This window comes from Secundilactobacillus collinoides DSM 20515 = JCM 1123 (genome assembly GCF_001435975.1).
GTDB lineage: Bacteria > Bacillota > Bacilli > Lactobacillales > Lactobacillaceae > Secundilactobacillus > Secundilactobacillus collinoides.
Genome location: NZ_AYYR01000009.1, coordinates 167014 through 282356 on the forward strand (window position 1 = coordinate 167014; position 115343 = coordinate 282356).

Consider the following 115343-nt stretch of genomic DNA (forward strand, 5'->3'; position numbering starts at 1 on the left):
ATCAGAATAATGCAAAGACAAAACCTTGGCCAAATCCCAATAAAATCCGCATCAAAATGCAAAAAACCAAAAGTGTCTCCAGTTAAAGTAAGCTGAGGACACTTTTTATGCTGCATAAAGCCAACCAACGGGCACAATAAACGAGGCATTTTCCACATTCTGAGTAGGGTGTCTTGACACCATCAAAAATGACGTGTATCTTTGTCACCAATAATAAAAGTCGAACCGACTTTTATAAACAAGTGTCATGGAGGATGAGAAAAATGCAGAAACAAAAAACAAACCACCTGCTCCTCATTGTGGGGACAGCGTGGCTGTTCGACGCCATGGACGTGGCGTTATTGTCGTTTATTATGCCGTTGATCAGAGGAGAGTGGCATCTAAGTGAGTCAACGTTGGGTGGCATCTCCGCCATTACGTCCATTGGGATGATCTTTGGCGCGGTTTTTGCTGGCCGGCTGGCGGATATGATTAGCCGCAAGCACGTGTTGATGGGAACGCTTGTCTTATTTTCACTTGGGAATCTTGCCCTTATTTTTGCTCCCAACATCACGGTGTTTATGGTCATTCGGTTCATTACCGGATTGGGTCTTGGTGGCGAATTGCCGGTGGCAGCCACGCTGTTAGCTGATAATTTTTCCGGTACCAAACGTTCACAGATGTTGATTCTCGGCGACAGTTTCTGGGCATACGGCTGGATCATTGCCAGTTTAGTCGCCTGGTTGCTAATGCCGATCTTTGGCTGGCGGATCGCGGCTATCGTGACCGCTGTTGCAGGCTTGTATGCATTTATTCTGCGGCGGCATTTGCCTGAGGAAAAACCGCATGACAAAACTGAGCACGCGGCGTTTTCTGAAATTTGGCATTCTAGCTATCGTCGGCAACTCATAGTTCTGGCAGTACTTTGGTTTATTGTGATGCTAACGTATTACGGGATGTTTATGTGGCTGCCAAGCGTGCTGACGATGCGCGGGTTCTCAATCGTGAACTCGATGGGGTATACGTTGCTGATGTCGATTGCCCAGTTGCCGGGTTATTATCTGGCGGCATATCTGATGAAACGGGTGGCTCGGAAAACGATTTTGGCGGTATATATTGGCGGCACCATTGTGGCCAGCGTGTTGTTTGTTTCGGCCACATCATCGGTGATCATCCTGATTGCCGGTGCGATGCTGTCCTTCTTTGATTTGGGTGCCTGGGGCACGCTGATCGCCATCACCCCAAGCCAATTTCCGCAGGCGATTCGTGGAACCGGCATGGGCACAGCGCAGTCGATTGGCCGGGTCGGCGCAGCCATTGGCCCGTATCTGGTGGGTTGGTTGCTCGATGGTCAAGCCAGCATCCAATTGATTTTTGGTATTTTTATCGGCTTGCTCATTATTGCCCTGATCACGTTAGTTGCTGGGCTGCACGACCATTCCGTCGAAGACTACGGCGCAACGGCACCGGCTAAGGGGGCGATGGCGCATGCTGCTCAACACTAACGCAGTGTTGCCATTACTTCGTGGTTTTATCAAAGAAGATTTAGGCGCGGGCGACCTGACCGCTTCGCTGTTAGCGGGCCGGACGTGTACCGGTCACTACACCCTGAAAACGGCGGGAATTGTGGCCGGACAACAGTTGCCGAGCCTGATTTATCAACTGTTAGGCAATGATGCAACGTACGCTCCAGCAGTTCAGGACGGCGAAACAGTTGCGGCGGGCACCAGCCTCGGTACCGCTTCGGGCAACATGGCCACCATTTTGGCAGCCGAACGCTTAAGTTTGAACCTGATGCAACGTATGAGCGGCATTGCAACGGCTACTCGGACAGCGGTTAACACGTTGGCTGATGACCACACGCAGATCCTTGATACCCGCAAAACAGCCCCAGGACTGCGCCTCTTCGATAAGTACGCAGTGCGATGCGGCGGTGGTCTGAATCACCGAATGGGATTGTACGACATGGCAATGTTGAAAGATAATCACTGGCACGCAGTCGGCAGTTTAACCGCGGCGGTCAAGCAATTACGAACGGTATTGGGGCCAGCGAAAAAGATCGAGGTTGAGGTCGAAACTGAAGCTGAATTACGGGCAGCAATCGCTGCACAGGTGGACATCATTATGTTTGATAATCAGTTGCCCGCGGTGGTCAAGGACTGGCAAAAACGTGTTCCTGCAACGATTCAAACGGAAATTTCAGGCGGCATTACCCTGAACAATCTCCACGACTACGCGGGAACGGGTGCCGATTTTCTGTCGCTCGGGTACCTAACGAACCGGGTCAATAATCTGGATATTGGTTTTGATTTAGCCTGACACCTTTTTTATTGGGAATGAGACCCACGGGGGGAAAAACACTAAATGACGACATCGGTCGATTTACGCGTTGAAATAGGCGGCAGTTTGCCATGCGCCATAACATTGATGGAACAGTTTGTTTTGCGCCTCGTTTGAATGCTGAAGAGGCCTCACCCGGAAACGGTAGCCTGATTGATTGAAATTTTAAATGATAACCGACAACTGCAACAAAACTGTGCCAATAAATAACCGTTATCATCACAGCTAAAGTCACAATTTGCTTGACATCATCACGCAATCCAATGATTCATGAAACCTATCACACCGGCAATATTACGAAAAATGAAACTTAATTTTAAGTTCGCCTTAAGCCATCACCGGCATGATAGTTAGCGTTAATTAAAAAAATAAACGCTATTAATTGGAAGTGATGACTTGGCGGCAAAAACAAAGCGCCCCTACCTCTACGAAGTTGATCTGATGCGGATCATCTTCATTTGCGGGGCCCTGTTAAACCACACGACGTCGACCTTTAAGGGCCGCATCGATAACGCCTCGACCAGTCAGGTAATTCTTGAAGCCTCGCATTTGATGCTGCATTTTACGCGGATGGGGTTCATGTTTATGACCGGCTTGGTGTTGACGCTGAACTATTATAATCGCAAACATGAGTGGTTGAAATTTGAACGTAAACGGTTTGTGAGCGCTGGGATTCCTTATCTCGCGTGGAACTTTATCGTGATGTTTTTGTCGATCGAAGCGGGGGTCGGGTTCAGTATGGCCAACTTTAAGGCGGACTATATTGACGCGGTCATTCATGGCGACCAGTTTTATATGTACTACATTTTGATTGTGTTACAGCTCTACCTTGTTTTCCCACTGATCGTTTTGATGTTTAAAAAATTCGATAAGTACCATAGCTGGATCATGGGCATCAGTTTTGTGATTCAGATGGCGATCCTGATTTTTATCAAGTACTTCCTGCCAAACATCGACCGGACAAATTGGTGGTGGTGGTTTCGGTCATACGGGGTCAACGTGTTCACCTACCAGTTTTACTTCCTGGCAGGGGCGTATGCTTCGATCCACTACAAGGCCGTTACGCAGTTCATCAACGCGCACATCAAGCCGATTGCCTGGCTGACCGGGATTCTTTCACTGGGTACGGTTGGGCTGTTCTTCTTTGACATCGACTTCTTGCACCTGTCGATGGCAGCCACAATGTCGGTGCATCAACCATACATGCTGATTTACGACGTCTTTATGATTGCCTTTGTGTTCTGGGTGGGACTGCGATTCGCTTATTGGCGGCAACACGGTCTGTGGCCGTGGGTCGACCGTTGGGTACACAACGTCGCAAAAGTCTCGTTTGGTCTCTACCTTGTCCAAACAATTCCGTTAGCGATGCTGGCATTTATCCTGGCACAGATCTCGTTACCGGCGTGGGCAATGCTGCTTTGCCTGCCGATCGGTTACGCATTCGTGATTGCCGTTGCCTTTGGCATTTCTTGGTTCTGCTACAAGGTACCGCCGTTTGGCATTTTGATTGGGCGGAATAATCTACGGTTTAAAAAGCGCGTGGCGCAGACGCAAGAGAAGATTGCAACCGTTGTTGAAGAAAAGTCACTGACCCCAGACGATCGCAAATAAACCGTGAGCTGGGTTTTACATCAAACAATAAAGGCTCTGACATGGCATTCACTTGATGCTGGATGTTGGTAGTCGATGGTCTCAAAATCAGCCTGGGTTTTGCACTGTTCAGTCAGTGTGAGATACCCAAACAGTGGCCGAACCTGGCCCAGGTACATGTTAATAATGAAATGAAAGAGACGGTCAACGTATTCTAAGTTGACGGTCTTTTTTTGTGGTTGATTGGCTGATGGGGCAGTTGTCATGGTGTGGTGAAAATACCCTTAAGGGAAATCAAACCATGCCCCAAGGTCTATTATTTCCTGCCAGTATGCTTGTTAAGCTGTATTTGTAAGCAAACGGAGGGAGATTTTAGTGTGACAAAGTTTTTAGGAAAACTCAGTGATTTTATTTATCATCATGCCGTCGCGACGATTGCGCTTGTTATTGTTGTTTTAGGTGTAGTTGGCGGTGTTGCGTACCACGAGGGGTCAAATTTTTCGGCAGCATCCCTCAATATTAAGGGAACGGAATCGCAAAAAGCGCTTAACGTCGTGAAAAAGGATTATACAACCAGTGCGACGAGTGGTGCCAGCGAAAAAATTGTGTTCCGAGCAAAATCCGGTAAGCTGACGGATAAGAAAAAAACAGCAGCCATTAATAAACTCGTTAAAAAGGTGGCAAAAAACAAACAGGTCAGCACTGTTGCAACACCGATGCAGCAACAAAACATCGTTAAAAATGGGAAGTATGGTTACGCGACTGTCCAATTCAAGAAAAAGGCGACGGATGTGTCGCAGCATTCAATTGATAAGTTGGTGAAGGCCACAAAAATAACCAAAAAGGCAGGCATTCAAACTGAATTAGGCGGTGATTTGACGATTAACGCCCTGGATACTGGCGAAAAATCAGAGGTCTACGGATTGATTGCAGCCATTATCATTCTTGCCGTTACTTTTGCGTCATTATTGGTAGCTGGTATGCCGATTATTTCAGCCGTTCTCGGCTTGGGCATCAGTGTCCTTGGGACGTTGATCCTGTCGAACTTTATCACGATCAGTTCGGCGGACCTGTCGTTGAGCGGGATGGTCGGGTTGGCAGTCGGTATCGATTACGGCCTGTTCATTATTTCCAGGTATCGTGAGGAATTTAAAGCGCATCACAATCGGGAGTTGGCGTTGCGCCGGTCACTCACGATTGCGGGTAAGTCAGTTATTTTTGCTGGCGCAACCATCTTAGTGGCGCTCCTTGCAATGGGCACGCTGGGTATCGGTTTCTTAACTGTCATGGGCATTTGCGGTGCATTATCCGTATTGACTGCTGTGTTCACAGCCCTGACGTTCATTCCGGCGACCCTTGTACTAATTGGGAGGCATGCTACGGGTGAAAAACGGAATCGCTTCTTCGGTATTTTTGGCAAACTGAATCAAAAGCAAGGCTACGGTCGTTTTATTATGAAGTACAAAGCCTTAGTATCTCTGGTCGCCGTGATTGGGCTGATTGCCATCGCGGTACCGGTTAGCCACATCAATCTTGGCCTCCCAAATGACGGGGTCAAAAGCACGCATTACACAGAACGGCGCGCTTACGATTTGATGGCAAAAGGGTATGGTAAGGGTAATTCAGCAACCTTGGTCGTACTGGCTAAAACGGATAGTAAGGCTAAAGTTAACGCTGCGTTTGAAAAGCTATCAAACGATAAAAATGTTGTCAGTGTTACCCCGGCAATGGCGAGTCCAAAGAGTAAGCGTATGTACATGATGACGGTGACACCGAAGTATGACGGAAATAACGTGAAAACGAAGAAACTTGTTTCCGAAATCAGAGCACAGTCTAATAAAAACGGTGTCCCAAAGCTATTAGTCACCGGGACCACGGCCATTAATATCGATATGTCATCGATGTTGATGAAGGCCTTGCCGAAATTTGCCATCATCATTGTCCTGTTTGCATTCTTGTTGCTCATGGTGATTTTCAGATCGTTGTTGATTCCATTGATTGCCGTTTTGGGGTTTGTTCTATCGTTACTGGCAACACTGGGTGCGTTGGTCTTCGTTGTTCAAGAAGGGCACGGGATGAACCTACTAGGTGTGACCGGTACCATGCCGATCCTCAACTTTGCACCAGTAATCTTGATTGGTATCCTGTTCGGGCTTGCGATGGACTACGAGGTGTTTCTTGTGAGTCGGATCCGTGAAATTTATGAGCGTACCGGCGACACGAGACGAGCGGTGATCGAGGCATTGAGTAGTAACGGGAAAGCGGTCTTTGCGGCAGCACTCATTATGTCTGCTGTGTTCATGGGCTTCGTGTTTGCGGGAGATTCAACGGTTAAATCGATTGGTTTAGCGTTGACGTTTGGTATCTTCTTTGACGCGTTCGTTGTCAGAATGGTCCTCGTGCCAGCAATGATTGCGCTACTGGGAAATGCTAACTGGTATCTGCCGAAATGGCTCGACCATATCATTCCACATGTAGCTATTGATTAGTGAGAGCGGTAAACTTAGAGCTGAGAAGCACTTTGGCAGTTAATTCATTTTCAAACAGTGCTGTAAAACGCCAGGTATTCTCAATTTGAATATCTGGTGTTTTCTTGTTTTTACTGAACTGGACATGCACCTCATCGGGGGGATTCACATTGGAAGAAAGAGTTCAAACGCAACTTAAAAACCAGTTTTTGAGGCGGGGTCGTTGGACGATGCTTGGTTTATTGGCATTGGTCTACCTATTTTCACTGGCAGTTAGCTATTGGTTTAACAGGTCACTCAATAATCCGGCATTTTACGCGGGCTTCTTGATGTTTGTACAACTCATGATCATGGTCTGTGCCAAATGGATCCTCAAATGGGGCAACTATTATGTGCTTCAGATCAGTCAGATCTTAGTGACGGTACTGATGGCCTTTATAATGCAGAACCCAACCGGTTCATTTTCGTTGCTAATTGGTACGATTCCGGTTTTAGTGATTGAAGATATTCCATTGGGCGGCTTTCACGGACGCTTTCTCATATCAGAAGTTATCTGGGTCTATGCGATTGGTATTTTAGTGATTGGGGCAATTACCGAACCGTTGTTAAGTGTGTTTTATCTTCTTGAGGCCATCGTCGCGGTAGCCTTGCTGACGTACTACTATTACAAACCGGTCTACGAGAACAATTACAAAACGTTGCAACTGCAGCAAATGAATTCTGAACTGGATTTTGCCTATCAAAAGGTCGAACAACTTACTGTCGCCGAGGAGCGGCAAAAGGTTGCCCGTGACCTTCATGACACACTGACGCAGGATCTGGTCGGCATCAGTATGGAACTCGCTATCATGGATGGCTATGCTGCTAATGATCAACCCGATAAGGTAATTGAACAGCTGCATCACGTGCAGCAATTGACGACACAATCGATCAAAGAATCACGGGCGATGATTGATGACTACCGTAATGTGACACCAGAAAATGCCACAGTTGGCCTACGACTGCGCATTTTGGAGCAAACGGCTCTCATTCAGGCAAAGTACGGGTTGACCACCAAAGTGGCCATCAGCGAGGATATCGTTTTATCTGGCGAACTGCTGGTGGACGTTGTTCGGATGGTGACAGAAGCCTTGATGAACGTTGTGAAACATGCCGAGATTTCCGAAGCCAAAGTCAGTGCAGTTCAAAAGGGGCGTGACCTGATCATCAGTGTTGAAAATCACGGCAAGCCGTTTCCGGAAAAGGCTAAAACGCCAGCGGGGCACTTTGGTCTTAAAGGCATGCGCGAACGGGCACAGCACCACGGCGGCGACATTCAAATTTTGAGTTTGCCGGACACTGGGACCGTTGTTAGAATAAGAGTAAAAATGGAGGCGAAATCATGAGCCAAAAGGGCACGGTAATGATTGTTGACGACCATCCAATCGTTCGTGAAGGACTTGAAATGCTGATTAATATGAACCCGACTTTAACCGTTGTAGCGAGTGTTGCAGATGGCGAAGCAGCGGAAGCTAAACTGCAGTCGCTTTCTTTGGTACCTGATATTATCGTGGTTGACCTGCAACTGCCAAAATTAAATGGTGTCGATCTCATTAAACAAATCAAGAAGAAAACAAAAATTCTGATTTTATCTACGGAAATTAATGATGAGATTGTGACACACATGGCCGACTATGGTATTTGTGGGTATTTGTTAAAGAGTGAGGAGCCCAACACAATTGTCAGTGAGCTTGCCAAACTTATTAAAGATCCGAAATACGTTGCTGTTAGCGATGAAGTGACAGCCCGACTGATTTCCTTGACAGCTTCTAATCAACGGGATTCTTTAATTCAACTGACCGATAAGCAGATCACGCTGCTTGAAATGGTTTCTCAAGGCAAGACTAACAAAGAGATCGCCAAAAGCATGTTTGTTACTGACCGGACGATTAAATTATATCTAACGGAAATCTATGAGATCCTCGATGTTTCGAATCGGGCTCAGGCGATTGCTGTTGCTGTAAAAGAGGGTATTATCGTTCCTTGATGCGTTACCGGCGTACACACAAATAACGATTGGAAATGAACTAAAAAAGCGCCACCTGAAAATTCTTACGCGGATTTTTAGGTGGTTTTTTTGTGTCACGCAGCCGTTTATTCAGTTGAAACGGTTGTGAAAAGGCGCTTTCTCACCAACAACGCAAAAACTAGTGCCATGAGACCGCAGGCAAATGCATACAACGATTCTGACATTAATTAACAATTCAGCAACATTACACAAACATTTCGCTAACAATCAAAAGCCATAATAGAGTCATCAACTTAGGAATAGCTCATTAGGAGGCTTAAATATGGAAAAGAAAAGTATTGTTAATTTGTTTATGGGAACCTTCAGCGGCGTTTTGTTTGCAATCGGAATGTGATGAGTATGGTGCCATTGTTTCATTTGCAGCTTGCCGGTATTGTAATAGGTTCGATTGGGTTATTGATTGGTTTAGTGCAGCTGATTGTGCATCGATGGATTGCCAATGGTGGTCGTTTCAAACTTACATTCAAATCGGTATTAGTTGGGCTATTCAGTGTTATCGCGTTAATTGTTTTTGGCGCTGGAATGGTCATGACAATGATCTGGGGGACATTCCTGCTGGGTGTTGGGGTTGGAATCCTTGGTATGGTTATGTTACTGAGCTTGATTCCCATGTTCAAGAATAGCAACCGGTCAAAGGCTTAAACGGAGGTAGATCAAAATGAAAAATAACATCGTGAAACGCAATAGTAAAAACATTTTTAAAGGTTTATTGGTTCTTGGAAGTGTTGTCCTAATTGCACTCTTTCCGGCAATCAAGTTATTTCATTAGACTCAGTAAAGGAGAGCATACAATGACAAAAAAACACTATCGATTAAAAACACAGAGGGCTGATGGCACACCAACATTCAATGTGAAAATTGGCCGTCACCTTAAGCAAACAAACGACAAAATTGCTAAGGACATGTTTGCTGTTAACGATAAAATTAAAAATGGTGTTATGAGCACGTATATAAAAATAGAGAACGCCTTTGTGGATAGGTTTCTCGAAGAAGTGCCTGATGAGAAGATCAGCCATGCAGACTTTGCAGGTGCACAGCCCACTACGGTTGAACACGGGAAATAACGCGATGGTACGCGTTTGAAATTGTGAGTGTCGTGCGACCCATAAAAATAAATCTGTGCGCGATTGACATTAAATGGTCATACCTGCATTTTGATTGCTGATTAACCATTAAAAAGAAGCGGCGTACAAGGTGGTATAACCCCAGAATAGAAGGCGCTCTAGTTAGAAATCTTGAACAGATTTTTAGCAGGGGAGCACCTAATATTCTGGGGTTGCTGTTTGGCGCACGTTTAAAATAGTTTGCTAAATACACTAAAATGCTAATTTTTAATTCAAAATAATTTTTGGCAGAGTCATGAATTTAAAAAAAGATCGTGGTACTAAGCACATGTATGTCGCCTTTTGATGGTCTAGTGAAGGAGGAGAGTAAGTGGAAAATTTGAAGCGGGAGTTGGCCGTGGTTATTGGTATTAGTTCGCAAATGGGCACAAACGTTGCGATACGATACGCGGCTGCAGGAGCAATGCTTGTTATCGCAGATGCCAGCGAGAAAAATTTAGCTGCTGTTGAGAAAAAAATAAAAGAAGGCGGTGGTGATGTCATTAGTATTATTGCCGATACTTCAAGTGAATCAGGCGTTAAAAAAGTTATTCAGATAACTAAGAAAAGATATGGAAAACCCAATTTTGTTGTTATCATGCCTTCGGGTTGATTTTTTTCAGTGAGTGACTTTAACGGCTCGACGTTCGTATTTGAAAGTAATCCACAGTCCGCCGATAGCAATCAACCCACCAATAACGAGTCCGAATAATCCAGTTGAGAAATTTGCAACGGGTGAGTGTTCCATCGACAAAATGGCAAACTGAGTTAATACAATAGCGACGGCTGCGTTGGCCACATTGAAGGCTTTGATCAACTGAATTAACGGATTATGCAACTTTCGGGCACGAACTAAACTTGTTGCCGATGTACCCGTTTTGATAAAGCCCATAAAGGCTATCATATAAGTCAGATTGTTACTGAAACGTTCTTGATAGCCATGAAACAACATCAGTCCACTGAATCCGGCAAAGCTCAACCCAACAAGGGATAACAGTAAACCGCCAATCACAATTTCATGATAGACGCCGAGCCTTTTTTCTGATGTTGTTGTTTTGCCAACGCGAATGAGTGTATAGCGATAGTAAAGCCAAGTTTTGGAAAAGACCAGAACGAGATAATAAATACCAAACCCTACCATCCAAAGCGACATGTACAGGCCACCGATAATCAGTTTGGATAATGCCATTAAAAAACTGAATGGTGTGGATGAAGCACTGAATACCAAAGCACGGTCATTTTTATTTGCCACAAAACGATGCAGTGGCGAAAAGAGTGGACGTGAGATTAACCAATGTTTCATTGGCACAACCAATTTAAAGTGCAGGTAACGGGTTTAGTCATAGTAAAGACTCCTTTATTTTTGAGACTGAGGTCATTATATGTGTCGATTGTTAATGAAATGTTTATGGTTTGTTGCTGTTTGGTTAATGCCGAGAGTGGCGTAAGTTGTTTGGTGAGTGACTTTCAAGCGACTTTTAGCAGAAAATTTCAATTGATGTTTATAGCAATAATACGAGGTGTAAAAAAGGTGGCTGGTGAAAACTTTATCAATTTGATGACAAGTACTGGCAGAATAGATGCTTACAAATAATCAGTGATATACTGTCTATGAATGCGTTTGAAGTATTCACTGCTGTACCTATCACACGTTTTTCTTTAGCTGTGAGGTCACTTTGCATTACTATGTTATCTATGATGAGTTAAGAAGATAAATGCGACAACTATCTCTTTTTAGACCGCCGAGTGGACAACGAGTGTCTCAATGCATCGGTGCACTGCATAACGGATGCTAAGTCTTACCCGCTTTGAATCGCTTTTTTTATACTGAAAGGAACTACACACATGACTACAGATCTTTCAAAATTAACCACACCATTCACCTTTAAACACGGCGCCACAATTAAAGCGCCCATCGCCATGTCGCCCATGGTACCCAAATCTGCTGAAGCGGACGGCACAATTGGTGCTGATGCGCTAGCATTCTACGGTGCCCGTTCCAACGCTGCTGGGTTACTGATCACCGGCGCTGCTAACGTCAATGAGGCTGGTGACGGTTTCGACCGCGGCGTTGCAATTTCTGATGATAAGTATTTGCCCGGTTTGACCAAACTGGCTGCCACCATGAAACAGGACGGCAACAAGGCACTCGTTCAGCTCTACCATGGCGGGCGTGAGGCCTATGAAGCGCAGAAACATTTAGGGCATACTGTTGCGCCAAGTGCCATTAAATTCCCGTTCTTGCCATACACACCGGAAGCGATGACAGAAGCTGAAATCGAGCAAACGATTCAGGACTTCGCGGCAGCTGCACACCGGGCAATCGTTGCCGGGTTCGATGGCGTCGAGATTCACGGCGCCAACCACTACCTGTTGCAACAATTCTTCTCAAGCTACTCCAACCACCGAACTGACAAGTGGGGCGGCAGTCTGGAGAAACGGATGGCCTTTCCACTCGCTGTCGTGAAGGCAGTCAAAGACGTGGTTGCTAAGGAAGCTCCCGATGATTTCATTGTGGGCTACCGAATCTCGCCGGACGAAATTCACGGCGATACTGTCGGGTATACTGTTGATGACGCGCTTAAGTTGATCGATAAGGTGGCCGATTTTGACCTGGACTACATTCATACTTCAATTTTCACGGGTTATGGCACCGTTCCAGAAGGCCACAACAAATCATACGGCGAATTGGTAAAAGACACCGTTGCCGGGCGGGCTGCCACGATTATAGTGTCCAGCGTGTTCACGCCAGCGGATGCCATCGATGCACTCAATTATGGTGACATTGTTGCCATTGCGCGCGAAGCCTTGATGGAACTTTTTGGCCAAGCTCCAAGCTGGCAAGGCGGCTGACATCGTGACTGAAATCACTCCAGACCGGGTTGCCGATTTGAAATTTACGCCAGAATTAGCGGACTGGTTCCTGATGGATAATAGTCCAATGTTGCCGTTACCGGGGCAGGAGAATTTGGAACCGCTGTTGAAAAAATAATTCAGTGCTGGGATATTAGGCACTTTGGGTTAAAATTTGGCATTTTAGTCTGGGAGTGAAATCACTTTTTTGAATCAGATATGAGATAAACGCTCTTTCTAGGCACCCGAGCGGCAATGAATTTCACAAGGCAAGAGGCTCCTGCAGAAGCGATTCTGAGCTGAAAAGCTAAGTTCTTACTTTTCGAGAATATTTGATTAAGTGGTAGTGGTGATGTGCTTTTAGGTCTCATTGCCGAAACGAGTTCTGTAAGGCAGGGGCTCCTGCAGAAGCGACGCTGACCCAAAAAGTCAGGTTCGGACTTTTCGGGTCAGCGTCACTTCTGCTCCGCCCCTTGGCGCCTTGCGCCACTCTATGTCAATTGGAGGGATCTACCCATGGACGGTTATTTAAAAGAAATACGTGATTTGGTTGGGCATCGCCCAATGATCTTCAATTCCGCTTCAGGGGCGCTCTTAAACGACCAGGGTCAAGTATTGCTGCAAGAACGGACCGATACTGGAAATTGGGGGTTTCCTGGCGGTTATATGGAATTTGGCGAGTCGTACGCGGACACTGTCGTTCGGGAATTTAAGGAGGATGCCGGGGTGGTGGTCGCCCCGGTTAAACTGCTGAAATTGTCGGATTCACTGACGTACAGTTATCCCAATGGTGACGCGGTGCAGCCCATCAATTGTTTTTATTTGGTGCGCCATAGTTCCGGTCGGTTATTAACCGCCAAAACCAATGAAACCACTGCTCTGCGTTACGTTGATATGGATCAGCCACCGACATTTTTTAACGCACAACACGCTGAAATGTTTGCGGTGCTGAAAACTTATCTTGCGAAAAATGACAACGTCGGTTAATGAGGAACATGATGTATGCCAATTTAACAGTCAGGTCAACCTTCACAACTACGGTATAATCCTACTGCCTCAAACGGCATAAACGGTCATTACATTGACGTTTTTTAATCGAATAAAGGCGACCCGATCATTGATCCAAATAGGATTTTTGATTGGGCCGCCTTATTTGTGTTAAACGTGTCTGCCACTTTATTTTTCGGCTTTAGCAATGCTGCCGATAATGTCATCGTGGTCAAAGCTGTGTTTCATGAAAGTTGGATCAGTAGTCGGTAAATGCTGCTCAAGTGTGTTAAATTTTTGAATCGCCAGCTGTCCCTGGGCGACTGAGAAATCTAATACATGACCGCCGAAATCATGTGCGGCTGACAAAAAGTGAAAGTGAAAGCCACCAACTGAAATACCATCAAAAAGGGTTGGCGAATAGTAGCCCAACAGTGTTCCGGCAACATCCTTTTGGTGAAAGAGTTGCTGCTTATCCGCCGTTTGGGCGAGTGTCTGGTAGGGCGGGTCAGATTTTTTTACCGCCCGCGTGATCACCTGCGAAAATTTTCCAGTGATTTTGATTGAAAAAAACGTGTTTTCAGCACTGAAATCTTTTGGTACTTGACGGTCGACCCGTTGTTTGGATAAATTGGTCACCGTTTTCTTTGGCTGATAATCTGCCCAGTGTGCGTTGCCAAAAGGCAACAAAAAGTCATTACCCACAATATTGACTGCACCACTAGCCTGCACCAGGTATGCCACACCATCAAGAATGATAAGCTCGCCGTCTAATCCCTCACCGGTGCCAATGCCGGTGTCGCCATGTGCTAATAAGTCGCCCATGGTCATCGTCCCCCGCAGTAATCCTGGAACTAGTAATGCCAAAGTTCCGTGTTGATACAGTGTCAATGTGTTTTTCATAATAACGCCTCTTTAATCCAAAATATCTGGTAAAAGGTCTGATTTAAGTTTAATGTTGTCGCGGTAGTCTACCGGAATGTCGATAACCGTTGGCCCATTGGTAGCAAATGCTTCGTCCAAGGCTGCGGGCAACTGATCTTTATCAGTCACGCTCAGCCCCTTTGCGCCCATGCTCTCTGCGAGTTTAGCAAAATTGACCGGGCCAAGCGTTACGCCGGCATCTTTGCCATATTTTGCAACCTCTTGGAATCGGACCATGTCATAGTGGGCGTCATTAAAAACAATTGAAACAATTGGCAACTTCAAACGCACTGCGGTTTCTAACTCCTGGCTTGAATACATAAAACCGCCGTCACCAGCAACTGCCACAACTGGTTTATCGGGTCTGACCAATGCTGCAGCGATTGCCCACGGCAGTGCGACGCCCAGCGTCTGCATGCCGTTGCTGAACAATAAGTGGCGCGGCTTGTAACTGCGGAAATATCTTGCCATCCAGATGTAGTGGCTGCCAACATCGACTGTCACCGTCGTATCTGTGGTCACTTTTTGTTGAAGTGCCTTGATAATTTCCAACGGGTGAACCAGCCCTTCCTTTGCCTCAGTTGGTACTAGTCGTTGAGCATCAAAACGTTGTTTGAACTGACTAAGCCTCTGTTGAACTTCCGGACTTAATGATAAATTTGCGGGTAGTGCAGCGTTTAGTGCTAATAGTGATTGGCTGATGTTTGCTTGAATAACAACCTGGGGCTGGTAGTCAGCACTGATCTCAGGCTGGATCTCATCCAAGTTAACAATTTCTGCCTGACTGTTGAGATGCCAGTTACGCGCTTCATATTCCACCGGGTCATAGCCGACTGCAAGTATCAAATCACTTTCTTTTAACAGGGCATCACCGCTTTGATTTCGAAATAGACCGACACGACCAAAATAGGAAGCTTCAAGCGTTTTTGAAATGATGCCGGCACCCTGGAAAGTTTCCACGACGGGTATCGGGAATTTACCGATCAGTTGGTGAATGGCATCGGCAACAGCACCAGTTGATGCCCGCATACCTGCTAGGATCACGGGTAGTTTAGCCTGTTTTATTTTTTGCACCAGTAGTGAAATAGACTTCTCGGAGGCTACGCCAATCTGCGGCGATGAAAGGGTTGATAGAACGGGGCGGGTTGCCTCATCACTTAAAACATCTGCAGGCAGCGACATGAATGTGGCGCCGGCTTTTGGTGCCACGGCGGTTTGATAGGCGTTCATGAATGCCTCTGAAAGATTATCTGCATGCTGAACTTCAACACTGCGTTTAACTGCGGTAGTCATTAATTCTTTGCTGGCAATGCTTTGGTGTGTTAAACGACCGAGATCATCACGCTGTACCTGACCGCCTAACGCAATCACCGGATCAGCCTCTGAGGTTGCGGTCATCAGGCCGGTCACCAGATTTGAGACACCTGGACCCGAAGTGACAGCAACCACACCCGGTTTGCCCGTGATCCGGCCGATTCCTGCTGCCATGAAGGCCGCGTCCTGTTCGTTTCTGGTAATAATCAATTTCGGTGTATTCACGTCATCATTGTATTTCAGTGTTTCAAAAAGGTGATCCACTTTAGCACCCGGAATACCGAATACATAGTGAATTTGTTGATTGATCATTGACTGAATCAAAGCTTGAGACCCATTATTTGTGTTAACCATTACCCTCATCCTCTCAAAAACAATTGAAATTGTAAGTTGCTTTAGCAAGTTGCTTTGTCAACATATCGATAATAACCACCCTAAGTTGCTTTGTCAACTTCGAAACTTTATAATTATAGCGAAGATAATAGGTAATATATTTAGAAAGAAGGTTATTCGAATGTCTGTAGATATGGGGAAATTGGCGCAAAATATCTCGATTTTGCACCGGCAGTATTATAAAGACACTAAACAAGATTTTAATCAGTACGGATTAAATCCAACCGCGGTTTGTATGCTGTTAATGATTCAAGAATATCCGGGATCGAACCAGCAGTTTTTGGTAGATAAATTAGTGATTGATAAGTCGCACGCAACACGGGAAATCAATAAGTTAACAACCTTGGGGTATATTACTCGTACTTCTGGCGTAGGCCATTCAAGTGAACTTAATCTCACCGCAAAGGGAGAACAGCTCATTCCCACTATCCAAAAAATTCGCAGTGACTGGTGGACAGATCAGTTTGCCAAGACGGCTACCAAGCCAGAAGATCCATTGGCTTTGACGATTCAAACCGTTGTTACGGAAATTGTTGGCCCGGCTTGATGGTGTGCCTGTGGTGTGTTTTGAGTTCCAGTTCTGCTACTTTTTAATTAGACAAAAATAAAAAACCTGACCATAGATTTTCCAATAATACGTTGCTCACCAAAGTTGGTGTTAATGAATTATTGGAGAATTGTGGCGGGTTTTTACTTTTTCACTCCTTAAAGAATCTTTTTACTTTCTGCCTCTCTGTCCTCGAGGCTAAACGTGCTGCATAAGGGCAAGGAGTTGGCTTATGCGCCACTCCTTAACCGCCCCTGTTCCGCAGGCTTTTTACTTTTTCACTCCTTAAAGAATCTTTTTACTTTCTGCCTCTCTGTCCTCGAGCCTAAACGTGCTGCACAAGGGCAAGGAGTTGCACATAAGCCAACTTCGACACAAATTCCAAGCCCGGGAATTTATGTCAAAGTTAGCTTATGCTCCACTCCTTAACCGCCCTTGTTCCGCAGGCTTTTTACTTTTTCATTGTCTAAAGATTCTTTCTAGTTTCTGCCTCTCTGTCCTCGAGTCTAAACGTGCTGCACAAGGGCAAGGAGTTGCACCTAGGGGACTTCGTTCACAAATTCCAAGCCCAGGAATTTCTGACCAAAGTCCCCTAGGCTCCACTCCTTAACCGCCCTTGTTCCGCACTCTTTTTCCAAACCTCACCGAAAAAATACTTCCCTGTGGTACATTATCGTTCAAGGTCAACTTAGCCCCATTTAGCGATGCGAGCTCGGCTACGATTGCTAATCCCAAACCAGTGCCTGGGATTGTACCGCGAACGTTGCTGCTTCTGTAAAAACGTTCAAAGATGTGGGCCTTATCTTCGGCGGCAATTCCAGAGCCTTCGTCAATGACCTGGATGACTGTCTGGTCATTGATGAGCTTTAGGACAAGTTTGATGGTGGTATTCGGTTCGGCATACTTACTGGCATTGTTCAGCAGATTGGTGACGATTTGAGTCACGCTGGCCTCGTGTGCAGTCAGCTGGATACCTGAATCGATCTCAGTCACCAGACGTTGTGGGAATAACGGCGCAGTATTTTTTGCGAGGGCTGCCAGCGAGGCACTGAGGTCATACTGTTCAAAATCAAAGGTGGCCCGGTCAGCTCGTGTTAATGCCAAGAGTTCTTCTACCAGCGTTTCCATCTGGTGGGATTCGTCATCGATGTATTTGACCGACTGCGCGATCACTTCCGGATGCGCCTTAGCCCGCCGTTTAATTAATTGGGCATGACTGCGGATGGTTGCAATCGGTGTGCGCAGTTCATGAGCGGCGTTTAAAATGAAGAGCTTCTCTTTTTCGGCCTGGTCGTGCTGGCGGCTCAGTAAACTGTTAAAACTCAGTGCGAGCTGGGTCGTTTCCGTTGGCTTATCAGGTACCGGCAGCTGCAGTTTTTCCCGGCTCGTGGTTTTCGTCGCATTTTCGGCACTTCTCGTCAGGTTCGCCAGTGGTGCGGTCAGTCGGTTGGTCAGAAAACGAATGTAAAATGGGCTGATGATCAGGGTGGCCAGCAGCACCAGTAACGCCACCAGAACGATCCGGCCCAGCAGCTTAAATTGACTGTTCATGTTCGTCCAGAGCTGGTAGTGAATTTTATAGGCGTCACCGGTGGTGTGGTAGAGAAACCCGAAACCTGGTTCGTAGTAGAGGTGTGCAAACACAGGGATTTTGTGCAGATGACCCGCTAGCAAGCGTTTGGCACCCGGTGAGTAGTAGTATTTCACGGCGGCATCATCGCGGTCGTTGTGGACGCGCACGTAACTGGTACTCGTATTCAAGGTGCTGTTGACACGCCAATTTTCCCAGTCATCATCGCTGTCGATGTCGCGTTTTTTCAGCGAGTGCACGATGTTGGTGGAGTTGATGCTCGTGTTGACAAGCAGCTGGTGGCCAGTTGCCAGAACCGTCATCACGCTGGAAAGCACGGTGATCACGATGAGCATGGCAAGAAAGCTTCTTAAAATGATGGCGGCGCTGTTTTGTTTGAAGTGTAATTTCATATCGATAACCTGCTTGGGTGTGCCGGAGGGTGGTCAGCCATGATGCTGAAAGGCTGAACGGGACAATGATGGTAGACGCGCACGTAACGAGTGTCCCTAAGTTATCTCCCGCCGACCTGTCATGGGGGCCGGATGGGAGCTTGTGGTCCGTATTTCGATAATCAGAAATTATCGGTAGCGACCTTCTGCTTGCATGATTGTTGAAATGACCTTGAGGTAAGTTTTTAAGTCTTGTCGTATATCAGGTTCGTGCCGTTCGGCAGTGATATTAGCCACCCATGGGTAGTTGTTGCGCGGTTCGTTTAAATTGTGACGGTTGATATTCATGTTGAAGACCTCCTAAATTGAAGTTAGATTTTGACCGTCCGACCCGCTTGATAGATCAGTGACCAAGTCGGGTGCAGACGTTGGTTGAGTTTGATCGGATACGGCGCTAGCTTGTAATCATACATCTTAGAAACCTGCAGTTTCTGCGTGGCTGCGGTGTTGTTACTGATTTTGATGAGGTACTTGCCCTTCGCAAGGACGCGGTGGATCAACAGTGATTTTGGCCCAGCGGTAAGCTGATAGGCGTGGTGCGTACTCAGGTTGGTCAGTTGGCCGGTAAGGTGTGTTTTTGGTGCGGTTGAAACAATCAAGTGGGTCGCTGCGTGATTGAGTTTGATTTCCTGTGTGAGGTCTTTATGCGGCGCAACAGCAGTCAGTTTGGCTCTGTACTGAATGGATAGCTGGCTGAGTTGCCCAGTGACCAATTGGCTGTGATCAATCAAGTACAAGGGTGAAGTAACGTAGGCGGCTGCCACAACGAACAGAAATGCCACGGTGTTGAACACCCGAAAACGTGTCGTTTTTGGCGTCAAAGATTTAATCGCGGGCCGGTCGATCGTGCTCAGGAGAAAGAGCATCGGCATCAGTGCCTGACCGTAGCGACTTTCAGTTTCCCACATGAGGGTGTGAAAGGCGAGGTAGCCAACCGCGGTAACAAGTGCCAGCACAAACGCGGTGTTGGGCATGCTGGCTTGGCGCCTGATCAGAGCCACGCTGCTGAACAGGGCTTCAACGTAAAGCAGAATAATGCTTGCCCGCATCAACGCTGAACTCATTGTCTTGATCGGCGCTTCCACCTTCTGATAACTCGCCGGTGCCTGGATAAACCCGCCCGTGTAAGCGGATTGGACGTTACCAACGTTTAACAGAATGCCGAGTTTAACTCCCCACTGTTTAACGATGCCAAAGATGCCCAATTTCTTAAGCCGAGCTGGCAAGGCTTTATTGAGGTAGGATTGACGGGCGGCTTTCGTCGGCAGTGCGTCCAATTTTTTAACATCCGCACCGTTGATTCGGCCATAACTGTTCGGGTTATAGCCCATTTCGATCCAGTGCATCGTTGGAATCTGGTACTTGGTGGACACTGAGAAATGATCCGCGGTTTCCATCGCGTGTGTGACCGGCACACTGGCAGCAAAGCCGCCCAGCATCAAAATAAACGGTACCAGCAGTTTCACAAACTGTGACCGCTGGCGGATGAACAGCCAGATGCCCACGATGACAATGGCTACAGCTAAGACGATCAGGTTAGGCTTCACGATTTGGCCCAGCATCACTGCCAGAAAGATGGCCACGCCCATGAGTGTCTTTTTCAGGGTCGTCATGTGCGGCCAGTGCGCTAATGTGTAGAACACCAGCGCCAGTGTCAGCAAAATTGGCAGGTCAGAATAGAAGACTTGCAGGTAGTACGTGTAGGCAAAGGAACTGAAAACAAAGAAGACCATGGTTGCTAACGCACTGCCGTTGCGGGTCGTAAACTGACGGACCAGCGAAATAATAAGGGCAATAAAACCATCGAGTAACAGCAGTGACAGCAGATGAACGGCCACGAAGGTGGAGATGTGGACCAACGCAAATAGTTTGATCCAATAACTCATTAAAATAGCCAACGGAACGTTATTGGGACTGCGGTAAAAGTAAATGGAACGGGTCCAGTCGAGGTGCCCCCGACTGAGCAGTTCAGCTTGGTTGAGCACCCGATAAGGATCGTGATAAACCGTTGCTGGCAAAAAGTGCAGAATCAGCAGCTGGATGACCAAAATGGCGCCCATACTGCCGACAAATGCCCATTTCATGGTTCTGGGAGACAGGCGGTCAGCAAACCGTTTAAAGTAGGGCTTGATGAACCACAACAGTGCCGCAACCGCAAGAACCAGGTACGACAGCTTGGGGTTCTTGGGAAAAATCACGTTGGAAACGATCCCCAAACCGAGCCCGCCAATCAAGAGAACCGCAAAAAAATTCGTCAAATTTATTTTTCTTAACAACATAATCACCTAATTATCGAGTAGTATTTGTCAGCAAATGGCCGACCGCGCTAAGGTTACGCGACCTTAACGATGAAACTGACTGTAGTTTAGGCAACTCAGCCATTTGAAAAAAGAGCGGTCAAATTAATGAAAAATGAGAAATTTTCATCATTGTGACCGGTGGGTGACTATCGTTGATGAGGCTGGGTTTTTTACATTAAAAAATCTCATACTGGCTTGGTTGACCGACGAAAATAACACAAAAATAACTCTGGAAAAGTGTTTTTGCTTTGCAGTCACCGGTGTTTCGGGTCAGATCGATCAGTTGTAAAACACAAAATCACCCTGATAAAAAGACATACGTCATTTTTTATCAGGGTGGTTTAAATGTGTTTGATAATCATTAATAGCGTTCTGTTTTGCGAAGCATCACGTGGTAGCGCAAGTAAATATGCTTGTGCCCAGTAATCGGGTACTGGTTGATTGCAAACGCGCTGTGGGCCACGCCAGCCGATAGATAATGGTGGCCGATGTTAGTCACCTTGACCCGAAACAAGCCGTTAGCAACCCGGTGGTAGTGCAGCCGTTCGCAGTGAATGGCCAGTCCCGTTTTATGAGCGATAAGCTGGCCATTGCGATACAGTCTAACGGCGACCCGTGTCCGGGAACGTTTCGTGAGTTGTAAAACGACGGCGGAACTCGGCACGGTCACGCGAATTCGTGAACTCACCGAATGGCCTGGCCTGAGCGGGTAGCGGGAATCATTGTAGTACTTGCCGTTAGCTTGTTCGGAAACAATCCGCAGGTGAGACGTCGATTGGAATCGGCTTAATCCTAGTCCGAATAAAACAAGGCAGACGGCGGTGGCCGCTGGTAACGCCCAGCGGGGCAGTGCCCAGTGGTGGCTGCCAGCGCTAACCGGTACCTGTTGTGCACCAAGTGCGCCCCAGAGCAAAAAGAGTGGCAGCAGCGGCAGGGCATAGCGCGGCTCGACTTCCCAGAAAATAATGTGGAAACTCATCAGGCCCAACAGACTTAGCGACAGAAACCCGTTTTCCCAAAAACGCGCTGGGGTCGTAAAAAAGAATAGCGCAACGATCAGCAGGCCGATATAGAAGACTTGTGATGCCACTGTGAGCCGGGCATTGATGGCGTCGCGAGACACTAAGAACCAGTGCGGAGCCTTTTGCCACTGGTTCGTTAAAAGAAAACTGCCAAAGGTTCCTGTCGACAAGAAGGCATCGCTTTTTTTGACCAGGTGCTTTACAACACCGGTTGCACCTAACCGGCTGACCCGCTTTTGAATTAACTGTTTTGCACGATGAGCCTTTTGCTGTTTTGTCGGCATTAGCCGTTCCTGGTACGCATCTTGAAAATTGTATTCACCATTCGTAGCCGGGTTCCAGCTCATAGCGATCCAGCTGGTGAAAGGCAATGCCACGTTAGGGTCAGACTGATAGCCTGCTTGTTTGGCAGCGGTTCTTGTAACAAGGGTCCCGCCACCGAGTGCCAAAACACAAGCCAGCCCAAGAATCAACATCGTTTTGAGCGTCACCTTTTGTTTAAGCCATCCGTATCCCAAGAGTCCAAAAAAAGCAATCATGATGACAATCATGTTTGGTTTGATCAGGACGCCGAAACTGAGTTCACCGACGAGCAGGGCGTCCAACCCATACCGCTGCCAACCAGTCCGTTGTCGACTTAATTGCCAAAGCGCCAGGCTGACGATTGGTACCGGTACGACCAGCGGATCAGAGTACATAAAGAGGCCGAAACAGTACAGCGGAATTGTCAGCAGCCACATACCAGCAAGAAGGGGTCTCAGCGCGGTACGATGCCAAGTCTTTAAAATGCTTAATCCTGCCCAGAGAGCCGTGTCCAACCAGAGGAAGCGCAGGATGTTCAGTAGGACCCAGGGGGAGGAAAGATGTACCCAATTACAGACTGTCAGGATGGCGGTTTCCAACAAAACGAGGTTGTTATTATTACTGTAAACCTGAAAATAGCTGTTCCAGTGCGTTGTTAGATGACCGGCCAGCGCAACGGCCTGATTCTTGACAATAAACGAATCAGCTTCACCCGCGTCAATGAAAAATACTGCCAGACTCAGCTGTAAAACGCCAATGATAATCAGCAATCCAATCAGTAACCGGCGTTGCGTTTGCGGCGATTGGCGCAGACACCAGCGGACAGCGCAAATCAGCACGCCGGCAACGGCCAGACCACCGACCAGCAGCCCCGCACGCTGGCCCATTGTGATGGTTGGAAAGGTTACTGGGGCAATCACTGCTAAAAGGAGAATACCTCCCAGTATAAGGGCTTGAAACCAGTGCAAACCTCGAATTAATTTCATCTTCATCGATCCTTATCTTAAGTTGCTAGCCAAGTGTTCTGGGTCTTAAAAATTGGCACTTGAACCCATTAATTATAGAGAACCACGAATGACTCGTGAAAGGGGATGAAGATGAGCGATAAATGAAAAAAATTTAGAATTGGCGGAATGACACCATTGTTTTGTTGATCTGACAGGTTTCTGAGAAAATTCAGTTGCGGCGTTTGAGGGCTGTGAGCAGTGCCAATCAGTCAATGACGTGTTGCAAAATGATGTGGATTATTGTGACCTCAGATGAGCAACCACCCGTCTTTCACCAAGATGAGTGACAACGTCACATAAAATAAATGGCGCAAAATATTGGCTGGTGGGGTAGAATACGGGTGACACAATAACGAGGCGGTGAAACAACGATGACGAAAACAATTATGGTGGTTGAAGACGAGCCGGGGTTACAACAACTGTTAAAAACAGAATTGACGCTGGAAGACTACGACGTCTTGGTTGCAAAAGATGGGCAGGTCGGGTTGGATCTTTATGATGAAAATCAGGGTCGAATCGACCTGATCATTTTGGATTGGATGTTGCCGAAGGTGGACGGCTTGGGAGTTTTACGTCGCATTCGCCGACAGGATCCGCAGCTGCCGGTCATCTTCTTAACGGCGCGTGATTTCAGTGGCGACAAGGTGGCGGGGTTGGATGCCGGGGCCGATGACTACATGACCAAGCCCTTTGAAATGGAAGAACTGCTGGCCCGCATTCGTGTGATGTTTCGCCGCGAAACGGTACAACAAAGCGAACCGGCAAAGTATCAGATTGGCAACTTTGTGCTGGATACCAAGGCCCACCAGGCCATTTATAACGATGAGCGGATCGCACTTACCCAACGCGAGTACGGCGTGTTGCGGCTGCTATTTTCAAAACAGGGCGAAACACTGACCCGTGATGAGATCTTGGATGCTGTTTGGGGAACTGAATTTGTGGGGCAGACGAATATTGTGGACGTCTACGTGCGGCAACTGCGGAATAAAATAAAGCAGCTGCCCGACGTGGGGTTTGAAATTCAAACCGTTCGCGGCATCGGCTACACCCTGATCGAGGCCTGATATGACAAAAAAATTAACGCAACGTTACCTTATTATTCAGACCACGATCCGCACGTTTTTAATTGCGACAGTGATCAGCCTTGTCCTGACCAGTCTCGTGGTGTCGGTCGGCCTGTTCAGCAGCGGTAAGAGTGCCACCGTTAAGATGGTGGATTCCTTACAGGACACCTTCGTGCACGTGACCCCCAACACCGATGCCTGGGTCGCCACAGCCAAGCAGGGGCCATCGACCAGCTATGTTCAAATCGATGTTGCTAAAACTGCTACAACCAGAGCCAGTGTTTTTGAGAGCACCGGGACGACCAGCTTTCTGCAGAAATCTCGGCAATCGCTTGGGAAAATCGTCAGGTATGTTCACGGTGACGGCCTGTATTTCTACGAGACACGTCACACCCAAAAAGCGACCTATCACGTCTGGCTGAAAATTGACTACCTCCTAAATGAATTGGCGATTATTTTAATCACCGTGTTGGCGGCGCTGTTGTTTAGTGCGTTGCTTGGGGTAGTTCTGATTGGCCGAACATCACGACGCATTTCACAGCCGCTGGTGACCCTGACCGACGCAGTCACCAGTCGAACGGCCAACTTGAAAACAGCCAATGATGCGTTGCCGGTACCCAAATCGCCAGCCGAGGTTGAAGCCTTGGCCCAGCGGTTCAATCAACTTTTACGTGCGTTAAACGATGAGCTGCTGCAGGAGCAACGGTTTGTGTCCGATGCGTCCCACGAACTGCGGACACCACTGAGTGTCATTCGGGGCTACGTGATGCTGCTGAAACGACGCGGCAAGGACCATCCAGAATTGTTTGACGAAGCCGTTAATTTCTTGGATAGCGAAACGCAGCGGTTAACCCATCTGGTCGAGTCGCTGCTGACCATTACCCGCAATGAAAAACTTAATTTAGCACTCACACCAGTCAACGTGGCCGAGCTCTTTAGTGACGTGCTGCCACAGTATGGTGCGCAACTGCCCCAGACGCTTGACGTTGCCATTGATCCGGCGGTGACCGTTCGAGCAGATGCGGACAGTTTAAAACAAATCGTGCTGGCGCTGATTGAAAATGCCAGCAAATATTCCCCAGCAGAAAGCACCATTTCGGTCTCGGCCAAACAGGAACCAATTGGGAGCACGCTACAGGTACGCGACACCGGTGTCGGGATTCCCGACGACGAAAAGGCAAAAATCTTCGATCGATTCTACCGTGTTGACGAAGCGCGTTCGTCTGAGATTCCGGGCACGGGCCTGGGACTAGCCATCGTTTCCCAGTTGGTGGCATTAAATCACGCAACGATTGCGGTCACTGATAACCAGCCGCAGGGCACCGTGTTTACCCTGACATTTCCTGCATTATGAAGAATCTTCATCATTCCTTCAGCATCCCCCGATAGTTACTGTACCTCATCCAAGCTAGAATAAAGTCATTCAATCAGATGTTGCTTAGACGAGATACGGAGATGATGAAAATGGCAACGAACACAATTACACGGGCACCCGAATCTACCGCGAAGACAATTTTAAACAAGGTGCCGCAAATCACGATCCTCTTTTGGCTAACCAAGCTGGTCAGTACTGGCCTTGGTGAATCAGTTTCAGATTTCTCAAGTCAGATTTTTGGTCAGCAAAATTCAAATTTAGGTGAACTATTTACCGTCGCCTGGTCGCTTGGGTTATTCATTGTTTTTCTCTTTTTACAAATGCGATCAAATCGGTACCGACCGTTCTACTACTGGTCCTCAGTCGCCCTACTAGCGGTCTTTGGCACCTTCTCGGCAGACACGTTTAAGAGCCTGACCGGGTTGCACTACCTAGAAACAACGTTGATCTTCGGCGCACTATTGCTGGTCAGCTTTGGCTTATGGCAGCACGCGACGCACGACCTGTCGATTCACCACATCACCAACCGGAAAAAGGAAGCCTACTACTGGCTGACCGTTGCCTTCTCGTTCATGTTAGGGACGGCAGCCGGCGACTGGTTCGCAACTGCCCGGGTCGGTGGTTACAACGTTGATCCAACTGGACTTGGTTTAGGGTTCTTGAACTCCGGACTGATCTTCGGCGCCGCTTTCTTAGCCCTTGTCGCTTACCGGATGATTCGAAAGCCAGCACAAAATGGTGCTAGTGAGATCATCACCTTCTGGCTTGCGTACGTGTTGACCCGGCCAGTCGGCGCCAGCTTCGCTGACTACTTCGGCTATGACTTCCACAACGGGATCCTTGGCAACCAGGGCATGTCACTCATCTGGCTTGCATTGTTCGCCATCTGCATGACGGTTAACCTGGTACTCAAACACCGGGAGAATGCGGCAACAGCTAGTGTGGAGACGGAAGAACAAGAACGAATTGATGTGAAACAAAAGTAAAGAGTGGAACACACTGTTTAAAAATGGAGCGGACGCGGACTGTTTTAAAATAATCCGCTTCCGCTCCATTTTGTGGTTCGAGGAACTCGAAATAGTTGCCTCGAAAGCCTCATGACAATCAACTGTTTGAGCAATTGGACGATAGCGCGTGGAAAAAGACGTTGTTGCCCCCTAAAAAAGGCGCCCCTAGCCGTAAATCCAACTTGGATTTTTGCTAGGGGCGCTCTTATTCTGAGACCGACTTATTTACTCTGGTTATACAACCAATCACGCACAGCCGGAATCGTGTAGCCGTAGTTGAACGACTGCATGTGGCCCAAAGATGAATTCGACCAAGTCAGGAAGTTGGCGTTATCCTTTTTCGCCAGCATCTGGTTGACGGTTTTGTTTTTCGTGGCCGCACTTGCCGCCGCGCTCAACGTTTCGTGAGTGTAGGCAACATTATTCTTTTTCAGATAATTGATGAGGTCGTTTTGACCAGAAGAAGCCTGACTGTCACCGCTAGAAACGATGTAGAAAAACTTCTGATGCTTCAACGCTGCTAACTGTTTGACGTCCCATTGCGAGGATACATACAGGGTGGCCGCGAACAGCTTCGGGTAGTGTGAGTTGAGATAGAACATCGTCATACCACCCATCGATTGCCCCGTGGCGTACAGCCGTTTTTTATTGATACTGTACTTGGATTCCAATGAGGATAATAGATCCAGATAAGTCTGGACGTTCTTTTTAACCACTGACGACCCGCTTTGACCCACGCCGCCAGCGACTGTTGACGTGCTAAAGACCGGGACGAGAATGAAACTGGCGTGCTTTTTCTGTTCCGATGGCGTGGCCCAGATCGTCCCGCCGTATCCCTGGCTCAACCCGGTTTTAGTGGACTTACCGGTGACTGAATCGTCAGGGATAAATGAGAGGAGCGGGTAGGATGAACGTTTCGAATAGTTCGCAGGCACGAACAAGTTGTATTTCAGGGTCACACCAGTTTTACTGTCTTTGTAGCTGGCCTGAGTGAATTTTGATTCCGTTTCGTTTAGGACGGTACTCAGGCTGGAATCGGCCGTTGCATCGTTGGTGTCTGTTTTTTTAAATGTTTTTGAGCTCGAACTTGACGAAGCACTCGAACTGCTGGCTTTGTTTTGTGAGCTGCTGGAAGCACATGCTGTCAGTGTGAGGGTGAGGAAAAACGCTAATGCTGTGCCGATGAGAACTTGTTTTTTCATGATAATCACCTCTATGGGTTGGTGGGCTAGTTGAATAAAGCTTTAAGTGAATTGTAGCACTTGAACTTTCTGCAACGATGTTATTTGGCCTAAACGTAAAAAAAGTGCTAGGTGATCAGGCAAGATGGACTCGAAAATTGCTGGTGATCAGTGGCCAGTCATAAAAATCCCGTCTCATGTGTAAAACCAAGGCGGGATTTTTATGGTGTTTAATTCAGGTTCAGAAAAAATAACGGCAATCACCTCCTAAAGGATATTGTTGGACTTGCTGACCTGTTGCGACAGCGAAGTTAGCGGTGTGGCCGTCTGTTTCAAAACGGCATTGGTCGGCACGCTGGCAACAAAGCCGAGCAACACGACGGTAAACGGCACCAGAAAGGTCATAAAGCGTGCGCGCTGACGAATGAAGAGCCACATCGCAACGATGGTGATGCCGAATGCTAACACAACGAAACTTGGAACGATTGCCTGCCCAAACATCGCAATCAGAAACAGACTGATGCCCATTAATGCCCGTTTTATCGTGGAAGCATGTGACCAGTTGAAAAGGGTGACCAACACGAGTGCCAACGGCAGCAGAACGGCCATCACAGTTAGTGAAATCGATAGATAATAAGCACTGGTGAGGGTCAGGAAAAGGGTGAGAAATGATGGCATTAAATAGTCGTCACGTGTGATCAGACAGTTTTTGGCCAGTGACGCGAACAGGCCAACGATAATATCCAACAAACCGATTGCGAGTACGTGGGTCAGAAAAGTTGCGGGCTGCAAGACACCGGCTGGCAGAAAGAGCAGCATTAGCAGTTGGCTGATAACCAGAACACTCAGGTTAATGACCCAGAGCCATTTTTGGAGGTGAATTGAAACGTGCGAAGCCAACCTGTTCGTTAGCCGGCTGACCAGCCAAAAGAGGATACAGAAGGCGATGACCACTAGTATTAATTGCGGATTACTTGGGAAGACGAGGGTTGCCATTATAGCGGCACCAAACGCGGTACCAAGTATGATGGCGAGGCCTTTGACCCAGTTTATTTTTGTAAGCAACGATGTCACCCGATTTCCGTTTGAACGCTGTTTAGACGCACAGCGTTCAAGTATTTTTGAAGCTGTCTGTAGTTTACTTAAATTTATGTGGTGGAAAAAGAGGGTCAAAATAAACTGAAGATGAGAAAAATTCAGAAGGGTATTTTACAAACCAAGATTTTAGCTGCCAAACAGTATTTTTACGCAGCACATTGGAATGTTTTTAACGTGGATTGCGGCAGAGAATAATAATCTCATTTGTTCAAAATAAACAACACAGTTAGTAGCTAATGTATGCTATTCTTATCATAAAATCCGTTGACAGATGCGATTTAAGCACCCGTTAATACTAAGAAGGCCAGTGCAAGATGATTTTCAAAATCGTCGCAGTATCCTACATGGCATCATTGATTGCTAACACGGTATTGCTGCTCGGCGGGGTGTCCCTGATCATGTGGATCAAGCGGGAGCCCATGACTAATTTTATAGGTAAACATAAAACACTGTTGAGCTGCATCATGGGTGATGCCCTTATTATCCTGGCTTATATGCAACTATGGGTGAACCAAAACGCAGCGACAACACTGGTTGGGTTTCACTGGACGTACTTCAACGTCATGCTTGTGGCAACGTTTAATCTGCTGATCTACACGAACAATCGCTGGCAAATGTTATACACGCTGGTTGGGACGGCAATCTGGCCGCTAACCGGAAAAGTTACTGTCCCACTAGTTCTGGGAACGTTGGGATTACTGGTGGTCACTTATTTCATTTATTGTGTGACTGACCGGATAATGCACAGCGGTTTGCTGTACACGGTCTTATTTATCATCTATTCGGCAATTTGGCTCGCGATGACAAACGACATGTTTGGCCACCAGTCTCGGCCGGCGTGGGGGCGGCAGATTGCGGCGCTAATCGTGCTTAATCTTGTTGTTTTCGGCTATTACCAGATGTTGAAAAGTCAACTGGACCGCATGGATACGTTCCGGCACCAGGCGCAGGTGGATGAGTTGACGAATGCACACACTTTCGCAATGTTTAATGAGAAGCTGGCAGATGCCTTCACCCAATTCCAGCAGGATGGCAAGCTGTACGCTGTTTTTACGTTGGATATCGACCATTTTAAACGGGTGAACGACACTTATGGCCACCTGGCGGGGAATAAAGTGCTAACAGCCGTTGCCCACCAGATTGAACACGTGGTGGAGAGTGGCCAGTACGCTGGTCAGGTCTACCGAACCGGTGGCGAAGAATTTACGGTCATCCTCCATGATATTCGCGAGGATGATCAGGAGGCGGAGACCATGTTGCGCACCGTACAAGCAGCGGTAGGCACCCTCATGTTTACGTTTGACGGTCAGCAGTTACAGGTCACAATTTCACTTGGCGGCACCCACGTGTACACTGAGGATACCAACTATTTGCAGGTCTATAAGCGTGCTGACCAGTACCTGTATGATTCTAAACGGCATGGTAGAGATGCGGTCACCTTACGCGGGCGGACGTTGGCACGGTGAAACGTTGCCGGTGCAGAGATAACCGGATGAGTTGATTTTATTGTGATTCAGGCTATTAATCGTGACAGCGGTCTTCCCTGTTTGTTTACGCTTTGATTGAAGTTTGAATTGAAATGAAACGGGGAGACTTTTTTAATCCAAAAGAATGCCTTTAGCGGTATAGTGAGGTCATTAACTCTAATGAAGCGGGGACAATTATGACAGAAATTACCTATCGCAATTTATCATCCGGGCCAGTCACTATTTGTCGCGAATTGTGCAATCAATTGATGACTTATCAGGCAAATAAGACGCATTTACCCAAGTTCAAAACCATTCTGTCATCGATGAATTTTGAGAATCGGTTACAGCCGGCATTTGAGAATTCTGATGAAAAAGCACTCCTCGTTGCCTTTGATGGTGAGCAACCCATCGGCTACGTTTTTGTGAACGCCGAAATGCTGACGCAAGATAAATTCAATGAGCGCCCAGAATGGGCCAATCAATTCTCCGCTGACAGTCAGTGGCTATTTCCTAACTGGCTGAAGTTACCGACCAAAATTGCGGAGTTGAACAATCTCTACGTTGATCCAACGTATCAGGGACAGCACATCGGCGGACATTTAATGGCATTTGCAATGGACTGGCTGCAACATCAATCGGGTGCGAAAGATTTGTTTGTGTTTGTGTCCAATGGCAATAATGCGGGATCCCTTTACGAACGCTTTGGTTTCCGCTATGACCACGAGGTGCTGGATGGCCTTATCAAAGCCTACTATCTGGAAAATCGCGGTCTAGATTAGGGTGCCGCGTCAGGCTCCTCAAAACTTTGCTTAAAACAACAAAAAAACGAGTAATCAGTTTAGACACGCTAAGCTGGTTACTCGTTTTTAATTTGCGTTAAAGTAATTCCATATTCAATAATCGTGTTAAACAGGCACTAACGGCCGCTAACGTCTGATGGCAACTCCTGTGTTGATTTTTCACGTGAAGAGGCGAAGCCGAAGCCAACACACCAGAGAATCCCGAGGGTGGCGGAAATGGCGCTGCCGTTGATAAACAGGCAACCATAGATGATCGCGAAGAAGACAATCAGCAGCGGGTCAACGACCTTGTAGAACGGGGCGATGAAGCCGTCGGGGTCGAAATCTGCTGACTTACGGTACTTGTAGTGCGCCAGAACAGTGAGGGCGTACACGATGAGGTAGAGGTCACTGGTAGTGGAGCTGATCAGCTGGAACAGGGTGGTGATACTTGAAAACAGGCTGACCAGTGGTGCAATCAGCATCAGAGCAGCGGAGAACAAGATACACCGCGCTGGCACTTTCCGGCTGGAAATATTTTGGAACTGATTCATGATGTGCGTGTCTGATTCCGTTGAGAGTTGATATAAGTGGCGACCTGCTGAATAGATGAAACTGTTGATGGATGACGCCGCCGCGGTCAGAACCACGAAGTTGATCAGACTGGCAGCGAATTTAATACCAATCATGGAAAAGACTTGAACGAAAGGACTCTGACTGGTGTTGATGTTTTGCCATGGGTAGATGGCCATGATCACCAGCAGGGCGCCAATGTAGAAGATGACGATTCGGATGATGGTGCTGTTGATAGCCTTGGGAAGCACCTTGTGCGGATTCTTTGTTTCAGCGGTCGTGATCCCGACGAATTCCATCCCGGTAAAGGCGTAGAACACCATGGGCAGAGCCGTCAGAAATGATTTGAAGCCCTTAGGGAACATTGAGAAGTTGTTAGTGATGTTGCTGATGGCCACGTGACCGGTTGGCGTTTTAAAGGAACTGAACACCATGATGATCCCGGTGACGATCATGGCGAGGATGGCAACAATTTTTATCATGGCAAACCAGAATTCGGCTTCACCAAATAGGCGAACGGCAATGAGGTTAACTGAGGTCAGGACAACCAATAAGGTCACTTGAATGATCCAAGCTGGTAAATGAGGGAACCAGTATTGAACGTAGCTGGCAACCGCTGTAAGTTCGGTCATGACCATGAAAATCAGGCCGCCCCAGTATGTCCAGCCGGCAAAGTAGCCGGTCTTATCACCCAAATAACGGGAGATAAACGCGATGAATGTGTGTTGCGAAGGGTCTTTATAGAGCATTTCCCCGATAGCACGCATCAATAAGAAGAAAAAGAGTCCAATGACCATATAAATGAAAATGACTGAAGGGCCGGTTTTAGAGATGGTGGTGCTGGCCCCTAGAAACAGGCCGGTCCCGATGGTGCCGCCAAGGGCAATCATTTGCACGTGGCGGTTAGTCAGGCTGCGCTTGGTACCATCTGCATTCATATCTGCTGATGAATTTTTATCCATGGAATCACTCCTTTAACTTGCATACAGTTTAAACCCATTTGAATAAATAATGCAATGAAAAATTAGAAAATAATTAGAGAAAAGTTGTCAAATTTAAAACAATAAGCCATCAAAACCGCAAAATATAGGCAGAAAACGAACGTTCATTAAAATTAAATTAAACTTCAATACAATCGATTACACACCATAAGTGACATGAGCATGTGAATATTCAATATTATATTGAATAATTAGTATTGATTTTTACGCAAAAACGGTTATGATAGGGGTAATGAAAGATTGGAGAACAATTTGTTTTCTAATTTATTTACCATATAAGTCGCATCAACGTGGGACTTACGCGGTAACAACTAACTTATAACAGCAACGGAGGAACGCGTATGGACTTAAGTAAATTGAATCAGGATATCAGCAACGTGAAGCCATCAGTGCTGCGTCAGTTTGACCACGATATCAGTGCTGACCCGAAAATTGTTAAATTGACTCTTGGTGAACCGGACTTTAACGTGCCTGACCACATTAAGCAGGCAGCTATCAAGGCCATTGATAATAACGAGTCCCACTACCCTTATTTCTGGGGCGTTCAGGAACTTCGGGACGCAGCTTCTTCCTATTATCATGACAAATTCGGCTACAATTACACGTCGGACCAAATTGTGGTCTCCGTTGGTGCCACTGAAGGACTTGCCGCCACGTTCCACACGCTGTTTCAACCCGGTGACGCGGTCATTATTCCAACGCCAGCCTATCCCGTATACAAGTCCATGTCAGATGTGAACCACCTGCAGGCCTTGATGATCGACACCCGCGCAAACGGCTGTGTGCTGACCCCCGAACAGGTACAGCAGGCCATCGATGAGCACCCGGAACTCAACATCCGCGGTGTTGTGATCACCGACCCAAGCAACCCGACCGGTGCAGTTTACACGGAAGAACAACTGCACGCGCTGGTTCCTGTGTTACGTGACAATGAGATCTGGGTCATCAGTGACGAAATTTATGGTGAACTGACATACGGCGTGAAGCACTACACCTTGTCAAAATGGCTGTCAGACCAGACGATCGTTATCAACGGATTGTCTAAGTCCCACGCCATGACCGGCTGGCGGCTCGGCTTCGTCTTTGGCCCAAGCGGTGTCATTGACCTGATCGCCAAGTGTCATCAGTACCAAGTCACAGCAGCCACCTCCATCGTGCAGTACGCTGCCATTGAAGCCATGACAAACGGTGAAGAAGATGCCGAAGCCATGCGGGTCATTTACGAAAAACGCTGCAACTATCTCCGAACAGCACTGGGTAAACTTGGGTTGGATATTGTGAAACCCCAGGGTGCTTTCTACGTGTTCGTGTCACTACCGGATGCTTGGAAGGATGACAGTATGGCCTTTGCCAAGAAATTAGCAAAGGAACAACACGTTGGTGTCATTCCGGGCGCACCATTTGGTGATGACCACGCTATTCGAATCAGTTACGCTGCCAGTGATGAAAGCATTCATGCGGCCGTTGCTGGGTTAAAGGCGGTACTGGAAGATATCGGTGCGGTTCCTGTTGAATAGGGAAAACGAGCGACATAACCCGTTTAGATGATTCTTGGTTGTTACAGTTTTTTCGACCCAGTTAACTAGAAAACTTGATGAATATCGAACAGTAAACGAATCGTGACTAATAAAGTGGGACAAAGGCGATTTTGTTCCCAGAATTTAAGGCACCCTCAGCTAAAATTCAATTTGAATTTTAGCTGAGGGTGCCTTATTTAACCGAGAGCGACCGTTTGAATTGCACGCAATAGCTGGACAGTTTCAACACCGAACCAATTTAGCCGACACGCTGGTCTCCTGAATCTAAATCATGCGTCTGACAATACGCTTTAATAAAGGTGACCGCGCGCCGCAATCCTGGGTTGTGGTCGAGTTCGTTTGGGTACCCGATGAAAATACTCTGGGGCGGCACCATTTCTGCGAGTGGGAGCGCCTTTATCCCGTGGAACGATGTGACTTCGGTTCTCGGCAAGATGGCGTACCCGATACCCTGGGCCACAAATCCCAGCATGGTGCGGTCTTCCTCGAACACGATGGTTTGTTTTGGTGTGATATGTTCGGCTACCAGCAGGTTGTTGATGACTTTGCGGACACGGCTTTTCAGTGGGAATGAGAGCAGGGTTTCTCCGTCTAATTCGGTGAGTGAAACCTGGTGCCGTTTAGCCAGCGGGTGTTTATCACTGATGGCCACAACGAAATGCTGCTGGAGCACGGGGGTGTAAATTAAATGCGGATCGTTGTCAGACGGCAGTGTGCAGATGACAAGGTCGCAGCGTTGTGATTTGAGTGCCTGATGCAGTTCGTTGCTGCTTTTTTGGATGAACGTAAACTGGTCGTTGGGGTATGTTTGCCAGTAGTCGCTGATCATTTCTGGAATGAATTGCGACCCGAGTGAAAAGAAGAAGCCCAGACGGATAAGACTGGCCTGCTGTGGCCGTGTCTGAATGCGCTTTGTCCCACTTTCCAGTGAAGTCAGCGATTCGTTGACGTAGTAGTAAAAATCCATGCCCTGCGGCGTGACTTGGCTATTTCGACCGGATCTGTCAAACAGGGTGGTGCCGAGCTCCTTTTCTAGCCGGTGGATCGCATTACTGAGCGTGGGCTGGGCAACGTTTAAGCGGGTGGCAGCCTTCATGTAGCTGCCGCTTTCGACGATGGTTTTAAAATAGGTGAGTTGGTTGAGGTTCATGGCGGTGATCTTCTTTCATAGGAATTTGCTATGTATCACATTTATTATAGTAATGTTTTGCCAAAAAAACGACCTTTATTTTGGGGTTTCACATCACTTTGTGACTTTTGAAACGCCTATTTGGCAACGATAAAACGCTTTTTTAATTTAATGATGGCTGGTTGACCAGAATCTCGGTACACTCTGAGATGAACTTAAAACAAAGGAAGATTACCCATGATTGAAAACCGGCGCAAAGGCGTCTTAATTGTCTTTATTGGAATATTACTGAGTGCGTTGAACCTCAGAGCAGCGGTCACGTCGTTGTCGACGATCTTTGCCGTGGTCGCTAAACACGTAACGAGTTTTAACGTGACCGTGGCTGGAACGCTGCCACTGATTGCGTTTGCGGTCTTTGGACTGTTGGCCCCATTGTTGGTCCGCAAAATGAGTTATGAACTGGCGTTATTTGGGTCGATGATGCTCATCGCTGTCGGGCTTGGTACCCGTATTTTAATGCCGACCTTTGGCGGCTTTTGCGCGGCCACGGTCATTGCTTTAGCCGGCATGGCGTTCGGTAACACCCTGTTACCACCTTTATTCAAACGCTATTATCCGGACCGTATCGGTATCATTACTGCGATCTACTCCGTGGTACTGGCGGTTTCAGCGGGGATTCCGTCCATCATCTCAACCGATACCGCAACCACTCTAGGTTGGCGATTCAGTTTGGGCGTTTGGGCCGGCGTCGCGTTGCTGGCAGCCGTCCCGTGGCTGTTCCAACTCTTGCTGCACCGAGACCAGATGCTTGTTTTCAAAACAACCGGCGTCCATCATCAACGACAGCAGCGGTATGACTTGAAACTTACGCTGTCGGTGGCGCTGTTATTTGGCATCGGCGGCATGCTGCCGATGTACACCATGATCAACTGGCTGCCGACGTATTTGAACACGGTTCACTATTCGTCGCACAGTATCGGCATCATGATGTTTTTGTACAACATTCTCGGCATTTTTCACGCCATTATCGTGCCGATCATTATGGAACGGATGCGTCACCCATACTCGGTCGTAGTCTTCGCGGTGACCCTGCAGGTATCGACCTTTCTCGGTTTCTTGCTGCTGCCGCAGTACTCTTGGGTCTGGGTCGTGGTGGCAGCACCCGGTCAGTTGACGGTACCAGCGGCGTTTGAACTTTTCAACCTGCGGAGTAAAACCTCTGCTGGCGCCGCTTACCTCTCCTCAAGTGCACAGTTTATCGGGTATTTATTAGCTGCCATCGGGCCGGTGCTGTTCGGCAGTATTCACAGTGCGACCGGCGGCTATACTTATTCGTTTGTCTTTCTCATTATCATAAGTTTACTGACCCTGATTGCTGGCAAGAAAGCGACCCGACCCGGATTTGTGGAAGTGGCCACTCGTCCAGATCGCGTGCATGTGCGGAAACGACTGCGTGTCGTACACACTGCACATTCACATGCTTAAAATTTAGAACGGACTTTGTTTTGCCAATCAGTGCGGAATAAAGCCCGTTTTTTGTTGATTTTGCTATTTTATTGGGGATTTTAATACTGTCTAAACCCGCGTGAAATAAGGGTTGACAAGCGTTTTCAGTGTGTTAAAGTGATTAGAATTACAGCTTGAGAAAACTCAGACTGTAATGATAAAATGACGGCTTGCTGTCGCAACTGGAGGGACCTTTTTGGGAAATAAGCCGAGGTCGCAGCGACAGACTGGGTGGGGCAAAACATTCAGGCGCGGTCGTTTTCAATACAATACAACATAACGATAACTGGTGACCCAAATGGGGGGTTGCCGAATAACTACCATCGCAGTTCGGGTCGGGCACTCCATGTCTGGCAAGTGATGGGATTACATAGACTGAATTTCATGACTGACAGACATGCTCGAACCCGTTTTTGGCGGTGACCACTACGATAAGAGGATGTGATAATATGACAACAAATACAGCAGTACTGACTGATGACGCCGTTTTGAAAGCATACGAGGTGTTGAAGCCGATTGTAAGACACACGCCGTTACAGTTCAGCGCGTACCTGTCACAAAAATATGGCTGCAATGTGTACCTGAAACGCGAGGACTTGCAAGCTGTGCGGTCATTTAAGATTCGCGGTGCGTACTACGCAATCTCGCAAGTGCCGGTTGATGTACGGCAGCGCGGTGTCGTCTGCGCCAGCGCCGGCAACCACGCGCAGGGTGTCGCTTGGACCAGTGCAAAAATGGCCATCCCGGCAACCATCTTTATGCCGGTGACAACGCCAAAACAAAAGGTCGACCAAGTTAAATTCTTTGGCGGCGACAACGTGACTATTGAATTGACAGGGGACACGTTTGATGAAGCTAATTCAGCAGCGTTAGTCTTCTGTGAGCAACACAACCAGACCTTCATTGCACCGTTTGACGATTTAAACACCATGGCCGGACAAGGCAGCTTAGCTGTAGAGGTGTTTAACGATGCTGCCGAAAACGGCACTAACGTTGATTTTTTGTTTGCGGCGATCGGTGGCGGCGGTTTGATGAGCGGCATCAGTACCCACGCAAAAGCGGTGAGTCCGCAAACCACCGTAGTAGGTGTGGAACCAAGCGGTGCCGCGTCGATGGCAAAGGCCTTCGCGGTTGGTCATCCGCAAGCCCTGACCAGCGTGGATAAATTTGTGGACGGCGCGGCGGTTCAAAAGGTCGGTAGACTGACTTACGCGACCTGCCAGGACAACGTGGATCGGTTGATCGAAGTGCCGGAAGGACTGGTAAGTACAACCATTCTGGACTTGTACACGAAGCTGGCGCTGGTAGCGGAACCAGCCGGCGCGTTAAGTATCGCAGCGTTGGAGGTGTACAAGGACCATCTGGCTGGTAAAAATGTCGTGTGCGTCGTGTCTGGCGGGAACAACGACATCAACCGGATGCAGGAAATCGAAGAACGGTCCTTGATCCATGAAGGCCTGCAGCACTATTTCGTGGTCAACTTCGCCCAGAGAGCGGGAGCACTGCGCCAGTTTGTGAGCGAGGTGCTGAACCCGGATGATGATATTACAAAGTTTGAATACACAAAAAAGGTCAACAGCGCACAAGGTCCAGTACTAATTGGCGTAAGATTGGGCGAAGCGAAAAACTTGAATCAGCTGCTGAGCAGACTAAGTGACTTTGATGCGAATTATATTAATTTGCAGGAGAATCAGATGCTGTATAGGATGCTGGTGTAAAGAGCGTGGAAGGAGGCGTTTAGGGGGCGGAGTGTAACGGACTCTGGCGTAAAAGTCTGGGCCTGACTTTTGCGCCAGAGTCCGTTACACAGTAGCCCCCTGCCTCCTGGAACGCGTTTAGTCTCGAGGACAGTAGAAGACTAACCAAGGAGTGCCGACTGAAAACAGCACCGAAAATAGCTGCCAGCAAAGTACCCGAAATTCAAATAGGTCTCGAATAACGCACCAAAATGAAACTACAGACAATTAAACGCCACAAACAAAATACCACCCAAACTGGTCTTCCTCCCACTAACAATAGTGAAAAAAGGAAGGCCATTTTGTCGCGATAAAACAGTCCGCCAGCCAACTCCACAGCAAGTACTTCAACACGAAAAGATAGTCTCAAAACAGGGCCCAATCACGATACTTTCCTTTAAAAAAGCAGTACACTAAAGGTACTAAAATTCGGTTATCAAAGTACCAATCATCAAAGTTCCACACATCTATTATTCGAAATCTCGCAACTAATTTATTAGGAGGTTTCCTTATAATGACAACTTATTGTTTTAACTGCGGTTCTCAGGTAGATACCAGGGCAACCACATGTTTCTTTTGCGGTATTTCACTCAAACCGCAACAGCTCGCTCGTCGGCAACTTGAGGCGGCTTCACCTGAAACGCTTGCTACGCGGTATGTGCGCAGTAATGTCAAATTCGAAAAGGATATTCTGGGAGCGTTTCTTTTTGCGCACTCAGTTGCGGATTCACGATATTCAAAACGGGTGAGGCGGATCGTTAATCCGGATATCTGGTTTGCTTATAAGTACTTTCAGCAGCACGTTGAAGTAATCGTTGATGAGAAGGATGGCCTCATGCACGTCCGTTCGATTCGTTGTTACGATCAGTGGGGGAATCCTCTTGAATAAACGAAGCTGCTTTAAGCAGTCGCAAAATTATGTATCCGGTAACAATGCCCATTGTGAGTCGCAACTATTGCGGATCGCTTTAGGATTGTACCAAACGATTGATCATAGGCACTCGTTCATGCAGGTGATTCAGAGTTTACGTTATCTTGAAATTAAGTCTGCGTAGAATTTTCATTTTGGCATTGTTACGTGGTAGTGAAGACGTGGAAACACAATTCCAGCTCGGAAAATATCTAAATTGGTGGTGGCATTAAGTATGAGACAGCATTATCAAGAAAAAAGTACCCATTCAAATACTGCGTCCAAGGTCAAGATAACGTTTGAAAACGTTGAGGGCGTGACGATTTATTCAGACCAAATGTTTCTATCAGTGCAGGGCATAAAAACAAATCTGGTACTGAATCACGGACAAGCTTACGAAGTCAAAACGTGTGAGTCAATGGTCTTCGAATGCCCGTTTAGTGACATTCAGAACATTGATCCCGGATTAATGCAAAATGGTCAGTTTGCATTGCAAGATGATGAACCGCTGACGACTAAGGACCGATTGCTTGCCTTCGATGACATTGCTAACGTGACTTACGAAGGGCAACTAATTTACATGCCTTGGCAAGACGGGGATGAGGCTGGCGACACGAATGCGTTGCAGCACACTGAAACTGACGGGCAAAAGTTAGTGATTCGTATTAGTGAGGATAATGATGTGAAGGCATGATAAACTTTAAATTATCTTTAATGGTACTGACAAAATCACTTTAGCATGTCCAGTTTATCTATGATAAACGTGAAGTAACGGCTTTTCCCGAATAAATAAGGTACCTCAGGCATAATTTGTTTTTTGCCTGAGGTACCTTATTTTCTGGGAGTAAAATCGCTGTCTGACTACCTGCTTTTTACGATTATTTGATAAGTCATTTTAGAGAATAGAGCGACACAAATCAGAGACTTTCACAGAAGCGGACCATTTTACAAAACCCAAACCGGGATTTTATAAAATAGTCCGCTTCTACACTAGTTTTTAAACAGTATGTGTTGCTCTCTTCTTCAATCTAAACATTTTGTGAGGCACCAGTGTTGACGTCACTAGAACCGAAAGATTGAGTGCCCTTCAATACACCATCTGTTTCCATGGCTTTAACACAGCTAAATGGTGCACGCCCGTTATAACCAGGGCCAGGATGATTTGATGAATCGCAAAGATATAAGTTTTGAATTGGTGCTCGGAAGTTTGACATACCTTTAACCGGACGCATATCAAACATTTGATCGATTTGAACTGGTCCATGTGACCAAGCACCGCCCGTATTGTTGTACTCATTTTCAAAATCGACGGGTGACCAGACCTTGTAGTCGTCGATACAGTCACGAAAATCTGGCATGAACTTTTCGTAGTAGGCACAAATTGAATTAAAAATCTTTTCCTTTGTGGCTGCATAGTCTTTTGGCTGGGTGCCAATCGGCCATGACGGTGACGTACAGAACACACCTGAATAGTGACCTTCTGGCGCAAGACTCGGGTCTACCATGCTTCTAAATGAAATGCCACCGGAGACATATTTTGGAACTCGACCTTCTTTAACAGCGTCCCAATTGTCTTCAAATAATTCGCTTGACCCCATGTTCCAAACACTAAACCGCCAACCATCATGATTTAACTGGTCATAATCTTCAGTAAATGATGGCAACTTGTTGAAGGCGTAGTAGGATTGTGTGATTGTATCTGTGAAGTTGATTTCTTTAATGGATTTTGTTAACCACGAAGGTGTTGCGTCTTTACCAACTAATTTAATAAATGTTTGATAAGCATCGATACCGGATACAATGTTGTCTGCCGTAATTTCACGACCGTCGCTTAATTGAACGCCAATTGCTTTATTATTCTCGACTAGTATTTGGGAAACCTCAGCATTTTTAATAAGGTTGCCACCATGGGCAGCAAATGATTTTGCGAGGGCTTCTGAAAACGCACCAGTGCCGCCCTTGACCATCTTGAATTGGGAACCGGTAACGCCCTCACCTTCAGAAGGAGTCCCAAAATGGTATGCAAGAGTTAATGCAGAACCTGGGGTCATTGGACCACCGTAAAAGCCATCGGTACACATACTTGCGATATACCCACGGATGGGACCTTGTTTCCGCTTATCCGGGAAGAAACGGTCAGCTAATTCCATCGCAGTCCCGTACAGGAGTGTTCGCATATCTTGACGTTCCTCTGGTGTTTCCAGCGAGTTGATCAGCTCATCTGGAGAGGTTGGCTCGCCCGCAAATTCACGGGTTAATGCTGGTTGTAAACGATGCAGAAAGCCCATGAAGTCAGCAAATCCCTTGGCAGTTTCTTTGCCAAAGTTTTCCTCGATGTCCTGCATTGTTTCTTGCCCGTCATTGTACATCCGAAATACTGGGTCACCATAATTTTCAGGAAGTGGCAAAATTGCGATAACGTGCTCTGGATCCAGTAACTTCAGCCCGTATTTTTCCAATTCTAGAGATTTTAGTGTTTCTTGCATTTTTGCAAACATTAGGTACCACATGCCGCGGTTATGAGTATAACCAGGAAATTCGTGCGCGTTAGAAGCTAGCCCGCCAATGTAACTATTTTTCTCTAAGCACGCTACTTTTTCACCTTGTGCTTGTAATAGGCCAGCTGTTGTCAAGCCGTTTGGGCCACCGCCGATGACGATAACATCATAATCAGCCATATAAATCACCTCGAAATATTTTGTAAGCGTTTTTATTTAAACTAAGTTAATCATTGATCAATGACTTGACTCTAGTATTCCATGGATTCTGTCAGTTGTACATCGCCTATCCGGTCAAGTTTTTATGACCTATTTGTGATATGGTAATCAATATGAGTAAGCATTGGAAAGTAGGCGATTCTTGATGAACGAAACTGACAATAATTTAAGGCAATTTTTATTGCTGATTCATAAAACGGGTAGTATTTCTCAAACAGCAGAACAGTGCCATTTTAGTCAGTCGTATATCAGCAAGGTAATCAAGAACTTTGAAGTGGAATTCGGAACACCTTTAATAAATCGAAACAAACATCCTTTGACGCTAACGTTTGCTGGTTATGAATGCTTAGAGAATTTAAAACGGCAACAAGAACTTCAAGTGAACTTAAGACAACAGATGCGATTGTTATCTGAAGAACACCTGCATTTGTTGACGATTTGCTGTGATCCATCTGTAGGCCACGGTTGGTATAGTCAAATATTGAAACAATTTTATTTGCTTCATCCACATGTGACAGTTAAGGCGATTCAATTAAACTATAAGGATGCGGTTCAGTTAGCACAGAGTAATTCTGTTGATGTTGTTTTAGATACGGAAGTCCATAATGAGCGATTCGCTTATCAGTCTTTAGGAATTGTTCCAATTTATTTTTTGATTCCTAAAAAATCAGCGGTATATCAGGCAGGGGTTCTTTGGCGTTCATTTGATACGTTGACGCTAAGTCAGTTGAGTAATCAGCCGTTAATTACAACCAATTCAAAGGCATCTTCACAGATTTTATTTGATCAGTTTCTGGAACGAAATAATGTTGTCATGAATCATATTTTGGAGGTCAACAATAACCAAACAGCGACTGAGCTTGCATTAGGTCAAGTAGCAATATCGTATTGCTCACCGACGATCCTGAAAGCAATCCCACACGATCGACTTCAGGACATCAACATTGTAGAAGTACCATTGAGTAAATTAACGTACAATTTTGGAATCAATATAAGAAAAGAACTATCAAAGATACCTGAGGTTGATGACTTGATATTAACTGTGCAGCAGACTTTCAGGAAATTACTATAATTCGGTTTGAATTGGCGAATGTAATGCGGACGGGCAGGATCCCTGAACAACATCTCAGGCGACCCTGCCTTTTAATCTGCACCAATCACATATATAAACTAATATATCCACACATAAAAGACTTTTATTAAAATCTGATAAAAATTAATGGAATATCCCCTGATAATAGGCTATCATTAGCACCATAGAAGTCGTTACTGGACTTTTGTTTTATAAAAATAACACCATATATTTAATAAATGGCAAATAAAAGCCATTGCATTGATATTTGGTTCACAAACTATTGTTGGTTGCTACGGAATTTGACGCAAAAGAGGTTGCCCTATGAAGAAAATTTTGATTGCTAACAGAAGTGAGATTGCAACGCGGATCATTCGGGCCTGTCATGAGTTAGGCCTGACTGCCGTTGCGATTTACGCAAAGGAAGACGCACTGTCAGATCACCGCTTTGAAGCGGATGAGGCTTATCAGGTCGGCGCTGGCGACCAGCCAGTCGCTGCGTACTTGGACATGGATGATATTATCCGCGTGGCCAAGGCGCACGACGTGGACGCAATTCATCCCGGCTACGGGTTCCTGTCCGAAAATGCCGCCTTCGCGCGCAAATGTGCTGACGCTGGCATCACCTTCATCGGGCCGAAACCTGAGCAGCTCGATATGTTTGGTGATAAGGTGACCGCAAAACAGGTGGCGACTGATGCTGGTGTTTCGACGATTCCCGGAACGAAGGAACCCGTTGCTTCCTATCAAGAAGCTGCTGAATTTGGCGCCACCCACGGTTTTCCAATTATGCTGAAGGCGGCTATGGGCGGTGGTGGCCGCGGGATGCGGGTCGTTGATAAACCGGAAGACTTGAAAGAAGCGTTTGAACGGGCCAGTTCTGAAGCCACGCAAGCCTTTGGCAGCGGCGAAATCTATCTTGAAAAACTGCTGACGCACCCTAAGCACGTGGAAGTTCAGGTTATCGCTGACCAGCACGGACACACCATGCATCTCTTTGAACGGGACTGCTCCGTTCAACGCCGGAACCAGAAAATGATTGAATTTGCGCCAGCTGTTGCGTTACCGCAGGCGTTACGAACTGAAATTTGTAACGCAGCGGTTAAACTGATGGCCAGTGTTCACTATGTGAACGCGGCCACCGTTGAATTTTTGGTCGAAGACGGCAAATATTACTTCTTGGAAGTCAACCCGCGGGTTCAGGTGGAACATACCGTAACAGAACTGATCACGGGCATCGATATTGTCCAAACGCAGATCAAGATTGCGCAGGGCCAAGACCTCTACGCTGATATTCATCTGCCAAAACAGAATGAGCTTACCTATAACGGCGCGGCGATTCAATGTCGGGTGACCACCGAAGATCCAGCCAACGACTTTATGCCGGATACGGGAACAATCGTTTCCAGCAAGCTTCCTGGCGGCAACGGTGTTCGGCTGGATGTCGGCAGCGTGTTCAATGGCGCTGTGGTGACGCCCTACTTTGATTCCCTGCTGGCCAAAACTTGTGTCCACGCGGCCGATTTGCCGACCGCTGCACGTAAGATGACGCGGGCACTAAATGAGTTTAAGATTCAGGGGGTCAAAACGAACGTGCCGTACCTGCGCAACGTGATGGCACACCCCACGTTCCAGGCTGGCGAGGCCAACACCCACTTTATTGGGGACAATCCCGACCTGTTTAACTTCAAACAACCTGCGCACGACCCAGCCAAACTAGTGCAGTATCTCGCCGATGTGACGGTCAACGGCTTCAGCGGCGTGCCGAAGCGGGCTGAAAAATACTATCCTGAAACGACCTTTACCGATGACTTTGCCGCCATTCCAGCCGGTGTTGAAACGGCCAAGGATGTGCTGGACCGCGATGGCGTGGACGGCGTCAAGGATTGGTTACTGCACCAGGATAAAGTTCTGCTGACCGACACCACCATGCGTGACGCCCACCAGAGTTTGTTTGCAACGCGGATGCGGACTAAGGATATGCTGACCGTTGCAGAGGCGACCCAGAAGGCGTTACCGCAGTTGTTCTCGTATGAAATGTGGGGCGGCGCAACGTTTGATGTGGCATACCGTTTCTTAAACGAAGATCCGTGGGCACGACTCAAACAGTTGCGTAAAGCCATGCCGCGAACGCTGTTTCAGATGCTGTTTCGTGGCAGTAATGCCGTTGGTTACCAAGATTATCCCGACAACGTCATTCAGGACTTTATTGCGGAATCGGCGAAGAACGGTATCGACGTTTTCCGGATTTTTGACAGTCTGAACTGGCTGCCGCAGATGGAAAAGAGTATTGAAGCGGTAAAGGATGCCGGTAAGATTGCCGAGGGCACCATTTGTTACACGGGTGACATTCTGGATCCGTCCAGACAAAAATATAATTTAGCATACTACAAACAATTAGCGCTGAACCTGCAGTCAGCGGGATCTGATATGCTGGCAATCAAGGATATGGCCGGCGTTTTGAAGCCCCAGGCGGCTTATGAACTCGTGTCAACGCTGAAGGATGCACTGGATATTCCCGTACACCTGCACACGCACGACACGACCGGGAACGGCGTGGCAACCTATGTTGCAGCCACCAAGGCCGGTGTCGATGTTGTTGACGTGGCGGCCAATGCGTTTTCAGGTACCACCAGTCAGCCGTCAATGGGCGCGACCTACTACGCATTATCAGGTAACGACCGGCAGCCGGATGTTGACATTGATAACGTGGAAAAAATCAACCGTTACTGGGAAGGCGTACGGCCGTACTACACCGACTTTTCAAACGGCGTGACCGGTGCCCTGACCAACATTTACCAGACGCAGATGCCTGGCGGGCAGTACTCCAACCTGCAGCAGCAGTCCAAGTCGCTGGGACTTGGCGATAGTTGGGCAACTGTTCAAAAGACCTATACCGCAGTCAACGACATGTTTGGCGACATTATCAAGGTGACGCCAAGTTCCAAGGTGGTCGGGGACATGGCACTGTTTATGGTGCAGAACAAGCTGACCCCGCAGGACGTTTACGATAAGGGCGATACGCTGGACTTTCCAAAGTCGGTGATCGACTTCTTTGCGGGCGACATCGGTCAACCAGCTGGTGGCTTTCCAGAGAAACTGCAAAAGATCGTGCTGAAGGGTCGCGAACCGTTGACGGTCCGACCAGGAAGTTTGGCGAAACCAGCTGACTTTGAAGCCACTGCAACTGAATTGGCCGGCAAATTAAAACGGACACCGACACATTTGGAAGTGTTGAGCTACCTCATTTATCCGCAGGTCTTCTTGGATTATGAGAAGCGCTATACGCGGTACGGGGATGTGTCTGTTCTGGATACGTCGTCGTTTTTCCAAGGCATTCGCGAGGGCGAAACGGTCACCATTGAGACTGAACCGGGGAAAACACTCGTTGTGAAATTAAATACGATCAGCGCGCCTGATGCTGATAACGTGCGGACGCTGTCGTTTAACGTCAACGGCCGACTGCAGGAAATCACCATCAAGGACGTGACGATCAAACAAGCTGCCGCGGCAACCTCGTCGAAACCAAAGGCGGATGCCGCTGATGTGAACCAAATTGGCGCCACTCTGAGCGGCTCCGTTGTCAAGGTGCTGGTCAAGGACGGCCAAAAGGTCCAAGCCGGCGAATCGCTGATCGTCACGGAAGCCATGAAGATGGAGACCACAATCCAGGCACCGAAGGCCGGAACTGTGAAACAGGTCAGCGCAACCGTTGGCGAGACCATTGAAAATGGGGACCTGTTAGTGGTATTGTCCTAGTTAAAGCTGATTATCGGAGGTAAGCCAATGCCAGCAATCAATAACCCGATCGTTCTAGCCAAAATTCAGTCGTTTCTCGCGCCAACGGTTGCGGTGCACCTGCATACGTACGCTGAGGTGGGGTCGACAAATGTTGAAGCCAAAACGTTTGCGCGAACGAGTCAAACAAATGAGATCCAAGCGTTTATCGCAGAACAACAGTCGGCCGGCTACGGGCGGTCAGGGCGCAAGTTTTACTCGCCTGAGGGTACCGGTATCTATATGAGTCTGTTGTTGCCGATGGCGCGAATAGCGGATTTTAACGTTGGGTTGTTCACCACCGGGGCGGCTGTCTCAGTTGTGGATGCGTTGCAGGTCAGTTTTCCGAAAACGGTGTTTCAGCTGAAATGGGTCAACGACATCTACGTCAACCGCCAGAAATGCTGCGGGATACTGGCTGAACACTTTATGGCAGCCGGTCGGGACTACGTTGTTTTGGGCATCGGTATCAACGTGACGACGGCGAACTTCCCCGCTGATATTGCACGGAAAGCTGGCGGTATTCAAACTGAGGGTGGTGCGGTTGACCGTAACCGAATCGTTGCAGATGTCCTGTCAGCATTTTGGCGGATGTACCCAACGTATCAAAACGGCGGTCATTTGGCTAAGTACCGGGACTTGTTTATGTTGAAGGACTGCACGGTTCGACTGACGGTTGGCAACGATAGCGTGGTCGGCACCGCGTTGACCGTGGCGGATGATGGCGGTTTGGTGATTGAAACCACTGACGGGACGATTCGAACGTTTCGGAGTGGGGAAGTGACTAAGGTCAATTTTTAGTTTCGTGATGAGACGATTTTCAATCTGAAGCTTGATTCAACAGTTTGAAAGGGCCAATAAAATACCAAATAGCAAAAAAAGAAGCAACCACAAATCGATTAGGAATTGTGGGTGCTTTTTTTGTACGTGACGGCTAGAGGACTTGCTTCGTTGGTCGAATGATGACTTCATTCCAGGAAGTGTCGTCTGGCAGATCAATTGCTTGTTTGATTGTCGTTGCCACCCTATCAGCAGTGATGCCGACTTTGGCGTAAAAATCTTCCACACCAGCTTGGAACTTATCGTTGTGGACAGAATTAACGAGTTCGGTGTTAAAGGCACCTGGTGACAGGATGGTTACCCGAATGTCGCCGTCCATTTGGGCGGTTTCTTCTCGTAATGCTTCAGAAATCGCGCGGACGGCCCACTTAGTGGCTGAATAGACACCTGTGCCGGCATGCGCCATGACGCCTGCAACGGAAGCCAGGTTGATGATGTGGCCAGACTGTTGCTTAGCCATTTGCGGTAAGCTTGCGGAGATGCCGTAAAGTACACCCTTAATGTTCAGGTCGATGGCGGCTTCCCATTCGGCAACGTCGTTATCCATGAACAACCCCTGTGGCATGATACCAGCATTGTTGATCCAAACATCGATACGACCGAAATGCGCTAATGCCGTTTGGCTTAAAGCCTCTACATTTTCTTGCTTGGTCACGTCAGTCACCGCGTAAACGGCCTCACCACCAGCAACTGTAATTTCTGACACGAGTTCCTGCAGGCGATTCTCACGACGTGCGCCAAGGACGAGTTTTGCGCCATTTTGCGCCAGCAGTAGTGCGGTGCTCCGGCCGAAGCCACTGGAGGCGCCTGTAATAACAACAACTTTATTTTTGATCATGGTGATTCTTCCTTTCCTGATTGGCAATGCGTTGGTGCAACGCAATTTTATTGATAAGATACGCGCGGGTGTTTTCCAATGATGCAATTTCCTGGTCAAGTTTGGCCTTCGTTTCTTTGAGCAACCGCACAGATAGTTCATGGTTCTCGTAATTATCAAAAACGACCTTGATATCTTCAAGCGACATTCCGACGTTCCGGTAGTGCGCAATCGCCTGAATTTTAGTGATGCTTGCCTGGTCAAAATCACGGATACCGTTTGCGTTTCTTGGCACTTGTAACAGACCTTTACGTTCATAAAAGCGGATAGCGTATGCGCTGAGGCCAGTTATCGCTGAAACTTCTTTGATGGTTGTCATTGGGTTCACCTCGTGGTTAGATTGAGCATATTAGGTTAGAGTCGGTGTAAGTCAAGACTTTTTAAGCAATTAAACGTTTATTGAAATTGGTGATGTATAACATTACAATAATGATCAATATTTATTATGAATACGTTATCAGATAGAAGGGGATTCTCGTGAAAGTTAAAATTGTCACTATATTGATTTTTGAGTGTCTTATTTGGAATTCGCAGTCCAGCTTTAGCAGCAGGTACTTACACGAATGCTTGAGCAGCCCATCCTTATTATATTAAGTGGCACAGTCACTCCTATAAATCAAAGTATACCGTTACTCAAATGCGAAATAAACATCATTTGCAGTTTTAAAAAACGAAACGTGACGGGTATACTTATGAAAAATATTATTTTTACGGTGTAACTGCAAAGGGCGCGTATGTGCATCGTGCTGGAGACACGGATACCTTTCCAAACACCCATCATAAAGGTACTTTTGCTATGTTTCGCTCGAAGATATTTGATGGCGAGAACGCCTATAGAATGGATTACGTTAATTTAAAGACAGGCGTGCAGTATCATGATGAGGCATAGCGGAAGCGTGTGTCCCGTTTGAATGTTTTTAATTTTCATTGCCATAGATATACGAAAAAAGCGTGTACGCTCTCAGTTAAGAGACCGTACGCGCTTTTAATATGGTTTATTTGTAAGCACCCAAGATTTATTGTCTTCTAATCGGTGACTTCTAAGGAACTATGAACCAAGTTTTTCTGGAACTGACTTACTAGACAAATGATACCAATGATTAAGGCTAATACGCCACTGACTGAAAAGACGTTAAGTCCCATTTTGGAGAAGACAGTGGTCAGTGGATTAACGATGAACGGACTGACCATTGCGCCGATAGAATCGATAGCGATGTACACACCAAGAGCCATTGAGACACTGCTTTTATCAACGGCGATTGAGATCAGGTATGGAAATTGACCCATGGCGATACTCATGGCGGCTCCCACAAAGAAACTGCCAACGAATGCCAGCATTAGTGAATTGCCGAAACCAACGATGAGATATGAGAGTCCATAAAGAATGAATGACAAGGCAATTGATGAATATTTAAATCGTTTGCCTAAAACGCCAACGATGAATCCGCAAAGCATGCCGCCAATCAATGAAATGGTTGACATTAAGGCTGCTTGCGAGGTGCTACCAAGCTTTTCTGAAGCAACAAACAACGAGATGTTATTATTCAAAACGTTGTTCAAAAGCATGGTGAAAAATGCCCAAAATGCGCAATAGAAGACATACTTGTTTAAATGAATTTTGGCATTGACTTCACCAGTGTTACCGCCGTCAACAGCTTGCGGGTGAAATGGTACCAGTAAGATGACAACGATTAAGACTAGGAATGAAAAGATGTAGATCCAGTAGTTATTGACCCAAGTGCTGGCTGCGGCTAATTGGCCACCGCCCATGATAAAGATAATGCCGCCAATGTTTGTGAATGAAGCGGTCAACCCCATTGTGGATTGACGTTCCTTTTCAGGCAACATTGTTGAAATAAGCACTTGGGCTAAGTTCGTACACATTCCTTGGCCCAACCCGACTAAGCAGGAACAGGCGAGCAGGATTGGAAAACTATCGTGGTAAGCAAGCGGCAGAAAGCCGCCAATAACAATTAATATAATAGCGCTAAGGGTCAACGTTTTAAGGTTGATCTTAGTTGTGGTCAAACGGCCAACGGCGATGCCGGCTAACATCATAAAGAGATTAGGCAGGGATGTCAGCATTTGTACACTGGTATTATTGAGGGCAAAGAATTTGGCAATTGCGGCGTAAGATGGCGTAATGGCTAGGGACGCCATCCCCATGGCACTGACTGTTAGAATACCAACTCTTGTTTTAGAAATGTAAGCATTACTGGGAGTTGCTATCGCAAACTCCTTATTAACATTTTCCTCCATGGTAAAATCGACTCCAATCGTAGTATGATTTCTGTTCAGGCATGAGCAATCCACGGCAGACTTCGATATCTAATCAATTGAAAATTTTGGACGCTTATGCGATTGCGACAGTTTTTTTGTTATCCACAACAAAGCTTACGAAGTGGTCGACACATTCACCTAGAAACTTTGCCGTACCGGCATCAGTCAGCTCGCCTTGATCATTGAATTTAGTTTTTGCGCTGTTTAACAAGAATTCAAAACCTGGCATTACGAACCCGTTGACACCGGGTGAATTAAGAATTTGTCGTAGATTATCTTGTGCACGGGCGGTGCCCTGAACGCCTAATGAGGCACCAACGACCATTACTGGTTTCGTTGTTAAGGCGTGCTCGTAAACGGAAAACCACTCAATTGCGCTCTTTAAAGCGGCGGGAATCGCATGGTCATATTCTGGTGTGGCAATGATGACGCCATCCGCGTTCTTGATTTTTTGGCTTAACGTTGCAACTGATTTCGGTACTGAAGCCAAGTCACGTTCGTTGAACAGGGGAATATCATCGATTTCACAAATTTCTAAATTGAACTGGTCGGTAAACTGTTGTTTCATGAACTGCAAGAGGACGCGGTTGTATGAGAATGGGGCGTTGTTGCCGACAATTCCGACTAGGTTAAGATTGCTCATTGTTAAATCTCCTTAATAATTAGCTAAATGAGGCGGTCTGTGATGTTATGGTGTGAGCGTCTTAGTGTGCGACTGCGTATTGCGTCACATAGTTAGCGGCGCTTGTTCCAGCGATTCGACCTGATGTCCAAGAGAAACCGGATGCTAAGCCCTCATAAGCTGGATAACTGTGACCTTCGTAATAACCACCTGCGTTTGCGCCACCGGTAAAGAGACCTGGAATCGATTTAAAGTTGGCGTCTAGCACGTCAAGGTTTTCATCGACACGGACACCGCCGACAGTTCCTAGGTAAGCAACTTGGCTGATAAAGGCGTAGTACGGGCCGTTTTCCACTGAGAATGCAAGCGATTGTGCTGATTTGCTGAATTCTGGATCGTTCTTGGCGGCAACGGCATCGTTGTATTTTGCAACGGTGGCATTCAATGTATCAGCATCCATACCGGCGTTTTCGGCTAATTCGTCAAGTGTGTTGCCCTTAAAAGCAGTCTGACCTTCAACAGCGGCGTTTGCTAATTCAGTGAAATCGCCTGGCTCAGTATCGGCACCGGGACCAGCTTGTGAAACTTCAAGCGGATTCTTCTCCGCGGTGAAAGTGTCGAGTGTTGCCTGATCAACAACGAAGAAGTATTTACCACTGGCTGACCAGGCGGCATTTGCCCATTCAACTGTGTCATAAACGGTCTCTTCGTTTGCAAAACGTTTCCCGCTCAGGTTGACCCAGAGCATTGGTGTCAACAGCAATTGCGTCAAGGCACTATGAGAAAACCCGGCCAGATGACTGTCAGAAGTCGTTTGGGTAACTGTAGATTTTGCTAATTGGGCGGCGTGAATCAAAGCAGTACTGTCTAAATCAGTAGCGCCGTTTTTGATCATGGCCTTGAATCCTTCCCCCATACTTGGAACACCCAACGTTCTAAGGTTAGGTGTCCGCATTTTCTTTGCAACGGCTTCTTTATCGCCACCATAGCCGCCGGTTGCAATAACGGTGGCTTTGGCGTTGATGTCGAAGGTATTGCCTTCAGCATCGACTGCGGTTGCACCCGTGATTTTGCCTTCAGCTGACTTTAAATCCTGTAAGGTAGTATTAAATTTGAAAGTGACACCGGCGTTTTCCAAAGTCTTTTGAATGTTCTTGTAACCTTGGTCTTTGTGCTGATACATGTGGTATGAACCACCCTTATAGTCATCCCCGCGGTGTGCGTACTGGGTCGTATTAGCGGTTGGATTCAATTTAATTTCCATACCCATGTCCTCCAACCATTCAAGCGTGTCAGCGGCGCTATTTACAATATGAGAAATGAGCGCACCGTTGCCTAAATAGTGGTTGTAGTTGGTCAAACGGTCGATGGCTTCTTGCGTTGACATGTGCATGCCGGCCGCCTGTTGTTCCTTAGAGTTAATGGCGAAGAACCCACTTGAAATCCGGGTGTTGCCACCAATTTGATCCAATTTTTCAATGACGGTGACTTTCAGACCCTTTTCGGCAGCAGCGTATGCTGCTGCTAAACCGGTACCACCGGATCCAGCTACTAAAACGTCTGTCTCTAAACTTGTATTTGTCATAATGAGTCACTCCTTAACTAAATTTACTACGCCAGTATATAGCTAAGAAATACACAAGTGGATAGGGTATAATATCTTTATTACTACCGTAATCTATCTTTTCATGGAAAGTGAGTGTGTAATTATGGTAAAAATTCAAGACGTCAAATCAGTACACTTATTGAAAGAAACCGATTTCAGAAAAAGCGATGAGCAATTCCATAAGACCTATTATGATGAAAGTAGCTCGTTTCACATGAGATTTGTTGAAAGCTTGACGTCAGGCGAGATGACGATTAATGGGCGATATGTTTTTTTGCAAAAAAATGATGTGATTTTAATTTCGTCTCCTAAAGAAGTATTGATTAAAAATTTGAATCATCCCACTAAATTAGCCGTTTATTCTGAAATTGTTCGAGCGCCGTCACCATTAAATTTAGTCGTTGTCGGGGATAATCCGATGGTGCATGATTTGATGAATGCGGGTGAGGATGAACCCCGATTTATTGTGTACCGAAATCAGGGCGACACACTCAAAAAACACTATTTTGAGTTGTTAGCTGATATTGAATCACAGGATCTCTCTGACCCGTTTCTCCAATTTCAACGTGAAATGGTTGTGGGCTTGTTACTGTCAGAATTATTGCGGAATCATCGACCAACAATTTCTATTTCTGATTCTTTTTTTCCTGGTCGTGACATTCACCACGCCGGGAAGGATACTCAGGCAGGGATTATATTTAATTACCTGGTCGATCACAGTCGAGGTGCAACACTCAAAGACACGGCGGCTTTTTTTGGCTATGAAAAGAACTATTTTTCACGGTTATGCCGACAGTTATTTGGTGTGAGTTTTACCGAACAATTGGCAATCATTCGAATCGAATTGGCCAAGCGGATGCTGTCGTTATCCAATAAAAATATTGATGAAATAGGTTATGAATTGGGTTATAAAAACCTGAGCAGCTTTTTCGCTATTTTTAAGCGTTCCTGTGAACTTACTCCAAATGAATACCGGCGAAAATATAGTTATAAAAGTGAGGCGTTCACCAGTGATAACCAACTCGGTTGACGTATTGAGGCATGGCGAGAATCTGGAACTGTAAAATATTTCACTTATCGTTATTAATCGAAAATGGTAAGAATATTAGACATAGCAAGGTTGTAAATAATTTAATCAAATGGAATTATACGAGCTATCAATAGTACTGCGATGCTTAAAGCATCATGCTAATAATTAGTATCAGTAACCGATGAATGTTTTAAGGATATTGAATTACAATGAGTACTGATAGCGGTTTTTAATTTTTTGACATATGATGGTTATCAAGAGGTGATCATATGTCATATTTTACAGCCAATGATGGCACAAAATTATTTTATCAAGAAACGGGAACTGGTCCGGATTTGGTTTTAGTTCACGGTTTCGGATGTACGTCCCAGTATTTTCAAAAGAATGTACCAGTATTAAGCCAACACTTTCACGTCGTGGTTCCTGATTTACGTGGCCACGGAAAATCTAACATAGTTAAGAGTGGTGCACGCCTGTCCCGGTTGGCAGCAGATGTACATGAACTGATCCAGTATCTTGACCTACATAACGTAACGTTGCTGGGATGGTCAATGGGTGTGTCAGTGACTTGGTCATACTGGGATCTTTTCCACGGTGACCGGTTAGCTAAGTTTGTATTTGTGGATGAACCGGCCGCTGATTTGGAAACTGAAACACAGCATACGGGTGGCCCAACCTACAATGAAATGATGCAATTTTCTAACGCTTTAATAACTGATTTCAAACCACAGATGGATCAATTTGTCAGTCGGTTAATGACAGACAAAAATTTGGACGTCAGCGATTTGATTACGGATTCGCAGCAGAGTAATCCGGAATTTTTGTCGGCTTTGTTTATTAACAACGTCATGAATGATTGGTCAGATACAATTCCAACCATCACGTTGCCGTCACTTGTGTTCTGCGGAAAAAAGAGCTTTTTGAGCTGGAGACTTGTCAAACAAGTTGCTGATACGCTACCAGACAGCCAATTTGAGTTATTTGAAAATGTTGGGCATATGTTGTTTTATGAAGAAGAGGCGCGGTTTGACCAGACTTTGATTACTTTTGTTGAGAAATAATTTGGCGTTGCTGTGAAAATGTTCACGTCAATTCTTAGGATATGTAAATGGACGAAATTTTTTCATGATTAATTTATATAATTGACGCCCAGAATCAATACCGATTACAATAGCGGTGTAAATATTGAGAAATAAAGGGATGATATTTTGAAAAATGTTCAAATTAATCACCAATCGTTGCCCGCTATTGGTATTGGCACATGGAATATGGGTGATGACCCAAACCAGACTCAAAATGAAATAACTGCGATTCAAACAGGAATTGAGGCTGGTGCCAAGATTATTGATACTGCCGAAATGTACGGTAACGGTCGTTCAGAAACGTTAGTTGGGCAAGCAATCAAAGGGTATGATCGGACTAATTTGTACATCATATCTAAAGTATTGCCTAACAATGCGTCAAAAAAATATATGGAGAATAGTTTGGATGCCAGTTTGAAGCGTCTTGGTATCGATTATCTTGATTTATATTTATATCATTGGCGTGGGGGCGTTCCACTGAGTGAAACCGTGGATGAACTACAACGGTTGACAACTACTGGTAAAATTAAAGCTTGGGGCGTTTCAAATTTTGATACGGAAGACATGCAGGAACTTTGGCAATTGCCAAATGGGTCTAACTGTGTTGTAAATGAAGATTTGTACAACTTGAGCAGTCGCGGAATAGAGTACAACTTATTAGATTGGCAAGATAAACACAATATACCGATGATTGCATATAGCCCCGTAAGTCACAACGAACAGATGAGTCGGGCGCTTATTCATAGCGATGCAGTTATTAGTGTTGCGAAAAAGCATAGTGCTACTTCATATCAGATTATCCTTGCATGGGCCATTAGAAGTGGTCGGGTTATTGCGATTCCCCAAACTGGAAATGCTGAACACATGAAAGATAATATTGCTGCTTTGTCGATTGATTTAGCATCGGATGAGTTAAAACAATTAGATGAAGCCTACCCGGCACCGAAACGTAAACAGCCACTGGATATTCTGTAAATTATATTTTCTGAAAACATTGCGCAAGCATCAAAAATTCTGCGAGAAGTGTAGAATTTTTGATGCTGTTTTTGTGCAAGGGCACATATCATCTAACGCAATATAAATTTTATACTTAGTGTAAGCGTTTTCCTAACCGTACTTGTGCGGTTTGTCACAGATATTTTTGGTAAAAGAGATTATTGCTTTTTATGAAGTTTGTGCCACAACTTGGCCTCGAAAGAGATGATGAAATGATTAAACACGTAGTTGGAAAGCAACAAAAAGTGAGGGTTGAGCAAACACCTGATATTGTCTATAAGTACTTTAAAAATCACAAAGGAACGCTAACACCGCTAAGAATGTCGTTATTAGTTCCGCAAAGTACCGAAAAAAAGCCAGCTTTGATTTATTACCCGGGCGGCGGGTACACGGAAGCTAATTTCCGGAAGTATATCCAAATTAAATTAGCGTTAGCCGAAAAGGGGTTTGTTGTTGCCTCGGCTGAGTATCGCGTTATCCCAGAGACATTTAAAGGCGCAATGCTTGATGCAAAGGAAGCTATTGCCTACCTTCGTGAAAATGCAGATTTATATCACATCGACGTGAACCGAATAGGCGTTTTTGGTCAATCTGCTGGTGGCTATATGGCTCAAATGATGGGGGTGACGAGTAACACACCATATTTTCTGCCAGATGATTTATCTATGGAAGATGTAAGGGTGAGTGCAGTCTTTTCAATGTTTGGCGTATCGAATTTGTTGACGGTTGGGAAAAATTTAGATATTCAAGCCCACGATTGGCCTACGTCACCCGAGGCTGTTTGGATAAATGGTTTTAGCTTTAAAGAAAACACGAATATTTCTGTTCAAGATGAACCCGAAAAAGCCTTAGCTGCAAGCCCGATTCATTACGTTCAAAGCGGATTACCACCATTTCTAATGATGCATGGCGATCAAGATAAGCTTGTGTCGCCATCTGAGACTGATGACATGGTACAGGTATTGAAAAACAATGATATTGATGTGGATCAAGTTATTGTAGAAGGCGCGGCACATGGTACAGTTGAATGGATTCAACCCGAAGTCGTGAAAATAATTACCGATTGGTTTAGTTCAAAATTACAGGTTTAATTACCAAAGCTTTTAGAAGGAGATCATACTATGTCAGTATTTCCAAAAATCACATCATTAAAAGTTGTCCCCGTCGCCGGTTATGACAGTGCCTTATTAACGCTTAGCGGTTGCCATGCACCGTTATTTACTAGAAATATCATCATTGTCACAGATGATTCAGGCAATGAGGGAATTGGTGAAATTCATGGTGGAGATGACATTACAAAAATGCTTCAAAGCTATGAAGATATTATTATTGGTCGCCCGATTACTGAATATAAGAACATGCTGAATGATGTTAGAAAACATGGTTGGCGTGTCGCAAACGACAGTGGTCAAGGCCTTCAGGAATTAGATTTAAGTAATCTGAAATTTGTTGTTCATGCTGAGGCAGCTTTGGAATGTGCTTTGCTTGATTTATATGGAAAATTTGTGAATTTGCCAATGTGCGACATTATTGGTGAAGGTCGGCAAAGGGATTCAGTTGAGATGCTAGGGTATTTATTTTATATTGCAGACTCAAATAAAATGGATCTTCCGTATCTTAAGAATGATGATGATTCAGATGCCTGGGGTCGAGTTAGACGCCAAGAAACATTGACGGCTGAGGGGATTGTCAAACAGGCTAAGGCTGCACAGGAACGATACGGATTCCGCTGCTTTAAGCTAAAGGGAGGCGTTCTTAAAGGCAAAGAAGAAATGAAGGCAGTTACTGCTTTACATGAAGCCTTTCCGGACGCTCGAATTAATCTTGATCCTAATGGTGCGTGGTCATTGGATGAAGCGATAGCGCTCACTAAAAAATATGGTGACGCATTAACATACGCAGAAGATCCTTGCGGCCCAGAAAATGGATTTTCCGGACGTGAAATTATGAGCTTTTATAAGAACGCGACTAATAAGCCTGTTGCTACTAATATGATTGCGACTGATTGGAAGCAAATTTATCCCTCGTTAATGATGAAGTCGGTAGATATCATTTTGGCAGATCCGCATTTTTGGGGTATCGAGGGTAGCCTAAGAGTTGCAAGTATTCTTAATGATTGGGGCTTGACTTGGGGATCACACTCCAACAATCATTTTGACGTGACACTGGCGCTGTACGCACAGGTTAGTGCAGCTGCTCCCGGTAATATCACTCCAATTGACACTCATTTTATTTGGCAAGATGGTCAGCAGCTTTGTGACGATGCCTTACAAATTCGAAATGGAGAAATTAAAATCCCTGATCGTCCTGGATTGGGTATTAACTTGAATCACGAAAAGCTTGAAAAAGCGCATCAACAATATTTATCACTAAAGAATCATGACCGTGATGATTCAATGGCAATGCAATATATTATTCCTGGCTGGAAGTATAATCACAAACAACCGACATTGGTTAGATAAATTTGCAAAATGAAATGGGTGAAAAGTATGGGAAAAAAAGTGTTTCTGTTACAGGATATTGCGGATGCTGGTAAAAAGTATTTAACTGACCGTGGTTATCAAGTAGAAATCGGCAGCAAAACAGATGATGCAACTATCGTTAAAGAGGCGCAGGGTGCGGAAGCGTTAATTGTTAGAACGTATGCCTGTGATAAAGAGATTATTGACGCACTACCAGACGTTAAAATAATTGCAAGACATGGTGTCGGTTACGATAATATTGATATCAAAGAAGCAGCTAGAGTGCATAAGTGGGTAACGAATACACCTTTAGCCAATGCAGATTCTGTTGCCGAGACAACAATCATGATGATTTTAGCGACTGCCAAAAATCTGAGTAACAATATTGAGCAAACGAAACTAGGGCATTACGATTATCGCAATACTCATCAGGGTTTAGACATCGAAGGTCTGACTTTAGGAATTATCGGTTACGGAAAAATTGGGAAAAAGGTAGCTGAAAAAATTTCTGGATTTGGTATGAACGTGCTTATTTACGATCCAATCACCAAGAACAGTGAATTTGGAGAGGTTACTTCACGGGAAGAACTAATTAAACAGTCTGACTTTATTTCTTTACATCTGCCAGCAAATGAGAAGACAAATGGGTCTTTTGGTGAAAAAGAGTTTGCTGCAATGAAACGAACGGCCTATTTGATCAACCTTGCGCGCGGCAGTATTGTTGATGAATCTGCACTAATTAATGCAATTAAAAACAAACAAATTGCCGGTGCTGGCCTAGATGTATATTCTAAAGAACCTTTACCGTTAGATAATCCGCTCTATTCATTTAACAATGTTATTTTGACACCCCATATTGGATCAAATACAACAAAAACTATGGATCGCATGGCATTGCATGCAGCAATGGAAGTTGATCGTGTTTTGTCAGGCGGATCACCAAAGTGGCCTGTAAATCACATTGAATAGGATTTAGGTTTAGGTCTGTTTGTGAATTAAGTATATAGTGTTTATTATGCGATTTAGTGAATAATGGTGTGTTCAGAGAGTAAAGTGAAGACATTATTTAAAAAAAGTTAATCTTTCATGCATTTGACCTATAATGTATATTTAAATGCACAACGTTTTATTCGCATTTGTTACATCATTAGTAAAATGGAAGAAACAAACAGCAAGGCTATTATCTGTTGACAAGTGACGATATATTTGGCGTATTGATGTTGAAATAAGCCTATAAAAACACTGATTTTATCTCGTAACTGTTAATGCCAGGGCGAAGATTGTCAAAGATCATCTAATATTGAATCAGTCAACAATGCGGGAAAACACATCTGTGGTTAAACATGGATGTGTTTTTTTACACAAAATAACAAATGCGGTTTTTTTATAATTTTATCGTTAAATCAACAAAAAATATTACTGATATTTTAGGCATTTGCATATTTGTATCCGCTTTCTTTTAGGTTAAGATTATATACGAATGAAAGAGCTAGCTATTATATTCGAATCATAATTGTTCAATTCTTAACTTGGAAAGTGGGCGTTAATATGAGTTACTTAGCTTTGATTGGCTTTTTGATGATGCTAGTCGTAATTGTACTGCTCTTCAAAAACAAAGTAAGTACGATGTTCTGTTTCACCGTAGTTCCAATAATCGCGGCGATTGTCGGTGGTATATCGCTTCCAAAGATTGCCAGTTCGATAACTAAGGGTCTTGCAATGACGACACCTGTTGCATTGATTATGCTTTTCTGCATGCCATTCTTCATGATGATGGCTGATGCAGGCATGTTCAATGGTATCGTCAGAGGTATTTTGAAGCACGTTAATCTGACACCACCTGTATTGGCAGTGGTTACTGTCATCGTTGCCATGATTACAGGGCTTGATGCCAGTGTTACATCGGTATTCTTGATCACAATTCCACTACTTTTACCGTTCTACAAGAAATTGAAAATGAATACCACTCTACTGGTCTTTCTAACTTCTACAGGGGTTATTAACACATATGATGTGCCTTGGAGTGCCCGGATGTTGCGGGCCGGTTCATTGATTAAAGGTGTTTCAAATGCACCAATGGATATGTTTTTAAAGATGTTACCAGGGCAAGCAATTTTCACTGTAGTACTTTTCATTTTTGCTGCACTGCTTGGCTTAAAAGAATCTCGTCGAATTAAGGCTAGTGGCGAAACAGTCGCTGTCGGGGGTCGGATTAACACCGACGATATTAAGGATGATCCAGAATTGGGACGTCCAAAGTTGTTCTGGGTTAACATTCTATTGACTGTTCTGGTTATCGCAGCTCTCTGTGCATTGCCCGAATTCCCCAGTTATTATGTGTTTGCGTTTGGGCTTGTTATCGGTTTAAGTATCAATTACAAAGATCTTAAGCTGCAGAACAAACTCTTAAAGAAATATGCTACATCATTATTCCCTGTTATGCCTGCCATTCTGTTGTCTGGGGTTGTTGTGGGGATTATGGAATATACGGGCATGATGAATGCAATGGTTAAGACTTTGGTTGCTATTATTCCATCCTCGTTTGGACCTTATGTTTATATTATTGTTGCCATCTTCAGCACACCGCTTATGTTCTTATTTACCAACGACACCTGGTACTACGTCATGACGCCGATTATTGGGAGCTTGATGAAGGCGTTTGGCGTTCCAATGGAAGTTGTTGTCATGGCATTGTTCATGAACATGGGTGCTATGTTAACTCCAATAGCACAACCGCAAATTTACATTGGTTTGGATTTGACTCATGGTGAGGTTGATTTACCGAAATATGTTAAGTTCTCGTTTGCACCTATTTGGGTTATGAGTATAGTATGGATCGTTATTGGTTTAGTCATAGGTACGTTTAGATGATTTTAGGGTGGTGACAAACTAAAATAGTAGTTGTTATAAGTTGATTTTTGAAAGGAAGTGGAACTAGATGAGATACGTTGTAAAAATGCGTGATAAGGACAACGTTGCCATTGCGCTGCACGATATATCCAAGGGTACCGTCATTGATGGTGGCATTACTGTTAATGACAATGTCCCTCAAGCGCACAAAATTGCACTGGTTGATGTCCCTAAGGGTGGGTCTGTCCTGAGATATGGCGTTGTTCTTGGCTATGCAAAGGAAGACATCTCAAAAGGTGATTGGATCAATGAAAATTCTTTGATTTTACCAAAGTCGCCAGCTTTGGATGAATTAGAGTACGGTACAGAAATTGATGAAGATTTACCAGAACCACCGCGTAAAACGTTTATGGGATACGAAGTTCCTGGTAATGAATATGCGGGTACTCGAAATATTCTAGGAATTCAAACTACCGTTCAATGTGTCGTTGGTATCTTGAATGTGGCTGTTAAACGTATGAAGGAAGAACTGCTTCCTAAGTACCCAAACGTCGATGATATTGTTGTTATTAGTCACGCGTATGGGTGTGGGGTAGCCATTGATGCACCAGAGGCTAAAGTTCCGATTCGGGCTATTCGAAACATTATGAAAAACCCAAACTTCGGTGGCGAGTTAATGGTCGTTGGATTAGGGTGTGAGAAGTTAACGCCGGATAAGATTATGGAAAAGCGCGATATTAACGACGATAATTTCCTCTTACTGCAAGATCATCCTGGTCTGAAACCCATCATGGCAGCTATTATGGAAATGGCCGAAAAAAAGTTGAAAGTTTTAGACAAGCGTCGTCGTGTTGAATTACCAATTTCAAAATTATCAGTTGGTATGCAATGCGGTGGTAGCGATGCCTTTTCGGGTGTGACTGCTAATCCTGCAGCTGGCTATGCATCTGACATGCTTGTTCAGGGTGGCGCCACTGTTATGTTCTCAGAAGTGACTGAAGTTCGTGATGGTGTTCCATTTATTGCCCAGCGTGTTTTGGACAAGCCAAACTGTGATAAGTTAGCAAAAGAAATGTCATGGTATGATAATTATCTGCAAGCTGGTGGGGTTGACCGTTCAGCAAATCCTTCGCCAGGTAACAAGGCCGGTGGTCTTTCAACCATCGTTGAAAAATCAATGGGCTCAATTGCTAAGTCGGGTGCTGCACCAGTTTCACAGGTTGTCAGTGCGGGTGAAATTCCTTCAAGACATGGCTTGATCTTTAACGCAACACCAGCTAGCGACTTTGTTTGTGGGACCATGCAATTAGCATCTGGCATGGGTGTTCAGGTCTTTATGACCGGTCGTGGAACTCCCTATAACCTTGAAGCTGCACCAGTAATAAAGGTTTGTTCTAGAACTGATCTAAAAGATTTCTGGAAGGGTCTTATTGATATCAATGCCGGATCAATTGCTACTGGCGAGAAGACAGTTCAAGAAGTTGGTACCGAGATTTTTAACATGATTATCGATACTGCTAGTGGTAAAAAACCTGTCGCAGAAGATTTAGGGTTATTCAATGACATTTGCATTTTTAACCCGGCACCTATTACGTAGAATATAAAACTGAAGAGGATTCTGGATGTGTGCATGGTTGAACAACAATCATACACACATCCAGAGTCTTTTTTTGTATGTAAAAAACCATGGGTCAAAAAGCACTGATTTATCGACATTTTAGTAAAAAAATAATGATTTCAAATAAATTACTCAAAGAAAAACTTGATAAATATTAATAATATATTTCACAAAGTTCTCTCAGTTTAACAAAAATATTTTTATGTCAATACTTTCGAATCTTAGTCATTTATACAAAATAATATTTTTAGATTAAATAGCATCTAAACTGAATAGTGCAGGAAGTGAATCCTGTGAATTTAAGGTATTAGTGGTAAACAATGTCATGACGTTTCTGGACAAAAGATCTGTAACAAACACGACTCGAAATATGAATCCGAAATGCTGGTGTAGCGCTATTTTGGATTTCTAGACTACAAAAAAGCCATCTGAGAATTAACTCAGATGGCTTGAAATCATTTTATTATTTGCTTGAAAATTCGCTTGACCAGAAATCGACGCCGTATTTGTCCAAAAGTTCTTTTAATTGTTTTTCATCAATGTTGTTAAATTGCATAATCAATTCCTCCTCATTTCTTTACAGTGAGAATACTACCACGAGATGGTTAGTTTGTGAAATTTTTGGAGGCATAGAAAACGGTTAATTCAGTTAAAACTGGTAAATCTTAACATTTCCTTAATAAAAAGCGCTTACATCACGGCTAATTTTTTATGTGTGATTGCGAGAAGTACAAATAACCAGCATACAGTTGGAATAAGTCTGTTAATTTGTGGATATCTAGTCCGAGATCGTCTTTCAATTTGTTTAACCTGTAATTGAGAGTGTTTCTATGAATATGCAGCGCTTCAGCTGTCTTATTAATATTTTGATTGTTTTCGATGTAGCCAAGCAATGTGTTAATCAGTTCCTTTCCCATGGGTGTTTGATCTAATTCGTTGAACTTGTTAACAATTGGTTCCACTGGCAACTTGCTTTGTAGCAACGCATATATAAATTGAACTTGGTTAAAGTATAAATAGTCCTTATCCTGGAAAAGATTAGCAATCTCTAAAGTTTTTATGGCTTCTTCAATCGAATTTCCAACATTGATCGTCTTACTGCCGATGCCAACTCTGATACCCGCTTTACGATGTAGTAATTTTAAGCAACAATCAATCGTCGTTTGAAGATTAGTTAAAATGATTGTGGTGTTATCAGACATTGAAATGACGTAATCAGCCGCATCGGCAGGAACGATAGGTTGTTTTTCATATTTGATTGCAATTGCTACACGTTTCTTTAGGATATCGATTCCCAGTTCCTTTGCATCAAGTAGAAGTGATGTGTGCTGATTGATATCATCTTTAACTTGAGCCCACTGATACAAAAAACGATTTAATCTGTTTTCATTTTCTTTTTCAATTTGGTTGGCCTGATTTTGCGATATAAGTAATTCTGTTGCAGTTCTTAAGAGGGCTGCAAATGGTAACACAACCTCAGGGTCGCCAGTGATGCCGATCACACCGATAATCGAATTTCCAAAAAATACGGGCATGTTAACACCTGGTTGACCATTGTTCCCGTGCGAGTCAGCCATTGTTAATGTTTTTCGCTGCTCAATCGCATCGAGTGCCCCAACGTGCAAAGTATTTATTCGGGAAGCATCACCGCTGGCAATGATATAGCCTTCTTTATTCATCATATTCACATTAAATGGTAATTGATCCATCATTTTATCAACGATTGATTGCGCTAATTTAGGATCCAGCTCCATAAATTGCACCTCCAAAATTATTTTAACCTGTGAAATCATCAGTATGGGCAAATGCCCAGTTGAAAAAGTAACTAACCCCATCTTAGTTGTTATTGGTGCGAGTTAGCAATGGTTTTTATTGATTTTTGGCGAAAAGTCATAAAAAACAACGTATATTTTGTTCATATGCATATTTGTATCCGCTTACCTTAATTCTATAATTACATATAAGCATTGTTTATTCAGATTTAATGTTACCTTAATCACATAATAAGAATGATTTGAAAGATTTATGCCTTACATGTTGAATTTGCAGTAGTATCAACAGGTTAGTGCAATAAGAAGGATTATTAAATATCTGATTATTGTGATTTTCATCTGAAATAATAGTTAGCATGTTCAATATTGTTGTTTATTTTAATGTGCATTTCTAAATCGCGTAATTGTGCTCAATATGCCAATGGAATTGATTGCTGTATTTGTAAATAATAGTGGCCATTACGAAGAATATCCCGTATTTAAAAGCCATAAAATTTTATTGTTCGTTATCTACGAAGATAGTTCATATGCACAAAAGAAACCATATATAATTGTTTCTTTTAACCTTAAAATGTTAAACAAAACTAGCTATTATAATAAATGTAAGCGTTTAATAAATTATTAACAAAGAAAGTTAGGAGCGAGATATTATGAAAATTGGATTTGTTGGATTAGGTATTATGGGTAAGCCAATGGCAAAGAACCTTGTTAAGGCTGGCCACGATGTTACAGTATTTGATTTTAAAAAAGAAGCCGTTGATGAGCTTGTATCCGTTGGCGCAAAGTCAGCTGATAGCGGGAAAGCAGTTGCTGAAGGCAAGGAAGTTGTCTTTACCATGGTTCCTAATTCTCCAAACGTTGAAGCAGCCTTGTTCAATGAAAACGGGATTGCTGAAGGCTTAAGTGAAGGCGAAACAGTTATTGATATGAGTTCTATCAATCCCCTAGCTAGTCAGGGCTTTGCAAAACGTTTAGCAGAACAGAAGGTCGGCTTCTTGGACGCACCTGTTTCTGGTGGTGAGCCAAAAGCTATTGATGGTTCTATCGCAATCATGGTCGGTGGTGACAAGGACTTATTTGAAAAGTTTGAAGATATTTTAGGCATTATGGGTGGCACAGTAACTTACGTTGGTAAAGTTGGTGCTGGTAATACAACTAAATTGGCTAACCAAGTAATCGTTGCCTTGAACATTGCCGCCGTTAGTGAAGGGTTTGCTCTTGCTCAAAAAGCCGGTTTGGATCCTGAAATGGTCTTTAATGCAATTCATACTGGACTTGCAGGCAGCACCGTTATGGATGCTAAAATTCCGATGATTATTAACCGTAACTTCGCACCTGGCTTCCGTGTAAACCTTCATATTAAAGACTTGCAAAATGCTTTGGATACATCACACGCACTGAACGTTTCTCTGCCACTGACCTCCGAAGTTATGGAAATTTTGCAGTCGGTTAAAGTTCACGGTGATGGCGATAGTGATCACTCAGCTATTGCCAAATTCTATGAAAATATTAACAACATTGAAATTAAAAAATAATCGTTAGGCGTTAAAAGGGCCGTGTTTGTAATTTGAATTAGCCCCTTTAACAAATACTGAAGGAGTGAATGACATGGCAACACCTAAAATTGTTAAGATGGATGTCTATCCAGTTGCCGGATATGACAGTATGTTATTAAATTTAAGCGGTGCACATGGCCCTTATTTTACGCGAAATATCGTTATTCTTACTACCGATGAAGATCAAATCGGTGTTGGTGAAGTTCCTGGTGGCGAAAAGATTACTCAGGTTCTTGAAGGTTCAAAGGGTATCGTTGTTGGCAAGACGCTTGGTGAATACAAGAAAGTGTTGCAAACCGTTAAAAATCAGTTTGCAAGCATGGATGCAGGTGGTCGTGGTAACCAAACCTTTGATCAACGTATTACAATTCACGCTGTGACTGCAATTGAAACTGCTTTCTTAGATTTGCTAGGCAAGTATCTTCATGTTCCAGTTGCTGCACTGTTAGGTGACGGGCAACAACGCGAGAAAGTTGATGTCTTGGGTTACCTATTCTATGTAGGTGATTGTCAAAAAACTGATTTACCGTACATTCATGGAGATGATGACAGTGATGATTGGGGTAAACTTCGGCGGCAACCAGCTTTGACACCGGATGCCGTTGTTAAGTTAGCACAGGCAGCTTATGATCGTTATGGTTTTAAGACCTTTAAACTTAAGGGCGGTGTCTTTAGCGGCGAAAAAGAAGTCAAAACTATTAAGGCTCTGCATGAGGCTTTTCCTGATGCAAAACTTGACCTTGATCCCAATGGAGCTTGGTCGCTCAAGGAATCCTTGAAATACGCTGAAGAATTAAAGGGTATCTTAACTTATGCCGAAGATCCTTGTGGTGCAGAAGAAGGCTTTTCTGGTCGCGAAATTTTAGCTGAATTTCAGCAAGCTACGCGAATCCCAACTGCAACTAATATGGTTGACACAGATTGGCGTCAAATGAAACATTCGCTCACTTTGAACAGTGTCTCGATTCCGCTTGCTGATCCGCATTTTTGGACCATGCAGGGCTCTGTTGAAGTCGCCAAAATTTGTCATGAATTTGGCCTGAATTGGGGTATTCACTCAAACAACCATTTTGATATTTCACTTGCAATGGTTGCCAATGCAGCAGCGGCAGCACCTGGAGATATCTATGCCATTGACACACACTGGATTTGGCAGGATGGCCAGAATTTAACAAAGAATCCATATCAAATTACTAATGGGCAATTAACAGTACCTGAATCCAATGAAGGTTTAGGTGTCGAGATTGATTTAGATGCAATTAAGGCAGCCAACAAGCTATACACTGAAAATAACTTAGGTGCTCGGGATGATGCGAAGACCATGCAATACCTAATTCCTAATTGGACATTCAATCCTAAACAGCCTGCGTTAGTACGTTAGTCTAGTTAATTACGATTGGAGAGATCATGATGGATATAGATAATTTACAAGGCATTATTGTCCCACTCATTACACCCGTCGACGATGAAACGGAAGATATTGATGACGAACGGTTGGAACGTATCACTGAACATGTCATTGAGGGCGGTGTTAAGGGTATTTTGGCCTTTGGCAGTAATTCTGAATTTTACATGTTTGATGATGATGAGCTTATTCATGGCTTAAAAGTCATTGTTAAGCAAACAAATAAGCGTGTTCCCGTATTCTTTGGCATGGGACCAATTCGGACGCGTAAGGGTGTTCGACTCGCCACACGCGCTGTTGCCGAAGGTGCAGATGTCATTTCAATTCTGCAACCGATGTTCTTGAAACCGACAGAGGATGAACTGTTTAAGCATTATCAGACAATCGCTGCCAGTGTACCTGACACACCAGTCTTTGTTTACTACAATCCTGGTAAGGCAGGTTACAAGATGCCGGCTGAATTTATCAGTAAGATGGCTCATGAGATTCCAAACATCGTTGGAATGAAAGATTCCAGCGGCGACATGACGGTCTTGAGTACAATCATTCGGTTGACACAAGATATTGAATTCCGGACATTTACCGGTAAGGATACCTTGATTTATCTAGGGTTATGCGCCGGTTCATATGGGAGTGTTTGCTCCACTGCGAACGCTTTGGCACCGCTCATTGTGTCAATTTATGATAAGTTTCAAGCTGGAGACTATAAAGGGTCTCGGGAAGCTCAATTTAAGCTTGACCCGGCTCGTTTAGTTCAAAACGAAGCTAGTTTCCCTGTTGCAACTAAGGATATGGCTAACATCATGGGCTTAGATATGGGGAAGCCGGTTTTGCCAAGTTTACCTTCTACTGGAAAGGTCTACGACGATATTAAAAGAGAGCTTGATCGGTTAGATAATAACTAATCACTGAGGGGGTCGGACCATGACAAACGTAATTATAGCTTCTGACTCATTCAAAGGAAGCGCGACCTCAGTTGAAATTGCTGATTATCTTGAAACTGGTATCCATAATGCCGATCCGGCGACCATTGTCCAGAAAGTACCGATTGCTGATGGCGGTGAAGGTACAGTGTACTGTGTGATTAAAGCGACCAATGGCCAGCTATTGTCGACCAAGGTTTGCGGACCCCTTGGTGACACAGTAACGGCAACTTGGGGCATGATTGACAACCAAACTGCGATTATTGAGACCGCTGAAGCAGCGGGACTCACCCTTGTGAATAACGAGCTTGATGTTGATTGCGCCTCGACATATGGTGTTGGCCAACTCATTAAAACGGCGTTAGACCATGGCGCTAAAACAATTTACGTTGGTCTTGGCGGCAGTGCCACAAATGACGGCGGTGTCGGAATGGCGCAAGCGTTAGGCGGCCATTTTTACGACAGCGATGGTCACGAACTGCAGCATGGTGCCGAAGCGTTAAGCCGGTTAGAAACGATTGACCTTGCGGGACTGGATGAACGGTTGACCACAACCGAAGTGATTGGACTTTCCGATGTCAATAATCCACTCACTGGGGAAAATGGCGCAACGCGAATCTTTGGGCCGCAGAAGGGTGCTACTGAAGCTCAGATAACGGTATTGGATGCGGCACTGAACCGTCTCGCAAACTTGGTTAATACCACCTATGATGTTGATCTGGCGAATGTATTCGGTGCTGGCGCAGCTGGTGGTCTTGGTTACGGATTATTGGCATTTTGTCAGGGTAAGATTCGTTCTGGGATTCAAGAGGTTATTAAACTGGTTAAACTTGATGAAAAAATGCTGGATGCAACACTCGTGGTTACCGGCGAAGGTCAGATTGATGGTCAGTCGCTAGGCGGCAAGGTTCCAATTGGGGTTGCGGCGCTTGCAAAGGAACATCGATTACCCGTTGTTGCCATTGTTGGCAGCATTGGTGCTAAAGCAGAGGGCGTATATGAACGCGGTATTGATCTGGTACTCTCAACTACAAACCGACCAATGAGCGTTCAAGACGCCATCTCACAAGCACCTGAGCTGGTTAAACAAGCTGGTTTTAATTTAATGAAAGCAATTCAATTAGGGAAAAAACTACAAGATAATTTACAAAGTCAAACTGAAGAATCTCGGGGTGCAGGTTAAGTGAGTTAACTTGAGCACTTTGAAATACTTGCCAATGTTTTTTGGTGAACCGCTCCTAAATATATAAAACACAAACAAACTTGCAAACACAAATGATGCTGAAATACAATATTGGACTTGTGTTTTAAAGACGTCTTGAGTTCACAGCACAGACTTCACATCGAGTCTTGAGATTGACTGAAAAAGTTAATAGGTATAGATGCATTGGGCATTTTATAAACCCGATGTTTAAAAGCAGGATTGAAATTCTTGGGAACGAATTTCAATCCTGCTTTTTGGCGAGAATTGCGCGTCCATGCATAATCTGCGAGGGTAGCGGTAAATTGTAACAACTGGCATAAATGCGTGGCTGATGAATCAATTGCTTTACAATGGCTAGTCCTGTTATTTTTGCAATTTCAACTGAAAATAATACCTATCATCTCAATAATGAAAATTCACAAAGAAAATTTCATAAAGCGACAGTTTTTACGTCAAATGTATGCTATAGTGACCGTAAGACTGTGTAAAAATTAAAATTCCTATGATAGGATAGTAAACATCGGGAAGGCAGACGGGTATGCCATTTACAACAATTGCACTTTCATACGTTTCATCACTCATTGCCAACGCTGTGGTTTTACTTGGGTGTGTGTCACTTTTTATGTGGATCGAACGGGAGACCGACACCCCAGTAATCGTTAGACATCGTCAGTTATTTCTGTGTTTGCTGGGCATTGGGTTACTCCTGCTAGCTTACCTTGAGGCCCAGGCCAATAACGTGATGTCCACACATTTGACGGGATTTCATTGGACGTATCTAAATCTGGTAATTGTAGCCTTATATAATTTAATGTTGCGAATTAAGATTCCCGCACAGATGATCATCTCACTTGTTTTTACAATTTTTTGGGGCCTTAGCAGCTTAATTACTGGCGGCGCGTCTTCGAAAACTGTCATTCAAACAGGTGCTCTATTGCTTGTAGAAGTTATTATTTGCTTGTTTGCAAAACAAATTGAATCACACTGGTGGAGTTATGGTGTAGGATTTATCGTTTTTTCCTGGGTAGCACTGCAAATGGGATCCATGCTTTACGTAGGCCAGACACCTGGCGCTTGGACACGTCAGATCGTGGCACTGATCGTTTTAGAAGCGGTTGTGTTAGGCTACGCGGACATTTTGCGGTATCAAGATACTAAGCTCAAAGATTTCAAACACCAAGCAGAGTTTGATGCTCTGACAGGAGCGGCAACGTTTGGCGTGTTCAACACACACCTGCAGGAACTATACGGCAACTTCCGTCAAACGGGTGAGACCTACGCGATGTTTGCGATGGACGTGGACCATTTTAAACGCATTAACGACACGTACGGCCATGTTGCTGGTAATGAAGTATTACGGACGATCGCACACACCATTAATGAGGTCGTCAAAGAATTTAAGTTCACTGGCCGCTTGTATCGCACCGGCGGCGAAGAATTTACTATCATTATTGAAAATATTAAATCTGATCCTGAAATGGCCGAAACAATTTCACGCAGTATCCAGCGTGGTATTAGTGAGCTGAGGTTTACTTTTAAAGGTGAGGCCGTCAGCGTAACCATTTCGATTGGCGAGGAGCGCGTCAGTCCTTCCGATGCAAACTACCTTGACATATATAAGCGTGCGGACCAGTATCTCTATGCATCGAAACACAATGGCCGCAATGCCATCACGTTGCGTGGCAGAACTTTAGATCAAGGGACCGGATAAGCTCAAACAATGAAGCACCGCTATTTCAAGCCATTTTTAGCCTGAAATAGCGGTGCTTCATTGTTGTTAGCTGACGTCACGAGCTAATGTCCGCCCACGCAAGGTAATGGCGTTGCGGCCGCTGCGCTTGGATGTGTACAAAAACTGATCCGCGCGTTTATAACTATCTAAATAGTTGGCATCATCAGGCAGCACATTCGCTGCACCTAGCGAAATGGTGACACGAACATCCTGACCGTCGAAGGTAAATCTTAACTGATTGATTGCACGCTGAATTTCCCTAGAAATCTCCTCAGCTCGTTTTGCATCCGGCTTGATGGCTTGCAAAATGACAGTGAATTCCTCGCCGCCAGTGCGATATAAACGGGTCTGATATTCCACGTGGGTGACCACACAGTCAATCTCGTGCGAAATCGCTTTTAACACTTCGTTACCAGCTAGATGGCCGTAAGTATCGTTGATATGTTTGAAGTGATCAACGTCTAAGGCGTAGAGTGAATACGCCTGCTGGTCTGTTTTGAAAGTGTTAAACAACCGCAGCAGATCTCGATTGAATACACCGAACGAATGCACACCTGTCAGGTCATCGAATTCCGCGTCGTGCCGGAACTGTTCCAGCTTAATGTTTTGCCGGTACAGGGTGCGCCCGTACCAAAAGACGGCGAATTCCAAAACAACGAGGGCGATGATTTGCCGCGCCCAGGCGTCTAATGACTGTTGCGTGTACAAGTTAGGTCCCAGCCAGAGACACCCCGCAGAAAAAATAGTGAAGTCAACAAAGTACATGGCGGCTGTTTTTTGAATCTGGTCTGCGAAGCGATAGACGCCGCATTCAAGCACCATGACGAACACTAATTTTGCGTACATGCCAGCAGTGACCACCGCTAATGGCCGCGTGGCAAGCATCCAAGCGGCTGTCAGCACCAAGGTGAGTGCCAGGATCCATTTTGTTTTCACCCGTAGCAACAAGTTGTAAACCGCAACGATCACTACGTTAAGGTACGTCCAGTGAAACCCGATAAGGTTCGAAGATGAGTGGCCGTTTGTCCAGGCCTCGCCATATGCGAGCACAATAAAAGAAATGCCCATCGCACACAGCACCAGATTGCGATGACGAGCGATAAAGTTCCGTTCAGTTTCCTTTTCAAGCCACGTAAACAACGAGACTGCACCTAACAGCACGATGACGTTCGCAATCAGTGAGGAGAGATACGAAATTGTGACTAAAATAAAATTGACTGACATACCACCACTCTTTTCAGTAGGCACAAACGCCCTTATTATATACGGATAAACGGATATACGTTTATCGTAACATATAAATTGGGTGAGGACTGGTTATGTCGGTTATAATTTCAATCACACCGAGTAAAAAGATAAAAAAGAAGCTGGGAATGAAAACCTCCCAGCTTCTTAAAAATAAAAACTATTTTGCGTGATTGACGATCTTGTAGAAGATGTTGATAGCCAACCCAATGACAGCTAACACGATTGCGATATAGAACGCAATGGCAAAGTTACCGTTATGTGAGGCAGCAATGTTAGATGCAATACTTGGTGCAAAGTAAGCAGCTGTTGAATAGCCCAAGAAGATAATACCGTAGTTGACCCCTTGGTTTTTGGCGCCGTAGTTTTCCATGACAAGTGATGGGAAAACGCCCATGGTTCCGCCAAAACAAATACCCAAGCCAACAATGCCGACGACGAAACCGATTACTGAGTGTACCGTTGCAAGCACAAACAGTGACAGGGCAATGACCACGTACACAATCATTAGCGTGTTGACCCGTCCTAATTTATCGGACACGGTTCCCCAAATGATTCGGCCCAAGAAGTTGCACAATGAGTAGATGCTGACGTAGGTAGCGGCAACAGTAGCGGTCAGCTTGAACATGTTTTGCCCGATTAGTGAAGCGTTAGAAGCAATCATCAGCCCAGAGAAGGCACCGATCCCGAAGAGTAGTAAAATGAGGTAGAAGTTTCTTGTTTTCAACATCCCTAACCAGTTGACTTCTTTGGTTGCCGGCGCGCTTTTAGTCACTTCAGGTTTTGGTGCCACTTTGATGAACAGACTGGCCACACAAACGACGATGAGATAAACGATGCCCATTGCGATGAACGCAAATTTAACGGAGTGCGCCGCAATCAGATAGTTAGCAATTGGAGCGGCAATCACTGTAGCGGCACCCATCCCACCAGTAATTAATCCGGAGGCGAGGCCTTTCTTGTCTTGGAAAAAACGCATCGTGTTGCTGAGACAACCTGAATAGGCAAAACCTTGACCAAATCCACCAATGATGCCGTAGTACAGATAAAGCTGCCAGAGGGTCGTGGCTGTTCCAGTTAACAGGAAGCCTAAGGCGAATAGGATACCGCCCAAAACAATTGATAATTTGGCGTGGCCGTGGTCGGTCATGATCCCACCAACGATGGTTGGAATCGGGCCGATAGCGGCGTTGATCGTGAAGGCAATCATGACGGCCGAAACGGACCAATGATTGGTGCTGGCAAGCGGGCCAGCGAAAACACTAAAGGCGTAAATTGACCCCGTACATAACAGCACGAAAACAGAACCTACCAAAACTGCCCATCGGTTGGTGTGTGTCGTGCCGACAACGTCTGCATTTGACATAATAAAATCCCCTTTGCACAATAATTAACTTAGAAACTGACCCGAGAAAAAATTGCTATATGCACAACTAAATGCTTGTAGTAGAATGATTCGTAATCGGTTCCAAATAAAAATACTCAAACGAGTATAGTTCAAATTTAGCATGCTTATGTGAAGAGAAACACTATTCTCTTTCTTGAGGGTGTAACTTTTAGTTGGGGGAAGGTATATGAATACAGATAGATTGAAGTACTTTGTTGATAGCGCGGAGCTAAAAAGCTTTTCGGCGGCCGCAAGCAAACACTATATTTCACAGACAGCCATTAGCAAACAAATTCACACACTTGAACAGGAACTGAATAGCCAGCTTTTTAAAATTGAAAATAATAAGATCCAGCTCACCAATGCGGGTCGCTTTTTTTATAGTAAAGCAAAACTAATTTTAAACGACTTATCCGTCGCGGTTGCCCAGACCGAGCAGTTGAGCCAGACGGAGAGTCAAACATTGCGAATCGGGTTCACGACCAGCTTTGAATCCATTACCGCGGCCAAGATTTTAATGCCGTTTCAGCAGGTGCATCCTGACATCAGCTTGTTTCCGGTACAGCAAACCTATCAGCAAGGCCGAGAGGGTCTCTCTAACCAAACGTTGGACATTGTGTTTGCGATTGATTATGGCATTGCCCACTTACTGGATGATTCCGCTATTCAGATGGCGGTTGTTAAAAAAGGTGAAATGATTCTTGGCATCAACAGCACCCACCATTTAGCGCAGAAAACGTTTTTAGATGGTCAAGAACTGACGGATGAGACAATTGGTTTTTATAATTTTGACGGTACGACACCGGCGCCGTTTGGCATGGTCACCAACGCGCAACGCGATGGTTATGTCATTGAACACACGCGTCGATATGATCGATTGGAAGAGCTGTTGTTGAACGTGTCTCTCAATAACTGCATTACGTTTGTGCCAGAGGGGTTTGACTATGCTAATTACCCAAACATTGTCTATCGGCATATCAAGAACACGAGCCATCTGTACCAAATTGGCGTTTTTGTGAATAAACAAAATAACAATCCAGCAGTCAAGCAGTTTGTTCGAGCTTTTGAGTCTGTTTATCATCAAAATTGGCAGTCAGAATAGGGCACAAAAAAAGGACAACCCGGAATGTTCGAGTTGGCTTTTTTGAAATCAATCTATTTTGCGTTGGCGTCGAGTTGTTTAACCCGCAATACAGCGATTAAAATCGCCAGTGCCAAAACGAATAGTAAAACGAAATCCAGACGGCTTCCCAGTTGTGTACCGACCACCGTTGAGTGGTGAATCTCATATCCTGAAATGACTGCGGACATCACACTGGTCCCGATTGAACCAGCGTATTGCTGCATCATACTGAACATGGAATTTTGGTCGGATTTTTGCCGCAGCGGTACTCGTGTGCTGCCATCGGAAATAGCAATCCCGAAACCTGAATTGAAACCGATTCGCAAAATGGCGTAGATGAGTGCCATCAAGACGACAGTAAAGCGGCTTGTCGTGAGCCAGAATAACAGGAGACCGGCAGCAGCCATCAGTGCACTAAAGGTCAGGAGACGTGACGGGCCTTTTAAATCATACAACCGGCCCGCGATTGGTCCAGTAATGGCACCGACAACGGCTCCCGGAAGCATCATCAGTCCGGCGGTCATTGCGGAGGTTCCCAAAACTGTTTGGGCGAACAATGGCAAAATAAACGATAGCCCAATGTTGATGAATTGGAGCCCGAAGTAGTTAAACAGCCGGAGTCTCAGGACGGCAATTTTGAGAATGGAGTAGTCGATGAGCTTGCGTTTGCCGCGAATGGCATAAGTCACCATCACGATAATCGTTACCAGGCTCCAGACGACCCAACCCCAGAAATTGAGGGATGTCCAGCCGTGAACACCGGCATTATTAAACGTGAAGAGGAGGCTGGTGAAAACAACGGCGAGCAGAATGGCACCAAGAAAATCGAACTTCTTGGCGCCAACGCCCATCGCTTTTCCGGAAACGTTGAACGCGCCCAGAACAACGAGGATGGCCAGAATTGGCACAATACCCACGAAGATGGCACGCCATGACCAGACACTGGTCATGACCCCGCCATAAGTTGGCCCTAAGGCGGGTGCCAGCGAGACGATCACACTGGCTAATCCGGTATAGGTGCCCAGTTTGTTTTGCGGCACGTTTGTAAAAATGAGCTGAAACATCAACGGAATAGAAATCCCAGTGGCGATGGCTTGCAACAATCGACCACCCAGTAAAACAGGGAAGGTTGGCGCAAGCCAGCACATGATGCCGCCCAGCAGACAAACGAGAGCCGCAAACATGAATAACGGCTTCGGGTTAAACCGTTTCAATACGTACGCAGTGGTACTCATGACAATGGTCGTCAGCAAAAGGTACCCGGTGGTCAGCCATTGAACGGTATCCAGCGAAACGTGCATCGTTTTGATCAGCGTCGGAAAAGTAACGTTCATGGACGTTTCCACTAGGATGCCAACAAACGAAATCAAACCGACAGATAAAATAGCTAATTTAGTTTTCAAAGATACTTCAGTTGGTGCTTGATTCATGAAAAACGCTCCCTTAAATCATAATTTGGCGTATTGAGGAGCTCACCAAGCCCAGAGAGTGGCACAAAGCGGTTAGGGGGCGGAATGTAAGTCATTTTGGCAGAAATTCCCGAACTTGGAATTTTTGCCAAAGTGACTTACATGGTAGCCCCCTGCTTTGTGGAACTTGTTTCCACACGGTCGCCTAGAAAAACAAAGAAATAGTGCAAGAGAATAGAATAACAACCTTATGGCACATATTTCTGCAAGACAGCAAAAAATAGATAGTAGGCAATACTCGAAAAGAAGCCACAATAGCTTCTCTACATCAAAATTGTTATCCCAAACAAGCTAAAAACCAACTTGCAAAGCGGACTTACTTCATATTGCCGAAACGTATTCCACAAGGCAGGGGGCTCCTTTTCCTCCGCCCCTTAAACACCTTGCGCCACACTCTTTCCAAACAAAAAGACGATCCCAAGACCGTCTTTTTTAGACTAACTATTATTCTAAACAAATAACCTGTATTTTTCAATTCCATCTCGTCACACAGGTATGCCAATTTGGCATTAATCACCTGTAACTTGATCGCGCCCGCTGCGCTTTGAATTGTAAAGGAATTGGTCCGCGCGCTGAAAGAACTGGCTTGAGGTCACATCTTGTTTTTGACGCGACGTGCTGCCCATTGAGATGGTCAGCAGCAAGGATTCGTTATTAGCGTCCTCAATTCGTAAGTTGGAGACGTCGTCGTGGCACCGTTGCGCGATTTTTTGGGCCTTTTGACCATCAATGCCTGGTAGTATGATGGTGAATTCTTCGCCGCCAGTACGATACAGGGTGGCTGCGCCCGCGACTTCTTTGAGCGTTTGCTGGACACACTTAACCAAATGAATCAGGGCCTCGTTGCCCGTAAGGTGACCGTAGTTGTCATTGATCTGCTTGAAGTGGTCAATGTCAAACGTAATCAAACTGAGGGTTTCAGCATTTTTAAAATCACGCTCCATGTCTTCGCGAAACGCTAACCAGTTGTGTGCCTGAGTTAATGGGTCAACCCGTGCGTTACGAGCGTCTTGCATGCCTCGGATGTGTCGTGTGCGTAATATAGCAAGGTAGCCGTAGCTGATAAACGTTGAGAAAATATAGCTTACAAGCATGGCAATAAACAGTGTGTTTGGCAAGCGAATGACAGTGCCGGTGACCAGCCAAAAAATGCACCCCATTGCCGTTTGAATCGAGGCGGTTACTGCGGGGTAGGCATTCACGGGCTGAAAGAACCTTTGGCTGACAGCCATTAAAACAATTTGAGTGATGCTAGGGACAATAAACCACCAGCTATAGATGCCAATATTGAATGAAAACATCATGGCATCAAGGACGATGACGATGACCATGACGCGAAAATTAGTCAGCGCGTTCAAGTAACTGACGAGAAGGATAAACTGGCAATTGATCAGCAGGATACCTTCAAATGGCTGGCTTGTTTTCAACAGGGTACTAAACAACAAGATGCACGCAGATAAAACTAAGAAGTACCCTGTGGCCCAATTTTCCGATTTTGACCGCTTCTTGTGGCTATCAAGGACAAGGTTGAGCGACCCGATTGCGCCTAAATTAAAGAAAGCGGTAATAAAGCAGGCATAAGTAGTAAAAATCAACGTATTTTTCATAATTATCTCCGATTTTTGATAAAACAATAACTACCTTATTATCACCCGTAAGTATAAACAACACAATATATAATAGTGTTATTTTATGGAATCTTTTCAGTTACAAAAGGATCAAGGCAGATAATCCCCCCTTGATCCTAGTATGCGTCATTCAAGTTAGATACTGGACCGCTGGTAGGCATGGCCCTCAACGGTGATTGTGTCGCGACCTTCATGCTTGCTGATATACAGACTCTGGTCGGCTCTGCGATAGGTGTCGTCAATAAGCTGATCCTCAGACCTTAACGCTGTAACGCCCATGGAGATGGTGACATGAATCTTGTAGCCCTTGTAGTCGAACTTAGCGCCGCGAACAGACTGCCAGCAGTCTTCAATGATGGGAACCACTTCTGCAGTGGTCATGTTTGGAAAAACGATATTGAATTCCTCGCCGCCAGTGCGGTAGATTTGCAGTTTCTCGTCTTGGCTGCTGAGTACCCGTCGCAGCGTGTTAGCCACGCCCACCAACACTTCATTGCCCGCTAGATGACCATAGGTGTCGTTGATGTTTTTAAAATGGTCGACATCCAGCGTGACTAAGGTCAGTGGTTCATCATGCGTTTTAGCTTGTTGAAACATGGGTGTGACGTCGCGGGTATACATTGAGTAATTTTTAGCGTCCGTCAACGCATCATAATCCGCCATTCGGGTCATTTCCCAGTCGTGCGAAATTGTGCCATACTGAATTAGTAAAAACAGCCCCGAAACGATGGTGATTGCTAACGACATGGCAATTGCCTGAACTAAGATCGGCTGGCTGATTGCATCGTTGTTTGGTTGTTTTAACGGCAACCAGAATAGGCAGGCGATATACAGGCAAAACAGGATTCGCGGCAGTAACTGATGGTAAGCAATCTGTTTGCGGTAGATCCAGTTCAGAATCGAAAGGACCACCAAAACGCCCATGCCGATAACGAAACTTATTGAGAACTGATGTGTGACCACAAGGAACAGCGCAAGACCGAGAAAGCGTATCACGTAGTCCCAGACATCAATGTAAATGGCCAGCAAGGGAATTGTCAGCATAAAGATGAGCAGATCAAATGTGATCATCGGCATACCTATCATATTTCGCACCAGATAGATGAATAAACTGGCCGCAAAGCAAAAACCGAACACCGATAACCGACTCCAAATGTTATGGGGATTCTTTGCACGGGTATCCTCGTACGCGTGGTGCCAGAGTGAAACGTATATGCTGTTATAACCGGTTATAAAGAAGAGGCTCAGCACCAGATCAATAAACCATTGAGATGTTGATAATTGAAAGACTGTCAAAAAAGGATCCTCCGAGTATTGGGTTGACAGCGTCGATATTAGTGATGAAATACAAACGTTTTAAAGTGGATGACTGCCGATAATGTCAGACAGTAAAAGTGATTCTTCCGTTAGAAATTATATAACATTATAGGCGACAATGTTGGCAATTTTACATTAAAACTAGCTTTTATTGATGCAAATCACACTATTCCCAGCGTTAAATAGTGATTTATGCATCGTTTTAGTGAATCTGTGTTTAAAAATAGCCCAATCATTTTTCTCAGCGTCACGTTGATATTTCGAGCAGCGCAATTTTGCGATAGATAAAAGGGTGGTGAAAATATGGAAGATAGAATTATTGCAGTATTTTTAGCTGAGTTGGCGGCGAAGCCATTCTCGCAGATCAGTATCAGCAGTATTATGAAGCGAGCCGGGCTGCCCCGAACAGAATTTTATCTGTTTTTTGATAACCTGGATGATTGCATTACCACGATTCTGGCAACGCGCCTGCGGACCGTTTTTGAGTCGCTGACAGATGTTTTTATTGACGACAAAACGTTAGTCGCCGGAGTTCAGTTTGTCATGTCGGGTCAGGATACAATTGAAAAACTTTGGAAACTGCAGACTAGTCACACAGATGTATTTGCTCAGTTAAAGGAACAATTCACCAAATTGGCTGAGACTTCGATTGCGCAAAAATGGCCGACACTGAATGGCACTGATTTATCGTATTTCAGTCAGTACTACGCCGTTTCCATATTGAATATGATTGAGTGGTATTTTGATCACGATGTCAGTGCCCGCTATGTGAGTACCCGAGTGGCCGCACTGTATCAAGGATTATTTACAACAATCGCCAACTTCGCCTGATTAGACAGGTGCGTGCAATGTGTCTAACGCTGGGCAATTGTTATCCTTTATAGTGAAACTATTCACAGAAAAAGGAGCAATTTCCCATGAAAACATTACAAGAAACATTACGTATCAAGTACCCGGTGATTGGCGGTCCCATGGCGTGGACGTCAATGTCTGACGTTGTCGCAGCTATTTCAAACGGCGGTGGCTTTGGCGTGTTGGGCGTTGGTTTTTCACCAGACACCGTTATTGAAACCGAGATTCACAAAACGCAGGTGTTGACCGATAAGCCGTTTACCGTGAACGTGATTTTGGCTGAAGGAATGGATGATAACCTGCAACGCGTGACGGACATTGTGGTCGCAAACAAATTAGCATCCATTTACGCAGATGTTGCAATGGGAGCTGATTACGATGCCTATAGACAGTTTGCTAAGAAGTGGCTGAACAAATGGCATGAAGCCGGGTTAGTCGTTTTAACCAAGGTTGCTTCTGCAACTGAAGGGGCCTTGCTTGATAGTCTTGGCGTAGATGTCGTCATTGCAAAGGGCTACGAAGGTGGCGGCCACATCACCAAGGAGGGGACGTTTACGTTGGTACCCCAGGTGGCGGATGTTGCGCAGCAAGCCGTTGTCGTTGCCTCTGGCGGCATCGCGGATGGGCGCGGGTACGCCGCATCACGATTACTTGGCGCTCAAGGCGTTGAAATGGGCAGTCGCTTCATGTTGGCGAGCGAAAATACTATTCACGATAATGTGAAACAGGCCATTATCAAAGCTCAGGATAGTGATCCTAAATTGACGGGCTGGACGACAGGTGCACCAGTATGGCAATTGCCAAACAGGTTGTACGATAATTTAATGGACATTGAAGCAACTCATCCAGGTAAAGACGCTGGTAAGCTGATTGAACAGGCTTCTGCTGGTTCCTTACGCATTGCCTCAACTGAAGGTGACGTTGAGGAACATGGGGCGGTGATGGTTGGCCAGGATGCGTCCTTGTTAACCAAAATCGAACCCGCAGCAGCGATTATCCGTGATGTTTATGAAAATGGCGAGGCCTTACTTAAATAGATACGAAAAAGGCCCGGTAAAAAAACTATATTGACTATATAAGAGACCCCAACTAAAAGCCCGAATTGGGGTTTAGTTGGGGTCTCTTATTACTTTAATCAAGGAGATAATAGAAAAAATTTTTTAGGTAATCTAGTGGAAACGAGCACCATAAACCACAGACTTGTTTTACCTTTATTGTTGGTTAATGCAAACCACCGTCTAATGAAATTCGTAAACCTGTTCAACTGGATAACGAACTGAGCGAACCTCTCCTTCGTCATCGGGTGCGGGCTTACCAACTGCAATAGCCATCACTGGGACGTAACGTTCCGGATCAAGCCCCCAGGTTGTTGCAGCCTTCTTTGGGTCGTAGCCGGCAATCGGGTTAGTTTCATAACCATGACCACGAGCTGCCAGCATGAATTGCATAGCGACCAGTGCAGTGTCAACCGTTGAATCGGCAACCAGCATATCTCTGGAAGCATGCTCGTATAGTGGCAGGAAGGTGTTGAAGACTTCTTCAAGCTTTTCCTTAGTGATTTGTTTGTTCTCATAAGCTTTGTTCCACAGTGCGCGGTAGGATTTAAAGGCTTGGGTGTCGCCAAACAGCAGGACCATCGCTGAAGCTGTTTGCACTTGTGGAGTATTGAACTTCATGAAGTAGGTGCTCAATTTCTCTTTGCCTTCAGGGGTGTCCACAACAACGAACCGCCATGCCTGCAGATTGCATGCAGAAGGTGCCGTAGTGGCTTCTTCAATCATCTTGACCATTTCATCGTGGGGAATCTTAACTGACTTGTCAAAATTTCGAATGGACTGCCGACCTAACATTACGTTTTGGAAATCATTGTTGGTAAATACTTTGTCTTGTGTTTCACTGATGGTAATCATCCTTTCGTGTTTAAGCATCGTGTGTTTTTTCAAGAAATGGGGCAAGAGCGGCCAAGTCGGGTCCTTTGCCAGTAGGAATACTTTGGGCACGGGCCACGATCGCAGGGTTCATGCCTGGGTGTGACAGAATATAGAAGTCATCACGTTCTAACGCCCCAAAAACGATATCTGGAATCTTATCAAGCGGCATACCAGTCGTAATATCTTTCTCGGCAAATGCTTGTCCCTGTTTGAAGGTATCGCTGCTGTAATACGGGTCGTCAGTATTTGTATAAGCAGCCGGTCGATGATTCTCAGAATGCTGCAAGTCTGTGTGAACAAATGCTGGACAGAAAACGTGCATACCCACATTTGCTTTGGCTGCCTGCAAATCATATTCAACAGCTTCAGTCATGCCAACTACCGCAAATTTAGTAGCGTAGTATGCAGGCATAAGCGGACTAGAAACCAAACCAGCCATGGAGGCAACATTGAGAATATCGGCGTGCCCCTCCTGTTGACGCATGATTGGAATGACCCGTTTGAGCGCGTAGACTTGGCTTAATAGGTCGGCATGTAAGATCCAGTCCCAGTCTCGTGTTGGGAGCTCCCAGATTGGTCCAGGAACGGCGACTCCCGCTGAATTGATTAGTAGATCGATTCGACCGTATTTATCCTTGGTTGTTTGTACCATATGATCTACTGCTGTTTCTTCAGTCACGTCTGTCGGAATGGAAATGACTTCGGCGCCTAAGTCAGATGCTTGCTTAACTGTTTCGGTTAGAGCGGACTCATCAACATCAGCCAGAGCAAGTTTCATGCCCCGCTTGGCGCTTTCGATTGCTAAAACTTTACCAAAGCCATGGGCTGAACCTGTAATCAGCGCAACCTTATCCTTAAAATCCTTCATTTTAATCACTCCTTCAGTGAACTACTGAGGCTGTTCACTTATTTACAAACTAATTGTAACCGGTTTCAAAAATAAAAAACAGAAACAATTTAAGGGAGTTGTTAGATATCTGACATTTCTTTATATTTGTTAGTAAGACGCATTTTTTAATGCATACACGATAATATCATTCTGTGTGCGTCGTAGTTTTTCGCGGATGATCTCTGGCGCTTCTTGCTGGTCGTCAGCCAGCCAATCAAACAGAATACCGACAAATCCGCCGGTGAACAGCCTGGCGATGAAATCCTGATCAGCCTGGCGGACACACAACTGGTTATCGGCAATGACTGCGGTGATGTACTTCATGACAATCTGGGTCAGCGGTTCACGAAAGACTTGGTTCAGCTGAACCAGATCGAGTGATGCGTAAAAGGCGTGACCGAGAGATTGGTTGGCGTCGAAATATTGCAGGAGCCGGTAAATGTCATCGTCCCAATTGGCATAAGTTGGTGTCTGTTCAAGAATACTCAGCACCTCGTCTTGTACGGTCCACTTGATGAGAGCTTCCAAGTCAGCAAAGTGGTAGTAAAAAGTTGGTCGGGACTTATCTGTCAGAGCCAGCAATTGCCGCACTGTGATGGTGGTCAGCGGTTGGGTTATCATGAGTTTCTTAAGGGCAGCGGAGAAATCCCGTTTTGTTTTTAAAGTAATCAATTCGTTTCTCATTCCGATTCAAACCTCGTTTTAGGTTGTGGTGTTAGACATCTGATTCAATTATACAGCAGGGGTGACGAAAGGTTCTCGATTGTAACCCGTGCGCAATTTCTAAAAATTCTGAATCCGGAAATGTTTGTTAGACCTGCGTGTAACCATGCTTAACTTGTCTAATCCAGCATCACAACAAATTAATGGCAAATAAGCCACATTATTATGCATAATTAACTGCGTCTGAAGTTGGGATAGCTTGGCAAAAAAACTATACATTTTTAGCTAGCCAGAGCATGAAAAAAACGAGCTTCCTTGAATATAAGACGCCCCGGACCAAAATGGGTATTCTAGTCCGGGGCGTCTTATATTCTGGGAGCAAAAGTCTTCTTTTGTCCCATTTTGTTTCCTGCAATTGATCAAGGAGATAAATTCAAAAAAAACATTTCTAGGTCACCAAGTGGAAACAAATTATAGGAAGCAGAGACCGGTCACGTAAGCGCAATCAGTGGCAAATTCAAGCCCGGTATTTCCCACTGATTGGCCTACGTTTCAGGTCTCTAAACGCTTTCTTCCACGCTCTTTTTTACAGCTCTTTATTATTCTTTTTAGTGTTCATGAAGTTCATGATCAAATCCACCATCTGATTAATGGCCGCGTCATCGTCGCTCTTATACGAAATCCCCATGTCCAGTGAAATTAAATTTTCTGGCAAACGATAGATGTTGACGGTGTCGTCTTTTCACAGGTCGTATTTATCAATGACGTAATTTGTCGTCACCGTCATACCCAGATGATACTTGACCAGTTCGGTTGCCAAATCAAAGTCTGGTACCACAGCAATCGTATTGGTTCGAATCTTCTGCTGCATAAAGAAATCGCTGACCTGTTGCTGGTACAGTGTATCGGGTGTCAACTCGATGTAGTTTTGACCATCAATTAGTTTGCTGACCGATTCGGCATCAGGGAGCACGATCTCCTTGCCCACTAGCTCAGGATCAAACACATCTGTTTGATTTGAGACAACTAGGTAGGAGTTGGTCATTACGACCGGAATAAACGACAACCCTTTCTTCTCCAAATGGAGGCCTAAAAAGACATCCAGTTCATCGTTATTCAACAGATAGTTGGCTTTTTCGGTCGTCAGTTCCAGCAATTTGACCTGCAGTTTAGGGTAGAGCTCATTGAACTTTGGCAGCACGGATGGCAGCAAATAGTGGCCAAGCGGTTTGTTGGTGCCAACGCGAATTACGCCGCTGGTGTAGGAGGCAATCTCGGTCATTTCTTTTTTCAGCCGCAGTAAATTTTTGTCTTCCTGAATCAGGTAATCCAGGAGACGCTGGCCCGCGTAAGTTAACGTGATCTTTCCAGCAACCGGGTGCGTCAGCGAAACGCCAAACTCACCTTCGGATTTTCGCAGTGTTTGACTAATATACGGTTGCGACACGAAGAGTACTCGCGCCGCTTCCGACATAGAATGCGTCCGGTTAATTTCCTCTAAAAATGGTTTCAGGTTTTTGTTCAAAATAGTCACGGTCCTTTTGATTGACATGATGGAATAAATTAAACGGGGAATTTGTCTTAATAGTCCTTATTTTACGCTGTTTTGAGCTTATAACAACTTTATTATAATTATTTCCTGAAAGAGTAATTTAACAAGTGTGGGTTTTTCGGGCATAATAAAGACAGCGAATACAACGGGGGTATTCACCAGGTTCATAGGAGTGTATAGCAGTGGGGTTACTTTTAGTTCTTCGGACAAAATGAATACGTCGCTTAGCATTTAAATTTACTATCACACACTTTAAAAAATCACCTGAGATTGATGGAATCTCAGGTGATTTTTTGTGTTATTTTTAGAGCCTGTTTGTAATTCGCAACTGCCGTGTTTTGGCGTGGTACCAAGCCAGCTTGCGACAACACTGTAAGGTCGGCGGGCTATTTGTGCGGGTACGCCTACGAGCTAGTGAGGTTCACTGAAACAGTACTTTCAGTCTGGGTAACTGATTTTCTATGCTGAAAGACCAGACAACTGCAAGAAAAACTTTATTAGCGCGCGCTACTTCAAAGCTTCCAGCATATCTACTCGGTTGATCTTATAAGCCATCAACCCCATTACGACCACTGAGAAACCAAGGGTCATCAATCCCGATACGGTGAAGTTTGTCCAGAAAAGTGTCATGTCGGCCATGGCCGTTTCTGGCGGCAGGGTCTGCATGATGTAGTAGTGGAGGTAATCGCCGCCGATGAAGCCTAACAGGATTCCGGCGACTGTTAATATGAAGGTTTCACGATAGACGTACATGACGACTTCCATCGGGTAGAAGCCCAGGACCTTTATGGTCGAGAGTTCGCGCATCCGTTCCGACACGTTGATGTTGGTCAGCGTGAACAGCACGACGAAGGCCAGTACCGAAGCGACAATGATGATAATCAGGACCAAGTGATTCAACCCTGACAAAATGTTGTTGATGGTGGTCTTAGCATCGTTTGACTGGACCGCAGTAAGGGCGGCCGACTGTTTATTCAAGGTCCGCGAGACCCGGTTGATACTTTTGTTCGACCGGTTGCTGAGCCTCAGCATGTTAGCGTTGTAGGTCACATTTTTCGAAAAGACCTTATGGTAGTAAGTACTGTTCATGTAAACGTCATGACCGGCGTACATCTCGGTGATGCCGCTGACTTTGACCCGGTACTTGTCACCGTCGGACTGTTTGATGGTCAGGTAGTCTCCCTTTTTAACATTGGTGATAGTGGCCAATTTTTTGGTGATGATGGCGCCGTTGTTGGTTAAATGCAGGTGTTTTTTCGTTGTTGGGTTACGCAGGGTAACGTCTTTTTTGAAGGCCTTCGTCGACTTCGGTACAATCAGCGAAACGGATTGGTTCGTGACCTCGTCAGTTGGCTTAGCAGTGACGGATTCGTAATAGACCTTGGTGTTATTTTTCACGCCCTTCAGATCATCGACCTTCTTTTCGTAAGCCTTACGACTCGCTGACGTGGCGTTGGGATTGAAAACGCCGATCACGTCGTAGTGGATGATGTCTGAATACTGGGTCTTGACGATACCGTTTAAGGAATCGCGAATACCGAAACCGGTAATCAGCAGTGCCGTACAGCCCAGAACGCCGAGAATCGTCATCAGCATCCGGCTCTTATAACGAAAGAGATTTCGAATGGTGACCTTGTGGTTGAAGGACAGGTGCTGCCAAAGCCCTGGAATGCGTTCCAGCAGGACTTTTGACCCCGATTTAGGCGGTTTTGGCGCCATTAGGACGGCTGGAACTTCTCGCAGTTGCTTGGTAGCAACGATGATGGCTGGCAACGTCGCGCATAGGAGCGAGATGATCACGGCGACTGAAATCCATAACAGGGATGGCGGGGTTTGGAAACTCGGCATGGTGAAGTTGGCAGCGTAGGCGGCGAAGATTTTACGCGGTAAGAAACTCGTTCCGAACCACGCGCCGACAGCTGAGCCAAGCAGCCCAGCGAGCACACCATAGATGATGAAGACCTTCATGGCGTCGTGCTTGGTATAGCCTAGGGCACCCAGAACGCCAAGTTCCTGGCGCTTTTCTTCGGCCATTCGCGTCATTGTGATCAGGGTGACCATGATGGCCACGGCAAAGAAGATGATTGGAAAGGTGTTCGCCAGTACGTCGATTCGTTTGGCATCCTCACCGTACTGGTTGTAGCCGGAATTGTAGTCGTTCCGCGATTGGATCTCGTAGGTGAGCTGGCTTGTTTTCTTGAGGGACTGGCGTTGCGCGGTCAGTGATTTTTGCGCAACGGTGAGCTTTGCCTGCTGTTTGGCAAGCGCGGCCTCCTGCGTTTTGTATTGACTGGCAGCTTGCGGATCTTGTTTGATAGCAGCGGAGAGTTTAGCCTTCGTCGCGGTCAGTGTATTCTGCTTGGCAGTTAGCCGTTTTTGCGCGGCATTCAGCTTATCTGAAGCCGCAGTTGTCAATTGTGTTTGCCGGTGGTCGGCCCGTTTCGTCAGCCGGTGGGTCACCTGATTGACGTTTTTTGCGACCTGGGACTCGTAACGGTTACTGTAGGCGGCACCGTGGACGTTGTTGTAGCTGACGTAGGCCATGGTTGGCCGGCTGCTGGTGAAGGCGGCCTTGGTGACCACGCCAAAAGTGGTGAGTTGGCCAGTACCGGCGTTGGTGGTGCCGAGGTTTTGTTTCATGAGGTAGTCGCTTGACGTGACGAAACCGACGACCTTATAGCGGGTGTGTTTTAGGCCGGAAACGTTAGTCTTGCCCTTGTTGTTGACGAGCGTAATGGTTTGACCTAAATGATACTTGCCCTTCTCGGCACTGCTTAAGGCAATCTCATTGCTGCGGGTCGGCAGGCGGCCGGAACTGATCTTGCTGGTCGACAGGGTGCTGGTCTTCTCGCTTACGCGGATACTGCTGGTTGACCCTTTGATGACCGCGTCCTTGTAAGTGCTGAATTCAATTTTCTTGATGTGCGGTAAGTTGCGCATATAGGTCTGGTCGGACTTTGAAATGGCAACGTCGCTCTTGATGACGGCATCGGCCATGTGATGTTCTGTGTAGTAGGTGTTTCCAGTGGCTCGCATGTCGGGGCCGGTAACCTTGAGTCCGACCAGTACGAAGACGCCCAGTCCAAGCAGGACCGCAATGGAGGCAAATCGCGCGAAGGAGAATTTGAACTCCCGCCGAATATTTCTATTCAATATTGTTTTCATTTCGGTTCACCTACCATTCGATTTGTTCAACGGGTGTCGGTGCCTCGTTTTGATAATCGGCTTTGACCTGACCGTCGCCGATTTCGATGACGTGGTCGGCCATCGGCTTGATCATCCCGTTGTGGGTGACGATAATCACGTTTTTTTGGCTGTTGTGGCAGAAATCCTGCAGGAGTTTCAAAATCGTTTTCCCGGTTTTATAATCCAACGCGCCGGTGGGTTCATCGCACAACAACAGTTCCGGGTTCTTCGCAATGGCTCGCGCGATGGCGACTCGCTGCTGTTCACCGCCAGATAGCTGGGCCGGGAAGTTGCTGATGCGGTCACCGAGGCCGACCTCGTTCATGACGGTTTCAGCATCCAGCGCATCGGGCGCAATTTGAGCGGCGAGTTCCACGTTTTCCAACGCGGTTAAGTTCGGAACTAGGTTGTAGAACTGGAAAACAAAACCAATCGAGCGCCGCCGGTACGTGATCATTTCTCGGTTGGAATATTGGGCGATGTCTTTTTCGTTGATAATGACCTGGCCCTTGGTGGACTGGTCCATGCCACCCAGAATGTTGAGCAGCGTGGATTTACCGGCCCCCGAGGCGCCCACGATAATGGTGAGTTCGCCCTGGTTAATATGAAAGGAAATGTCGTCATTGGCGCGGACTTCGTGTTCGCCGCTGCCGTAAATTTTTGAACTGTGTAAGACGTCGATATAGGACATGGTGATTCCCCCTTGTTTGATATTTAAAGAAACACTGTGTTGATTTAAATATAGAGTAACGGCTGATAACGTCAAACGCAACCATTAAAATTTTAAAAAGTGTTGGTTTCAATTCAAAAATAGCTTAATCCGCAACATCGTGTTGCTTTCTTTTTGGAATATCGTTATGATAAAGAAAAAAAGACAGTGGAGGGGAGACCATGGCAACCCATCAAAAAATTATTAACACTGAACGCAAAATCAAGCAGGCGTTCATTTATCTGGGTAATACGAAAGGATTGGAAAAGCTGACCGTCAGCGATGTGACCAAGTACGCCCACATCAACCGCAGTACGTTTTATGCCCACTATGAAGATAAAATTGCCCTTACGCGTCATTTTGAAGACGAGGTCTTAAATAAAATGCACACGGTGATGGAATCAAACTTAGCGGAGACGATGATCAATCAGCGGGCGGATGACGAAAACCTGCGCACATATCCGGCAGTGATCCAGATGATCCAGTTTATCCATCAGGAGTTTGACTTGATCAAAGTACTCATGGTGGACGCACAATTCTACGATGCGGTGAAGGACCAGCTGCGCCAGATCATTGACCGCGACTTGTTCATGGTGAAGGGGAGCACGCGAATGACGGCGAAACTGCCAGACAATTACGCGCATGAGATCGTTTTAGCCAGTATTTTGAGTGTTGTTCAGGTTTGGGTGCACCAGGGGAACCCGGAATCACCGGAAGAAATTTCCCAAATTATTATGCGAATGCTCTACATGAGTCCTTATCAACTGCTGGGAATCGAAGAGACGACCGATAAATAAGGAACATTAAAAAGGCTCTTGAACGCAAAGTTCAAGAGCCTTTTTGAATTGCTTTATATTAACTTTCCTGTGCTAAAGCATGACTGACTTTTTGATTTGTTAGGTTAGCCGGTGATAGTAAATGGTCGACCAGCTTGGGTGCCAACAGGTGTTCTGTCTTAAGCAGTTCACGGATGGACCGGTTCTCTTTTACAGCACGTTTGACGAGCAAGGTTGTCTTTTCGTAGCCCAGATAGGGTGACAATGCCGTGGCGACCACGGCTGAATGTTCGACGTTTTCCTGGCAGCGGTCTTCGTTAACGGTAATGCCGCTGACACAGTTTGCAACCAGTGTTTGAATGGCGTTTGCGAGGTAGGTCTCACTGGCGAGAATGTCACGGAACATGATTGGTTCAAACGCGTTGAGTTCCAGCTGGCCGGCTTCGGCTGCCAAAGTGACTGTAGTGTCGTTACCGATGACTTGAAAGGCGACTTGGTTTACGACTTCTGGGATGACTGGGTTGACCTTAGCGGGCATGATGGACGAGCCGGCTTGTTTAGCGGGGAGTTTCAATTCGGCTAAACCAGCTTGCGGTCCGCTGGCTAACAAGCGCAAGTCGTTACAGAACTTCGAAAGATCCACAGCCAGCGCCTTCATCGCACTGGAGAAGGTCACGTAGGCGTCGCAGTTTTGTGTGGCGTCGATGAGGTTCGTTGCCTGAGTTAAAGAAAGTTGAGAGATCTGGTTCACGGTCGGCACGATGGTGGCCTGATACAGATCAGTTGTGTTTAACCCGGTCCCAATGGCTGTCCCGCCTAGGTTGACCTCTGTGAGGGCGTCCTTGGCAGCAGTCAGTCGTTTTGTATCACGAGAAAACATTGACCAGTAGGCTTTAAACGTGTTGCCATAGGTGGTCGGCACGGCGTCCTGCAATTGCGTACGGCCGACTTTTACTGTATCGGCGTACCGGTCGGCCTTGTCTAATAGCACCATCTTCAATGATTCAATGGCCGTTAATAGGGCGGGCAGTTTTTTTAGCATTGCCATTTTGCCGGCTGTCGGAAAGGTATCGTTTGTAGATTGCGATTGGTTCACGTCATCATTTGGGTGCACCTTTAACCCTGGTGTCATTCGTTCGGCCAGATGGGCGACCACTTCGTTGACATTCATGTTGGCCGAGGTACCAGCGCTGCCCTGAATGGCAGGTGCAATGAAGGCTTCCGAGTAGCGGCCCAACAGGAGTTGGTTGCAAGCGTTGACGATGGCCTGGGATTTATCAGCATCCAAGGTGCCAGCCTTAAGGTTGACTTCGGCGGCTGCTTTTTTGATCTGAACAAGACTTTCAATAATCAGCGGGTGCAGTTTCTCGTTTGAAATCGGAAAATTCTCCTCCGCACGCTTACTGTGGATGCCGTACAAAGCATCATCATCAATTGCCATTGTTCCAACACAATCGTGCTCAATTCTCATCTTATCCACTCCCATTAGTTTTTGTTAGTATTTTTGTGTAAGCTTTAATAACATTACGGTTGCTATGATAGACCAATATTTTGAAACGTCAACCGGAAACCAGTGATTAATTACGTGATGTTATGTATACCATTTTGTCATTTTTGGCAAAAAGTCGATGATATTGGGGCCTTTGCACGTGCCTGCTTTGCAATTTAAATTTTGCTTAATGTGATAAAATATAACATTAATTTGTTATGAAATTAAATCAAGATATCGTTGACATCGGTAGGAATCCTAGTTTCTTTGCAAAATAATTTGTGTTTTAAAAAGATTGCTAAATCAGGCATCTACAGAATCTATATTTATTTTTCCTCACCATAATTGACAACCTTAAATAGGTAGTTACATCTGAAAAGAAGGCAAAACAAGGCTCTTGAATTAAAAAATAATGAGAAAAACCATTGCTTTTATTAAAATTCAATGTTATAAAATATGACATAAGGTTTCAACTAAAAGGGTTAGGAGGACAAAACATGACGCAGGTGGCATGAAGGGAGTGCAGAGTTAGTGAAGCAAGTAAAGGAAACACATGGTTTTCTAGGATATACGGGTTCCGAGTATGCGGTCTTTCGCAAGTATGCTTGGCGGGCGGTGATTGGCTTTTCCCTGGTGTACTGCTTTTTGTATAGCGGGCGGCTCAATCTTAGCTCGGCAATTCCGATGATGGTCAAGGAGACCAATTGGACAACGGGTCAATTAGGTATCCTATCCTCAGTCTTTTTTTGGACGTATGGCTTGGGGCAATTAGCAAATGGACGATTAAGTGAGATTTTCGGTGTGAACCGCTTCATTATTTCTGCGGTGTTGCTATCAGCGGCAGCTAACATTCTGATCGGTTTTCAATCTTCACTGATTATTATCGCAATTCTCTGGGCGTTCAACGGCTATTTCCAATCGATGGCCTGGGCACCGGGAATGGCGCTGCTTTCTCGCTGGTGGCCGAATAATCGCCGCGGGTTCGCAACCGGAATGGCCAACGGTTTTTCTGACTTCGGTCAAGCGGTGGCAATGATTATGGTCATTGTCGCCATGAAAGTTTCCCCACAATTAGGATGGCGTTCAGCGTTCTTCCTACCCGTGATGGTCGCAGCGGCGGTGGCAATTGTGTACTGGGCAATGACAAAGGATGCGCCCGAAAAGGTGGGACTCAAGCCCTTTAAAGAAGTTGCCAGTAGCGGATCAGAACAGACGACAATTCAGGCAGCATCAGCCGGGAAAAGCAAACTTTACCCGTATGTTTATCTGTTGGAGTCCTGGAAGTACGATGTCTGGTTGCTGATCATTGCCTTGCAGAGCATCGTGCGGTATGGGTTATTGACGTGGATCCCGTTGTACTTTACGAAAACGATGGGATTGGATGTCAGCTCAGGCTTGATTCAAAGTCTGGTTCTGCCGATCGGGATGGGCTTTGGAGCGTTATTCGTACCAATGCTGGCCGATAAGTATTTAGCCACGAACCGTCTGCCAGGGGTCATTATCTGCGCCTTGATAGGCGGCGTGGTCGCACTGGTCTTCCCGTTCATGCATAACGAACTCATCATCAGTGTGCTGCTGTTTATCGCCGGGTTCTTTGTTTACGCGATAAATGGGTTGACCTGGGCGCCTGCAATGGATGCGGGCGGTCGAGAATTCGCTGGCACTGCCAGTGGACTGATGGACTTTGCGGCTTATGTTGGGGCGTCTGTCCAATCTATCGTGTTTGGCTTCACTATTGGAAACAACAACTGGATGATGCTTTTTATCCTGATCACCATCGCAAACGTTTTGATGATCGTATTGGCCGGTATTGCTGGTCGTAAACATTCAGTTACAGCACAGTCTTAGTTAAGAAAGGAAGCTTGTTTTATGGACACAACGAAACTACCTAGTATCAAACGTAATATTTTACTCAACCCAGGTCCTGCAACGACGACTGACAGTGTGAAGTACGCGCAGGTCGTACCAGACATCTGTCCGCGTGAAGAGGAATTCGGCGATATTATGAAACAACTGGGGCGCGATCTGGTAGATATCGTGCATGGCGGTGATGCTTTTACCTCAGTATTGTTCTGCGGTTCTGGGACTATCAATATTGATGCAACAGTGAGTTCGTTAGTGCCTGCTAACAAGAAGATTCTGATTGTTAACAACGGTGCATATTCGAACCGGGCAGCTGAAGTCTGCGATTACTACCATATGGATTATGTGAACTTGAAATTGGACATCACGCAACCGGCTGACGTTAGCAAAGTTCGGGAAGCATTGGAAAACGATGCTGATATCGCAGCTGTATATTGTTGTCATAACGAAACTGGGACTGGTGTTTTGAATCCAATTCGCGAAATCGGTGCGGTTGCGCATGAATTTAAGTGCACGATGATCGTTGATACTACCTCCACCTATGCCATGATTCCCATTGATATGGAAAAGGACAACTTGGATTTCGTCATGTCTTCGGCACAAAAAGGCATCATGGCGTTTACCGGCTTGTCATACACAATTGGGCGAACCTCGATCTTAGAGGCTTCCAAAGACTACCCGACTCGGTCCTACTATACAAATCTGTACATGCAATATAGTTTCATCAAAAAGACCGGTCAGATGCACTTTACACCACCAGTTCAAACGATTTATGCCGCTCGTCAAGGTATCAAAGAGTACTTTGAGGAAGGCGAACAACCAAAATGGGCACGTCACCAAGCAGTCTGGCAAGCTTTGGTCGATGGTTCTGAGGCACTTGGCTTCAAGTTATTGATCAAAAAAGAATATCAGTCCAAGCTGGTCGTTTCATTGAAGTATCCCGACGACCCGAACTTCTCGTTTGAAAAGATGCATGATTTGATTTATGAACAGGGCTTTACGATTTATCCTGGCAAAGTTGCAGATTTACCATCATTTCGACTTTGCGCATTAGGCGCGATTACACCGGATGATATTGCCGATTTCTTTGTTGCGATGAAGGCGGCTTTGAAACGGATGAACGTGGCATTACCTGTTCAGTACAATGACTAGGAGGTGATCTGATGGCAGAACGGACAGTAGCATCAGCCGAGTCCCTAGTGACCCGGATCAGCACATTAATTGAAAAGACTGGCAGTACCCGGCCATTTCTGGTTTGCGGCCATTCATTCATGCAAACGGCGGCGTATCAGGAATTAATGAAACTTGATGGTTTAACAGTAACTGGGTTTCATGATTATGAACCCAACCCCAGTTATGAATCTGTTGTGAAGGGACTGAATGCCTTTACGCTTAGCGGCAGTGACCTTCTGCTGGCAGTTGGCGGCGGCAGTCCAATGGATGTTGCAAAGAGTATCAAAGCATTTGTTGGAATGAGCGATTCAATCCCCTACGTGAACCAACTGATTCAGCCGAACGCGATTCCGTTGATCGCCGTGCCCACCACAGCGGGAACGGGAAGCGAAGTGACCCACTTTGCGGTGATTTATTACCACGGTGTGAAGCAATCCATCTCGGATGCGAGTTTGCTGCCGACTGATGCTGTCCTTGACCCCAACTTGTTGGACAGTCTGCCCGATTATACCCGTAAAGCCAGCATGCTGGACGCGTTGTGCCACAGTATCGAATCCTTCTGGGCCGTAAAAGCAACCGAAGAAAGTCGTCGTTATGCCCGCCAAGCTATCCGTTTGTGGCTTAGCAGCTATGAGGACTACCTGAACAATTTGCCAACTGGTAACAGGGACATGCTGGAAGCGGCAAATCTTGCCGGAAAAGCCATCAACATCTCAACAACAACGGCAGCACATGCCATGGCCTATAAACTAACTGGTACGTTTGGTATCGCGCACGGCCACGCGGTTGCGGTCTGTTTGCCAAAAATTTGGCGCTATATGTTGGCCGAGGAGCCAAGTATTGAACTGAACGCGAAGTTTGACGCGCTGGCGGAATTGTTCGGTCAATCAGATCCAGAGACGACGATCGATTGGTTTGAAGCGCTATTGAAACAGCTTTCGATAGAGGCGCCATCGACAAACGATGACCACCTGATCACACAGTTGGCTGGTTCGGTTAATCCGCAACGGTTGGGTAACAACCCCATGAAGCTGGACGTGGCGGATCTGCGAGCAATTTACCGAAGTATCTTGAAGTAAGAAAACGCCGCAGATCACTTGCTGGAAGACGTGGGGTGCTTTGCCGCTAGAACGTTAATCTTTTCAGATACAACGCATGACCTTTCACTAGAATTGAACGCATTAGACATTAGAAGATGAACAGATCACCGAACGCGGGTGGTCTGTTTTTTGACTCTTGTAAGAGTTGGTCACGGCAAGGGACGAAACAAGGCTGACTGAAATCGACTTGGATCGACTAACAACCGGAATTAACCCTTTGGCCGAAAATCGGGTCACTGATCGGATGAAGATATTATGAAATGCAGAAGGCACGAATTGTAGATGGTAAGGGTGGCAAACGGACAACTAACGCATGGCTGCCGCTTGGGTTTGCGATGAAGACCCAGGGACTGTCGGTGTTGATGACGCAACGCGGATAAAAAAACACCTAAAAAACGGCAGAAGTGACGTTTCTTAGGTGTTTTTAGTGCTCAAGTGCGTGGTGATAAGCCGGCAGTAATACATCGTCAATGACACTAGCGAGTTCGGCATCGGAAAATTCCTGATTGACGAAAAGATGGTATCTCAATAAATCAAAAGGCAGCAGTTTTACCTGATCCGGCAAGGTGCCAGCCCCCAACTCGTCACGGTCCTGTGCCCGTTTAACCACCCGATCAATGGCGTTAATGTCAATGGCGTTGCCCTCTGCAATCATCCGCTGAATGGCGGCCCCTTGTTCCTTATTCAACCCGCCCATGAGCGAGCCAAGGTAGGATTCATCGAAGGTCTTCATGCTGACGGTAAATCGTTTCAGCACTTGGGTGAGATCTTCAGCAAGTGTCCGACCGGTCAACTTGATTTCATCGGTTCGACCGCTATTTTCCCGCTTGATCTTATCCTGCAGGGCGGCAATTGCCAGCGCAAACGGCGAGTCCCAACGACGGTAAATAACGGGTTTGCTGGTGTTTGCCCGGTCGGCTACTTTTGGAAATGTCAGCCCAGCGAGCCCTTCTTCTGCTAAAATTTCGCGCGTTGCCAGATAAATGGCAGCTTCTAAAGCCGCGCCCCGTCGGCGTGTTTGCGTCATGTGACCCCTTCTTTCAAATAAGATACCGAAAGTTTCTTATTGACTTTTGTTTTCTAAAGAGTATTATAGCATTTGTTCATTTAAGATACTAAAAGTTTCTTATTCAGGAGGGTAACATGCAAAACAAAACAACAATTTCAAAAGCAACCATGACGGTGGCCTGGGTAGTAGTTTTCGGAGCTATGGCACCGTTATTAGATTCCACCATGATCAATATCGCTATCAACAATCTGGTGAATAGCTTCTATAGTTCAGTGACAACGGTGCAGTGGACGGTGACTTGCTACATGTTGGCAACCGGTGTGGCAGTGCCTTTTTCCAGTTGGCTGATCAACCACTTTGATGGCAAGCATGTTTTTATGGCTGGTGAATTACTATTTGGCATTGGGTCGATTTTGGCCGCCATTTCGCCAAACATTCAGTTTCTGATTGCTGCACAGCTGGTCCAAGGGTTCGCCGGTGGCCTGATCATGCCGCTGCTGACCACGTTGCTAGTGCAAACAGCTGGCGCGGCCGTTATGGGGCAAATGATGGCCACAGTTGGGTTACCAATGATTCTCGGCCCGCTTGTTGGTCCTGTGATTGGCGGGATCATTATCAAGTTTCTGTCTTGGCACTGGATTTTTTGGATCAACGTACCAGTGACACTGATTGCACTTCTGCTCCTTGCTTGGAAGATGCCGAATTATCCAGCACAAAATAAGAACGCTAAGTTGGATATCATTGGTACGGCGTTACTGATTGCCGCTACCAGCAGCATGATCTACGGGGTGGTTAAGGCCGCCCACGCTGCCAATTTCAGCAATCAAACGACCGTGACATTTTTGATTGCCGGTGCCGTTGCACTGGTGCTGTACATCATTTGGGCAGCGATTCGCGGTGACAAAGCGGTTTTACCACTGAAGCTGTTTAAGTTTCGTTCATTCGACGGTTCTGTGATTGGCTTGTTCATTGCCGGCACGGTGCTCAATGGGGCAATGCTGCTTCTGCCGCTGTTTTTCCAAAACGTCCGCGGGATGAGCGTCATCATGGCTGCCTTAGCGTTGATTCCACAAGGCGTTGGCATGCTGATTTCTCGGCCGATGACCGGGCACTTGACGGACAGTATCGGTGCCAAGTACGTGGTTCTGGTCAGCGTTATCATCACCTTTATCGGAACAATTCCGTTTTTCTGGATCGATCAGCACACATCCTACTGGATCGTTGCAGCGGTACTGTTGGTCCGCGGCGTTGGTGCAGGCGGTATCTTAACCCCGTTGATGGCCGATTCATATAGTGGAATGGCCAGCAGTGATGTTCCCGCCGCAACGATCGGGTCACGCATTGTCCAAAACATCGGCAGCGCGTTTGGCTCGGCTTTAGTCACCACGGTAGTCACGGCATTCTCGACAGCACATGTGAAGACGTTTGAAACGCACATGAAGGACGGTCACTACACGGTTGCCGCTAATATGCTTAGCTCATTTACCCATCAACACCTGGTTAACATTCGGCTGGAGGCCTTTCAACACGGTTTTTTGATTATCTCGATCGCTGCCCTGGTCATTATGTTACCAACTGTTTTACTTTCCAATAAGATTAAGCAAAATTCACGGAAACCAGTGCAAAATTCGAAATAATCGTGTAACATAATCGTAACGCAACTGAAACAGGAGGGACGTTACGGTGAAGCAACCTAAGGTGGAAAACAAAATTGTGTTGGTTTCAGGCGGCACTTCAGGGGTCGGCAAAGCGGCCGCCATTTCATTGGCAAAGGTCGGCGCGGAAATTATCATTTTAGGGCATGATCAAAAACGGGCCGATGCCGCCGTGGCTGAAATTCAGCGTCGCTCCGGCAACCCGTTGATCTGGGCGGAACTGTGCGACTTAACGTTGCGCAGCGCGATTCAAGATCTGCACCAGCGGCTGGTCGACCAAAATATTCGTCTGGACGCGCTGATCAACGCGGCCGGCGGTGTCACGTTGCCACAGGTACCGACGACGGAAGGGGTCAACACCAGCTATGCGCTGAACTACGGCGCTACGTACTGGCTGACTACGGAACTTCACGACCGGTTACGCAAGGGCGCGCGTGTCCTTAATGTATTAGGGCTCGCGTTAGTTGCTAAGAATCAGCCAGTTTTGATTCCCAAGGATCCAAGTTGTACTGGACTGACCAGTTCACAGGTCATCGACGCGGCGTTTTCAAATAAAATGCTGCTGACTCAGGCTTTAGCTGGCCGTTACAAACGCGATAACATCACAATCAATTGTTTCAATCCGGGACTGATCAGAACCGGTATGGGGGCGGATGCGTCGGCCATGGCTAAAACCCTCCGCGGCTTGTACAACGTGCCAGCAAAGACTGAGTCCAAACTGGTCGCCAAACTCGCCCTCGACCCGCGTTACACACAGACCGGTATCCTCTATAATGTCTGGGGACACCCAGTAGAAATGCCGGCTCGCCATTACACGGTTCAAAAACGTCGCGACTTGTTGGCGTTTAGTGCAGCACTATAAACTTACAAATCAAATAAGCAGTCATCTGGGACAACGGCCTGTTGTTCTGGAGGGCTGCTTTTGTTCTGCTCTAAATCGCTGATGTGTGTGTTCTGATTTTTTTAGGATCAGCGAGCGAGATTGCAACAAACTAAATACCACTACCCTGTAATTCTAGACAAAAAAACGATGCCCAAAATCACGGACATCGTTCATAAAATCAAGTTATTAATCTTCTTTAGATGCACTGGTAGTTGCATCGGTATCGTCTGCGTCAGCCTTAGCTTTGGCTGCGCCGTCAGCGGCGTCATCCACCGGTGCGCCGGTCTCTTCGGAAGCAGCACTCGTAGCATCGGCACTGGTTTCAGAAGTGGCCGCATCGTCACCGTGCTTCGAAGCCCCAGTGGTAACATCAGCAAAGGCGCCGTTTTCGAATAAACTAATGATGTGTTCAACGCTGCCAGTGAATTCAATGGTGCCAAGGTAGGATCCGTCCACGTCACGCAGCGCGTAGTACTGAATCAAGGTCCGGTGGCCGTGCATGATCAATGGCCGTTCAACCATGTCCCGGGAGCCGTCTTTGAAACTATTAATGATGGCTTTAACAGCAGGCAAGGCCTTCGGTGGGTGACATTCATCAACGGTTTCATTAATTTCGTTGACGTGACGGACGTGCTCGCGGTTCGGTTTGTCGGAGAACCAAGCAAAACGGTCGTTGCGGTCAATCAAGTCAATTTCAAATGGGATGGTACTGAAAATCTGTTGGGCTTCCTTGAACGAGAGGCGTCCAGTAGGGAAGTTGATGTAGGCATCGTTCACAAATGGTTGTTTCAGGGTCATAAGGTTATCCTCCTCGGTTTGTTTGGATAGGGCATCGGTGAGCTTCACGAAGCTGGTAAAACTTTCCTCTAGGTTCGCAACTGCGGCCTGGTCGGTAATGTTCCCATCTTTGTTGAAACTTTGTGCGGCCTTGCCAACGAGTACTTCGTGGCCGGCTTGAACGGCAGCGTTACAGTCTGGTGATGCCAAGATTTGGCGGACTTGTTCTTGGGCCCGCGACGTTGCCTGCGTCCCGTAAGACACGCCGACCACCATGGTTGGTTTTTGTTCCAGAATGTTCTTTGGATTATAGAACAGCCACTCAATGGCACTGATCAAGGCTGCGGGAATCGCGTGGTCGTATTCGGGACAAGAAAAAATCACCCCGTCTGCGTTTTTAACAGCCTGCTTAAATTGCCAAACGGCCATGGATTGTTCTTCATAAGGCAGATCCTGGTCGAAAGCTGGTAATTGATTGATTTCCAAAACATCGATGTCTGCCAGTTGTTTGAAATGTTTCTTCATATACTGAAGCAGGATTCGGTTGTAGGAAAAGTCGGCGTTGGTACCGACAATTGCAGCAAATTTCATGAATGGGCCTCCTACTTCGCGTTGTTACGTTCAGCAAACGTAATGAATTCAGCAAAACATTTATCTAAGAATTTCACGGTACCTTCATCCTTCACGTCGCCATGATCATTAAAAGCAGTGTCGCCGTTGCCTAACAGGAATTCGTCACCCTGCCAAGCAATGGCGTTAACGCCTGGTGAATTGAGGATCTGACGCAACGTCATTTGGGCGCGGGAACCGCCCTGCGGAAATGATGATACGCTGACGATCATGACGGGTTTGTTAGCAAAAGGGTGCAGGTTGTAAGACAGCCACTCGAGGACGCTCTTCAGTGAAGAGGCCACCGTGTGGGCGTGTTCGGCACAACTGATAATGACGGCATTGGACTGTTCGATCTGTTGCGCCAGGTCGATGACGGGCTGGGGGTCGCCCCCGGGGTAGTTTTCATTGAACATGGGTACTTGGTCAATATCGGCTACGGTAATGTCCTGATCATCGAAGTGGCGACTCATAAACTGGAGCAGTTTGCGGTTGGCAGAGTGTTTCGAGTTAGAGCCAACAATTGCTGTTATTTTCACAAGTCTCACCTCAAATTAGTTTAATATATTTCGTTTAATATAATATACGAATAAATTGTAATGCATTTTAGAACTAAAAGCAAGAACCTTGAATGCGTTTCCATCCTATCTACAGCAAGCCAAACAAAGTAATGATTAAGTGTTGAATTTCTGTTGGATCACTGGTTAGCGGTCATAGTCTAGAATACCTGCTCATCGAAAACGGGGCTGGAAAAGACATAAACATAGGGAATAAATGGCAATTTTCTCCGCTAATGATGAGTTGCACATATGAGCACTGCTTTTTGATACGTTCTAATGCACACGATACAGGGAATAATTTGAAATTGCAATGAGAATTCCTTGGTTCACTTTATTTTTTGAAAAAGGCGTGCTATTTTTTAATAATTGTAACGGTGAGCCCTTATCCAGCAAGAACATAAGCAAAATTTATCATATGTTGAAGGTTTGACTATATGCTTATTTTCGAAATATTATGAAGCCATTGAGGTTGTTTTAAAGATTTATGCGTTTTTTTTCACATTTTTGATAAAACGTTTTCAAATATGTGAAACACCACTTTTTGAGAGAAGATGATGAGTGAAATTGGTATGGATTATTGATAATCGTGAAAACAATGGCAAACGCTATCTGTTATTTAACCGTTTTCACGATTAAATTTACCCTTAGAATTTGAGAGAATTCAAATCAGTATTTTAAATAATTAAAAAAATCGTGGTATTTTTTAAAAAAGTGAAGACTTTTTAGAAAAATCATGTATAATGAATGTGACCTTAAGAGCAAGCGACTTAGAATTGGTTGCTCGAAGGTAGCTGATTGTTGTACGAAGCTGATTTTTAATTATGAAAGATACTGAAAGGGGACTGAACACTATGTTAAACAAACGTCGTAAAGTTCTTCTCGTTGGAGATGGCGCAGTTGGCTCATCATTTGCGTTCTCATTACTGCAAAATTGCGGGATCGATGAATTAGTTGTAGTGGACGTTAAAAAGGAACACGCCGAAGGAGACGTGTTGGATCTGGAAGATGTGACACCGATGATGATGCCCGCAAGTTTGCGGACTGGTGATTATAGTGATGCTGCTGATGCAGATATCGTTGTGATTACAGCTGGTGTGCCACGTAAACGGGGTGAAACACGGTTGGACTTGGTCAATAAGAACACCAAGATCCTAGAATCCATCGTGACACCAATCGTCAACAGCGGATTTGATGGCTGCTTCGTGGTTTCAGCAAACCCAGTTGATATCTTAACGTCACTGACACAGCACATTTCTGGTTTTCCAAAGAACCGGGTCATCGGTACTGGGACTTCCCTGGACAGCGCCCGTCTGCAAGTTGGATTGGCAAAGGCCCTGGACGTCAGCACTAGTGACGTGGACGCCTACATTTTAGGCGAACACGGTGACAGTTCATTTGCTGCTTATAATGAAGCAACCGTTGGCGGCAAGCCATTGTTGAACCTGCCAAACGTTGATCGTGACCAGTTAGCTGCTATCGAAGATGACGTGAAGAAGAAGGGCGGTCAGATTATTCGCCAGAAGGGTGCAACCTTCTATGGCGTCGCTGTCAGCCTGATGAAGATTTGCCGGTCCATCTTACTTGATGAGAACCTGGTAATGCCGATTTCAGCACCGCTTAGCGGCCAGTATGGTCTCAAAGATGTTTATCTCGGTACCCCAGCAGTTATCAACGCTGGCGGCATTCGCCAAGTTATCGAAGTGCCGCTCTCTGATGAAGAGTTGGCCAAGATGAAGAACTCTGCCAAGAAGATGAACGAGATTCTATTAGCCGCTGAATAGGTTGATGAGTCACGGCAACATAGTTGTTACATGTTTCGCTGACGATGTTGAAGTTTAATATAGGACGCTTGCAGTCCTATTTTTTTGGAAATGATTGTTAAAATTGTAACAAACTATTTGAAACGATAAGAATATACTGCGCGCAGGGATTGACTACTTCCATTCAATCTTGCACTTTATCAGTCTTTATTACACTTTTTATGCCGCGCACAGTAAGGGTTATATCGCTAAACCTTCCTAATCAGCGGTAGCCGTTTTGCATCGTGACAATCAGTTCTAACTTAGATTTTGTCCGTGAAATTGTCGTCCTGTTACTGCAAAAAAACACATGCCTTGGTAAGGGTATGAAGGAGTTTTTGACATGCAACTAAATAAGATTGATTATAAGAAATTTATCTGGCCGTTGTTAGTCGGTCTGGTAATTTGGTTCTGTTCACCGTTTAAACCAGCCGGTATTTCTATGAATGCTTGGCACATGTTAGCTATTTTCGCCGCTACTATTATTGGCTGTATCACCCAACCGTTACCAATCGCTGGGGTTGCCCTGATTGGGATGACGCTTTCGGTTCTGTTGAACGTTGTTACTATTGATGATGCCACCCTCGGCTTTGGGAACGGAACTGTTTGGATGATCGGGATGGCCTACTTCCTGTCACGTGGCTTTATCAACACGGGTCTTGGTCGTCGGGTCGCGTTGATTTTCGTTCGCTTGTTCGGGAAAAAGACTCTTGGTTTAGCTTACTCGCTGATCGGCGTTGATCTGGTCACCGCTCCAGCTACCCCAAGTAACACAGCTCGTGCCGGTGGGATCGTTTATCCCATCATTGAATCACTAGCTGATACTTTTGGTTCTAGTCCTAAGGATGGAACGGAACGAAAAATTGGTTTTTCTTGATCTTTACTGAATTCCATGGTGACATCGCTACCAGTGGGATGTTCATGACTGGGATGGCACCTAACTTGGTTGCCGTTGCCCTCGCTAAGTCACTGGGTGTTCATTTATCTTGGATGGGCTGGTTTGTTGCCGGTGTCGTTCCTGGTTTGATTTCCCTTATCTGTGTACCGCTGATCATCTACAAGATGTATCCGCCGGAAATTAAAGATACGCCAAACGCCAAGGAATGGGCTGACAAAGAGTTAGCTGAAATGGGTAAGATCACACTGCCTGAAAAGATTATGGGTGGCGTCTTCATCATCGCCCTGATTCTTTGGATGCTTTCCAGCTTTATCGGGTTGGATGCGACAACGGTTGCCTTCTTGGCCGTTGGTCTGCTGCTATTGACTGGTGTCTTGAGCGTCAAGGACGTGTTAAACGAAACCGGTGCTTGGAACACGATTGTTTGGTTCTCAATTTTGATCTTTATGGCAACTGAATTGAACACTTTGGGTCTGATTCCATGGCTGTCAAAAGCATTGGGTGCAAGCCTTCACGGTGTCAGTTGGATAGTTGTTTTAATTGTTCTCGTTCTGTTCTACTTCTACAGTCATTACATGTTTGCTAGTGGGACGGCGCACGTGTCAGCAATGTACAGTGCACTGTTAGGTGTTGCTATCTCTGCTGGTGCACCAGCCACAATGGCTGCCATGATGCTCGGCTTTACGGGTGCAATCTTTGGGTCAACCACACAGTATGCAAACGGCCCAGCATCAGCATTGTTCGGTGCTGGTTACGTGAAACAAAGCGACTGGTGGCGTCTGAACTTCGTCCTAGGGATCTTCTACCTCATTGTTTGGGGTGTAGTTGGTGGTCTTTGGATGAAGGTGATTGGATTGTGGTAAAGAGTGTGGAGCAAGGCGTTTAGGGGCGGAGCGTAAGGGACTTCGGCCGAAAAAGGCCGGATTTGCCTTTTTGGCCGAAGTCCCTTACGCAGGAGCCCTTTGCCTTGCGGAACACGTTTCGGCAATAAAAAAATAAATCACGTCGCAAGAACAGCACAGAGCCTGACGCCCACAATCAGAATCCTGATGGTGGCCAAATTTTCTTAAGCTTCGCTCCTTGCCTTGCGGAACAAATTTCACCAAGTTGCCAAACCGCATCACATATAATATAGTAATAAAAAAACAGTTATGGCAGTTGTCCATAGCTGTTTTTAGTGTTTAGGGATAGTCCCAAACACCCCGTTACACATTGTTGCAGAGTCTCATGATACTAATCAGTAAGGAGAAACAAATGAAATTCAAAACCAGTGATCACGTTCAATTAGATTACTCAGATGTCGGTGACGGCCATCCTGTTTTACTGCTGACAGGAATTGGTGCGTACAAGGAGATTTGGCAACCAACAGTTACTTTCCTGGTGCAGCAAGGTTACCGGGTTATCAGCTTGGATGCTCGTAACCAGGGTGCTTCCCAACGGACCTTCAAGGGCCAGCGAATGAGCCGTCACGCACTAGATGTTGAGGAATTACTGACTTCTCTTAATTTGAATGAAGTGCTCGGCATTGGCAACTCGATGGGTGCCTCCACGCTGTTCGCCTATGCGTCTTTGTTTGGCGCAGGGCGGTTTAAAGCGTTCGTTGATATTGATCAAAGTCCCAAAATGATAGCGGATGATAACTGGGACTTTGGGTTTAAGAATTTGACCTGGGGCAACTTCCCCGAGATGTTGAACCTGCCGTTTGGTCGGTCAACGGTGACCCCCGTTACCGAACAACTGCGTCAAATGGTCAAACAAACCCGTGATAAGCATCCTTACGATTCTGCCCGTAACCTTGCATTTTTAACGGATCATGCTTTTCAGGACTGGCGGGATGTTATCAGCCAATTGTCGATTCCGCTGCTCATTGTAGTGGGCGAGAAATCGCCTTACTTTAACCCGAAATTTGCTGAGGTGACGGCTAATCTGGCACCTCAAGGACACACAGCACAAATTAAAAACGCCGGCCACATTGTGATGTCTGAGCAGCCTGCGTTGTTTAACGAATGTTTGTTGCAATTTATGCGTACTTTAATGTAGAAAACTAGTCGTTGTTTTGTTCGAGCAAGACTCGATTTGCAACGGATTCGTTAGTCACAAAATCCGTCAGCAAACCGCCGCGAAGGGCACCTAACAACGCGCGACCCTTGAATTTGCTCTTGACGATGCCCATTCGGTGAGGGACTGACAATATCACATCCATTGAAGCGCCGAACAATTTGTCGTTTCCCTGGTTGAGAATATTCCCATTAACATCGTATGGCCGACCGTAAAGCATGCCGGCGACATCGTTGGAATCGACATTGCCGAGAATTTCAGGTTTATGGTTGCGCCATAAGGGAATCGAATCAATGGAGGCAATTGTCCCAACACCCGCAAACAACATGTCCATTTTGCTCATGGTGGAAAAGGCGGGAATCAAAGCTGGTTCCTTCTCAAAAGCCTTGCGAGTGTCATCGTTTAAGATGTACAACGGGCCGGGTACGGTGAGGTAGCGGGCGCCGAATTTAGTGGCCGCTTTTTGAACGAGTGGTGTTGATCCCAGTGCTGAATTGTATTTCAGGTTATCGCCCATAAACTGAGTGAAGGTCACGTCGTCGTAAACTTCGGCTTGGAAGTGATTGATGACGTTTGCCACCGTCCCGCCCCATGAGATGCCGATAACGTTGCTGCGGTGCACCATGGACTGTAATTCTTCAGCGGCGAATTCGACGATGTTTTCGTAGTCTTCGTTTGAAGTGTCAGCGTCTTTCAAAATATAGGCGTTTTGAACATCGAACAACTTCTTAAACTGGGCTTCCATTTCCAGATTGCGGTCAATCGGTGCGTTGATATTGATTTTGACCAAGCCGGATGCAATCGCATCATCCAAGGATTTAGTAATCAGATACCGACTAAGATCGTATTTTTTTGAGATTTGAGAAATTGTTAACTTCGATAAATAGTAGTCTCTGGCAATGTTGGCCAGTTGTTCGCGATACTTCATGTCTTCCATAATGGGGTGAGCCCTCCTGCTGCTTGTGGTTTTTGTTAAATAGATGGTCGATTTAATTAAGGTTGGTGCAGTTTGATGATTTTCGGCGTATTCGTAGTCGACTGCTAGATTGGTAGTACCTGGCGTCTTTTTCGGTGATTTAGCCTTCATAAGGCGATTCAAGCGGAAAATCCGGGATGAAGCGCATTGAGCTTGTTGTCTGCCTTGTTTTGGCGATGTGGGGCAATTCGATATTGCTGAAACGTGTTGCATAAGGCAGAGGTTACTACGTCGGGCTTTTCTGCCCAAAAATCAGAATGCTGATTGCGGGAGTATTTGTCTGCGTTGCTTTAGCGACGTGGGGCAATTCGATATTGCCGAAACGTGTTGCGCAAGGCAAGGGGCTCCTGCGTAAGGGACTTTGACCCAAAACGGCAAGTCCAGCCTTTTTCGGCCAAAGTCCCTTACGCTCCGACCCTAGGCGCCTTACTCCACACTCTGATTCTACTCTTTTCCAATCCAATTTGGTTGATTTATTTAAATATATTTATCATAACAGAAAAAGTCTTTTTAAAAATATTAAAAAATCCATTTATATTTGAAAAAGTTCAAAAATTGGCGTAGAATTAAGATGTAATAATGATTGATAATTAAATCACAAGTAGCAAGTTTGGAAGGAAGATGCTCATGACGGAAACTGAAGAGATTTTAAAAGCGCATGAAGATCACACGGGTGTCTTAGATATCCAGTCTGACCTTGCTGTTCATAATAAGACTGAGCTGGGAAGAGCTTACACACCGGGCGTTGCGGTTATTTCTAAGATGATTGCCAAGGACCCGAGTCTTAAGAACAAATACACGGTTAGTGGTAAATTAGTTGCTCTCGTGACGGACGGGTCAGCCGTTTTGGGGCTTGGTAACATCGGCCCCGCTGGCGGACTGCCAGTTATTGAGGGCAAGGCTTTGTTGTACAAGGACCTTGCTGGTATCAACGCGATTCCAATTGCCGTTGACCAAGTCAGTGCCGATGAGATCGTCAGCACTATCAAAAACACCGCTAAATCATTTGCTGGGATTCATTTGGAAGATATCGCAGCCCCAAAGTGTTTTGAAATTGAAGAAAAACTCAACGAACAACTGGACATTCCGGTTTACCATGATGACCAGGAGGGAACTGCCATTGTTGTTTTGGCGGGTCTTATCAACGCTGCTAAGGTAACCGGCCGTTCGCTCGATTTCATGCACGTTGTGATTAACGGAGTCGGCGCCTCAGGATTGGCCACTGCAAAGCTTTTGTACGCTGTCGGCATTAAACATTTAACACTGATTGACGTATACGGTGTTGTTACGGCTAACGATGACCGGTACAATAAGTATCAGCGTGATATGGCCAAAACGTTAAACACACCAAGCGATATGTTGGGCAAGCAATTGACTGATGTTATGGATGATCAGGATGTGTTTATCGGTTTGTCGGACAAACATTTGCTGAGTCAGACCGACGTTCACCGCATGGCAAAGGATCCAATCATCTTCGCACTGGCTAATCCAGTCCCAGAAATTGAACCTGAGGATGCAGCGAAGGCGGGTGCAAAAGTGATTGCGACTGGTTCAAGCCAGCATCCAAACCAGGTAAACAACATCTTGGCATTCCCTGGCCTGTTCAAGGGCTTGTTGGAAAGCGGCATTACCCACGTGGACGCCAAACTCCAAGAAGTCGTTGCCAAGGCCTTAGCCAGCGTGGTTGCCAACCCAACGGCTGACGAGATCGTACCCGGCGTGTTTGACGACCAAGTGGTCAAGACCGTGACGGCAGCCGTCGTCGATTACGCGAATACTCTTTAATACTGGAGGCATTTATGGAAAACGCAATTGTGGATCTCTACCTCAATAATCCCCAAGTCAAACAGCAGTGGCGCGACTTTCTGACGTCACTCGACATCACCAATTTTAACGATAATGAAGTCGACAAAATCGATTTTACGATTGGCATCTATGATGGTGACCATCTGGTAGCAACGGGGTCAGCAGCCGGCAATGTTTTGAAATACATTGGTGTCTGCAACAAGGGGGTCACTCCGGGCGCCCGGTTCAACGCCATCGTTGGCGAACTGGTCAACCGGCTGTTCCAACAACACGTTTTCCACCAGTTTGTGTTCACGAAACTCAAGTATTCCGAAAGTTTCCAGCACATTGGGTTCAGTGAATTGACGCATTCCGATACCGCTGCCTTTCTTGAAAACGGCAGTCCGGATGTTAACGACTACCTAGCTGATTTACCGCGCGTGGCTGAGCAAGCATCGCGACGGGTGGCAGGCATTGTCATGAACGCCAATCCGTTTACCCTGGGACACCGTTACTTGGTTGATCAGGCGGCTAAAGAAAACGATGTCGTTTACGTGTTTGTCGTGAACACGGATGCGTCATTGTTTACAACAGCTGAGCGGTTTGACCTCGTCAAGGCGGGGGTAGCTGATCTCACCAACGTCATCGTGGTGGATGGCGGTGAGTATATGGTCAGTTACGCCACCTTTCCGGCGTACTTTTTGCCCACCCCAGACCAGACAGTCCGTTACCAAACGACGCTTGATGCGCGCATCTTCAGAAACGTCATTGCACCAGCGCTTCACATTCAAACGCGGTACGTGGGTTCCGAACCCGTATCGCGCACGACCGGCATCTATAACGAAGTCCTGCAGGCGGAATTACCGCCGGTGGTCGGCGTTAAAGTTGTCGATCGTAACACTACCGCACATGACGACTACATAACAGCCACTGCGGTCAGACGGTTGATCCGTGATGATGATCTTGAACAGGTGCAGGCCCTTGTACCCGCCAGCACCTATGATTTCATCGTTGCGCACAAGACCGTTTTACAAGCACGTATCCAGAAAGGAATGAACATTGATGGAAATTAAGGAAACAGCCGTTGCCGGGACCCTCGAATCATCAGACATTCAAATCATGGTATCGGAGGGCACGAACGGGATCGCCATTGATCTGCAATCAGACGTCGAAAAACAATTTGGCGATCAGATTCGCAGCGTCATTACTGAAACACTGAACAAGCTTGGGGTCACTGACGCCAAGGTTAAGGCCGTCGACAAAGGGGCTTTGGACTGTGTTGTCAAAGCCCGGACCATCGCGGCTGCCCAACGCGCAACGGACACCACTGATCAACCTGCTTGGGAGGTATTGTAATCATGGCTGAAAATGAAGAACGTTTACGCCGGACAATGATGTTCGTTCCCGGCAATAATCCCGCAATGGTGAAAGATGCCGGCATTTACGGTGCCGACTCCATCATGTTTGACTTGGAAGATGCTGTTTCCATGGCTGAAAAAGACGCTGCTCGCGACCTCGTTTACGAAGCCCTGCAGACGCAAGATTACGCTGATGCCGAATTAGTCGTTCGGGTCAACGGTCAAGATACCACGTACTACGACAACGATGTTAAGGCGATGGTCAAGGCTGGCATCGACGTTATCCGGTTGCCAAAGGCCGAAACTGCTGACATGGTGACTAAGTTAGATGCCGACGTTGCTGCTGCTGAAAAAGAATTCGGCCGAAAAGCCGGTTCAACCCACATCATGGCCGCTATCGAAAGCGCCAAGGGTGTGCTGAACGCTCCAGCCATCGCTGCTGCCTCTGACCGTATGATCGGGGTTGCCCTGTCTGCCGAAGACTACACCACTGACATGAAGACCCACCGTTATCCAGACGGCGCCGAACTGGAATTTGCCCGCAACATGGTGCTTCACGCTGCTCGGGCAGCCGGCATCGCCGCCTTTGATACTGTGTTCACCAACATGGATGACACGGAAGGCTTTTACCGCGAGACCCGGTACATTCACCAACTCGGGTTCGACGGCAAGTCACTGGTCAACCCACGTCAAATTCCAATGGTCAATGAAGTTTACGAGCCAACGGAAAAGGAAATTTTGAACGCTAAGAACGTTATCAATGCCATCGAAGAAGCCCGCATTAAGGGATCCGGTGTCATTTCGATGAACGGCCAAATGGTTGACCGCCCAGTTGTGCTCCGGGCACAACGCGTCATGCGGTTAGCTAAGGCGTCAAACCTAGTAGACGAGGAGGGCAATTACCTTGAAAAATAGTGTGAATCGCGACTTACCAGATGATTTAATGAAAGACTTAGACTACAAACCCTTTGAAACGACTGAGATCGGTAACCCCGATATCCAGCGCGTGGCACCTTCAGTTCACGTCTCGACCGGTGATAATAAACTGGTTGACAGTATCAAACAGGTCGTGGCTGACACGGTCAAGGATGGCATGACCATCTCATTTCACCACCATTTCCGTAACGGAGACTTTGTCTTTAACGAAGTGATGCGTGAGATCATTGATGCTGGTATTAAGAATTTAACCTTGGCACCATCTTCGCTGACGGGTGTCATGAACGACATGGTTATCGAAGCTATTAAGGCCGGGACCATCACTAACATCACCAGTTCAGGGATGCGTGGCTCGTTGGGCGATTTTGTTTCCCATGGCGGGTTAAAGAACCCCGTTATTTTCCGTTCTCATGGGAACCGTGCCCGTTCAATCGAACACGGTGACATCAAAATTGACGTGGCTTTTCTCGGTGTTCCAAACGCTGATGAATTAGGAAATGCCAACGGGATGACAGGTAACGCTGTGTTTGGCTCATTGGGGTACGCCTTAATGGACGCCCAATACGCTAACAAGGTCGTTCTTTTGACCGACAACATCGTTTCATACCCGAACACGCCTGCTTCAATCAAGCAGACCCAAGTGGATTACGTGGTTAAAGTTGACAAGGTCGGGGATCCAGATAAGATCGGTTCCGGTGCGACACGTTTCACCAAGGATCCTAAGGAATTGAAGATTGCTTCGACGGTTAACGATGTCATCGTCAACTCACCATACTTCAAGCAAGGTTTTTCATTCCAAACTGGTTCCGGTGGGGCAGCCTTAGCCGTTACCCGTTACTTGCGTCAGGCAATGCTGGACAACAAGATCACCGCATCATTTGCCCTTGGCGGCATCACCAAGCCAACGACCGACCTATTGAAGGAAGGGTTAGTTGACAAGGTCATGGACGTTCAAGACTTTGATAAGGGTGCTGCTGAATCCATGCATTCAAACCCGAACCAACAAGAAATCGATGCGTCTTGGTATGCTGATCCTGATAACAAAGGGGCCATGGTTGACCAATTAGACGTTGCCATTCTGAGCGCTTTGGAAATCGACACCAAGTTCAACGTGAACGTCATGTCCGGTTCTGACGGTGTTATCCGTGGCGCCATCGGTGGTCACCAAGACGCCGGAACCGCTAAGCTGACCATTATTTCGGCACCACTGGTTCGTGGTCGAATCGCAACTGTTGTGCCTGATGTTACGACGGTTGTCACCCCTGGAGATTCCGTTGACGTATTGGTTACCGAATACGGAATTGCCATCAACCCTAAGCGCAAAGACTTGCAGGCATCCTTGAGTAATCTGCCCGGTGTTCCTGTCTTCACCATTGAAGAACTCCAGCAGCTTGCTGAAAAGAAGGTCGGCACGCCGAAGCCTTTGGCATTCACTGACCGCACTGTTGCGCTGATTGAATACCGTGACGGGACGATTATTGATACCATCAAAGAAGTTAAAGACTAGGAATTTTTGGGCACTTTCGCGGTCTGCATCGCGTTGGCACGTTGCTGTATATCACTGACCAGGTGCTAACGTCTCCTTCTTTGTGAAGCATTTAAAGAGGGTTTCTGCCAGTTTTCGGAGAATTGACTCTCACTGGCAAATAATACCGGCGAGTCTGAATCCTTCGGCAACAGCCGTGCCCTTTTTTCCAAAAACGAATCCATTAATATAAACAAAAGACGCCCGATAGTTGCACAAGTTGTGTTTCCGTTGGGCGTTTTTTCAAGAGAGGAATTACAACATGACGTCCATTTTTCAAACGGGTCAGCCACAGGAAATTGTGGATGTCCTTAAAAACCGGGATGAACGGGTTGCTTATCAGCAGGCTGTTTTAACGAAGTATCCCCAAACTACCTTACTGGCAATTAAACTGAATATTCCTGGTCCTATTAAAAATAATGAAGCCATTCGCGCAATTTTTGACGCCGGAATGCTGCGGTTTTACGACGCGTTAGTGAAGGTGACGACTGATTTTACAACGTTGGCACAGTGGGACAAACCAACTGGTAACGAGCTCTTTATTCGCACTGATATGGACGCGCTGACAATCAAGAAGCTTGCCGTTGACTTTGAAGACCATGATACGCTGGGCCGGCTGTTTGATGTGGACGTGATGAGTACGGCAGCGGATCACTCCCTATCACGGGCGGACATGGGTTTACCTGTGCGCAAGTGTTTGATCTGCGACCGAATCGCGAAGGACTGCGCGCGTTCACGCCGTCATTCCGTTGCTGAATTACAAGCTAAGATCAGTACCCTTTATACCCAAGAATTTGAAACAAGCGGCGGGGTGATCGATTGAGCCAGGAAGCCATTGTGAGTGCTGCCTTGCGGGCACTGCTGTATGAAGTGACCGTTAACCCGAAGCCCGGGTTGGTGGATCCCGTTTCAAATGGCCCGCACCCTGATATGAACGCGTTTATGTTTATTGATAGTGCGGTGAGCCTGCGGGCCTACTTTGAAGAATGTGCACGGTTGGGCACAGCGTTTACTGGTCATGATCTAACGGCATTGTTTGCCCAGATCAGACCAGTGGGTGTCCAGGCGGAGAAAACGATGTTTCAGGCGACCCGCAACACGAATACGCATAAGGGTGCCATTTTTTCGCTGGGTATTCTGGTTACCGCTGCCGCGTACCAGGGTGACGGGACCACGAATGAACTGATGCAGATCGTCCGGCAAATGCTGACGGGACTGACGAAAAATGATTTCGTCGGGTTGCCTGACAAGCCGGAAGCGGAACTAACTGCCGGTGAACGCCAATTCTTGAAGTATGGTATCAAGGGTATTCGGGGCGAAGCAGAAGCCGGCTATCCAACGGTGATGACTTACGCGCTGCCCGAATTACGGCAAAGTGTCGGGACAATCAATCAGCGCCTGTTAGACGTATTGCTGACCATCGTGCGCCATTCGGTGGACACGAACCTCGTTAAGCGTGCAAAGTCCGACAGTATCATTGATTGGGCGCACGACCAGGCCGACCGCTACTTTGAATGGGGCGGCAGCAAAACGGCCGAGGGCATGACGTTCTTACATGAGCTCAATGCAACGTTTACCGAACGTCATTTGAGTTTGGGCGGGTCGGCTGATTTGCTGATCCTGACCATCTTTCTTGGCATTCGTGAAGGTATTCTGATCAGCTAATTTAACCAAGTACACCACAATGTTGCCAGAACGGTCGTGACAATATTAATGTGAAAAGACAAACTGACCGTAAAAAATATTTTATTTCTCAAAAATATCTGAATCATGGAATTATATCAGTCTTAAACGCTGTTATATCAACAATATAAGCAATGATTATAGGTTGGCAAAGGTTTGACTATAATCATCGAAGGCCGGTAAGATTAGTGACATAGGGAATATTTGAGCAATAAAATTATTTTTTTCACAAATAATTAAAACGGTTTCAAAAACTATGGAGGTTTTACATCATGACAGAAGATTATCGGATTGAATCAGATACCATCGGTGAAGTTAAGATTCCAGCAACTGCATTATGGGGCGCCCAAACGGAACGGAGTCGTAACAACTTCCCAACCGGTGCCAAGATGCCGCTTGAAATCATCAAGGCCTTGCTACAGATCAAGAAGGCTGCTGCCATTGCGAACAAGGAAGTTGAGGCTATTGAAGGC

The 115343-nt window shown here is 45.9% G+C and carries 94 protein-coding genes and 1 pseudogene (1 of these 95 running past the window's edge); 59 read left to right on the forward strand and 36 right to left on the reverse strand.

Annotation, left to right across the window (positions count from 1 at the left end; all coding sequences use genetic code 11):
- The first annotated feature begins 263 nt into the window (after nucleotides 1–263).
- The 3 genes from FC82_RS01670 to FC82_RS01680 all read left to right on the forward strand — a co-directional run bounded on the left by FC82_RS01670 (nucleotide 264) and on the right by FC82_RS01680 (nucleotide 3930).
- On the forward strand, nucleotides 264–1484 hold the full coding sequence (locus FC82_RS01670; protein WP_056996024.1) for an MFS transporter: 1221 nt from the start codon (nucleotides 264–266) through the stop codon (nucleotides 1482–1484).
- Complete coding sequence (gene nadC / locus FC82_RS01675) at nucleotides 1468–2298, forward strand: carboxylating nicotinate-nucleotide diphosphorylase (RefSeq protein WP_056996025.1); 831 nt, start codon at nucleotides 1468–1470, stop codon at nucleotides 2296–2298. Before FC82_RS01670 ends, nadC begins: the two co-directional genes overlap by 17 nt.
- Nucleotides 2299–2715: 417 nt before the next feature.
- Nucleotides 2716–3930 (forward strand): acyltransferase, encoded by a 1215-nt coding sequence (locus FC82_RS01680; protein ID WP_054760850.1) that lies wholly within the window; start codon nucleotides 2716–2718, stop codon nucleotides 3928–3930.
- Nucleotides 3931–3950: 20 nt separating this feature from the next.
- Here FC82_RS01680 and FC82_RS01685 read toward each other — a convergent pair whose 3' ends face one another.
- Complete coding sequence (locus FC82_RS01685) at nucleotides 3951–4175, reverse strand: hypothetical protein (protein WP_054760852.1); 225 nt, start codon at nucleotides 4173–4175, stop codon at nucleotides 3951–3953.
- A 111-nt stretch (nucleotides 4176–4286) separates the two neighbouring features.
- Here FC82_RS01685 and FC82_RS01690 point away from each other — a divergent pair, with 111 nt between their 5' ends.
- The 6 genes from FC82_RS01690 (at nucleotide 4287) to FC82_RS01715 (ending at nucleotide 10161) form a co-directional block, all read left to right on the forward strand.
- Nucleotides 4287–6398: an MMPL family transporter gene (locus tag FC82_RS01690; protein ID WP_056996026.1), complete on the forward strand. Its 2112-nt coding sequence runs from the start codon at nucleotides 4287–4289 to the stop codon at nucleotides 6396–6398.
- 149 nt (nucleotides 6399–6547) lie between these two features.
- The gene (locus FC82_RS01695) at nucleotides 6548–7762 is read left to right on the forward strand and encodes a sensor histidine kinase (protein WP_054760854.1); all 1215 of its coding nucleotides are present in this window, start codon (nucleotides 6548–6550) and stop codon (nucleotides 7760–7762) included.
- Nucleotides 7759–8403 carry a response regulator transcription factor gene (locus FC82_RS01700; RefSeq protein ID WP_054760856.1) on the forward strand — a complete coding sequence of 215 codons (645 nt, stop codon included), beginning with the start codon at nucleotides 7759–7761 and terminating at the stop codon, nucleotides 8401–8403. Before FC82_RS01695 ends, FC82_RS01700 begins: the two co-directional genes overlap by 4 nt.
- Before the next feature lie 375 nt (nucleotides 8404–8778).
- Nucleotides 8779–9087, forward strand: a complete 309-nt coding sequence (locus tag FC82_RS01705) for a hypothetical protein (RefSeq protein ID WP_162260914.1) — start codon at nucleotides 8779–8781, stop codon at nucleotides 9085–9087.
- A 149-nt stretch (nucleotides 9088–9236) separates the two neighbouring features.
- On the forward strand, nucleotides 9237–9509 hold the full coding sequence (locus tag FC82_RS01710) for a hypothetical protein (protein WP_056996027.1): 273 nt from the start codon (nucleotides 9237–9239) through the stop codon (nucleotides 9507–9509).
- A 370-nt stretch (nucleotides 9510–9879) separates the two neighbouring features.
- Nucleotides 9880–10161 (forward strand): SDR family NAD(P)-dependent oxidoreductase, encoded by a 282-nt coding sequence (locus FC82_RS01715; protein ID WP_054760862.1) that lies wholly within the window; start codon nucleotides 9880–9882, stop codon nucleotides 10159–10161.
- Between the two features lie 6 nt (nucleotides 10162–10167).
- On the opposite strand, the gene FC82_RS01720 is transcribed toward FC82_RS01715, so the two are convergent.
- A complete protein-coding gene (locus FC82_RS01720) occupies nucleotides 10168–10737 on the reverse strand; it encodes a hypothetical protein (RefSeq protein ID WP_162260915.1) in 570 nt (189 codons plus the stop codon).
- 656 nt (nucleotides 10738–11393) lie between these two features.
- Between FC82_RS01720 and FC82_RS01725 the strand changes: the two genes are divergently transcribed.
- From FC82_RS01725 to FC82_RS01730, 3 genes are all read left to right on the forward strand, one after another.
- Nucleotides 11394–12401: an oxidoreductase gene (locus FC82_RS01725; RefSeq protein WP_082620124.1), complete on the forward strand. Its 1008-nt coding sequence runs from the start codon at nucleotides 11394–11396 to the stop codon at nucleotides 12399–12401.
- Nucleotides 12402–12405: 4 nt separating this feature from the next.
- Nucleotides 12406–12540, forward strand: coding sequence for a hypothetical protein (locus FC82_RS17295; protein WP_268873489.1), 135 nt, complete (start codon nucleotides 12406–12408; stop codon nucleotides 12538–12540).
- Nucleotides 12541–12917: 377 nt separating this feature from the next.
- The gene (locus tag FC82_RS01730; protein ID WP_056996029.1) at nucleotides 12918–13388 is read left to right on the forward strand and encodes an NUDIX hydrolase; all 471 of its coding nucleotides are present in this window, start codon (nucleotides 12918–12920) and stop codon (nucleotides 13386–13388) included.
- Nucleotides 13389–13577: 189 nt separating this feature from the next.
- Here the strand turns inward: FC82_RS01730 and budA are convergent, their stop codons facing one another.
- Both budA and alsS read right to left on the reverse strand, forming a co-directional pair.
- A complete protein-coding gene (gene budA, locus FC82_RS01735) occupies nucleotides 13578–14291 on the reverse strand; it encodes an acetolactate decarboxylase (RefSeq protein WP_056996030.1) in 714 nt (237 codons plus the stop codon).
- A gap of 12 nt (nucleotides 14292–14303) precedes the next feature.
- Nucleotides 14304–15980 (reverse strand): acetolactate synthase AlsS, encoded by a 1677-nt coding sequence (alsS, locus tag FC82_RS01740; RefSeq protein WP_056996031.1) that lies wholly within the window; start codon nucleotides 15978–15980, stop codon nucleotides 14304–14306.
- Between the two features lie 160 nt (nucleotides 15981–16140).
- Here alsS and FC82_RS01745 point away from each other — a divergent pair, with 160 nt between their 5' ends.
- Complete coding sequence (locus FC82_RS01745; RefSeq protein ID WP_153020954.1) at nucleotides 16141–16566, forward strand: MarR family winged helix-turn-helix transcriptional regulator; 426 nt, start codon at nucleotides 16141–16143, stop codon at nucleotides 16564–16566.
- A gap of 606 nt (nucleotides 16567–17172) precedes the next feature.
- Here the strand turns inward: FC82_RS01745 and FC82_RS01750 are convergent.
- The 4 genes from FC82_RS01750 to FC82_RS01760 all read right to left on the reverse strand — a co-directional run bounded on the left by FC82_RS01750 (nucleotide 17173) and on the right by FC82_RS01760 (nucleotide 23199).
- The gene (locus tag FC82_RS01750; RefSeq protein WP_056996032.1) at nucleotides 17173–18549 is read right to left on the reverse strand and encodes a sensor histidine kinase; all 1377 of its coding nucleotides are present in this window, start codon (nucleotides 18547–18549) and stop codon (nucleotides 17173–17175) included.
- A 168-nt stretch (nucleotides 18550–18717) separates the two neighbouring features.
- On the reverse strand, nucleotides 18718–18876 hold the full coding sequence (locus FC82_RS16670) for a hypothetical protein (RefSeq protein WP_156405115.1): 159 nt from the start codon (nucleotides 18874–18876) through the stop codon (nucleotides 18718–18720).
- Between the two features lie 23 nt (nucleotides 18877–18899).
- A complete protein-coding gene (locus FC82_RS01755; protein ID WP_054760867.1) occupies nucleotides 18900–20846 on the reverse strand; it encodes a hypothetical protein in 1947 nt (648 codons plus the stop codon).
- Between the two features lie 403 nt (nucleotides 20847–21249).
- A complete protein-coding gene (locus FC82_RS01760; protein ID WP_156405116.1) occupies nucleotides 21250–23199 on the reverse strand; it encodes an HAD family hydrolase in 1950 nt (649 codons plus the stop codon).
- 392 nt (nucleotides 23200–23591) lie between these two features.
- Between FC82_RS01760 and FC82_RS01765 the strand changes: the two genes are divergently transcribed.
- The 3 genes from FC82_RS01765 (at nucleotide 23592) to FC82_RS01775 (ending at nucleotide 26645) form a co-directional block, all read left to right on the forward strand.
- Nucleotides 23592–24284 carry a response regulator transcription factor gene (locus FC82_RS01765; RefSeq protein WP_054760873.1) on the forward strand — a complete coding sequence of 231 codons (693 nt, stop codon included), beginning with the start codon at nucleotides 23592–23594 and terminating at the stop codon, nucleotides 24282–24284.
- Nucleotide 24285: 1 nt separating this feature from the next.
- Entirely contained in the window at nucleotides 24286–25638 is a 1353-nt protein-coding gene (locus FC82_RS01770; protein WP_054760875.1) for a sensor histidine kinase, read from the forward strand.
- Between the two features lie 110 nt (nucleotides 25639–25748).
- A complete protein-coding gene (locus tag FC82_RS01775) occupies nucleotides 25749–26645 on the forward strand; it encodes a COG4705 family protein (protein ID WP_056996034.1) in 897 nt (298 codons plus the stop codon).
- 242 nt (nucleotides 26646–26887) lie between these two features.
- Here FC82_RS01775 and FC82_RS01780 read toward each other — a convergent pair whose 3' ends face one another.
- Together FC82_RS01780 and FC82_RS01785 are read right to left on the reverse strand one after the other, a co-directional pair.
- A complete protein-coding gene (locus FC82_RS01780; protein ID WP_056996035.1) occupies nucleotides 26888–27868 on the reverse strand; it encodes a carboxylesterase family protein in 981 nt (326 codons plus the stop codon).
- 246 nt (nucleotides 27869–28114) lie between these two features.
- On the reverse strand, nucleotides 28115–28912 hold the full coding sequence (locus FC82_RS01785; RefSeq protein WP_153020956.1) for a hypothetical protein: 798 nt from the start codon (nucleotides 28910–28912) through the stop codon (nucleotides 28115–28117).
- A 347-nt stretch (nucleotides 28913–29259) separates the two neighbouring features.
- Here FC82_RS01785 and FC82_RS01790 point away from each other — a divergent pair, with 347 nt between their 5' ends.
- Nucleotides 29260–30411, forward strand: a complete 1152-nt coding sequence (locus FC82_RS01790; RefSeq protein WP_054760886.1) for a GGDEF domain-containing protein — start codon at nucleotides 29260–29262, stop codon at nucleotides 30409–30411.
- 197 nt (nucleotides 30412–30608) lie between these two features.
- Nucleotides 30609–31193: a GNAT family N-acetyltransferase gene (locus FC82_RS01795; RefSeq protein WP_054760888.1), complete on the forward strand. Its 585-nt coding sequence runs from the start codon at nucleotides 30609–30611 to the stop codon at nucleotides 31191–31193.
- Nucleotides 31194–31330: 137 nt separating this feature from the next.
- Here the strand turns inward: FC82_RS01795 and FC82_RS01800 are convergent, their stop codons facing one another.
- The gene (locus tag FC82_RS01800; RefSeq protein WP_056996037.1) at nucleotides 31331–32728 is read right to left on the reverse strand and encodes an amino acid permease; all 1398 of its coding nucleotides are present in this window, start codon (nucleotides 32726–32728) and stop codon (nucleotides 31331–31333) included.
- Nucleotides 32729–33108: 380 nt separating this feature from the next.
- On the opposite strand from FC82_RS01800, the gene FC82_RS01805 reads away from it, so the two are divergent.
- Nucleotides 33109–34284 carry an aminotransferase class I/II-fold pyridoxal phosphate-dependent enzyme gene (locus tag FC82_RS01805; RefSeq protein ID WP_056996038.1) on the forward strand — a complete coding sequence of 392 codons (1176 nt, stop codon included), beginning with the start codon at nucleotides 33109–33111 and terminating at the stop codon, nucleotides 34282–34284.
- Nucleotides 34285–34543: 259 nt separating this feature from the next.
- Here the strand turns inward: FC82_RS01805 and FC82_RS01810 are convergent, their stop codons facing one another.
- Nucleotides 34544–35455: a LysR family transcriptional regulator gene (locus tag FC82_RS01810; protein WP_054758983.1), complete on the reverse strand. Its 912-nt coding sequence runs from the start codon at nucleotides 35453–35455 to the stop codon at nucleotides 34544–34546.
- 216 nt (nucleotides 35456–35671) lie between these two features.
- Here FC82_RS01810 and FC82_RS01815 point away from each other — a divergent pair, with 216 nt between their 5' ends.
- The 4 genes from FC82_RS01815 to FC82_RS01830 all read left to right on the forward strand — a co-directional run bounded on the left by FC82_RS01815 (nucleotide 35672) and on the right by FC82_RS01830 (nucleotide 40280).
- A complete protein-coding gene (locus FC82_RS01815; RefSeq protein WP_054758985.1) occupies nucleotides 35672–36919 on the forward strand; it encodes an MFS transporter in 1248 nt (415 codons plus the stop codon).
- A gap of 470 nt (nucleotides 36920–37389) precedes the next feature.
- A complete protein-coding gene (ilvA, locus tag FC82_RS01820) occupies nucleotides 37390–38658 on the forward strand; it encodes a threonine ammonia-lyase IlvA (protein ID WP_056996039.1) in 1269 nt (422 codons plus the stop codon).
- A 532-nt stretch (nucleotides 38659–39190) separates the two neighbouring features.
- Nucleotides 39191–39565 (forward strand): zinc ribbon domain-containing protein, encoded by a 375-nt coding sequence (locus FC82_RS01825; RefSeq protein WP_054758987.1) that lies wholly within the window; start codon nucleotides 39191–39193, stop codon nucleotides 39563–39565.
- Nucleotides 39566–39821: 256 nt separating this feature from the next.
- Entirely contained in the window at nucleotides 39822–40280 is a 459-nt protein-coding gene (locus FC82_RS01830) for a hypothetical protein (RefSeq protein ID WP_054758989.1), read from the forward strand.
- A 334-nt stretch (nucleotides 40281–40614) separates the two neighbouring features.
- On the opposite strand, the gene FC82_RS01835 is transcribed toward FC82_RS01830, so the two are convergent.
- On the reverse strand, nucleotides 40615–42264 hold the full coding sequence (locus tag FC82_RS01835) for a phytoene desaturase family protein (RefSeq protein WP_054758991.1): 1650 nt from the start codon (nucleotides 42262–42264) through the stop codon (nucleotides 40615–40617).
- 184 nt (nucleotides 42265–42448) lie between these two features.
- On the opposite strand from FC82_RS01835, the gene FC82_RS01840 reads away from it, so the two are divergent.
- From FC82_RS01840 to FC82_RS01850, 3 genes are all read left to right on the forward strand, one after another.
- Entirely contained in the window at nucleotides 42449–43375 is a 927-nt protein-coding gene (locus FC82_RS01840; protein WP_056996040.1) for a LysR family transcriptional regulator, read from the forward strand.
- Nucleotides 43376–43699: 324 nt separating this feature from the next.
- Nucleotides 43700–47134, forward strand: coding sequence for a pyruvate carboxylase (locus FC82_RS01845; protein WP_056996041.1), 3435 nt, complete (start codon nucleotides 43700–43702; stop codon nucleotides 47132–47134).
- A 27-nt stretch (nucleotides 47135–47161) separates the two neighbouring features.
- A complete protein-coding gene (locus tag FC82_RS01850) occupies nucleotides 47162–47953 on the forward strand; it encodes a biotin--[acetyl-CoA-carboxylase] ligase (protein WP_054758996.1) in 792 nt (263 codons plus the stop codon).
- Between the two features lie 133 nt (nucleotides 47954–48086).
- On the opposite strand, the gene FC82_RS01855 is transcribed toward FC82_RS01850, so the two are convergent.
- The 5 genes from FC82_RS01855 to FC82_RS01875 all read right to left on the reverse strand — a co-directional run bounded on the left by FC82_RS01855 (nucleotide 48087) and on the right by FC82_RS01875 (nucleotide 53356).
- The gene (locus FC82_RS01855) at nucleotides 48087–48830 is read right to left on the reverse strand and encodes an SDR family oxidoreductase (RefSeq protein ID WP_054758998.1); all 744 of its coding nucleotides are present in this window, start codon (nucleotides 48828–48830) and stop codon (nucleotides 48087–48089) included.
- A complete protein-coding gene (locus FC82_RS01860; RefSeq protein ID WP_054759000.1) occupies nucleotides 48817–49188 on the reverse strand; it encodes a MerR family transcriptional regulator in 372 nt (123 codons plus the stop codon). Before FC82_RS01860 ends, FC82_RS01855 begins: the two co-directional genes overlap by 14 nt.
- 707 nt (nucleotides 49189–49895) lie before the next feature.
- A complete protein-coding gene (locus FC82_RS01865; RefSeq protein ID WP_056996042.1) occupies nucleotides 49896–51128 on the reverse strand; it encodes an MFS transporter in 1233 nt (410 codons plus the stop codon).
- A gap of 94 nt (nucleotides 51129–51222) precedes the next feature.
- Nucleotides 51223–51792, reverse strand: coding sequence for an NADPH-dependent FMN reductase (locus FC82_RS01870; protein WP_056996043.1), 570 nt, complete (start codon nucleotides 51790–51792; stop codon nucleotides 51223–51225).
- Between the two features lie 61 nt (nucleotides 51793–51853).
- Complete coding sequence (locus FC82_RS01875) at nucleotides 51854–53356, reverse strand: FAD-dependent oxidoreductase (protein ID WP_056996044.1); 1503 nt, start codon at nucleotides 53354–53356, stop codon at nucleotides 51854–51856.
- 124 nt (nucleotides 53357–53480) lie between these two features.
- On the opposite strand from FC82_RS01875, the gene FC82_RS01880 reads away from it, so the two are divergent.
- The 8 genes from FC82_RS01880 to FC82_RS01915 all read left to right on the forward strand — a co-directional run bounded on the left by FC82_RS01880 (nucleotide 53481) and on the right by FC82_RS01915 (nucleotide 63394).
- On the forward strand, nucleotides 53481–54407 hold the full coding sequence (locus FC82_RS01880; RefSeq protein WP_056996045.1) for a helix-turn-helix domain-containing protein: 927 nt from the start codon (nucleotides 53481–53483) through the stop codon (nucleotides 54405–54407).
- A gap of 269 nt (nucleotides 54408–54676) precedes the next feature.
- On the forward strand, nucleotides 54677–55468 hold the full coding sequence (locus FC82_RS01885) for an alpha/beta fold hydrolase (protein WP_056996046.1): 792 nt from the start codon (nucleotides 54677–54679) through the stop codon (nucleotides 55466–55468).
- Nucleotides 55469–55615: 147 nt separating this feature from the next.
- A complete protein-coding gene (locus FC82_RS01890; protein WP_054759002.1) occupies nucleotides 55616–56464 on the forward strand; it encodes an aldo/keto reductase in 849 nt (282 codons plus the stop codon).
- A 191-nt stretch (nucleotides 56465–56655) separates the two neighbouring features.
- Nucleotides 56656–57576 carry an alpha/beta hydrolase gene (locus tag FC82_RS01895; RefSeq protein WP_056996047.1) on the forward strand — a complete coding sequence of 307 codons (921 nt, stop codon included), beginning with the start codon at nucleotides 56656–56658 and terminating at the stop codon, nucleotides 57574–57576.
- A 30-nt stretch (nucleotides 57577–57606) separates the two neighbouring features.
- Nucleotides 57607–58947 (forward strand): enolase C-terminal domain-like protein, encoded by a 1341-nt coding sequence (locus FC82_RS01900; protein ID WP_054759009.1) that lies wholly within the window; start codon nucleotides 57607–57609, stop codon nucleotides 58945–58947.
- Between the two features lie 27 nt (nucleotides 58948–58974).
- Nucleotides 58975–59916 (forward strand): hydroxyacid dehydrogenase, encoded by a 942-nt coding sequence (locus FC82_RS01905; protein ID WP_056996048.1) that lies wholly within the window; start codon nucleotides 58975–58977, stop codon nucleotides 59914–59916.
- A gap of 474 nt (nucleotides 59917–60390) precedes the next feature.
- Nucleotides 60391–61818: a Na+/H+ antiporter NhaC family protein gene (locus tag FC82_RS01910; protein ID WP_268873490.1), complete on the forward strand. Its 1428-nt coding sequence runs from the start codon at nucleotides 60391–60393 to the stop codon at nucleotides 61816–61818.
- Between the two features lie 67 nt (nucleotides 61819–61885).
- Nucleotides 61886–63394: a UxaA family hydrolase gene (locus tag FC82_RS01915; protein ID WP_054759017.1), complete on the forward strand. Its 1509-nt coding sequence runs from the start codon at nucleotides 61886–61888 to the stop codon at nucleotides 63392–63394.
- A gap of 722 nt (nucleotides 63395–64116) precedes the next feature.
- Here the strand turns inward: FC82_RS01915 and FC82_RS01920 are convergent.
- Complete coding sequence (locus FC82_RS01920; protein ID WP_056996049.1) at nucleotides 64117–65169, reverse strand: CdaR family transcriptional regulator; 1053 nt, start codon at nucleotides 65167–65169, stop codon at nucleotides 64117–64119.
- A 668-nt stretch (nucleotides 65170–65837) separates the two neighbouring features.
- Between FC82_RS01920 and garR the strand changes: the two genes are divergently transcribed.
- The 5 genes from garR (at nucleotide 65838) to FC82_RS01945 (ending at nucleotide 71986) form a co-directional block, all read left to right on the forward strand.
- Nucleotides 65838–66722: a 2-hydroxy-3-oxopropionate reductase gene (gene garR / locus FC82_RS01925; RefSeq protein ID WP_056996050.1), complete on the forward strand. Its 885-nt coding sequence runs from the start codon at nucleotides 65838–65840 to the stop codon at nucleotides 66720–66722.
- A 73-nt stretch (nucleotides 66723–66795) separates the two neighbouring features.
- The gene (locus FC82_RS01930) at nucleotides 66796–68124 is read left to right on the forward strand and encodes an enolase C-terminal domain-like protein (RefSeq protein ID WP_056996051.1); all 1329 of its coding nucleotides are present in this window, start codon (nucleotides 66796–66798) and stop codon (nucleotides 68122–68124) included.
- Between the two features lie 29 nt (nucleotides 68125–68153).
- A complete protein-coding gene (locus FC82_RS01935) occupies nucleotides 68154–69053 on the forward strand; it encodes a dihydrodipicolinate synthase family protein (protein ID WP_054759019.1) in 900 nt (299 codons plus the stop codon).
- A 19-nt stretch (nucleotides 69054–69072) separates the two neighbouring features.
- Nucleotides 69073–70254, forward strand: a complete 1182-nt coding sequence (locus FC82_RS01940; RefSeq protein WP_056996052.1) for a glycerate kinase family protein — start codon at nucleotides 69073–69075, stop codon at nucleotides 70252–70254.
- A 559-nt stretch (nucleotides 70255–70813) separates the two neighbouring features.
- Entirely contained in the window at nucleotides 70814–71986 is a 1173-nt protein-coding gene (locus tag FC82_RS01945; RefSeq protein ID WP_054759021.1) for a GGDEF domain-containing protein, read from the forward strand.
- 66 nt (nucleotides 71987–72052) lie between these two features.
- Here the strand turns inward: FC82_RS01945 and FC82_RS01950 are convergent, their stop codons facing one another.
- Nucleotides 72053–73231: a GGDEF domain-containing protein gene (locus tag FC82_RS01950; protein ID WP_056996053.1), complete on the reverse strand. Its 1179-nt coding sequence runs from the start codon at nucleotides 73229–73231 to the stop codon at nucleotides 72053–72055.
- A gap of 181 nt (nucleotides 73232–73412) precedes the next feature.
- Nucleotides 73413–74618, reverse strand: coding sequence for an L-lactate MFS transporter (locus FC82_RS01955; protein WP_056996054.1), 1206 nt, complete (start codon nucleotides 74616–74618; stop codon nucleotides 73413–73415).
- A 208-nt stretch (nucleotides 74619–74826) separates the two neighbouring features.
- Between FC82_RS01955 and FC82_RS01960 the strand changes: the two genes are divergently transcribed.
- On the forward strand, nucleotides 74827–75741 hold the full coding sequence (locus FC82_RS01960) for a LysR family transcriptional regulator (protein ID WP_056996055.1): 915 nt from the start codon (nucleotides 74827–74829) through the stop codon (nucleotides 75739–75741).
- A 53-nt stretch (nucleotides 75742–75794) separates the two neighbouring features.
- Here FC82_RS01960 and FC82_RS01965 read toward each other — a convergent pair whose 3' ends face one another.
- The 3 genes from FC82_RS01965 to FC82_RS01975 form a co-directional block, all read right to left on the reverse strand.
- Nucleotides 75795–77192 (reverse strand): MFS transporter, encoded by a 1398-nt coding sequence (locus tag FC82_RS01965; RefSeq protein WP_054759029.1) that lies wholly within the window; start codon nucleotides 77190–77192, stop codon nucleotides 75795–75797.
- A gap of 548 nt (nucleotides 77193–77740) precedes the next feature.
- Nucleotides 77741–78838 (reverse strand): GGDEF domain-containing protein, encoded by a 1098-nt coding sequence (locus FC82_RS01970; protein WP_056996056.1) that lies wholly within the window; start codon nucleotides 78836–78838, stop codon nucleotides 77741–77743.
- 156 nt (nucleotides 78839–78994) lie between these two features.
- Complete coding sequence (locus FC82_RS01975) at nucleotides 78995–80155, reverse strand: GGDEF domain-containing protein (RefSeq protein ID WP_054759037.1); 1161 nt, start codon at nucleotides 80153–80155, stop codon at nucleotides 78995–78997.
- Nucleotides 80156–80479: 324 nt separating this feature from the next.
- On the opposite strand from FC82_RS01975, the gene FC82_RS01980 reads away from it, so the two are divergent.
- Nucleotides 80480–81007: a TetR/AcrR family transcriptional regulator gene (locus FC82_RS01980; protein WP_056996057.1), complete on the forward strand. Its 528-nt coding sequence runs from the start codon at nucleotides 80480–80482 to the stop codon at nucleotides 81005–81007.
- Between the two features lie 86 nt (nucleotides 81008–81093).
- Nucleotides 81094–82065 carry an NAD(P)H-dependent flavin oxidoreductase gene (locus tag FC82_RS01985; protein WP_054759041.1) on the forward strand — a complete coding sequence of 324 codons (972 nt, stop codon included), beginning with the start codon at nucleotides 81094–81096 and terminating at the stop codon, nucleotides 82063–82065.
- Nucleotides 82066–82266: 201 nt separating this feature from the next.
- On the opposite strand, the gene FC82_RS01990 is transcribed toward FC82_RS01985, so the two are convergent.
- From FC82_RS01990 to FC82_RS02015, 7 genes are all read right to left on the reverse strand, one after another.
- Nucleotides 82267–82938, reverse strand: a complete 672-nt coding sequence (locus tag FC82_RS01990) for a nitroreductase family protein (RefSeq protein ID WP_054759120.1) — start codon at nucleotides 82936–82938, stop codon at nucleotides 82267–82269.
- Between the two features lie 10 nt (nucleotides 82939–82948).
- Nucleotides 82949–83827 carry an SDR family NAD(P)-dependent oxidoreductase gene (locus FC82_RS01995; protein WP_056996058.1) on the reverse strand — a complete coding sequence of 293 codons (879 nt, stop codon included), beginning with the start codon at nucleotides 83825–83827 and terminating at the stop codon, nucleotides 82949–82951.
- 129 nt (nucleotides 83828–83956) lie between these two features.
- Nucleotides 83957–84532 carry a TetR/AcrR family transcriptional regulator C-terminal domain-containing protein gene (locus FC82_RS02000; protein ID WP_056996059.1) on the reverse strand — a complete coding sequence of 192 codons (576 nt, stop codon included), beginning with the start codon at nucleotides 84530–84532 and terminating at the stop codon, nucleotides 83957–83959.
- Between the two features lie 565 nt (nucleotides 84533–85097).
- On the reverse strand, nucleotides 85098–85226 hold the full coding sequence (locus FC82_RS17300; RefSeq protein WP_268873491.1) for a hypothetical protein: 129 nt from the start codon (nucleotides 85224–85226) through the stop codon (nucleotides 85098–85100).
- A 27-nt stretch (nucleotides 85227–85253) separates the two neighbouring features.
- Complete coding sequence (locus FC82_RS02005) at nucleotides 85254–86063, reverse strand: LysR family transcriptional regulator (RefSeq protein ID WP_082620127.1); 810 nt, start codon at nucleotides 86061–86063, stop codon at nucleotides 85254–85256.
- Nucleotides 86064–86570: 507 nt separating this feature from the next.
- Nucleotides 86571–89228: an FtsX-like permease family protein gene (locus FC82_RS02010; protein ID WP_056996061.1), complete on the reverse strand. Its 2658-nt coding sequence runs from the start codon at nucleotides 89226–89228 to the stop codon at nucleotides 86571–86573.
- 10 nt (nucleotides 89229–89238) lie between these two features.
- Nucleotides 89239–89940 carry an ABC transporter ATP-binding protein gene (locus FC82_RS02015; protein ID WP_056996062.1) on the reverse strand — a complete coding sequence of 234 codons (702 nt, stop codon included), beginning with the start codon at nucleotides 89938–89940 and terminating at the stop codon, nucleotides 89239–89241.
- 200 nt (nucleotides 89941–90140) lie between these two features.
- Between FC82_RS02015 and FC82_RS02020 the strand changes: the two genes are divergently transcribed.
- Nucleotides 90141–90755 carry a TetR/AcrR family transcriptional regulator gene (locus FC82_RS02020; RefSeq protein WP_056996063.1) on the forward strand — a complete coding sequence of 205 codons (615 nt, stop codon included), beginning with the start codon at nucleotides 90141–90143 and terminating at the stop codon, nucleotides 90753–90755.
- A gap of 58 nt (nucleotides 90756–90813) precedes the next feature.
- Here the strand turns inward: FC82_RS02020 and FC82_RS02025 are convergent, their stop codons facing one another.
- A complete protein-coding gene (locus tag FC82_RS02025; protein ID WP_082620128.1) occupies nucleotides 90814–92205 on the reverse strand; it encodes an aspartate ammonia-lyase in 1392 nt (463 codons plus the stop codon).
- A gap of 549 nt (nucleotides 92206–92754) precedes the next feature.
- Between FC82_RS02025 and FC82_RS02030 the strand changes: the two genes are divergently transcribed.
- From FC82_RS02030 to FC82_RS02040, 3 genes are read left to right on the forward strand one after another with little or no spacing between them, the layout of a single operon-like run.
- Nucleotides 92755–94071: an MFS transporter gene (locus tag FC82_RS02030; RefSeq protein WP_054759046.1), complete on the forward strand. Its 1317-nt coding sequence runs from the start codon at nucleotides 92755–92757 to the stop codon at nucleotides 94069–94071.
- Nucleotides 94072–94092: 21 nt separating this feature from the next.
- Nucleotides 94093–95238, forward strand: coding sequence for a 2-aminoethylphosphonate aminotransferase (locus tag FC82_RS02035; protein ID WP_056996065.1), 1146 nt, complete (start codon nucleotides 94093–94095; stop codon nucleotides 95236–95238).
- 11 nt (nucleotides 95239–95249) lie between these two features.
- Nucleotides 95250–96338: a phosphonoacetaldehyde reductase gene (locus tag FC82_RS02040; protein ID WP_056996066.1), complete on the forward strand. Its 1089-nt coding sequence runs from the start codon at nucleotides 95250–95252 to the stop codon at nucleotides 96336–96338.
- 445 nt (nucleotides 96339–96783) lie between these two features.
- On the opposite strand, the gene FC82_RS02045 is transcribed toward FC82_RS02040, so the two are convergent.
- Nucleotides 96784–97386 carry a TetR/AcrR family transcriptional regulator gene (locus FC82_RS02045; RefSeq protein WP_054759052.1) on the reverse strand — a complete coding sequence of 201 codons (603 nt, stop codon included), beginning with the start codon at nucleotides 97384–97386 and terminating at the stop codon, nucleotides 96784–96786.
- A gap of 116 nt (nucleotides 97387–97502) precedes the next feature.
- Between FC82_RS02045 and FC82_RS02050 the strand changes: the two genes are divergently transcribed.
- Nucleotides 97503–99005, forward strand: coding sequence for an MDR family MFS transporter (locus FC82_RS02050; protein ID WP_056996067.1), 1503 nt, complete (start codon nucleotides 97503–97505; stop codon nucleotides 99003–99005).
- A gap of 46 nt (nucleotides 99006–99051) precedes the next feature.
- The gene (locus tag FC82_RS02055; protein ID WP_054759053.1) at nucleotides 99052–99885 is read left to right on the forward strand and encodes an SDR family NAD(P)-dependent oxidoreductase; all 834 of its coding nucleotides are present in this window, start codon (nucleotides 99052–99054) and stop codon (nucleotides 99883–99885) included.
- A gap of 207 nt (nucleotides 99886–100092) precedes the next feature.
- Here the strand turns inward: FC82_RS02055 and FC82_RS02060 are convergent, their stop codons facing one another.
- Both FC82_RS02060 and FC82_RS02065 read right to left on the reverse strand, forming a co-directional pair.
- Nucleotides 100093–101274 (reverse strand): NAD(P)H-dependent oxidoreductase, encoded by a 1182-nt coding sequence (locus tag FC82_RS02060; RefSeq protein WP_054759055.1) that lies wholly within the window; start codon nucleotides 101272–101274, stop codon nucleotides 100093–100095.
- A gap of 11 nt (nucleotides 101275–101285) precedes the next feature.
- Nucleotides 101286–101831 carry an NADPH-dependent FMN reductase gene (locus FC82_RS02065; protein WP_054759057.1) on the reverse strand — a complete coding sequence of 182 codons (546 nt, stop codon included), beginning with the start codon at nucleotides 101829–101831 and terminating at the stop codon, nucleotides 101286–101288.
- Nucleotides 101832–102703: 872 nt separating this feature from the next.
- On the opposite strand from FC82_RS02065, the gene FC82_RS02070 reads away from it, so the two are divergent.
- The 3 genes and pseudogenes from FC82_RS02070 to FC82_RS02080 all read left to right on the forward strand — a co-directional run bounded on the left by FC82_RS02070 (nucleotide 102704) and on the right by FC82_RS02080 (nucleotide 106589).
- On the forward strand, nucleotides 102704–103633 hold the full coding sequence (locus FC82_RS02070; protein WP_054759059.1) for an L-lactate dehydrogenase: 930 nt from the start codon (nucleotides 102704–102706) through the stop codon (nucleotides 103631–103633).
- Between the two features lie 361 nt (nucleotides 103634–103994).
- Nucleotides 103995–105412 (forward strand): annotated as a pseudogene (locus tag FC82_RS02075) (anion permease).
- Between the two features lie 391 nt (nucleotides 105413–105803).
- Entirely contained in the window at nucleotides 105804–106589 is a 786-nt protein-coding gene (locus tag FC82_RS02080) for an alpha/beta fold hydrolase (protein ID WP_054759061.1), read from the forward strand.
- 4 nt (nucleotides 106590–106593) lie between these two features.
- Here the strand turns inward: FC82_RS02080 and FC82_RS02085 are convergent, their stop codons facing one another.
- Nucleotides 106594–107544 carry a sugar-binding transcriptional regulator gene (locus tag FC82_RS02085; RefSeq protein WP_054759063.1) on the reverse strand — a complete coding sequence of 317 codons (951 nt, stop codon included), beginning with the start codon at nucleotides 107542–107544 and terminating at the stop codon, nucleotides 106594–106596.
- 666 nt (nucleotides 107545–108210) lie between these two features.
- On the opposite strand from FC82_RS02085, the gene FC82_RS02090 reads away from it, so the two are divergent.
- From FC82_RS02090 to FC82_RS02125, 8 genes are all read left to right on the forward strand, one after another.
- Complete coding sequence (locus FC82_RS02090) at nucleotides 108211–109368, forward strand: NAD(P)-dependent malic enzyme (protein ID WP_054759065.1); 1158 nt, start codon at nucleotides 108211–108213, stop codon at nucleotides 109366–109368.
- Between the two features lie 14 nt (nucleotides 109369–109382).
- Complete coding sequence (gene citC / locus FC82_RS02095; protein WP_054759067.1) at nucleotides 109383–110441, forward strand: [citrate (pro-3S)-lyase] ligase; 1059 nt, start codon at nucleotides 109383–109385, stop codon at nucleotides 110439–110441.
- Entirely contained in the window at nucleotides 110431–110724 is a 294-nt protein-coding gene (citD, locus tag FC82_RS02100; RefSeq protein ID WP_054759068.1) for a citrate lyase acyl carrier protein, read from the forward strand. Before citC ends, citD begins: the two co-directional genes overlap by 11 nt.
- A 2-nt stretch (nucleotides 110725–110726) precedes the next feature.
- Entirely contained in the window at nucleotides 110727–111641 is a 915-nt protein-coding gene (gene citE / locus FC82_RS02105; RefSeq protein WP_056996068.1) for a citrate (pro-3S)-lyase subunit beta, read from the forward strand.
- Nucleotides 111631–113169, forward strand: a complete 1539-nt coding sequence (gene citF, locus FC82_RS02110) for a citrate lyase subunit alpha (protein WP_054759072.1) — start codon at nucleotides 111631–111633, stop codon at nucleotides 113167–113169. The genes citE and citF overlap by 11 nt, the downstream gene beginning before the upstream one ends.
- A gap of 280 nt (nucleotides 113170–113449) precedes the next feature.
- A complete protein-coding gene (citX, locus tag FC82_RS02115) occupies nucleotides 113450–114010 on the forward strand; it encodes a citrate lyase holo-[acyl-carrier protein] synthase (protein ID WP_054759074.1) in 561 nt (186 codons plus the stop codon).
- A complete protein-coding gene (locus FC82_RS02120; RefSeq protein WP_056996069.1) occupies nucleotides 114007–114852 on the forward strand; it encodes a triphosphoribosyl-dephospho-CoA synthase in 846 nt (281 codons plus the stop codon). The genes citX and FC82_RS02120 overlap by 4 nt, the downstream gene beginning before the upstream one ends.
- A 290-nt stretch (nucleotides 114853–115142) precedes the next feature.
- Nucleotides 115143–115343: the start of a class II fumarate hydratase gene (locus FC82_RS02125; RefSeq protein WP_056996070.1), read on the forward strand. Its footprint extends 1188 nt past the window's final position; 201 of the gene's 1389 nt are visible here — the first part of the coding sequence; it begins with the start codon at nucleotides 115143–115145; its stop codon lies beyond the right edge, outside the window.

What these genes read in the sequence shown, in the direction of transcription:
- FC82_RS01730 (WP_056996029.1), top strand. Translation starts at nt 12,918, where the DNA reads ATGGACGGTTATTTAAAAGAAATACGTGATTTGGTTGGGCATCGCCCA.
- FC82_RS01835 (WP_054758991.1), bottom strand. Translation starts at nt 42,264, where the DNA reads ATGGCTGATTATGATGTTATCGTCATCGGCGGTGGCCCAAACGGCTTG.
- FC82_RS02010 (WP_056996061.1), bottom strand. Translation starts at nt 89,228, where the DNA reads ATGAAAACAATATTGAATAGAAATATTCGGCGGGAGTTCAAATTCTCC.
- FC82_RS01990 (WP_054759120.1), bottom strand. Translation starts at nt 82,938, where the DNA reads ATGATTACCATCAGTGAAACACAAGACAAAGTATTTACCAACAATGAT.
- FC82_RS01670 (WP_056996024.1), top strand. Translation starts at nt 264, where the DNA reads ATGCAGAAACAAAAAACAAACCACCTGCTCCTCATTGTGGGGACAGCG.
- FC82_RS01950 (WP_056996053.1), bottom strand. Translation starts at nt 73,231, where the DNA reads ATGTCAGTCAATTTTATTTTAGTCACAATTTCGTATCTCTCCTCACTG.
- FC82_RS01915 (WP_054759017.1), top strand. Translation starts at nt 61,886, where the DNA reads ATGAGATACGTTGTAAAAATGCGTGATAAGGACAACGTTGCCATTGCG.
- FC82_RS01980 (WP_056996057.1), top strand. Translation starts at nt 80,480, where the DNA reads ATGGAAGATAGAATTATTGCAGTATTTTTAGCTGAGTTGGCGGCGAAG.
- FC82_RS01825 (WP_054758987.1), top strand. Translation starts at nt 39,191, where the DNA reads ATGACAACTTATTGTTTTAACTGCGGTTCTCAGGTAGATACCAGGGCA.
- FC82_RS02050 (WP_056996067.1), top strand. Translation starts at nt 97,503, where the DNA reads ATGCAAAACAAAACAACAATTTCAAAAGCAACCATGACGGTGGCCTGG.
- FC82_RS01710 (WP_056996027.1), top strand. Translation starts at nt 9,237, where the DNA reads ATGACAAAAAAACACTATCGATTAAAAACACAGAGGGCTGATGGCACA.
- FC82_RS01875 (WP_056996044.1), bottom strand. Translation starts at nt 53,356, where the DNA reads ATGACAAATACAAGTTTAGAGACAGACGTTTTAGTAGCTGGATCCGGT.
- FC82_RS02020 (WP_056996063.1), top strand. Translation starts at nt 90,141, where the DNA reads ATGGCAACCCATCAAAAAATTATTAACACTGAACGCAAAATCAAGCAG.
- FC82_RS02040 (WP_056996066.1), top strand. Translation starts at nt 95,250, where the DNA reads ATGGCAGAACGGACAGTAGCATCAGCCGAGTCCCTAGTGACCCGGATC.
- FC82_RS01810 (WP_054758983.1), bottom strand. Translation starts at nt 35,455, where the DNA reads ATGAACCTCAACCAACTCACCTATTTTAAAACCATCGTCGAAAGCGGC.
- FC82_RS01880 (WP_056996045.1), top strand. Translation starts at nt 53,481, where the DNA reads ATGGTAAAAATTCAAGACGTCAAATCAGTACACTTATTGAAAGAAACC.
- FC82_RS02070 (WP_054759059.1), top strand. Translation starts at nt 102,704, where the DNA reads ATGTTAAACAAACGTCGTAAAGTTCTTCTCGTTGGAGATGGCGCAGTT.
- citC (WP_054759067.1), top strand. Translation starts at nt 109,383, where the DNA reads ATGGAAAACGCAATTGTGGATCTCTACCTCAATAATCCCCAAGTCAAA.
- FC82_RS02060 (WP_054759055.1), bottom strand. Translation starts at nt 101,274, where the DNA reads ATGAAATTTGCTGCAATTGTCGGTACCAACGCCGACTTTTCCTACAAC.
- FC82_RS01720 (WP_162260915.1), bottom strand. Translation starts at nt 10,737, where the DNA reads ATGGCATTATCCAAACTGATTATCGGTGGCCTGTACATGTCGCTTTGG.
- FC82_RS01965 (WP_054759029.1), bottom strand. Translation starts at nt 77,192, where the DNA reads ATGAATCAAGCACCAACTGAAGTATCTTTGAAAACTAAATTAGCTATT.
- FC82_RS16670 (WP_156405115.1), bottom strand. Translation starts at nt 18,876, where the DNA reads ATGAATATCAACCGTCACAATTTAAACGAACCGCGCAACAACTACCCA.
- FC82_RS01745 (WP_153020954.1), top strand. Translation starts at nt 16,141, where the DNA reads ATGTCTGTAGATATGGGGAAATTGGCGCAAAATATCTCGATTTTGCAC.
- FC82_RS01920 (WP_056996049.1), bottom strand. Translation starts at nt 65,169, where the DNA reads ATGGAGCTGGATCCTAAATTAGCGCAATCAATCGTTGATAAAATGATG.
- FC82_RS01845 (WP_056996041.1), top strand. Translation starts at nt 43,700, where the DNA reads ATGAAGAAAATTTTGATTGCTAACAGAAGTGAGATTGCAACGCGGATC.
- FC82_RS01725 (WP_082620124.1), top strand. Translation starts at nt 11,394, where the DNA reads ATGACTACAGATCTTTCAAAATTAACCACACCATTCACCTTTAAACAC.
- garR (WP_056996050.1), top strand. Translation starts at nt 65,838, where the DNA reads ATGAAAATTGGATTTGTTGGATTAGGTATTATGGGTAAGCCAATGGCA.
- FC82_RS02090 (WP_054759065.1), top strand. Translation starts at nt 108,211, where the DNA reads ATGACGGAAACTGAAGAGATTTTAAAAGCGCATGAAGATCACACGGGT.
- FC82_RS01775 (WP_056996034.1), top strand. Translation starts at nt 25,749, where the DNA reads ATGGCAACGAACACAATTACACGGGCACCCGAATCTACCGCGAAGACA.
- FC82_RS01940 (WP_056996052.1), top strand. Translation starts at nt 69,073, where the DNA reads ATGACAAACGTAATTATAGCTTCTGACTCATTCAAAGGAAGCGCGACC.
- FC82_RS01700 (WP_054760856.1), top strand. Translation starts at nt 7,759, where the DNA reads ATGAGCCAAAAGGGCACGGTAATGATTGTTGACGACCATCCAATCGTT.
- ilvA (WP_056996039.1), top strand. Translation starts at nt 37,390, where the DNA reads ATGACAACAAATACAGCAGTACTGACTGATGACGCCGTTTTGAAAGCA.
- FC82_RS01870 (WP_056996043.1), bottom strand. Translation starts at nt 51,792, where the DNA reads ATGAGCAATCTTAACCTAGTCGGAATTGTCGGCAACAACGCCCCATTC.
- FC82_RS01960 (WP_056996055.1), top strand. Translation starts at nt 74,827, where the DNA reads ATGAATACAGATAGATTGAAGTACTTTGTTGATAGCGCGGAGCTAAAA.
- FC82_RS01930 (WP_056996051.1), top strand. Translation starts at nt 66,796, where the DNA reads ATGGCAACACCTAAAATTGTTAAGATGGATGTCTATCCAGTTGCCGGA.
- FC82_RS01830 (WP_054758989.1), top strand. Translation starts at nt 39,822, where the DNA reads ATGAGACAGCATTATCAAGAAAAAAGTACCCATTCAAATACTGCGTCC.
- FC82_RS01905 (WP_056996048.1), top strand. Translation starts at nt 58,975, where the DNA reads ATGGGAAAAAAAGTGTTTCTGTTACAGGATATTGCGGATGCTGGTAAA.
- FC82_RS01685 (WP_054760852.1), bottom strand. Translation starts at nt 4,175, where the DNA reads ATGACAACTGCCCCATCAGCCAATCAACCACAAAAAAAGACCGTCAAC.
- FC82_RS01995 (WP_056996058.1), bottom strand. Translation starts at nt 83,827, where the DNA reads ATGAAGGATTTTAAGGATAAGGTTGCGCTGATTACAGGTTCAGCCCAT.
- FC82_RS01770 (WP_054760875.1), top strand. Translation starts at nt 24,286, where the DNA reads ATGACAAAAAAATTAACGCAACGTTACCTTATTATTCAGACCACGATC.
- FC82_RS02045 (WP_054759052.1), bottom strand. Translation starts at nt 97,386, where the DNA reads ATGACGCAAACACGCCGACGGGGCGCGGCTTTAGAAGCTGCCATTTAT.
- FC82_RS02000 (WP_056996059.1), bottom strand. Translation starts at nt 84,532, where the DNA reads ATGAGAAACGAATTGATTACTTTAAAAACAAAACGGGATTTCTCCGCT.
- FC82_RS01855 (WP_054758998.1), bottom strand. Translation starts at nt 48,830, where the DNA reads ATGATCAAAAATAAAGTTGTTGTTATTACAGGCGCCTCCAGTGGCTTC.
- FC82_RS01805 (WP_056996038.1), top strand. Translation starts at nt 33,109, where the DNA reads ATGGACTTAAGTAAATTGAATCAGGATATCAGCAACGTGAAGCCATCA.
- FC82_RS01900 (WP_054759009.1), top strand. Translation starts at nt 57,607, where the DNA reads ATGTCAGTATTTCCAAAAATCACATCATTAAAAGTTGTCCCCGTCGCC.
- citX (WP_054759074.1), top strand. Translation starts at nt 113,450, where the DNA reads ATGACGTCCATTTTTCAAACGGGTCAGCCACAGGAAATTGTGGATGTC.
- FC82_RS01945 (WP_054759021.1), top strand. Translation starts at nt 70,814, where the DNA reads ATGCCATTTACAACAATTGCACTTTCATACGTTTCATCACTCATTGCC.
- FC82_RS01955 (WP_056996054.1), bottom strand. Translation starts at nt 74,618, where the DNA reads ATGTCAAATGCAGACGTTGTCGGCACGACACACACCAACCGATGGGCA.
- FC82_RS01985 (WP_054759041.1), top strand. Translation starts at nt 81,094, where the DNA reads ATGAAAACATTACAAGAAACATTACGTATCAAGTACCCGGTGATTGGC.
- FC82_RS01860 (WP_054759000.1), bottom strand. Translation starts at nt 49,188, where the DNA reads ATGACAACCATCAAAGAAGTTTCAGCGATAACTGGCCTCAGCGCATAC.
- FC82_RS02015 (WP_056996062.1), bottom strand. Translation starts at nt 89,940, where the DNA reads ATGTCCTATATCGACGTCTTACACAGTTCAAAAATTTACGGCAGCGGC.
- nadC (WP_056996025.1), top strand. Translation starts at nt 1,468, where the DNA reads ATGCTGCTCAACACTAACGCAGTGTTGCCATTACTTCGTGGTTTTATC.
- citD (WP_054759068.1), top strand. Translation starts at nt 110,431, where the DNA reads ATGGAAATTAAGGAAACAGCCGTTGCCGGGACCCTCGAATCATCAGAC.
- FC82_RS01865 (WP_056996042.1), bottom strand. Translation starts at nt 51,128, where the DNA reads ATGGAGGAAAATGTTAATAAGGAGTTTGCGATAGCAACTCCCAGTAAT.
- FC82_RS02085 (WP_054759063.1), bottom strand. Translation starts at nt 107,544, where the DNA reads ATGGAAGACATGAAGTATCGCGAACAACTGGCCAACATTGCCAGAGAC.
- FC82_RS01840 (WP_056996040.1), top strand. Translation starts at nt 42,449, where the DNA reads ATGAACGAAACTGACAATAATTTAAGGCAATTTTTATTGCTGATTCAT.
- FC82_RS01765 (WP_054760873.1), top strand. Translation starts at nt 23,592, where the DNA reads ATGACGAAAACAATTATGGTGGTTGAAGACGAGCCGGGGTTACAACAA.
- alsS (WP_056996031.1), bottom strand. Translation starts at nt 15,980, where the DNA reads ATGGTTAACACAAATAATGGGTCTCAAGCTTTGATTCAGTCAATGATC.
- FC82_RS02005 (WP_082620127.1), bottom strand. Translation starts at nt 86,063, where the DNA reads ATGTCAATCAAAAGGACCGTGACTATTTTGAACAAAAACCTGAAACCA.
- FC82_RS02035 (WP_056996065.1), top strand. Translation starts at nt 94,093, where the DNA reads ATGGACACAACGAAACTACCTAGTATCAAACGTAATATTTTACTCAAC.
- FC82_RS01850 (WP_054758996.1), top strand. Translation starts at nt 47,162, where the DNA reads ATGCCAGCAATCAATAACCCGATCGTTCTAGCCAAAATTCAGTCGTTT.
- FC82_RS01790 (WP_054760886.1), top strand. Translation starts at nt 29,260, where the DNA reads ATGATTTTCAAAATCGTCGCAGTATCCTACATGGCATCATTGATTGCT.
- FC82_RS01750 (WP_056996032.1), bottom strand. Translation starts at nt 18,549, where the DNA reads ATGAAATTACACTTCAAACAAAACAGCGCCGCCATCATTTTAAGAAGC.
- FC82_RS01885 (WP_056996046.1), top strand. Translation starts at nt 54,677, where the DNA reads ATGTCATATTTTACAGCCAATGATGGCACAAAATTATTTTATCAAGAA.
- FC82_RS02080 (WP_054759061.1), top strand. Translation starts at nt 105,804, where the DNA reads ATGAAATTCAAAACCAGTGATCACGTTCAATTAGATTACTCAGATGTC.
- FC82_RS01935 (WP_054759019.1), top strand. Translation starts at nt 68,154, where the DNA reads ATGGATATAGATAATTTACAAGGCATTATTGTCCCACTCATTACACCC.
- FC82_RS01795 (WP_054760888.1), top strand. Translation starts at nt 30,609, where the DNA reads ATGACAGAAATTACCTATCGCAATTTATCATCCGGGCCAGTCACTATT.
- FC82_RS01800 (WP_056996037.1), bottom strand. Translation starts at nt 32,728, where the DNA reads ATGGATAAAAATTCATCAGCAGATATGAATGCAGATGGTACCAAGCGC.
- FC82_RS01780 (WP_056996035.1), bottom strand. Translation starts at nt 27,868, where the DNA reads ATGAAAAAACAAGTTCTCATCGGCACAGCATTAGCGTTTTTCCTCACC.
- budA (WP_056996030.1), bottom strand. Translation starts at nt 14,291, where the DNA reads ATGAAAAACACATTGACACTGTATCAACACGGAACTTTGGCATTACTA.
- FC82_RS01760 (WP_156405116.1), bottom strand. Translation starts at nt 23,199, where the DNA reads ATGAAATTAATTCGAGGTTTGCACTGGTTTCAAGCCCTTATACTGGGA.
- FC82_RS02025 (WP_082620128.1), bottom strand. Translation starts at nt 92,205, where the DNA reads ATGAGAATTGAGCACGATTGTGTTGGAACAATGGCAATTGATGATGAT.
- FC82_RS01815 (WP_054758985.1), top strand. Translation starts at nt 35,672, where the DNA reads ATGATTGAAAACCGGCGCAAAGGCGTCTTAATTGTCTTTATTGGAATA.
- citE (WP_056996068.1), top strand. Translation starts at nt 110,727, where the DNA reads ATGGCTGAAAATGAAGAACGTTTACGCCGGACAATGATGTTCGTTCCC.
- FC82_RS01970 (WP_056996056.1), bottom strand. Translation starts at nt 78,838, where the DNA reads ATGAAAAATACGTTGATTTTTACTACTTATGCCTGCTTTATTACCGCT.
- FC82_RS01705 (WP_162260914.1), top strand. Translation starts at nt 8,779, where the DNA reads ATGAGTATGGTGCCATTGTTTCATTTGCAGCTTGCCGGTATTGTAATA.
- FC82_RS01895 (WP_056996047.1), top strand. Translation starts at nt 56,656, where the DNA reads ATGAAGTTTGTGCCACAACTTGGCCTCGAAAGAGATGATGAAATGATT.